This window comes from Variovorax sp. 160MFSha2.1, from assembly GCF_048305075.1.
Classification (GTDB): domain Bacteria; phylum Pseudomonadota; class Gammaproteobacteria; order Burkholderiales; family Burkholderiaceae_C; genus Variovorax; species Variovorax guangxiensis.
Window position 1 is genome coordinate 2,281,607 of record NZ_CP157624.1, and the last position, 107,485, is coordinate 2,389,091.

Here is a 107,485-nt window from a genome sequence, read left to right on the forward strand (position 1 = left end):
CGCATGCAGTGCCAGCTTGCCGGAAGCGACTTCGCGCGCGATGGCCTGCAGCGCCGTCTGCCGCTGCCGCACGATGCCGAGCCGGCCCAGTTCGTCGCCGCTCGCGGCAGCGATGGCGGCCGGGGTTGGAAAGAGCCGGTTCAGCCCTTCGACGGGCGTGGCCAGCGGCTCGCCGAAGGCCTCGACCAGCCGCGAACCCAGCGTGCGTGCCGCGGCCACAGTGATCTGCTGGCCCAGCACCGCGCGCACCGCGAGTTCGAAGCCGTCGACCGCGCCGGGCACGCGCAGTCCGTCGCCGTGCGGAAAGGCCGCGTGCAGTGCCGCGTTGATCGCCATCGGTTCCGCGTCGAGGTCGAACAGGGCACGGGCGCGGCTGATGACGATGGGCAGCACGGCGGCCAGCGAGTCGCTGACCGACAGCAGCATCTGCTCGCGTTCCAGGTCGAAGCGCAGCTGCAGCCAACCGGCGTGGGCCTGACCGCCCTGCTGGATGCGCAGGGTGCGGATCAGCTTTACGTACTCGGGCGTGCTGCCCTTGGCGGGCTCCTTGCCGCCGGCCGTGGAGACGACCTCCACGCCGCGCAGCGCGCGCCGCGCGAAGAAGCCCAGCATCGCGTTGGCGTCGTAGGGCGGGCGAAAGCCCAGCCGGACCTCGATGGCCTTGCCCTGGCTGCTACCGCTGCCATCTGCGTCGCCACCAACGCGCCGCAGCGCGCTCGGATTCAGGCCGTAGTGCTCCAGGAAGGCCGCGTTGAAGCGCCGCACGCTGGCGAAGCCGCTGGCCAGCGCGACCTGCGTCATCGGCAGGCGCGTGTCGGCGATGAGCTGCTTGGCGGCCAGCAGGCGGCGCGTCTGCAGGTATTGAAGGGGCGAGACGCCGAACTGCGACTCGAAGATGCGCCGCAGGTGGCGGTCGCTCACGCCCAGGCGTGCCGCGATCTGCGCGGCGCCGGGGCCGTCTTCCGACCAGGCGTCTGGCTCGTCGATCAGCCGTGCCGCCTGCAGCGCGAGGATGCGCGAGGCGTCTTCGGTCGACCAGCTGGCCGCGCGCGGTGCCAATTCGGGCCGGCAGCGCAGGCAGGGACGGAAGCCCGCGGCCTCGGCCTGTGCCGCATGGCGGAAGAACCGGCAGTTCTCGCGCCGCGGCAGTTTCACGCGGCAGACCGGGCGGCAATAGATGCCGGTGGATGTCACCGCGGTGAAGAACGACCCGTCGAAGCGCGCGTCATGCGTCTTCATCGCCAGGTAGCAGGCGTCGCTCTCGAGCGCTTCGGTGGAATGGTGGTTGGCAGGCATGGAGAAATGATACGGTTTCGACTCGTTTCAACTGGCCGTTTCCGGACATGTGGCCAGCCGGGCCCTTGCCTACAATGCCCGGTTTGCAAAACCATCAGGGAAACGCCTCTCCATGCAGCTCAGCGCGTCGATCTTCAAGGCCTATGACATCCGCGGCGTCGTGCCGGCCACTCTCGATGCGGAGGTAGCGGAAGCGCTCGGCAGGGCCTTTGGCAGCGCGGCCCGCGCGGCGGGAGAGAAGTCGGTGGCCGTGGGGCGCGATGGCCGCCTGTCGGGCCCGGCGCTGGCCGAGGCGCTGATCAAGGGCCTGGTGGCCACCGGCATCGAGGTCATCGACGTGGGCGCGGTCACCACGCCGATGCTGTACTTCGCGGCCCACACGCTGTGCACCAGCGGCATCCAGGTCACCGGCAGCCACAACCCCAAGGACTACAACGGCTTCAAGATGGTGCTTGCCGGCCGCGCGATCTACGGCGACGAGATCCAGGCCCTGCGCAGGACCATGGAAGCCGGCTCTGCCCAGCTCGCCCCGGGTGGCAGCGTGCGCAAGGTCGACGTGACCGATGCATACATCAAGCGCATTGCTGGCGACATCAAGCTGGCGCGCCCGATGAAGATCGTGGTCGATTCCGGCAACGGCATCGCCGGCGCCTCGGCCCCGGCAATCTTCCGCGCCCTGGGCTGCGAGGTGACCGAGCTCTTCAGCGAGGTCGACGGCAACTTCCCCAACCACCACCCCGACCCGAGCAAGCCCGAGAACCTGAAGGACCTGATCGCGGCGCTGGCCACCGGCGACGCAGAACTGGGCCTGGCCTTCGACGGCGACGGCGACCGCCTGGGCATCGTCACCAAGGACGGCCAGAACATCTTCCCCGACCGCCAGATGCAACTGTTTGCACAGGACGTGCTCTCGCGCGTGCCCGGCGGCACCATCGTCTACGACGTGAAGTGCTCGCAGCGCCTTGGCCCGGCCATCGAGGCCGCGGGCGGCAAGCCGATGATCTTCAAGACCGGCCACTCGCTCATCAAGGCGAAGATGAAGGAAATCGACTCGCCCCTGGGCGGCGAGATGAGCGGCCACATCTTCTTCAAGGAGCGCTGGTTCGGCTTCGACGACGGCACCTATGCGGGCTGCCGCCTGCTGGAGATCCTGAGCAAGAGCCCGGACGCGAACGCCGTGCTCAACGCGCTGCCCACGAGCTTCTCCACGCCCGAGCTGAACGTGGCCTGCGCCGAGGGCGAGCCGCACGCGGTGGTCGACAAGCTGGTGAAGAGCGCTGCCTTTGCCGCGCCCGCCCAGGTCTCGACCATCGACGGCCTGCGCGTCGACTGGCCCGATGGCTTCGGGCTGATCCGTGCGTCGAACACCACACCCGTGCTGGTGCTGCGCTTCGAAGGCCAGACCGATGCGGCGCTCAAGCGCATCGAGGCCGAAATGCTGGCCCTTCTGAAAACCGCCAAGCCCGACGCCAAGGTCGGCGAAGCGGCGCACTGAACACAACCGACGAGCCTGTGCGTTCCCTGCTGCTGCGCCTCTACGGCGTCTTCACCACCGTCGTGCAACCGCTCGTGCGCCGCAAGCTGCGGCGCCGCGCGCAGGCCGAGCCCGGCTACGGCGTGGCCGTGGAGGAGCGTTTCGGCTACTACGACGAAGCCACCACCGGCCAGGCCCAGTGCTGGGTGCACGCGGTCTCGCTCGGCGAGACGCGCGCGGCCGCCATCCTGATCGCCGAGCTGCGCCGGCAGTACCCGGGCGTGCCGATCCTGCTCACGCACGGCACCGCCACTGGCCGGGAGGAGGGCGCCAAGCTGCTCGAGCCGGGCGACACGCAGGTCTGGCAGCCCTGGGATACGCCGGGCGCGGTCGGGCGCTTCCTGGACCGCTTCCAGCCGCGCATCGGCGTGCTGATGGAAACCGAGGTCTGGCCCGAGATGACGGCCGCCTGCGCCGAGCGCCGCATTCCGCTGGTGCTGGCCAATGCGCGCCTCAACGAGAAATCGCTGGCCGCCGCCGAGCGCCTTGCCTGGCTGGCGCGGCCCGCGTACTCGGCCCTCACGGCCGTCTGGGCGCAGACCGAGGCCGATGCCCACCGGCTGGTGTCGCTCGGCGCCAAGGTCGCCGGCATCTACGGCAACGTGAAGTTCGATGCCACGCCCGATGCGCGCCAGCTCACAGCGGCCGCTTCGCTGCGCGAGCGCCTGCCCAAGCCGATGGTGGTGCTGGCGAGTTCGCGCGACGGCGAGGAGCGCATGCTGCTCGAAGTGCTCAAGCGCTTCGGCGCGACTTCGCCCGTGCCCCCCGAGCAGGGCGCGATCCGCTCGATTTCCAAGCGCGTGCACGACGTGCAATGGATGATCGTGCCGCGCCATCCGCAGCGCTTCGACGAAGTGGCGGCGCTGATCGAAGCCGAGGGCTTCGCGGTGGCGCGCCGCAGCGCGGCGGGCCAGCCGTCCGAGGCCGAGATCTGGCTCGGCGATTCACTGGGCGAGATGGCGCTTTATTACGGGCTTGCCGACGTGGCGCTGCTCGGCGGCAGCTTCGAGCCGCTGGGCGGGCAGAACCTGATCGAGCCGGCGGCCTGCGGCTGTCCGGTGGTCATGGGGCCGTCGACTTTCAATTTCGCCGAGGCGGCGCAGCTTTCGCTGGCTGCCGGCGCATCGCTGCGCGTCGAGGGCATGGAGCAGGCCGTAACGGCCGCCTTGAAGCTGGTCGAGAACCCCGAGCGCCGCGCCACCATGGCCCAGGCCGCGCTGGCGTTCTCCTCGTCGAACCGCGGGGCGGCCGAGCGCACGGCTGCCGCGGTGCTGGCCATCGCGCAGGCTGCGCAGCCGGTGACGGCGAAAGGCGAGCCGGTGGAAGAGGGCGGCGAGCCGGCGCGGGCCGAGCCCACGCTCGACTGATCGAAAAGAGCTGAAGCCGCGCCCGGCGGCTCAGCGCACAGGCGGATTCACGATCACCGGCGGCACGGGTGCCGTCGGCATCGTCGGCGCGGGTGGATTGAACTGCGGCGTCTGCACCGGCGGAACCACTGGAATGCTCGGCGGCGTCACGGGCACCGCGGGCGTCGTCGTGCCGCGGTCGGGACCGATGGCCGGCGGCACGGCCGGCACGCTGCCGCTGCTGGCCAGCGTCGCGTTGATCGCGTTCATGTCGTCCACCGTCAGCGTGCCGTTGGCCTGGCGCAGCTTCAGGTTGCCCAGCAGCACGTTGTAGCGGGCCTGTGCGAGGTCGCGCTTGGTCTGGTAGAGCTGGCTCTGCGAGTTCAGCACGTCGATGTTGATGCGCACGCCCACCTGGTAGCCGAGCCGGTTGGCGTCGAGCGCGCTCTGGCTCGATGCCTCGGCGGCTTCCAGCGCCTTCACCTGGCCGGCACCCGAGACGAGCCCGAGGTAGGCCGCCCGCGTGGCCTGCGCCACGCTGCGGCGCGTGCCTTCGAGCACGCTGCGCGACTGGTCTTCGAGCGCCAGGGTTTCCTTGATGCGGTTCTCGGTGGCGAAGCCGGCGAACAGCGGCAGGTTGAAGGTGACGCCCACCGTGGCCGCGTTGACGCGCGTGCCCACGGTGCTCGTGCTGGTGCCGGTCGGGTTGCGCGTGACGTTGTAGCCCAGGTTGGCGTCCAGCGTGGGCTTGTGGCCGGCCTTGGCCTTGTCCACTTCGAGCCCGGCCACGTCGAGGCCCAGGCGGGCCTGCCGGATGGCGGGATGCGCCTCGTCGGCCTGCGAGACCCAGGCGTTGATGTCGGCGGGCGTCGCCGTCGGCAGCACCACCGGCACGGCGAGCGGCACCGGCACGCTGCCGGGACGGCCGACCAGCTGGTCGAGCACCACCTTCTTCACCTGCAGGTCGTTCTCGGCGGCGATTTCCTGCGCGATCACCAGGTCGTAGCGGGCCTGGGCCTCGCGCGAGTCGGTGATGGTGGAGGTGCCGACCTCGAAGTTGCGCTTCGCCGAAGCCAGCTGCTCGGCCACGGCCACCTTCTGTGCGCGCACGAGCGCCAGGCTGTCCTGGCTCGCGAGCACGTCGAAATAGGCCTGGCTCACGCGCACGATCAGGTCCTGCTCGGCAATCGTGAGCACCGCCTGGGCGATCTCGGCCTGGCGCTTGCCCTGCTCGTAGGTGGCCCAGTTGGCGGGCCGGTACAGCGGCTGGGTGGCGTTGATGCCGACGTTCTGCGTGTTGAAGTCGCGCGAGGCGGAGGTGCCCCGGCCGGCGCCCGTGAGGGTGTCGATGTCGAGGTCGCTGCGCGTCACGCCGGCCGTGAGCCCCACGCTGGGCAGGATGCCGGCCTTGGCCTGCGCGGCGCGCGCGATGTTCGCGTCGTACTGTGCCCGCGCGCCCTGGTAGGTGGCGTCGAAGCCGCGGGCGGATTCGTAGAGTTCGTTCAGTGTCTGGGCCTGGGTCAGGGCCGGCGATGCGAGCAGGGCTGCGAAGGTGGTAGCGAGCGCTGCGGAAAGAGGCGAAAGCCGGGGCCTGGGGGGCATTGAACGTCCTTGGGGGAAAGAATCAGTAGCGCGGGACCTTGGGGTCGTGCGAGGACCAGGCGTCGATGCCGCCCGCCACGTTGGCGAGCTGGTCAAAGCCGTTCTGGTGCAGGAAGGCGGCCACGCGCTGGCTGCGCGCGCCGTGGTGGCACAGGCAGGCGATCCGGAGTCCGGGTTGGCCGTCATTCAGCTCGGCCAGCCGCCCGGGGATCTCGTTCATCGGAATCGCCACCAGGGTGAAGCCCTGGGGCGTGACGCTCGCCGTCTGCAACTCCCAGGGCTCGCGCACGTCGAGCAGCACGGGGGTGGCGTCGGCGTTCTGCGCGAACCAGGCGGCGAGGTCGGCGGGGCGGACTTGGTCGATCATGCTCTGGGTCAACCGTATGCTCAGAACGCGAAGCGCGAGGGCTCGGGGAAGTTCAGCAGGCGCGGCGCCATCGTGTCCCAGGGCTGGATGGTGTCCCACTTGCTCTCGCTGGTGCGGGTCACGAAGTGGGCGCGCATCATCGGCTCGTCACCCACGATGGCCGAGAGGCGGCCGCCGACCTTCAGCGAACCCAGGAGGTTCTGCGGAATGCGTGCGACGGAGCCGCTGAGCACGATCACGTCGAAGCTGGGGCCGCTGGGCAGGGGCACGGAGCCGTCGGCATGGCGCACCTCGACGTTGGTCACGCCGTTGCGGCGCAGCGTCTCGGCGGCGCGGGCGGCCAGCACGGGGTTGATTTCGAGCGAGAGCACCTGCGCGGCGCGGGCGCCCAGCAGGGCGGCCATGAAACCGGAGCCGGTGCCGATCTCGAGCACGGTCTCGTGCTTCTTGATGTGCAGGTCCTGCAGCGTGCGGGCCTCGACCTTGGGCGACAGCATGATTTCGCCGGGCACGGAGCCGTCGAGCAGCGGCAGTTCCATGTCGAAGAACGAGAGGGTGCGGTGCGCGTCGGGGACGTAGTCCTCGCGGTGGATCCGGGCCAGCAGCTCGAGGATGTCGTTGTCGAGCACGTCCCAGGGGCGGATCTGCTGCTCGATCATGTTGAAGCGCAAGCGCTCGAGGGTGGGGGTGGGGTTCATGGCGTGGCTTTCCTTGTGGGCTCAGGACAAACCTTCAATTTTAGGTGCCGCCGATGACACCCCCGGTTCGGTCGGCCTTCCGGGACGCACGCTGAGGCCGTTGATCACCACTTCGGCCTGGGTCGCCACGTATTTTTCGGGGTCGAGCGCCGCCGTTGCGTCGACGCAGACCATGGCCGAATGCTTCCAGAGCATGAGAAAGACCATGGGCGCGACCACCGAGTAGATCGCGTGGTCGATGTCCATGGGCGCGAATTCGCCGCTGTCGATGCCGCGCTGGAAGATGCGCCGAAGCAGCTCGTGGCCGGGCCGGACCACCTGCTCGCGGTAGAACTCCGCGAGCGCCGGAAAATTGGCGCCCTCGCTCATCATGAGCTTGGTCAGGCCCGAGGCCTGGGTCTTGCCGACGCGCTCCCACCACACGTTCATGCAGTAGCGCAGCATGTCGGCGGTGGTGCCCTCGAAGGCCTCGAACTCGGCATTCCACTCGGTGAAACGGCCTCCGAGGTTCTCCATGACCACGGCCTTGAAGAGCTCTTCCTTGCTCGGGAAGTAGAGAAAGAGGGTGCCCTTGGAAACGCCGGCGCGGGCCGCCACTTCCTCGGAGCGTGTCGCCGCAAAGCCTTTCTCGACGAACAGATCGAGCGCGGCCGCCAGCAGTTCGCCGGGGCGTGCCTCTTTCCGGCGCTCGCGCTTGGCGCGCACCGGGCAGATCTTGTCGACGAAGGAGCGGGGCGTGGACATACTCTTAATGACTCGTGGGTTAGTAATGTAGTGACGGGCATCCGTCACGTCAAGCCGCGACAATATCGGGTTCGCCTTTTCAACCTCCGCCGGAGCAGCACCATGTCCACTTCATCGTCGGCCACCGAAACCATCGTCCTGGGTGGAGGCTGCTTCTGGTGCACCGAGGCGGTCTTCGACCGCGTGCAGGGGGTGATCGACGTCGAGTCGGGCTACAGCAACGGTCAAGCCGTCAACCCGACCTACGAGCAGGTCTGCACCGGCCGCACCGGCCACGCCGAGGTGGTGAAGCTCGAATTCGACCCGGCGCAGATCAGCCTGCGCGAGATCCTCGAAATCTTCTTCGTCGTGCACGACCCGACCACGCTCAACCGCCAGGGCAACGACGTCGGCACCCAGTACCGCAGCGGCATCTACTACACGGACGATGCCCAGAAGCAGGTGGCCGAAGACGTCATCCGCGAGATCGGGGCCAGCAAGACCTACTCCTCGCCCGTGGTCACCGAGGTGGCCCCGCTGGCCAACTACTCGACGGCCGAGGCCTACCACCAGGACTACTTCCTGAACCACCCGAACCAGGGTTACTGCGCCTTCGTCGTCGGCCCGAAGGTCGAGAAGTTCCAGAAGACCTTCGCGTCCCGCCTCAAGGCCTGATGGCCTGAACACGCCCTTTTCGTGCACCTCGCGATCCGACAGTCCCGCCCCCGCTTGACCCGCGCGCTCGCGGTCGTGCTCGCGGCCGCGCTGTGGTTCGCGGGCACGCTGGGGCTGATGCACCGTTCGCTGCACGTGCCGGGCCTGCCGGACGCCGCGGCGCAGGCCGCGCAGGTCGTCCACAAGCACGCGGCTCATCACCTGGCCAGCCTGTTCGGCGATCACACCGACGCCGAATGCCGGCTGTACGACCAGCTCGCCCATGGCTCGGCCGCGCCCGGCGTGCCGCTGGTGGTGCTGCCGGTTTTGCTGCCGTCGGCCACCTTCGCTTTCCTGCAGGGCGAGGCTCTCGCCCGCTGGGTTGCGCTCTTCGACGCGCGCGGCCCGCCTTCCTCTCGCTGAATCCCTTGTGTTCCGGCTGCTGCTGCACCCGCCTAGCGCGCGGTGGCGGCTGGTCGTCCCTTGATTCATCGAGTGTCCATTTCATGACCCCCAATTTCCGTCGCAACGCCATCGGCGTTGCCGTTCTTTCGCTTGCCTCCTTCGCAAGCATGGCTCAGACGCAGGCGTCCAATGCCGTCCCGGCCCAGCCCACCGACGCCGCCAGCCTGCGCGAGATCACCGTCACCGGCAATCCGCTCGGCGCCTCCGACCTGATCGCGCCCACCACCGCGCTGTCGGGCGACAAGCTGCTGCTGCGCTCCCAATCGACTCTCGGCGAGACGCTGGACAACGTGCCGGGCGTGAGCAGCAGCTACTTCGGCCCCAACGCCAGCCGACCGATCATCCGCGGCCAGGACGGCGACCGCATCCGCATCCTGCAGAACGGAGGCGCCGCGCCGGATGCCTCGGCGCTCAGCTACGACCATGCCGTGCCCGTCGATGCGCTGGTCACCGAGCGCATCGAGGTGCTGCGCGGCCCCTCGGCGCTCCAGTACGGCGGCAGCGCCGTGGGCGGCGTGGTCAACGTGATCGACAACCGCATTCCCTCGGAGCCCATCAACGGCTTCGGCGGCCGCGCCGACCTGGGCTATTCCACCGGCAACAAGGAGAAGAACGGCGGCGTGGTGCTCGAAGGCGGCAACGACCGCTTCGCCCTGCACGTCGACGCCTTCAACCGCGACTCGAAGGACGTCTCGGTGCCGATCACCCTCGAGTGCAGCAAGCCCGGCTCGCCCTGGACGGCGCGCAAGATCTGCAACTCGGCCAACGAGGCGAACGGCGGCGCGCTCGGCGGCACGCTGTTCTTCGACCAGGGCTACATCGGCGCCTCGGTCAGCAGCTACCGTAGCAAGTACGGCACGGTGGCCGAGGACGACGTGACCATCAACATGAAGTCCGACCGCTACGCGCTCGAAGGCGAGTGGCGCCCGGGCGGCTTCATCAGCAGCATCCACGCCAAGCTCAGCCACACCGACTACCGCCATACCGAGTTCGAGGGCGGCACGCCCGGCACCACCTTCTCGAACATGAGCAACGACCTGCGCATCGAGGCGCGCCACCGGAAGATCGGCAACTTCGAGGGCCTGGTCGGCTTCAGCAGCGAGACCAACCGCTTCGCCGCCGACGGCGAGGAAGCCTTCGCGCCGCACAGCCGCACGCGCTCGAACGCGTTCTTCCTGCACGAGGAGTACGGCACTTCGTGGGGCCGCCTGAGCTTCGGCGCGCGCACCGAGCAGGTCCGCATCCGCTCGCTGGGCTATCCGGACGATCCGACAGTCACGCGCTTCCCCATCGGCGAGCGCACCTTCAACCCGCACAGCGCTGCATTCGGTGCGCTGGTGAACCTCGCGCCGCAGTGGCAGCTGACATCGAACCTCGCCTACACCGAGCGCGCGCCCAAGGACTACGAGCTGCTGGCCAACGGCCCGCACGTGGCCACGGGCGCCTGGGAGGTGGGCGATCCGAACCTGAAGAAGGAAAAGTCGACTGGCTTCGACCTGGGCGCGCAATGGAAGTCGGGCCCCAACACGGCCCGCGTGAACGCCTACGTCACGCGCTTTCGCAACTACATAGGCCTGACCGCGACGGGGCGCAGCCTCGACGAGGAGGGCAACGTGGCCGAACCCGGCGCCGCCGACACGCTGGCCGAGTACGTCTACGGCGGCGTGCGCGCGCGCTTCACCGGCATCGAGGCCAACGGCAACCTGCGCCTGCTGGGCTCCGACGGCTTCGCGCGCATGGACGACGCGGGCACGCTCGACCTGGAATGGCGCGGCGACATCGTGCGCGCGAAGAACCTCGACACCGGCGAGCCGCTGCCGCGCATCGCGCCACTGCGCCTGGGCGCCACGCTGGCCTACAACAACGGCCCGTGGGGCGCGCGCTTCGGCTTCGACTACAACGCCGCCCAGCGCCGCGTGCCCTCGGTGGGCGCGCGCGAGACCGATGCCTATACGCTGTGGAACGCGGCCATCACCTACCGCATGAAGGTGCAGCGCGCCAACCTCACCTGGTATGCGCGCATGGACAACATCACGAACAAGCTGGCCTACAGCGCGACCTCGATCCTGACGAGCACGGTGTATCCGAACGCGCCGCTGCCGGGCCGCACGCTGAAGGTCGGCCTGCGCGTGACGTTCTGAGCCTGAGGGCAGGAGAAGGCGGCGCAAGTCGCTCGGCTATCCTCGCCGGGTGAATTCCTTCGTCGTCTCCTCGCTCGTGCCCGTGGTCGTGCTCATCGCCGCGGGCTACCTGGCCGGCAAGCGGCGCTGGATCGGCGGCGGTGCGGTGAAGGATCTTTCTCACCTCATCTTCCTGCTGCTCGCGCCCGCGCTGCTGTTCCGCGCGATGAGCACGGTGCACGTCGAGCAGCTCAGCCTGAAGCCGGTGGCTGCCTACTTCATCGCCTCGGGCCTGCTGTTCGCGGGCACGCTGGCCTTGCGCGGCTTCAACCGCACGGCGGCGGTGATCGCGCTGGCCAACACCTACAGCAACACCGTGATGATCGGCATCGCGCTGATCGGCCTGGCCTACGGCGAGGAAGGCATGGTGGTGCTGCTTACGCTGATCTCGCTGCATTCGCTGGTGCTGCTGACCAGCGCCACGGTGGTGCTGGAGCTGGCCGTGGCGCGCGAGCAGACCGGTGCCTCCGGCAACGAGAAGCGCCCCTCGATGGCGCGCACCGTGGTGCGTGCGCTGCGCAACGCGATCATCCACCCGGTGCCGCTGCCGATCATCGCGGGCCTGCTGTTCGCGCAGACCGGGCTGGCGATGCCCGAGGCGATCGACAAGCCGATCCAGCTGCTGGGCCAGGCCTTCGGCCCGATCGCGCTGGTGATGGTGGGCATCACGCTCGCGCTCACGCCCATCGGCCGGCACTGGCGCGGCGCGCTGACGCAGGCGCTGGTGAAGAACCTGCTGCATCCGCTGCTGGTGGCCCTCATCGGATGGCTGCTGGGTGTGCGCGGCATTCCGCTCACGGTGATGGTGGTGGCCGCCGCGCTGCCCATCGGCGCCAACGTGTTCCTCTTCTCGCAGCGTTACCGCACCGCCGAGGACCTGGTGACCGCCAGCGTCGTGGTGTCGACGGTGCTCGCGCTGGCCACGCTCACGCTCGTTATGATGTGCGCGCAGTGGCTGCCCTGAGTCCTTCGGACTTCTTCAGGTAATTTCTCGCGCACTTTCGCCTTAGCGCTGCCGCCGGGCGCGCCTATGCCGTTCGGCAGGGTGGCCGTTTGGCGAGATGGCGCGCGGCCTTCGCGCACCTACATTTGCCGGCTGATGATTTACCCGGCGCGCTCTTCGCCCCTTCTTGCTATGGCGGTGGTCGCGACGGTGATCGCGCTGCACGGCCGACCCGCGCAGGCAGCCGAGACTGCCGCCGAGGCCCCCAAGCCGTGCCGCACGCCGTGCCTTTCGGCGGGCGTTGCGCGCGAGCCGGCGAAGGCGGAGAAAGCGGAGAAAGCGGAGAAAGCGGACAGGGCCGAGGAGGGGCCGTCGAAACCGAAGCCGGTGGCCAGGGCTCGCCCGCAGCCGGTCGCGCCGCCGCCGTCGCAACCACCCGTGCAACGCGAAGCAGCCGCCGCGCCGCGCCCCGCGCCGTCGAAGCGCTGCACCGAGATCAACATGCGCGCCGCCGTCGGCGAGCCGCTGTCGGACCAGGACATGAAGACATTGAGGAGCCAATGCTGATGACGACCATCACCCAACGTGCCCGCCTGGCGCTGCGCGCGTTCGCGCTGTGCGCTGCCGCTGTGCTCGCCGCCGCCTGCGCGCACCGCCCCGTGCCCGGCAACGCCATGCCCTTCGACCAGGCCGTGAACCAGGCGGTGGACGACCTGATGGTGCAGACGCAGAAGCTGCCGGCCTTCCTGGCCAAGGTGGAGTCGACGCTCACGCAGCGCCGCATCGTGATCGATCCGTTGCTCGAAGGCGCCAGCGGCCAGCAAACCGAGGTGACGCGCGTGGCCGAGCAGCGCATCGTCCAGCGCATGCAGGCGCAGTTCAAGCAGTTCACCGTCTCGCCCTTCAACGCCACCGAGATCGGCAATGCGCAGTACGTGCTCAATGGCACGCTGGTGCGCGACAAGGACGCCTCGGGCGGGCCCTACCGGCTGAACCTGGCGCTCACCGAAATCAAGAGCGGCGTGGTGATCGCGCAGTCGGTAACGCGCATCAGCGACACCTCGCTCGACACCCGCCCCACCGCCTTCTTCCGCGACAGCCCGGTGAACGGCAAGGACCGCGGCGTCGAGGGCTACATCCGCACCGCGGAGACGCAGCCCGGCCAGGCCGCCGATGCGCTCTACCTGGAGCGCCTGCCGACCGCCACCGTGCTGCAGGAAGCCACCGCCGCCTACGAGGCCGGCCGCATGAGCGAGGCGCTGAGCCGCTACGAGGCCGCATCTAAGCGGCCCGACGGCCAGCAGCTACGGATCTACAGCGGCCTGTACCTCACGCAATCGCAGCTCGGCCGCACAGCCGATGCCGAGAAGACCTTCGGCACCATCGCCAGGCTCGGGCTCGAAACCAACAACCTGAGCGTGAAGTTCCTGTTCAAGCCGGGCTCGACCGACTTCCTGTCCGACCCGAAGATCAGTGCCGCCTATCCGATGTGGCTGCGCCAGATCGCGCGGCAGGCGGCGCAGATCGATTCGTGCGTGGTGGTCACGGGCCACACCAGCCGCACGGGTTCGGAGGCGGTGAACGAGCGGCTGTCGCTGCAGCGCGCGACGAGCGTGAAGGCGAAGTTGGTGGGAGAGGCTCCGCCGCTGTCGAAGAAGCTGCGCGAATCGGGCATGGGATTCCGCGAGAACATCGTCGGTACGGGCGCCGACGATGCGAGCGACGCGCTGGACCGGCGCGTCGAGTTCAAGGTTGTCGGCTGCGAGGCCTGACCTCGATCGTTCTTACGGAGCCAGGCGCTCGCGCATCCAATCGCTGCCTTCGAGCCGGTAGCGCAGCCGGTCGTGCAGGCGGCTCTTGCGGCCCTGCCAGAACTCCCAGCGGTCCGGCACCAGCCGGTAGCCGCCCCAGTGCGGCGGTCGCGGCGGCGAGAGCAGGTGCTTGGCGGCGTAGAGGGCTGCGTTCTTCACCAGCACGTCGCGGCCGCTGATCACTTCGCTCTGCGGGCTGGCCCAGGCGCCGATGCGCGAGTCGAGCGGGCGGCTCGCGTAGTAGGCGTCGCTCTCATCGGCGCCGGCTTTCTCCACCCGGCCCTCGATGCGCACCACGCGTTCCAGCTCGACCCAGTGGAACTGCAGCGACGCATAGGGGTTGCCCGAGAGCTCGCGGCCCTTGCGACTCTCGTAGTTGGTGTACCAGACGATGCCGCGCGCGTCGTAGCCCTTGATGAGCACGATGCGGCTCGACGGCCGCAGGTCGCTGCCCACGGTGCACAGCGTCATCGCGTTGGGCTCGGGCACCTGTGCCTCGACGGCCTCGGTGAGCCAGCGCTCGAACTGCTTGAGCGGATCGTCGGCGCTGCGCGTCTCGTCGAGCTCGGCCCGCTCGTAGCTCTTGCGCAGCGCGGCCAGCGCGTCTTTGGAAAGAGAGGAAGTCATGCCGGGATTGTTGCGCACATACTCGGCCCATGACGACGCAGAAGGCGAATTCCCCGGTGGTGATCGTGCTGGCCTCGGGCCGTGGCGAGCGCTTCATCGCGGCCGGCGGCACCGGCTCCAAGCTCAGGGCGCTGCTGGCCGGCAGGCCGGTGCTGGAGCGAACGCTCGACGCGGTGCGCGCCAGCGGGCTGCCCTGGCATGTGGAAAACGCGGGGCATCCCGGCATGGGCGATTCGATTGCCGCGGCCGTGCGCGCCACTTCCGGGGCTGCCGGCTGGCTGATCCTGCCGGGCGATCTGCCGCTGGTGCAGCCGCGTACGCTACAGGCCGTGGCGGCCGCTCTGAACGGTGCGGTGAATGCCGTGCAGCCGCAGTACCTGGGGGAGCGCGGCCACCCGGTGGGCTTCGCCGCCGTATGCGGCGCGCAACTGGCGGCGTTGGAGGGGGCTGCCGGCGCGGCGTCCGTCCTGCGGGCGATGCGCGCCATCGATTCGGTCGTCGATCTCGCGGTGGACGACGTGGGCGTCGTCACCGACATCGACACGCCCGAGGCCCTGGCGAGGGCCGAGGCGCTGTGGCTGGCGCGCGAGGGCGCCTAGCTCTTTCTTTCGGCGATCAGGGCTTCGCGATCACCGCGCAGGCGATGCGCGGGCCGGAGTTGCCCGCGGGCTGCGTCGTGAAGTCGTCTGGGTCGCGGTGCACCACCAGTGCGCGGCCGACGACGCTGTTGGCTGCGCCCGGCGTGAGCGAGATCGAGTGGTCTTCCACGCTGAAGCGGGCCACGCCCTTGGCGTCGGCCACCAGGCTCGGCAGTTCGCCTGCATGGCTGCCCGGCGCGCCGAACTTGCCGTGCGTGCCGCCGGTCGGGTTGAAGTGGCCGCCCGAGGCATTGCCGTTGTCGCCGCAGTCGCCCTTTTCGTGGATGTGGAAGCCGTGCTCGCTGCCCGGCACCAGGCCGCGCACCTCGCCCGCCACGCGCACGCCATGGTCGAGGGCGGTGAAGGTCACCGTGCCGCGCGTCGGGTTGGGCGTGATCGCGGCGGTCGGCACCAGCTCGACGGCGGAGCTCGGCTTGCCGCCCATGCTGCCGCAGGCGGCCAGCAGGGCCGACGCGAGGAGGGTGGCGCCGATGGCGGTGAGACGACTTTGGTTCATGTGTTTTCCTTGTTGGGTCCGGATGGTTGGGAGGAAGACTTCTTGTCTGCTGACCCCGGAACATATACCGGAGCCTGCGGCACATCGCAATCAGCGGCGTTCTCCGACAGCAGCTGCTCCTTCACCTCGGCCAGCGCCACCAGCCGGGCCAGCGCGGCGTCGTGGATCGAATGGCGCCGCAGCTCCAGCAGCGTCTGCTGGGCGTAGTCGAGCGAGCTGCCGTAGCGGCCCACGGCATTGGCGAAGATGTGGCGGTAGCGCTCGTCGCTGAGTTCGCCCGTGAAGTTGGGGCTGCGCCGCGAGAGCGTGAAAGCCAGCGCGCGCACGTCGCCCTCGGCCGTGCCGCAGCGCAGCCACCTGGGGTCGTACACGCCGGTGGGCATCTCGCGCAGCCAGAGCCGCCGCAGGGTTTCGAGCCCCTCGGCCTTCGGCACGCGGAACACCATGCCGCGGCAGCTGCCGCCGGAGAGCAGCCCGAACACCAGGCCCGGCGTCTGCACGCTGCCCCGGTTCACGCGGCTCCACATCTTCAGCGCCCGGTGCCAGCCGCGCACCCAGGCCTGGCGCCGCTCGACGAAGTCGAACTCGGGCCGCCAGATCAGCGAGCCGTAGCCGAAGAGCCAGAGGTCCTCGTGCCCGCCCCAGTCGGCGATGGCGCGCTCGAGCATCGGCTGCGGGTCGCGCAGGGGCGCGGGCATGGGGTCGAGTCCCGGCGGACCGGGGTTCGGCGCCGGCTCCGACACGGAAGTGCCGGAACCGCCACCTACAATTTCCTGATCATGGTTCACCGCACCATTATTTACCGGCCCCTTCCTTACGGAGCAAGACCCCCGATGAGCGACGACGACAGCCAGCAGAACTTCATCCTCGGATTCGTCATGGCGTTGATCGCCCTGGTGATCTTCTTCGTGGTGGGCATCGCCATCTGGCACAAGGGCCACGGCAACGCGGCCGCTGCCAAGCCGCCGGCGGTGACCGCGATGGTGACGACCATGCCAGCTCCGCCCCCGGCCCAGCCGGCGCCCAAGGTGGCCGAAGTCACCGAGACGGTGACCGTGGTCATCCCCGACGGCGCGAGCATCCGCGTGGTCGACGGCGTGGTGAACTTCTATTTCGCGACCGGCAGCGCCGACCTCGCGCCGGGCGCCGCGGAGGCCCTGGCCGCGGTCATCAAGGGCGTGGAGAGCGGCCGCAAGGCGGTGGTCTCTGGCTTCCACGACACCACCGGCGACGCCGCCATCAACGAACAGCTCGCGAAGAAGCGGGCTGAGACGGTGCGCGACGTGCTCGTGGGCCTGGGCGTTCCGGCCGCCAAGGTCGACCTGCAGAAGCCCGCCGTGACGGCCGGCTCGGGCAACAACGCCGAGGCGCGCCGTGTCGAGGTCAAGCTGGTCGACTGACAGCCGCCTCGCCGCAAGAACAACAAGCCCGGCCATGCCGGGCTTTTTTGTGCGCGGCCTCTTTCAGCGCGCAACTGGGTAAATTCGTATTGCCCCGCGCTCGGATTTCATCGGGCTGCCGCACCCGGCTTGTTACCATGGGCCTCCAGGCCCAGAGTCGCCCGGGCGACAGCAGCAAGAGCCATAGACCCCCATGAGCAGCAGCACCAACCCCACCGTACGCGACGTCACCGATCGCATCCGCGAGCGCAGCCAGGGGCTGCGCAGTGCCTACCTCACCCGCCTTGCAGAACTCCGCAGCCGCGACCGCGGCTCCGACCGCATGGGCTGCGCCAACGTGGCGCATGCCGTGGCCGGCATTCCGGCCAACGACAAGTTCCGCGTGGTGGCCGAGCGCGCGCCCAACATCGGCATCGTCACCGCCTACAACGACATGCTCTCGGCCCACGCGCCGTACCAGGGCTACCCCGACATCATCAAGAACGAGGCCCGCGGCCTCGGCGCCACCGCCCAGGTGGCCGGCGGCGTGCCCGCCATGTGCGACGGCGTGACGCAGGGCACGCCCGGCATGGAGCTGAGCCTGTTCAGCCGCGACCTCATCGCCATGAGCACCGCCGTCGCGCTCACCCACGACATGTTCGACGCCGCGCTGATGCTCGGCGTGTGCGACAAGATCGTGCCCGGCCTGCTCATCGGCGCGCTGCACTTCGGCCACCTGCCCACCGTGTTCGTGCCGGCCGGGCCGATGCCCTCGGGCCTGTCGAACGGCGCCAAGTCGAAGGTGCGCGAGCAGGCCGCGCAAGGTCTGGTCGGCCGCCAGGGCCTGCTCGACGCCGAGATGGCGGCCTATCACACGCTCGGTACATGCACCTTCTACGGCACCGCCAACAGCAACCAGATGCTGCTGGAGGCCATGGGCCTGCACGTGCCCGGCACGGCCTTCATCCAGCCGGGCGACGCGATGCGCGAGACGCTCACGCGCGAGGCCGTGCGCACGGTGCTGGGCAAGGCGGGCAATACGCCCTTCGACTGCCCGCCGATCGGCGTGATGGTCGACGAGCGCTGCATCGTCAACGCCATGGTCGCGCTGCTTGCCACGGGCGGTTCCACCAACCACCTGATCCACTGGGTGGCCGTGGCGCGCGCCGCCGGCATCCTGATCGACTGGGACGACTTCTCGAAGCTCTCCGACGTGGTGCCGCTGCTGAGCCGCGTGTACCCCAACGGCAGCGCCGACGTGAACGAGTTCCAGGCCTCCGGCGGCCCCGGCTTCGTGATCGGCGAACTGGTCGATGCCGGCCTCATGCATGCCGACGTGCTGACGGTGCGCTCGCGCGGCATCCGCGAATTCGCGAACATTCCGTCGCTGGCGGAGGAAGCCGGCGAGCAGGGCCAGAAGCGCCTGCAATGGACTCCCGCCGCGCCGTTGAAGAACGAAGCGGTCACGCGCACCGTGGAAAGCCCCTTCAGCGCCACCGGCGGACTCAAACTGCTGAGCGGCAACCTGGGCCGCAGCGTCATCAAGGTGTCCTCGGTGCCCGATGACCGCCACGTCATCGAGGCGCCCGCACGCGTCTTCGATTCCCAGGCCGCGCTGCAGAAAGCGTTCACGGCGGGCGAACTGGAGCGCGACGTGGTCTGCGTGGTGCGCTGGCAGGGTCCGCAGGCCAACGGCATGCCCGAACTGCACAAGCTCACGCCACCGCTGTCGGTGCTGCAGGGCAAGGGGTTCCGCGTGGCGCTGGTCACCGACGGCCGCATGAGCGGCGCGTCGGGCAAGATCCCGGCCGCCATCCACGTCTCGCCCGAGGCCGCCGCCGGCGGGCCGCTCGCCAAGGTGCGCGACGGCGACCTGATCCGCCTCGACTCCGTCGCGGGTACGCTCGCCGTGCTGCTGCCCGAGGACGAATGGGCCGCGCGCGAGGTCGCGACGATGCCCGAGGCACAACGCATTGCCGACGGGCACGGCCTGGGCCGTGAGCTGTTCGCCGGCATGCGCCGCAATGCACTGACCGCCGAAGAGGGGGCCTGCTCCTGGCTGTGACCAGGGCGGCTTCTTCCCCAAGGCGAGGCATACGTAACCAGTTGGAGCCAGGAAATGACTGAAAAACTCACCCCCCTCGACGTGATGCGCGACGCCCCGGTCATTCCGGTGATCGTGCTGAACGATGTGAAAGACGCCATCCCGCTCGCGCGCGCCCTGGTGGCCGGCGGCATCCGCATGCTCGAAGTGACGCTGCGCACGCCGCAGGCGCTGCAGTGCATCGAAGCCATCGCCAAGGACGTGCCCGAGGCCGTGGCCGGCGCCGGCACCATCCGCAGCGCCGCCGACGCGCAGGCCGCGGCGCTGGCCGGTGCGAAATTCGGCGTGAGCCCGGGCTACACGCGCTCGGTCGGCAAGGCATGCCACGACATCGGCCTGCCGCTCTTGCCCGGCGTGGCGACCGGCAGCGAGATCATGACGGCGCAGGAAGACGGCTACACGCAGCTGAAGTTCTTCCCCGCGCTGCAGGCCGGCGGCCTGCCGATGCTCAAGGCATGGCAGGGCCCCTTCGGCGATGTCACCTTCTGCCCGACCGGCGGCATCCACGCCGGCAACGCGGCCGAGTTCCTCGCGCTGTCGAACGTGGCCTGCGTGGGCGGCTCGTGGATCGTGCCGACCGACGCGATCCGCGACGGCGACTGGACACGCATCGAGCAGCTGGCACGCGCCGCGAGCCAACTGCAGCGCTGAGCGCCGCCGCCATGAGCAGCGCTGAATTCGACGCGAGCGATCTCAAGGTCATCGCGTTCGACGTCTTCGGCACCGTGGTCGACTGGCACAGCGGCATCGCCGCCGAGGTCGAGCGCGTGTTCCCTGGCGTGGACGGCGCGGCCTTCGCGCTGGCGTGGCGCGCGGGCTACCAGCCGGCCATGAAGGCGGTGATGGAGCGCATCGCCGCGGGCGAGGGCGGCTTCACGCTGCTCGACGAGCTGCACCTGAGCATGCTCGACCAGGTGCTGCACGACTTCAGCCTGGCCGATCGCATCGACAACGCCGCCAGGCGCGACCTGAGCCGCGCCTGGCACCGCCTGCCGGCATGGCCCGACTCGGTGGCGGGGCTCGCGCGGCTCAAGAAGAAGTTCACCATCTGCACGCTGTCGAACGGCAACATCGGCCTGCTCACCGAGATGGCCAAGCGTGCCGGCCTGCCCTGGGACTGCGTGCTCTCGGCCGAGGTGTTCAAAGCCTACAAGCCCGATCCGCGCACGTATCTCGGCGTGGCGGGCGTGTTCGACGCGACGCCGGGCCAGGTGATGCTGGCCGCCGCGCATCACGACGATCTGGCCGCCGCGCGCGCATGCGGCCTGAAGACGGCCTACATCGAGCGGCCCCACGAGTTCGGCCTCGCGCGGCCGAAGGACGTCTCGCCGAAGCCGGACAACAACCTGCACGCGCGCGACATCAACCAGCTGGCCGAGCTGCTCGGCTGCTGATCAGTCGGCGAGGAGCTTTTCCACCGTGCGCAGGTTGCGCGTCGTGGTGCTCGACTTGTAGCGGGCCTTGCCGAGCAGCTTGGCCACCGGCGTGTCCAGGCTCTCGCCGCGAGGGCATTGCCAGTACAGCACGCCCTTGCCGCGTTCGAGCCGCTCGGTATCGGGTTTGGCATCGACCGTGCCGGCCTTTTCCATGATCTCGTCGAGCATCGCCTTGTCGGAGCCGAACACGATGTACGGGTGGCGCTCCTCGTCGATGCGTTCGAAGGGGTAGGCAGCGGCGATCGCGGCAACGGTCTTCTGCGTGAGCAGCACGATCCAGGCGTCGTAGCCGAAGCGCTTGCGCAGCGCCTGCTCGATGCGCGTGCGCAGCGCGGCGGCGTCGCTCTCATCGGTGTCGAAGAGCACGTTGCCGCTGGCGAGCACAGTGCGCACCGCGCCGAAGCCCAGTTCGACGAATAGCGCCTTCAGGTCCGCGCTCTTGATCGTGATGCCGTTGACGTTCACGCCGCGCAGCAGCGCGACATGGCGCGTTGCCGTGGCGGCTTGCCTCTTCGCGGTTGCCATGGCGTATCCGGCGCCGGGGCCTTCAGCGCAGGCCGCCGCCGGCAGCCTTCTCGTCGCGCTGGATCAGTTCCACCTTGTAGCCGTCGGGGTCCGTGACGAAGGCGATGACGGTGGTGCCGCCCTTGACCGGGCCGGCCTCGCGCGTCACGTTGCCGCCGGCGGCCTTGATCTTCTCGCAGGCCGCGTAGGCGTCGGGCACGCCGAGGGCGATGTGGCCGTAGGCGGTGCCCAGTTCGTAGCTCTCGGTGCCCCAGTTGTAGGTGAGTTCGATCTCGGCCTGGTCGGGGTTGCCGTTGCCATAGCCGATGAATGCGAGGCTGTACTTGTACTCGGGGTTCTCCGAGGTGCGTAGCAGGTTCATGCCGAGCACCTTGGTGTAGAAGTCGATGGAGCGCTGCAGGTTGCCGACGCGCAGCATGGTGTGGAGGAGTCGCATCTCGTTGTGCCTTGTTCGTGGTCGTGGAGAGGGAAGCCCGCTATTGTGGGCCTCCCGGCGCGGCGATCAAGCGGCCAGGGTCAGCAGGTGGGCCTGGTGGCGCTTCAGGAATTCCATCAGGTGCTGCGGGTACTCGGGCACCACCGCGTCCCGAACGCTGGGGCGCACGGCCAGCGCCTTGCGCCATGCATCGACCTTGGGCAGGGCGTCGAAGATGTGCGAGTCGCTGATCGCATCGAACACCTCGAAGTAGCGGAACACCGGCGCGAAGACCGCGTCGACGAGGCTGAAGCTGCCGCCCGCGAAGTAAGGGCCCTGGCCCAGCGCCGCTTCCACGCGCTGGAACTTGGCGAGCAGTGCCTGGCGCTTCTGTTCGAACACCGCCGCTTCCTGCGTGGTCTCGTAGCCCCAGAGGTCGCCGAGGATGGCCGAGCCGAACTCCATCCATGCGCGGTGTTCGGCGCGGGCGAGCGGGTCCTCGGGGTGCAGGCGAGCGCCGGGCTGGGTTTCTTCCAGGTACTCGCAGATCACGTTGCTCTCGAACAGCACGGACTCACCTCCGTCGGACCTGCGCACCTTCAGCAGCGGCACCTTGCCGAGCGGCGAGATGTCGAGAAACCACTGCGGCTTGTTGGCAAGGTCGATCACGACGCGCTCGAAGGGCACGTTCTTCTCGCGCAGCGCGATCGCGGCGCGCTGCACGTAGGGGCACAGCAGGTGGCTGACGAGGGTGAGGGACGGCTGGGTCATGGGGCTCTCCGTTGGGTGGATCGGTTGTGTCTGGATCGCGGCGATTCTTGCGATCCCGAACAACCTTTTCCCGGAAAGCCCATTCGGGAAACGGGCGCCTTGTGCTAGATGGGATCGACGGCCGTCGTATCTATCCAGTGCGTAATGCGCCCGCCGTGCATCACGCCGATGCGGTCCGCCATCGCGTGCGCCTCGGCCTCGTTGTGCGTGACGAGAATGGCCGTCTGCCCCGCCTGCTTCAGGATGTCGCGCACCTCCACGGTGAGCCGTTCGCGCGTGCCGCCGTCGAGGTTGGAGAAGGGCTCGTCGAGCAGCAGCAGGGCGGGCGAAGGTGCGAGCGCGCGGGCCAGCGCGATGCGCTGCTGCTGGCCCCCGGAAAGCTCGTGCGGATAGCGCTCGCCCGCATTGGCGAGACCGACCAGCGCGAGCATTTCGACGACCCGCGACTGTTGTTCGGCGCGGCCCAGCCGGCGCAGGCCGAAGGCCACGTTCTTCGCCGCCGAAAGGTGTGGGAACAGTGCGTACTCCTGGAACATCATGCCCACGCGCCGCTGCTCGGGCGACAGGTGCTTCTGCGCGGACGACAGCAGCACCTCGCCGAGGCGGATCGTGCCGGCGCGCACCGGCTCGAAGCCCGCGATGGCGCGCAGCACCGTCGTCTTGCCGCAGCCGGAAGGGCCGAACAGGCAGGCGATGTCGCCCGCGTCCAGCGCCAGCGAGAAGCCGTCGACGACGGTGTGCAGGCCGCGCGGCGTGTCGTAGGCGAGGCTGATCGCATCGAGGTGCAGTGGGGAGCTCATGTCATGTCTTCTCGGGAGCCAGTGTGGCCGAAGGTGCGCCCAGCTGGTTGCGCGCCAGCAGCACCACGGGCAGCAGGCCGGCCAGCACGATGGCGAGCGCGGCGATGGCGCCTTCCTCGTACGTGCCGCGCGCGGCCTCGGCGTACAGCCAGGTGGCCAGGGTGTCGAAGTTGGCGGGCCGCAGCAGCAGCGTGGCGGGCAGCTCCTTCATGGCGTCGACGAACACCAGCAGCGCGGCGGCCGCCATGGCGGGCCGCAGCAGCGGCAGGTGCACGCGGCGCAGCGTACCGGCGGTGGTTTCGCCGAGCAGGCGCGAGGCCTGCTCGATGGCGGGCGGAATGCGCGAGAGGCCGGCCTCGATGCCGCCGACCGGCATGGCGAGAAAGCGGATCGCGCAGGCCACGACCAGCACCACGCCGCAGCTCATGAGAGGCAGGCCCTGCAGGCCGAAGGCCGCGGCCAGCGCCGAGTCGAAGGCCAGAGCCGGCGTGAGCAGCCCGATGGCCAGCACCGTGCCCGGCACCGCGTAGCCCAGCGTCGCCGCGCGCGCCTGCCAGCGAGTACGGCTGGGGCCTGAACCCTGGCTGCGTGCGGCCCACGCGACGACCAGCCCGGCTGCCACCGCGACGGCGGTGACGCCCGTGGCCAGTGTCAGCGTATTGCCCAGGCTCGCGACCAGCCCCTGCGAGATGCCGCCGCCCTGGCGCAGCCGCTTGGCGCTCTCCCAGACCAGGTAGAGGGCAGGCGCCACGAAGCCGATCAGCACCGGCAGCGAGGCGGCCGCCATCGCGGCCCAGCCCGCGGCTCCGTGCAGCCTGCGTGGCTGCACCGCGCGCATTCGCTGCGCCGAGCCGAAGCGCTGGTGACGCCGGCCGTTGCGCTCCAGCCAGACCAGCGCGATCACCACGAACAGCATCGCGCAGGCGATCTGCGCGGCGCCCGCGAGGTCGGAGCGCGTGATCCAGGTGGTATAGACCGCGACCGTCAGCGTGTTCACGCCCAGGAATTCGGACGCGCCGATGTCGTTGAGCGTCTCGAGCAGCGCGAGGCTCAGCCCCACGGCCAGCGCCGGCCGCGCCAGCGGCAGCGCCACGCGGAAGAAGGCGCCGCGCCGGCTTTCGCCGAGCATGCGCGCGGCCTCCATGAGGTGCGCCGGCTGCGTCATGAACATCGCGCGCGCCGTCATGTAGACGTACGGATAGAGCACGAAGCCCAGCACGAAGATCGCGCCGGGCATCGAGCGCAGGTCGGGCAGGCGGAACTGGCGCGGGCTGTCGAAGCCCAGCATCCAGCGGATCGCGCCCTGCACCGGGCCGATGGGGTGCAGCAGGTCGAGGTAGGCGAAGGCGACGATGTAGGTCGGCATCGCCAGCGGCAGCAGCAGGGCCCAGTGCAGGGTGCCGCGTCCGGGGAAGTCGTGCGCCGTCACCAGCCAGGCACAGCCGGTGCCGATCACCAGCACCAACGCACCGACGCCCGCGAGCAGCACGGCCGTGTTGAGCGCCGCCTGCGGCAGCACGTGCGCGAAGAGCGGCCCCCAGTGGCCGAGGCCCGAGCCGAAGGCCAGCCACGCCAGCGTGAGCACCGGCGCGAGCACGCCGATGGCGATCAGGAACGACGCGCAGCGCCAGGCCGGGCCGGCTGCTTGCAGGCCCGGCGGCTGGCGCCGCAGGAGACTCATTCAGTCAGTCGCCGGCAGGCATGCCCGGCGCTCGTCGATGTCACTGGTCGAAGCCAACCTTGTCCACAAGCGCGCTCGCCTGCTTGCGGTATTTCGCGATCTCGGTCAGCGGCAGCGGGTCGACCTTCAGCTCGCCGATGGACTGGCCGATGATCGGGTCGAGCGCCACGCCCTTGCGCACCGGGTACTCGTAGTTGGCCTGAGCGTAGAGGGCCTGGGCCGGTTCCGACACCAGGAACTCGAGCAGCTTGACCGCGTTGGCGCGCTGCGGCGCGTTCTTCGCGACGGCCGCGCCGCTGATGTTGACGTGCGTGCCGCCGCTCTTGGCATTGGCGAAGGTCGGGCGCACCACCTTGATGGCGTCGCCCCACTTGCGCGCGTCGGTGCCTTCCTTGGCGCTCTTCATCTGGCCGACGTAGTACGAGTTGGCCAGGCCCACGTCGCAGATGCCGCCGAGGATGTCGCGCGCCACGTCGCGGTCGCCGCCGGTGGCCTTGCGCGCCAGGTTGGCCTTGACGCCGCGCAGCCACTGCTCGGCCTTGGCTTCGCCGTCGTGCGCGATCAGCGAGGCCACGAGTGCGGTGTTGTAGGGATGCTGGCCGGCGCGGATGCAGACCTTGCCCTTGTACTTGGGGTTGGCCAGGTCTTCATAGCGGAAGCTGGTGAGCGGCAGGCTCTTGTCGGCGTAGAGCACGCGTGCGCGCATCGAGAGCGAGAACCACTGGCCGTCGGCGCCGCGCAGGTTGGCTGGAATGGCCGACTCGAGCGCGGCCGACTTCACGGGCTGCGTCACGCCGCCGTCGACGAGGTCCATCAGGTTGCCGATGTCCACCGTCATCAGCACGTCGGCGGGGGATCGGGCGCCTTCGGCCTTGACGCGCTCCAGCAGGCCGTCCTTCACGAAGACGGTGTTGACCTTGATGTTGCTCTGGGCGCTGAAGGCGGCGATGAGAGGCTGGATCAGCGCGGGCTCGCGCGTCGTGTAGAGCGTGAGTTCTTCGGCGGCCTGCGCGGGCAGGGCGGTGGCGGTCAGCCACGCGGCGCCTGCGCCAAGCAGTGCGCGCGCGGCGCGGCCTTGGACGCGCGAGCGTTGTTCGGTCATGAGGATCCTCCAGGAGCGGGTGTTCTAGAAAGCTCCGGCGCCGGCGGCGGGTGGTGTCGCCGCCGGTGTCGCGTGTTGCGGCCGCCGGATGAGAATAATTATCACTGGCCGCCCTGGATCGCGACGCCTTTGGACTTACAGGTTGAAGGCCTACTGCAGTCCGCCTTCGCCCGCTGGCCTCGCGGCTCAACGCGCCGGCGGCACCTCGAAGACGAGGCAGGTGGTCGTCGCGTGCGCGTACAGCGTGCCGTCGGGGCCGTAGAGGCGGGCTTCGGCGGTGGCGAGCTGCTTGCCGCAGTGGATCACCTTGCCTTCGGCGCGCACGCGCTGCACTTTGGGCGTGAGGCCCTTCACGTAGTTGACGCCGAGTTCGGCGGTGGTGTAGGCGCGGCCGGGCGGCATCATCGTGTGGACCGAGCAGCCCAGGGCCGAGTCGAGCATCGTCGCGACCCAGCCGCCGTGGATGGTGCCCAGCGGGTTCAGGTGCTGCGGCAGCGGCGTGCCCTGGAAGATGGCCACGCCCAGGCGTGCCTCGATGATCGTGAAGTCCAGCGTCTTGGCGATGGCGGCGTAGGGAATGTCGCCGTTGAGCATCGCCTGCATGATCTCCAGGCCGGTCTTGCCCGCGATCTGGTCGGGGCGGGCGAGGCCGGGGCCCGGGCCGGCCTCGAGGCGGCCGGTGATCTTCTGTTCCTCGGCGATCCATGCGTCGAGCTGGCTGGTGGCCTGTGTCATGCCTGTGTTCCTTCTGGGGGCTTTGTGCCGGGGTGTTGATTGCATATGCAATAGTTGCACATACAATAATAGCCTATGGACACTCCCGCCAAGCCACGCGGCTGCACCAGCTTCAAGGTGCGACAGCTTTCGCGACGCCTCTCGCAGCACTACGACGCCGAGGTTTCGCAAAGCGGCCTCAAGACCACGCAGTACTCGCTGCTGTCGCACCTCGCGCGGCTCGGTCCCTCGCGTCCCGTCGACCTGGCGGCCGAGCTCAAGATGACTGCCTCCACCCTGAGCCGCAACCTGCAGCCGCTGATCGTCGCGGGCTGGATCGCGCAGGGTGCCGGCGCCGATGCGCGCAGCCGGCTGGTGCAGCTCACCGAGGAAGGCGAGGTCAAGCGGCGCGAAGCGCTGGCGCACTGGAAGACCGCGCAGCAGAAGCTGAATGCGTTGCTGGGCGTGGAGCGCGTGCTCGCGCTGCACCTGCTGATCGACGAGGCCATGGAGCTGCTGGGCGGCGAGGAAGAGCACGCCAGCGACGACTGACCCCCCAACCTTTCTTCACCCACACCCATTCGCTCAATCGTGCGCACAGGCGCGCGAGGGTCCCGTTTCGCCTTTTTTTCCTCCCATTCAATTCCAACAGCAGAGGCCCCATGTTCGCCAACTCCGTTTCCGCGTGGCTGCAGCGCCGCGGCATCCACTACGGCTGGATCGTCGCCGCCATCACCTTCCTCACCATGCTGACCATGTCGGCCGCGCTGGGCCTGCCCGGCGCCATGCTGCAGCCGCTGGGCAAGGAATTCGGCTGGAGCACCGAGCAGATCTCCTCGTCGCTGGCACTGCGCTTCGCGCTCTTCGGGCTGATGGGGCCGTTCGCCGCCGTGCTGATGGAGCGCTATGGCCTGCGCGCGGTGGTCTGCACCGGCCTCGCGCTCGTCGGGCTGGGCATGGCGCTGGTCACCATGGCCTCGCAGCTCTGGCAGCTCTTCGTGCTCTGGAGCCTGATGCTGGGCCTGGGTACCGGCATGACGGCGCTGGTGCTCGGCGCAGTGGTGGCCAACCGCTGGTTCGTCGCGCGGCGCGGGCTGGTGGTGGGCATGCTCACTGCGAGTTCGGCGACGGGGCAACTGGCCTTCCTGCCGCTGGCGGCCTGGATGATCGAGCACTGGGGCTGGCGCTCGGCCATCGTGCCGATCGTGATCGGCACCATCCTCATCGGCCTGCTGGCGCTGCTGCTGATGCGCAACCGGCCCTCCGACGTTGGCCTGCTGCCCTACGGCGAGGCACCCGGCACGCAGCCCGCGGCGCCCGCCGCAGCCGCGCCCGCGATGAACTTCGCCACGCCCTTTCGCGTGCTGAAGGAAGTCTCGACCAACCGCACCTTCTGGGTCCTGGCCGGCACCTTCTTCATCTGCGGCCTGAGCACCAACGGCCTGGTGCAGACGCACTTCATCTCGCTGTGCGGCGACTACGGCATGAGCGCCGTGCCGGCAGCATCGGTGCTCGCGATGATGGGGGCCTTCGACTTCGTCGGCACGATCCTGTCGGGCTGGCTCTCGGACCGCTACGACAACCGCAAGCTGCTCTTCTGGTACTACGGCCTGCGCGGGCTGTCGCTCTTCTGGCTGCCGCATTCGGAGTTCACCATCTACGGCCTGGGCATCTTCGCGATGTTCTACGGCCTCGACTGGATCGCCACCGTGCCGCCGACCGTCAAGCTCGCCGGTGCAGCCTTCGGCCCGGCAAAGGTCGGCCTGGTGTTCGGCTGGGTTTTCGCCGCGCACCAGTTGGGAGCCGCCACGGCTGCGTACGGCGCCGGCTTCGCACGCACGCTGCTACTGACCTACACCCCGGCGCTCTACACCGCCGGCGCGGCCTGCCTGGTGGCGGCGCTGATCGTGATGACCATCCGCCGCCCGGCTGCGAAGTCCGGCTCCCCGGCCACGCCGGCTGCGGCCCGTGCCTGAACCCGCCAAGGCTCCAGCCATGACCACACCCCACGGCACCACCGAACTCGATCCGCGCACGCGCCGCCTGCTCGAGGCTCCCATCGTCCCCACGCTGCTGCGCCTGGCCGCGCCCAATGTGCTGGTGATGGTGGCGCAGGCCTGCGTCGGCCTCATCGAGACCTACTTCGTCGGCAAGCTGGGCACCGATGCGCTCGCCGGCATGGCGCTGGTATTCCCCATCGTGATGCTGATGCAGATGACCTCCAGCGGCGCCATGGGCGGCGGCATCGCCTCGTCCATCGCCCGTGCGCTCGGCGCGCGCCGCCGCGACGATGCGAATGCGCTGGTGTGGCACGCCGTCGTCATCGCGCTGGGCTTCGGCCTTTGCTTCACTCTGGCGCTGCTTTTGGGCGGGCGCTGGCTCTACGGCGTGATGGGCGGCACCGGGGCCGCGCTGGAAGCCGCGCTCACGTATTCCAACTGGGTCTTCGCGGGCGCGACGCTGGTGTGGCTCTTCAACTCGCTCGGCGCCATCATCCGCGGCACAGGCAACATGTCTGTGCCGGCCAACGTGACGGTGGTGGGCGTGGTGTTCCTCATTCCGGCGTCGCCGCTCTTGATCTTCGGCTTCGGGCCGCTGCCGGGCATGGGCATCGCGGGCGGCGCGATCGCGCTGCTGCTGTACTACCTGCTGGGCTCTATCGCGCTCATCGCCTATCTGCGCTCGCCGCGCAGCCTGCTCAAGCCCACGCTCGACGCGCTGAAGCTGCGCTGGCCGCTGTTCCGCGACATCCTGCGCATCGGCCTGGTGGGCGCGGTGTCGACGGTGGCGACCAATCTTTCCATCGGCATCGCCACCGCGCTGACCGGCCATTTCGGCTCGGGCGCGCTGGCCGGCTACGGCACGGCATCGCGGCTCGAATACCTGCTGGTGCCGCTGGTGTTCGGCCTGGGCGCGCCGCTGGTGGCGATGGTCGGTACCTGCATGGGCGCGGGGCTGCGCGAGCGGGCATTGCGCGCCACCTGGGCCGGCGCGGCGCTGGCCTTCACGCTCACGGAGACCATCGGCCTCGCGGCGGCGCTGTTCCCGCGCCCTTGGCTGCTGCTGTTCGGCAACGACCCGGCGATGCTGGAGACCGGCTCGCACTACCTGCGCGTGGTCGGACCGATGTACGGCCTCTTCGGCGTCGGGCTGGTGCTGTACTTCGCCTCGCAGGGCGCGGGCCGGCTGCTGTGGCCGATGCTCGGCAACATCGCGCGCCTGGCCGTGGCTGGCACCGGCGGCCTGCTTGCGTTGCAATGGGGCGCCGGGCTCACCGGCGTGTTCGCGGCGCAGGGCGTGGCACTGGCGGTGTACGGCATCGTGACCGCATCCGCCATCGCGGGAGGCGCCTGGTTCGGCCGCGTGGGCTGGCCGCGAACCACCAGCGGGCTGCTGCGGCGCATGGCCCAAGCCTGAAATCCAGCCATCGATTCATCCACCAACCAACGAAAGACTCGTCATGAAAATCAAGGACTCCGTGGTCTTCATCACCGGCGCCAATCGCGGCCTCGGTCTCGCCTTCGCGAAGGCTGCGCTCGCCGCGGGTGCGCACAAGGTCTATGGGGCCGCGCGCGACCCCAAGAGCATCGACCTGCCCGGCGTGACGCCGGTGGCGCTCGACGTGACACAGCCCGCGCAGATCGAGGCGGCGGTGCGTGCCTGCGGCGACGTGACGATGCTGGTCAACAATGCGGGCATCTCGCGCGGCTCCAGCTTCCTGGGTTCGCCCGATGCGGTGGCCAACGCGCGCGCCGAATTCGAAACCAACTTCTTCGGCCTGTGGGCGGTGACGCAGGCCTTCGCTCCGGTGCTCGCGGCCAACGGCGGCGGCGGGGTGATCAACGTGCTGTCGGCGCTGGCCTGGACCACCTTCCCGAGCGTGGCGACCTACAGCGCGACCAAGTCGGCCGCGTGGTCGCTGAGCAACGGGCTGCGCAACGAACTGGCCGGGCAGGGCACGCAGGTCACGAGCCTGCACGTGGGCTACATGGACACCGACATGACGGCACACATCCAGGGCCTGCCCAAGGCATCTCCGGACGATGTGGCGCGCCAGGCGCTGGCCGGCCTCGAAGCAGGCCAGGCCGAGGTGCTTGCCGACGAGACTTCACGGCAGCTCAAGCAGGGCCTGTCGAGCGCGACACCCCCTTACGCCAGCGTGCCCCAGGCAGCCTGAACGGGAAACCCGGGCGCGGGGCCCGGGTCTCGTTCATCCTGGTCAGTAGCGGTAAGGGTTGTTGGGGCGGCGGTCGTAGCGGTTGGGCACACCGTCGCCATCGTTGTCGCGGCGGCCGTAGCGGCGGCGATCGTCCCAGCGGCGGTCGTAGTGGTGGTGAGGGCGGTAGCCCGGGCCGTAATAGTGGCGCGGCGGAGGCGGCGGCGCGTAGTAGCGGCGCGGCGGCGGCGGTGCCGGAACGACGTACACCTGCGCCTGGATGAACGAGCCGCCAGTCTGTGCCTGGGCGGGTGCGCTGATGGCGGCCAGCGAGAGCAGGGCCGCGGCGCCGAATGCGAAAGTGAGCTTTTTCATCTGATCCCCCGGTTGTGAGTTGGAAGCCTCATCCTCGCTGCCCTTTGTTAAGTTGGTGTAAGGCTCGAGCGAAATCGGATGAAGAGCTGTAACCCGTGCGCACGACGTGCGGCACGGGCAAGACACAATTGTGAATGGACTTTTCATCGCGGAAAACCTCCGCGGGTAGGCCATCGGCTCTATCGGCCGAAGGTTCAGCCGCGCGGCGCTGGCAGGAGGCGGCGCAGCGCCCCGAAGAACAGGTCGGACTGCTCGCGCTCGCCCTGGATCTGCGCCGCCACGTGGGCGGCCAGTTTCGGGTCCACGGGCGCCAGCGGGCGTCCGGTCGACTGCGCGATCACCTGGTGCAGGCAGGCGCGCTCCAGGTAGTAGAGATCGTCGTAGGCATGGGCGATGGTGCCCCCGGCCACGATCACGCCGTGGTTCGCGAGAAAGGCCACGTCCTTGCCGGCCATCGCGCGGGCAATGCGCTCGCCCTCGGCGTCGTCGAGCGCGAGGCCGTTGTATTCCGCGTCGATGGCGATGCGGTTCATGTAGCGCATCGCGTTCTGGCTCGCGGTCGGGTCGAGCGCGCGGTCGACCGTGATCGTGAGCGCCGTGGCGTAGGGCATGTGGCAGTGCAGCACGACCGCATGGCCGGTGAGCCGGTGCACCGCGCCGTGGATGAAGAGGGCGGTGGGTTCCACGCGATGGCGGCCCGCCAGCACCTCGCCGTGCACGTCGATGAGCACGATGTCGTCGGGGCCGATCTCGCTCCAGTGCAGGCCGCGCGGGTTGATGAGATAGCGGTCCTGCGTGCCCGGCAGCATCACGCTGAAGTGGTTGCAGACGCCTTCCGACAGGCCGTGATGGTCGGCGGCGCGCAGGGCGAGGGCGAGGTCTTCGCGCAGCTTGCGCACGGCGGGGCTGGCGTAGAGGGCATCGGCGGACATCGGTGGGGTCTCCTGTTTCTTCTTTGGGGGATCAGGCGAGCGTGAGGCCTTTCCAGGCCGCTACGAATTTCCGGGCGTCCTCGCGCACCGCCGCGGCCTGCTTGCCCGGCTTGTAGAGCGAGGAACCGATGCCGAAGCCGGCGGCCCCGGCCGCGCGCCACTCGGCCATGTTCGTGGGGGAGATGCCGCCCACGGGCATCACTGGCGTGCCGGCCGGCAGCACGGCCAGCAACGCCTTCACCACGGCGGGTGAGGCCAGTTCGGCCGGGAACAGCTTGAGCCCCGTGGCGCCGGCCGCGAGCGCGCCGAAGGCCTCGGTCGGCGTCATCACGCCGGGCAGGCACACCATGCCCAGCCGCACAGCCTCGACGACGACTTCGGCATTGAAGTTGGGCGAGACGATCAGCTCGCCGCCCGCCGCATGCACCTCGCGCACCTGCTGCGCGCCGAGCACCGTGCCGGCGCCGACCAGCGCCTGGGGAAAGCGCTTGCGCATGAGCGCGATGCTTTCGAGCGGCTGGGGCGAATTCAGCGGCACTTCGAGCAGCCGGAAGCCGGGCTCGACGATGGCGTCACCGACGTCGGCCGCTTCGGCCGGCGTGAGGCCGCGCAGGATGGCCACCAGCGGCAGCTCGCGCATCGCGGCGTCGAATTTTTCGAGGGGAGTGGGGGCGGTCATGCGGGAGTCCTGTCGGAATCGAGAAAGCCGGACAGCGCGTGCAGCCCGGCCCATGTGGCCTCGGCGCCGAGCGTGCGCGTGGCGACGCCGGTGGCGCGCAGGGCCAGCGTGTAGCGCTCGGTGAGGTTGGACGAGCCGATCAGGATCACTTCGCCCGACGCCTGCAGCGCCTGCGTGCGCAGCTCCTCGCCGATCAGCAGGCCCGAGAGGTAGCTCGACAGCTCCTCCTTCGGCATGCGCTCGAACAGCGCGAGGGTGCGCGTGCCGAAGGCGTTGTGCAGCAGGCCGTGTCCGTTCTCGGAGCGGGTCACGCCTTCGAGGAAGGCTGCCTCGTCGAGCGGCGCCGATGCATCGAGCGTGCGCGCGAGGATCGAGTGCTGGCTCAGCAGCGCATAGAACTCGCCCGTCATGTAGGTGCGGAAGCCCGCGACGCGGCCCTTCTTCACCGATGCCCACTTGTTGTGCGTGCCGGGCAGCACGAAGACGCCTTCGCTCAGGCCGGTGAGCTCCATCGCGCCGAAGATCTGCACTTCCTCGCCGCGCATCACGTCGGGCACGCCGGCGTGCTCGTCGCTCAGGCCCGGCACGATCGCGATGCGCGCGCCCGCAACGGCGTCGATGTCGATGATTTTGCGGCCCACTTCGACGCGGCCGGCGGGGCAGGCGCAGTAGGGCGCCTCCACCCAGCCCTGCTTGCTGCCGGCCATGCCGGAGATCAGGCAGCGCGCGCCTTCGAGGCGCATCCAGTCGCCGAAGAGCTTGTCGAAGACGGCCGGAAAGCCGCCTTCGGGCACCGTGAGAATGCCGCGCGCATCGCTGCGCTCTTCAAGCACCTTGCCGCTGGCATCAAGCAGCGCGCCGCGCAGTGAACTCGTGCCCCAGTCGATTGCAACCAGTCTTGTCATCTAGTGATTGTCGCGCGGCACGAAGGCACCGCGGCGACCGCGCAGGAAGGCCAGGTCTGCTCCCTGGTCGGCCTGCAGCACCGTATCGACGTACAGCTTCCAGTAACCGGATTCGAGCGGCGCCTTGGGCGCGACCCATTTCTCGCGGCGCTTCGCGAGCTCTTCGTCGCTCACGTGCAGGTGCAGCCTGCGATTGGGCACGTCGAGCTCGACGATGTCGCCGTCCTGCACCAGCGCCAGCGGGCCTCCGGCGGCCGCCTCGGGAGCGGTGTGCAGCACCACGGTGCCGTAGGCCGTGCCGCTCATGCGCGCGTCGCTGATGCGGACCATGTCTGTGATGCCCTTGCGCAGCACCTTCGGCGGCAGCGGCATGTTGCCTGCCTCGGCCATGCCGGGGTAGCCCTTGGGCCCGCAATTCTTCAGCACCATGATGCAGTTCTCGTCGATGTCGAGGTTTTCGTCGTCGATGCGCCTGTGCAGGTCGTCGGCGCTCTCGAACACCACCGCACGGCCCTTGTGCACCAGCAGCTCCGGCGTGGCCGCACTGGGCTTGATGATGGCGCCGTTGGGCGCGAGGTTGCCGCGCAGCACGCAGATGCCGGCCTTGTCCTTGAAGGGCTCGGCCAGGGGGCGGATGACCTGCGGGTTGAAGTTCTCGGCGTCCTTCACGTTCTCCCACAGGCTCTGGCCGGTGGCGGTGATCACGTCCTTGTGCAGGTGCTCGGCGATCTCCTTGATGACCACCGGCAGGCCGCCCGCATAGCAGAAGTCTTCCATCAGGAACTGGCCCGAGGGCTGCAGGTTCACCAGGCAGGGCAGCTCGGAGGCGAGGCGGTCGAAATCTTCCAGCGTGAGTTCGACGCCCATGCGTCCCGCGATGGCCAGCAGGTGGATCACGAAGTTGGTCGAGCCGCCGATGGCCGCGTTGACCTTGATCGCGTTCTCGATGGCCTGGCGCGTGAGGATCTTCGACATGTTCATGTCTTCATGCACCATGCCGACGATGCGCCGGCCCGCCTGCCGCGCCAGCACGTTGCGGCGGCCGTCCACGGCAGGGTAGGCCGCGTTGCCCGGCAGGCCGATGCCCAGCGACTCGACCATGCTCGCCATGGTGCTGGCGGTGCCCATCGTCATGCAGTGGCCGTGGCTGCGGTGCATGCAGCTCTCGGCCTCGAAGAATTCCTGCAGCTTGAGCGTGCCGGCGCGCACCTGCTCGCTCATCTGCCACACGCCGGTGCCCGAGCCGAGCTCCTGCCCGCGCCACTTGCCCGAGAGCATCGGGCCGCCCGACACGCCGATGGTCGGCAGGTCGACGCTGGCCGCGCCCATCATGAGCGCGGGCGTGGTCTTGTCGCAGCCCATGAGCAGCACCACGCCGTCGAGCGGGTTGCCGCGGATGCTTTCCTCCACGTCCATGCTCGCGAGGTTGCGATACAGCATCGCGGTGGGACGCAGCAGCGTCTCGCCGAGCGACATCACCGGGAACTCGAGCGGGAAGCCGCCGGCTTCGTACACGCCGATCTTCACCTGCTCCGCGAGCGTGCGGAAGTGCGAGTTGCAGGGCGTGAGTTCGCTGAAGGTGTTGCAGATGCCGATGACCGGGCGGCCGTCGAACTGGTCGTGCGGAACGCCCTTGCCCTTCATCCAGCTTCGGTAGATGAAGCCGTCGCGATCGTGCCGGCCGAACCATTGCTGGCTGCGGAGTTCTTCGGGTTTCTTCCTGGGGGCGGTGCTCATTGGATGTCTCTCTTTGTTGTCGAAACCTGCGCCCGATCCTCAGGGTTTGTCCTGCCGATAGAGCGTTTCAATCATCATATGATAAGCGCGAACAACGCGCCGGACCCTTAGTGTTTTCGAGCGACGGGATACCAGTTTTCACATCACGCATGATCAAGAACATCCACGGTCGCACGCTCGAACTCCTCGGTGAAGCCGTGGTGTCGGGCCGCTATGCGATCGGTGCATCCATCCCGTCCGAGCCCGTGCTCGGCGAGGAGCTGGGCGTGAGCCGTACCGTGGTGCGGGAGGCCATCAAGTCGCTGGTGGCCAAGGGCCTGATCGTGACCGGCCCGAAGGTCGGCACGCGCGTGCTGCCCAAGGACAAGTGGAACTGGTTCGACCCTGACGTCATCACCTGGCAGGCGCGCGCCGGCCTCACGCCCGAGTTCCTGCGCGACCTGCAGGACCTGCGCCGCGCGGTGGAGCCGGCGGCGGTGCGGCTGGCCGCGGAGAGGGCCACCGCGGAAGACATCGACGAGATCGAGCGTGCCTACGCCGGCATGAAGGAAGCCGTGGAGAACGGCGGCGACTACGTCACCTTCGACCTGCGCTTTCACAATGGCCTGCTGGGGGCCGCGCGCAACAGGATGATTGCGCAGATGAGCAAGGTGCTCAACGCATTGCTGCGCACCAGCTTCGAGATATCGACCACCAAGCCCGACGGCCCCACGCTCTCGCTGCCGCTGCACCGCGCTGTGCTCGACGCGGTGATCGCGCACGACCCCGACGTCGCGGAACGCGCGATCCTCCGGCTCATCGACGGCGCCCGCCAGGACATCGAGGACGTGCTGGGCTCGCGCCGCCGGCTGCCGCGGCTGAGCAGGCCGCCACCCAGGCTCAGGGCCAGTTAGCCAGCCAGGCGCACTGGCGGCGCTCACGGTCCACTTCCGGTTCTTTCACCCCCCACGCTCGCGCGCCGAGCAGATTCCACCCCAGAAGAGAAGGAGACAACGTCCATGAAATTCGTCAAGTCGCTGATCGCGCCGACGCTGGTCGCGATGGGCCTGCTGTCGGCAGGCCACGTCGCCGCGCAGGAGAAACTCACCGTCTGGTGGGTCAAGGGCTTCTACAAGGCGGAGGACGACGCACTGTTCGCCGCCATCAAGAAGTTCGAAGAGAAGAACAAGAACGTCAAGATCGAACTCTCGCAGTACCCGATCCAGGACATGATCCCCAAGACCGTGTCCGCGCTCGACTCGGGCAGCCCGCCCGACGTGGCGTACGCCGACGTCTACGACTTCCAGGTCACGGGCAAGTGGGCCTACGACGGCAAGCTCGAGGACATCAGCAGCGTGCTAACGCCCATGAAGGACCGCTTCGCGCCGAACACGCTGGAGACCACCTACCTCTACAACGACCAGACCAAGAGCAAGGCGTACTACGCCTTCCCGATCAAGCAGCAGACCATGCACATCGAGTACTGGCTCGACATGCTGGCCGAAGCCGGGTTCAAGGAGTCCGACATTCCCACCGGCTGGAAGGACTACTGGTCGTTCTGGTGCGAGAAAGTGCAGCCAGCCAGCCGCCAGAAGAGCGGCAAGCGCAACTTCGGCATCGGCATGCCGATGGGCGTGGACTCGAGCGACGCGTTCTATTCGTTCCTGACCTTCATGGACGCCTACAACGTCAAGCTGGTGGACGACAACGGCAAGCTGCTGGTCGACGACCCGAAGGTGCGCACCGGCCTCATCGGGGCCATGACCGACTACACCACGCCTTACGTCAAGGGCTGCACGCCGCCTTCTTCCACCAGCTGGAAGGACCCGGACAACAACGTCGCGTTCCACAACAAGACGACCGTGATGACGCACAACGCGACCATCTCCATCGCCGCCAAGTGGCTCGACGATTCGAACAACGCCTCGCTCACGCCCGAGCAGCGTGAAGAGGCGCGCAAGAACTACACCGAGCGCATCCGCACGGCCGGCTTCCCGAACAAGCCCGACGGCAGCAAGATGGTCTACCGCACGGCCGTGAAGACCGGCGTGGTGTTCAAGGACGCGAAGAACAAGGCCCGCGCCAAGGAGTTCGTCTCGTTCCTGATGCAGGAAGAGAACCTGACGCCGTACGTCGAAGGCTCGCTGGGCCGCTGGTTCCCGGTGACCAAGGCCGCGCAGCAGCGTGACTTCTGGAAGGCAGACCCGCACCGCCTCTCGGTCTACAACCAGTACGCCGCCGGCACCGTGACCTTCGAATTCACGAAGAACTACAAGTTCACCGTGCTGAACAACGAGAACGTCTGGGCCAAGGCCATGAGCCGCATCGTCACCGACAAGGTGCCGGTGGACAAGGCGGTGGACGAGATGATCGCCCGTATCAAGACGGTGGCGGGCCAGTAAGCCGCGCCCGCACGGTACCCGTCGGCACGTTCACCATCAGCAGCACGCCATGAGCAGCGCAACTGCCTCCGCCGCCGCGCCGAGTACTTCGGCGCCTGTCGTCAATCCCGGAGCGCGGCATGCGCGCTGGCAGTTCTGGGGCGCGGTCATGGTCGTGCCCTACCTGCTGGTGTTCGTGGTGTTCGTGCTGTACCCGGTGGGCTACGGCCTCTGGCTCGCCCGCCATCCGCAAAGCTACGTGAAGCTGGTCGAAGACCCGATCTTCTTCCGCTCCGTGATCAACACGGCCATCTTCCTGGTCGTGGCGATCAACCTCAAGATGCTCGTGGCACTCGTGCTCTCGGGCTTCTTCGTGACATCGCGCTGGTGGATCAAGATCGTCTCGGCGATCTTCATCCTGCCGTGGGCGATGCCCTCCATTCCCACGATCCTGTCGATCCGCTTCATGCTGAACCCGGAGTGGGGCGTGATCAACAGCACCATCTTCCGCCTGAGCGGTGCCGACGGCCCCAACTGGCTCAACGATCCCTCGCTGGCGCTGGCCTTCGCGATGATCGTGCACATCTGGAAGTCGCTGCCGTTCTGGACGCTCATCCTCGTGGCGGGCCGCCTGGCCATTCCCACCGAGCAGTACGAGGCTGCTTCCGTCGACGGCGCCTCGTCGTGGCAGAAGTTCCGCTTCGTGAGCTGGCCGGCGTTGAAGACGCTCTACATCACCTCGCTCATCCTCTCGATGATCTGGACGCTGGGCGACTTCAACAGCGTCTACCTGCTGACCGGCGGCGGCCCGGCCGACCTCACGCACGTGCTCGCCACGCTGGGCATCCGCTACCTGCGCCTCGACCAGGTCGACCTGTCGATGGCTTCCATCGTGGTGGCGATGCCGCTCGTTCTGCCGCTGGTTTACTTCATGATGAAGAGGCTCTCGAAATGAAGCGCTGGACACCAAGAGCCGTGCTCACCGAGGCCCGGCTGCTGCTCATCGGCATCCCCGTGCTGCTGTGGACGCTGATCCCGGTCTACCACATGGTGCTGTTCGCGATCTCGTCGAAGGACTCCGCGACCTCGGGCCACCTGTGGCCCAAGAGTCCGACGCTGGACAACTTCCGCATCGTGTTCCAGCAGAAGCACTTCTACCTCGACCACTTCTGGCTGCAGCTGTGGAACTCGCTGCTGATCGCGCTGTCGGTGGGCGCGCTCACGCTCTTCGTGGCGACCACGGCGGCGTTCGCCATCAGCCGGCTGCGCGTGCGCGGCGGGCGCACGGTGATGAACATGGCGCTGTTCACCTACTTCATCCCGGCGGCCTTCCTCGCGGTGCCCATGTACAAGACCATGGGCAACTACGGCTTGCTCAACAGCCAGTGGGCGCTGATCCTCGCGATGGTGACCATCGCTTCGCCGTACTGCATCTGGGTGCTGAAGCAGGCCTCCGACAAGCTGCCCTACGAGCTCGACGAGGCCGCGCGCATGGACGGCGCCTCGCCGCTGCAGCTGTTCCGCCTCGTGTACCTGCCGCTGATGGTGCCTTCGCTGGTGGCCGTGGGCACGTATTCGCTGCTGCTGGCCTGGAACGAGTACCTCTATGCCTTCCTGCTGCTGTCCAACGACAAGAGCGTGACGCTGGCCGTGGCGCTGGGCAACTTCCTCTCGGCCGACGATTCGCCGTGGGAGCTGCTGATGGCCACCGGCCTGATCTACGCGCTGCCCCCGGCGGCGATCTATTACGCATTCAAGCGCTACATGGTCGGCGGAATAACCGCCGGCGCAGTCAAGAGCTGAAAAAGCCCACGCAGGAAACGAAAAAATGGCATCCGTATCCTTTCGCAATATCCAGAAATCCTTCGGCAAGGTCCAGATCATCAAGGGCCTGGGCTTCGACATCACCGACGGCGAGTTCGTCGTGCTGGTCGGCCCCTCGGGCTGCGGCAAGTCGACGCTGCTTCGCATGCTCGCGGGCCTGGAGGACATCAGCGGCGGCGAGATCGTCATCGACGGCCGCGTGGTCAACGACCTCGAGTCCAAGGACCGCGACATCGCGATGGTGTTCCAGAGCTACGCGCTCTATCCGCACATGACGGTGGGCGAGAACATGGGCTTCAGCCTGCGCCTGCGCAACGCCGACAAGTCGGTGACCGACGAGCGCGTGGCCAAGGCCGCGAAGATCCTCAACCTCGACGCGCTGCTGGGCCGCTATCCGCGCGAACTCTCGGGCGGCCAGCGCCAGCGCGTGGCCATGGGCCGCGCCATCGTGCGCGACCCGAAGGTGTTTCTCTTCGACGAGCCGCTGTCGAACCTCGACGCCAAGCTGCGCGTGGCGATGCGCGCCGAGATCAAGGCGCTGCACCAGAGGCTGAAGACCACCACCGTCTACGTGACGCATGACCAGATCGAGGCCATGACCATGGCCGACCGCATCGTCGTGATGCACGACGGCATCATCGAGCAGATCGGCACGCCGCTGGAGCTGTACGACCGTCCCGACAACCTCTTCGTCGCGCAGTTCATCGGTTCGCCCTCGATGAACGTCATCGAGGGCACGGTGCGGCGCTCGGGCGGGGAATGCTGGGTCGAGTCGCAGGGTGCGCGCTGGCCGGTTCCGGCCGCGACCGCGGTGCCCGACGGCCAGCCGGTGCACTACGGCATCCGCCCCGGCGACATGACGCTGGGCGGCGGCTCGCACGGCGTGGAAGCCAGGGTCGTCGTCGTGGAGCCTACCGGCGCCGAGACCGAACTGCTGGTGCAGGTCGGCGAGGCCAGGCTGGTGCTCGCGGTGCACGGCCGGGTCGATGCCGGGCCCGACGACATCGTGCGGCTCGCCATCGAGTCGGAGAACGTGCACCTGTTCGACCGGCAGACCGGCCGCCGCATGGGCTGAGCCCGATCGTGGCTACGTGCGCAGCCGCAGCAGGGCGCGCACGAAGCCGTGGTCCGAGCGCGAGCGGTCGCGCCCTTCGTGCAGGTGGTCGTTGAAGTAGTCGACGCGCCGCACGTCGCCCAGGCTGTGCCGGCTGGTGGCGACGAATTCCTCGCTCACGAAGATCTGGTCGAGCACGTCCGGGTAGCCCTGGTGGATGTGCGAATAGGCCACGTCCTTCTTGAGTGCCGACTCGCCCTGCATCTCGTAGGCGTTGAAGAGGGCCACGTCGCGCGCCGCCTTGTCGTAGGCCACCTCGGAGGTGGCGGCCACGAGCTGGGTGGTCACGCTGTGCGGGTTGTCGTTGAAGTCGCCCATCACCACCAGCGGCACGTTGGTGCCCTGCAGCAGGTCGATCACGATGCAGCGCAGGGCGGCGGCCTCGGCGCCGCGCATCAGCAGCGAGCGCAGCGAAGCCATCACGCCCACCTTGCGGTCGTCGCGGTCTTCCAGCGGGTTGCCCTGCGCGTCCTGCAGGAACTTGGGGCGCTTGGACTTCAGGTGCACCGTGAGCACGTGCACCTGCTGGCCGTGCTTCATGCGAACCGTGGCGAGCAGGGGAGGCCGCTCGAAGCGCGTGTGCGGACCGAGCCCAGGCACATCGACGCCGAAGCCGGGCGGAAAGTCGACGAAGGAGCGGACCTCGTCCACCTTCAGCCGCGTCGCGATGCCCACGCGCGGCGTGCCCTCTGCGCCTGGCCTCCCGGGCGTGCCCGCGGGGCTGCCGGGCGGCGGCGTGTTCTCCGCGCCGGGCACCGAGATGAAGTCGTAGCGCAGGCCGCTGCGCGCGATGCAGGCCTTCAGCGCCGATTCGTCCCACACCTCCTGCACCGCCAGCACGTCGGCATTGAGCGCGTGGAAACGCTCACCGGTCCAATCGATCTTCCGCTCGTACTCGCGCTCGGTGTAGGCGTCCTGGTTCTCGTAGTACACGCGGTTCGGGGCCGCGAGATTGAGGAGGTTGCAGGTGGCTACGAAGAGGGTGGCGTAGTTGGGCGGGATGTATTGCATGGCGTGACGATTGTGTCTTGAGTCGTCGTCCAGCCGCCCTGTGCCGCGGCGCAGGAAAACCCCATGAAAAAAGGGCACCCGGCGGTGTGCCGGATGCCCTTTTCCGATTCCTGGCGGTAGCAGGCTGGCGCTACCGGCGGATCTCAGCGGCCGAACGAACGGCCACCGCCACCGCCGGAGCGGTTGCCACCGCCGTAGCCGCCACCGCCACCCGAGCGACGGCCACCACCGCCGCCACCGTAGCCACCGCCGCCCGAGCGGCCGCCGCGACCGCGGCCGCCCATGTGGTCGACGCTGGTGCGCAGCGGATCGGGCTGGCCGGCGCCGCCTCCGACCGATTCGGCGCGCAGGTGCGCGACCTGGTTGGCCTGCGTCGGGCTGTGGCTGTTGCCGTGATGGCGCGGCTGGCGCTCCTCGTGCGGAGCGTGATGGTGATGCTGCGGAGCGCGTGCCGGACCCTGCGGGTTGCGCGGCTGCTGTTGCGGACGCGCGCCCTGGCCGCGCGGGCCCTGGCCTTGTCCTTGACCCTGGCCGCCGCCATTGGCATTGCGGCCCTGGCCGTTGCCACCCTGGCCGCCGCCACGGCGCTGGCCGCCGCCATTGCCGTTGCCGCCGCCCTGGCCGGCCTTGTTCTCGCGGATGCGCTGCAGCATCTCGGTGCGCGCGGCCTTGGCGGCCGCTTGCATGACTTCGCGGCTCGGCGGACGGCCGGCGCCGCCCCAGATGGTCTGGCGGCCCATGGCGATGGGCTCGGCGCGCTCGCCTTCCTCGGGGCCGAAGCCCTCGATGACCTGCACGGGAATCGTCTGCTTGGTGAAGCGCTCGATCTCCTGCATGAAGCCTTCCTCGTCCAGGCACACGAAGCTCACGGCCTCGCCGCTGGAGCCGGCGCGGCCCGTGCGGCCGATGCGGTGCACGTAGTCTTCGCTGACGTTGGGAATCTCGTAGTTCACGACGTGCGGCAGCTCGTCGATGTCGATGCCTCGCGCGGCGATGTCGGTGGCCACCAGCGCGCGCAGCTCGCCGCTCTTGAAGCCGGCCAGCGCCTGCGTGCGTGCACTCTGGCTCTTGTTGCCGTGCAGCGCCATCGCCTCGATGCCGTTCTTGGTGAGGAATTCGGCCACGCTGTTGGCGCCGAACTTGGTGCGCGTGAACACCAGCACCTGGCTCCACTTGTTCTCGTTGATGATGTGCGCGAGCAGCGCCTTCTTCTTGCCGCGGCCCACGGGGTGGATCACCTGGGTGATGCGCTGCACCGTGGTGTTGCGCGGCGTGACCTGGATGCTCTGCGGGTTGCGCAGCAGGGTGGCGGCCAGGTCGCGGATCTCGTCGCTGAAGGTGGCCGAGAACAGCAGGCTCTGCTTTTCCTTGGGCACCAGCGCCAGGACCTTCTTCACGTCGTGGATGAAGCCCATGTCGAGCATGCGGTCGGCTTCGTCGAGGATCAGCATCTGGACCTGGCCCAGGTCGAGCATGCCCTGCTGCTGCAGGTCGAGCAGGCGGCCGGGGGTGGCCACGAGGATGTCGACGCCGCTCTTGAGCTTGCTGATCTGCGGGTTCATGCCCACGCCGCCGAAGATCACGGTGGAGCTCAGCTGCAGGTACTTGCCGTAGGTGCGCACAGATTCCTCGACCTGGGCGGCGAGTTCGCGGGTGGGGGTCAGCACCAGGGCGCGGATGCCGGTGCCGCCGAACTTGTTGGTGGCGCTGCGGCTCATGGTGAGCTTGTGCAGCATCGGCAGGGTGAAGGCGGCGGTCTTGCCGGTGCCGGTCTGGGCGCCGCCGAGCAGGTCGTGGCCCTCGAGGACGGCGGGGATGGCTTGCGCCTGGATGGGGGTGGGGGTGTCGTAACCGTGCTCGTGCACAGCCTTCAAGATGGCGGGAGCCAGCTTCAGTTCGTCAAAAGTCATTGAAAACAATAAGCGCCATACACGGCGCAGTGGCATCGGCCCGCTTGGCGTCTTGTTGACGCCGAGCCAGTCAAGGCAGATGAGGGTCAGGGGTGGGAGCCGGAAAGTCCGCCCTCGCAAAAGGGTTGAAATGGACCTTTCTTCGTCCCCGGCAGAGAGCCGGTGTCGCGGGCAACTGGACCCGGCAACGGAGCCTATTGTCGCATGAGTCGATAATCGGTGGTTTGCCGCGCCCGAATGGCTCCATTCCGGCGGCCGCGCATTCCCTCGAATCCCGCTACCCAAGGTAACAAAACCACACATGGCTCAATACGTCTATTCGATGAACCGTGTCAGCAAGACCGTGCCGCCCAAGCGGCAGATCTTGAAAGACATTTCGCTGTCCTTCTTCCCCGGCGCCAAGATCGGCGTGCTCGGCCTGAACGGCTCGGGCAAGTCCACGCTGCTCAAGATCATGGCGGGCGTCGACAAGGAAATCGAGGGCGAGGCGCTGCCCATGCCCGGCCTGACCATCGGGTACCTGGAGCAGGAGCCCAAGCTCAACCCCGAGCACACGGTGCGCGAATCGGTCGAGGAATCGATGGGCGCCGTCAACGCCGCCAAGAAGCGCCTGGAAGAGGTCTACGAGCTGTACGCAGCCGAAGACGCCGACTTCGACGCGCTTGCGGCCGAGCAGGCCGAGCTCGAAGCCATCATCGCCACCGCCGGCACCGACTCCGAGCACCAGCTCGAGATCGCCGCCGACGCGCTGCGCCTGCCGGCCTGGGACGCCAAGATCGGCGTGCTCTCGGGCGGTGAAAAGCGCCGCGTGGCGCTGTGCCGCCTGCTGCTGAGCAAGCCCGACATGCTGCTGCTCGACGAACCGACCAACCACCTTGACGCCGAATCGGTCGAATGGCTCGAAGTGTTCCTGCAGCGCTTCCCCGGCACGGTGGTGGCCATCACCCACGACCGCTACTTCCTCGACAACGCCGCCGAGTGGATCCTCGAACTGGACCGCGGCCGCGGCATTCCATGGAAGGGCAACTACAGCACCTGGCTCGAGCAGAAGGGCGAGCGCCTGGCGCAGGAGCAAAAGAGCGAGGAAGCCCATGCCAAGGCCCTGAAGAAGGAACTCGAGTGGTCGCGCCAGAACCCGAAGGCGCGCCAGGCCAAGAGCAAATCTCGCCTGGCCCGCTTCGAGGAGCTGAGCGACGTCGAATACCAGAAGCGCAACGAAACGCAGGAAATCTTCATTCCCGTGGCCGACCGCCTGGGCAGCCAGGTGTTCGAGTTCAAGAACGTCAGCAAGTCCTTCGGCGACCGCATGCTGATCGACAACCTGAGCTTCAACGTGCCGGCCGGTGCCATCGTCGGCATCATCGGCCCGAACGGCGCCGGCAAGTCGACGCTGTTCAAGCTGCTGGCGGGCAAGGAGAAGCCGGATTCGGGCGAGGTCACCATCGGCCAGACCGTGAAGATGGCCTTCGTCGACCAGGCGCGCGACGCTCTGGCCGACCAGAAGACCGTGTGGGAAGACATCTCGGGCGGCCTCGACATCATCAACGTCGGCAAGTTCCAGATGGCCAGCCGCGCCTACGCGGGCCGCTTCAACTTCAACGGCGCCGACCAGCAGAAGAAGGTCGGCACGCTGTCGGGCGGTGAACGCGGCCGCCTGCACCTGGCCAAGACGCTGATCGCGGGCGGCAACGTGCTGCTGCTGGACGAACCGTCGAACGACCTCGACGTGGAAACCCTGCGCGCCCTGGAAGACGCGCTGCTCGAGTTCGCCGGCACGGTCATGGTGATCAGCCACGACCGCTGGTTCCTCGACCGCATCGCCACGCACATCCTCGCGGCCGAAGGCGACAGCCAGTGGACCTTCTTCGATGGCAACTACCAGGAGTACGAAGCCGACAAGAAGAAGCGCCTGGGCGAAGAGGGCGCCAAGCCCAAGCGCATGCGCTACAAAGCCCTGAAATAAGGCTCGCCCCCAGGCTGCGCGCACCTCGTGTCGCTACGCCAACCCCCTTCCGGGGGCAACACCTGCGGCCCGGCAAAGCCGGTTCCGCGGTGTTCCTCGAATGGGCTCAGATCGCTTCGGCAAGAGCGCGCGGTTCCGCAAGGGGCCGTGCGCTTTTTTCATCCTCCGCCGCGAACACGTCGCGCGCCGCGAAGAGGCCGTTGAGTGCCGCCGGAAAGCCCGCGTACACCGCCATCTGCATGATGACCTCGACCACCTCGTCGCGCGTCACGCCGACGTTCAGCGCAGCCTGGACGTGCACCTTCAGCTGCGGTGTGGCATTGCCCATGGCTGTGAGCGCGGCCACCGTCGCGATCTCGCGGGAGCGCAGGTCGAGGCCGGGGCGTGAGTAGATGTCGCCGAACGGAAACTCGATCACCAGGCGGCCGAAGTCCGGCGCGATGCCGGCCAGGCTCTCGACGACCTTGACGCCGCCTTCACCATCGATCTCACGAAGCTTGGCCAGGCCACGCGCGTAGCGTTGGCTGTCGTCTTGATCCTTGTCTTGTCGTGTGTTCGTCATTGCTCGTCTTTCCTTCCCGGGCCTTGCCCGACAGAGGGGGACGCTTCTTCGTCTTCTCGACCTCGCGGTAATGGTCGATCTTGAGCGACAGCGCCTGCATGGATTGCTGCAGCGCCACCACCTTGGCCTGAACCTCGGTGAGATGCCGTTCGAGCATCTCGCGCCGTTCGCCGACGCTGGCGTCCCCCAGGCTTCGAAGCCTGACGAAGGCCTGCATGCCCTGGATGGACATGCCGGTCTCGCGCAGGCGCAACAGGAAATCCAGCAAGTCCATGTCGGCGCTCGCATAGCGCCGCTGACCGCCCGGTGCACGGGGCACCGCCGCGATGAGCCCGATGCGCTCGTAATACCGCAGCGTGTAGGCCGTGAGACCGGTTCGTTCAGCGACTTCCGCGATGGTCAGGCTGGTTTCCATGGCGTCGATTCTCGAAATTGGAGCGCGCTCTAAGTCAAGCGCTTTGTCGAACTATTTTTGAAAAGAGGCAAAGTCGGCATCGATCCAGCCGCGCAGGCTGTTGACGAAGGCGAGGGCCTGCACGCGGGGCAGATCGTCCACGCGCACGACCGCTTCGGCAAGCTGGCCGCTGCGCAGGCGATTGGCGCGGCCGATGCCGCCGAGCAGCCCGCAGCGCAGCGGCGGAGTGACCCAGCGGCCGTCCAGCAACAGGGCGATGTTGCCACGCGTGCATTCGGTGATCTCGCCGTCGCGGTTCCACAGCAGCGTGTCGAACGCGCCGGATTCCGTGGGCGCGAGGGCTTCGTAGTGGGCGCGGCGCGTGGTCTTGAAGCGGGTGAACTCGCTATGGGCCTCGCGGAAAGGGCGCGTGGCAAGCTGCAGGCGCACGCGCGCGGGCGGCGCTTCCATCGCGAAGGCTTCGGCGCGCGGCGTGCCTTGTGCGTCGAGCAGCAGGCGCACACGCCACATGCCCGTGGCGTGCCGGGCCTTCAGATCGTCGAGGCAGGAGGAAGCCGACGCCTGGTTCCACGGGCGCTCGAAATGCGCGGCTGCGATCGCCATGCGCGCCAGATGGGCCGGTGCGTCGCGGAGTTCGCCATCCACCAGCGCGAGGGTTTCGAGCAGGTCGAACGGCGGCCCTGATGCCCGGCCCGCCCGGTCCAGAAAGGCCCGCTTGTGCCGCCATTCCTCCCACTCCGCATCGGCCCGGGCATCGGCCGTGATGCCGCTGCCGATGCCGCAGCGCGCCTGCGCGCCGCGCAATGCCACGGTGCGGATCGGCACGTTGAAGATCGCATGGCCGCCGGGCTGCACGATGCCCACCGCGCCGCAGTAAACGCCGCGCGCCTCGGGCTCCAGCTCGCGGATCATGCGCATCGCGCTCACCTTGGGCGCGCCGGTGATGGAGCCGCACGGGAACAGCGCCGCGAACGCGTCGGCCAGCGTCGTGCCTTCGCGCGCGAGGGCTTCCACGTCCGACGTCATCTGCCACACGGTAGGCAGCGCCTCGGTGTGGAAGAGGCGTGGCACGCGCACCGAGAAGGGCTTGGCCACGCGCGAGAGGTCGTTGCGGATCAGGTCCACGATCATCACGTTCTCGGCCCGCTCCTTGGGCACGGTGCGAAGCCGTCGGGCCAGCGCCTCGTCCTCGGCGGGCGTGGCGCCGCGCGGGGCCGTGCCCTTCATCGGGCGCGTCAGGATGCGTTCGCCCTGCCAGTCGAAGAAAAGCTCGGGCGACACCGACAGAAGCTGCTCCTCGCCGGTGTCGATGAAGGCGGCATAGCCGTCGGGCTGCGCCTGCCGCAGCGCCATGAACAGGGGCAGCGGCTCGCCGTGGAAGTCGGCGTGCAGCGTGGCGGTGTAGTTGAGCTGGTAGAGCTCGCCGTTGGAGATCGCTCGGTGAATGGCCTGCATGCGGCTGTCGAAGTCCGCGCGAGAGAGACCGAGCTGCCAGTCGAGCGATGGAGGAGCGTCGTTGCCCGTGGCTTCGGGCCAGGGCAGGGCTTCGTCGTGCACGCCGAACCATGCCAGCGGTCCATCCGCCGCATGCACTGCGAACGCGCGGTCGAACGCTGCCGCCGCCTCGTAGCGCAGATAGCCCACGCACCAACGCCCCTCGCGCGCCAGCGCTTCGACGGCATCGAGCACAGGCCGCACCTCGTCGGCGGTGCGCGCCGCCAGCACGCGCGACGGCTCGCCGAAACCCAGCCGCAGCCGGCCGCCGGCGCCGAGCGGCTGTGCGAAGTCGATCAGCGTGCGCAATGTCCCGGGCCGGGCCTCGTCAGGTGGCATCGTTCGCGGCGGTTTTAGGGGCCGCTTCGGTCGCGGCGCCCTGCGGCGTCCTGGCCAGCACCCGCTTGCGCACCGCGTAGATGTTGTTGCGCAGCGCATAGAGCTCGTCGGCGTACGACAGGGGCACCGCCACCTTGTTGACCACGCGGTCGAGCTGGTCGAGGTCTTCGAGCAGTTCCTTCTGCTCGCCCTTCTGTGCGTCGACCTTCGCCTCGATGTCGCGCAGCCGCGCATACCAGCGGAACACGCGCCGGCGCACGCGGAACTGGTACAGCGGCGGCACCACGCGGCTCAGCGGCAGCATCAGCACCAGCAGACCGCCGAGCACCAGCCACATGCGCTCCACGAGGTTGCTGGCCCAGAAGGGCAGGTAGCGCTGCCACACCGGCGGCGTGCCGTTGATGGCGCGGTCGCCCTCGGGGCTCACCGGCAGTTCGCTGGTGCGGGTGTTGGGAAAGTCGCGCGCGCGGTTGAACCAGCCGGCGCCGCTGTGCACCGACTGCGCCGCCTGCGCGAAGAGCTGGCGCAGCGCGGGGTGGGTCTCGTCGCGAGACAGCAGCGAGGTGGTGGCCGCGAGCAGCGACACGTCGTGCGGCGGCATGTCCTTCGACAGGTCGATCATCCCGCGCGGCAGCGTCACGGCCGAGAGGAAGGGAAAGCGCCGCGAGTAGGCGTCGGCCTGCCCGAAGTCCATGAGCTTGATCGAGTCGGAGCGCAGCAGCCTCTGCACCTGCGGCGACTGCGGCGCGGAAGACAGCACGATGGCGTCGAGGATGCCAGCTTCCAGCGCCTCGGCGGCCGAGGCCTGTTCCAGGTTCGACAGCAGCAGGTCGTCGGGCCCGAGCCTGTTGGCCTTGAGCATGCGCTCCATGATGTCCGGCAGCCCGCTGCCGGGCAGGTCGACGTTCACGCGCAGGCCGCGCAGCTGGGCGAGCGAGGTCAGCGTGGCGGTCTTTCGGTCGATCTTCTGGGCCGAGTCGGTGCGGTAGAAGAGCCAGATCGGCTCGTAGAAGAGGCTGCCCAGCGAGGTGAGGCCGGCTTCCTCGTCGGCCTTCGGGTCGGCGCTGCCCCCGCGCACGAAGCCCACGTCGGCGCCGCCGGTGCGCAGCAGCTGCAGGTTCTCGGTCGAGCCCGAGGTGGCCTTGAGCTCCACCTCGATGCCGTTGTGCCTGAGCGCCTCGGCATAGCGCTTGCCGAACTGGGCGTAGGCGCTGCCCGTTGGGCCGGTGGCCAGCGTCACGTGCTTGGGCGGCTGCGGCTGCAGCCACCAGTAGGCCGCGACCAGCAGCCCGATGACGATGAACACGATCGGCCCCGCCGAAGCGATCAGGTCGCGGATCGACAGCAGTATCAGCTTCAGGGTTCTGGGGAACGCCATGGTGATGCCTCCCGTTGTCAGCCGCGCGCCTTGCCGAGATCCGCCGCGCAGGGAATGTGCAGCTCGCCCACCGTCACCGTGCGAGCCGCGTGCACCGCGCGCAGCGTGGCGATGGCGACGGCCTCGGCGGCCATGGTGCTCAGCACCGTCATGCCGGGGGCGTCGCCCTCCAGCGGCACGCGGCCGGTAGCCAGCGCGAACAGCGTGTCGCCGTCGCTCATGGTGTGCACCGGGTTGATGGCGCGTGCCAGGCCGTCGTGCGCCACCGTGGCGAGCCGGTTGGCCTGCACCTTGGTCAGCACCGCGTCGGTGGCGATCACGCCGATGGTGGTGTTGGTGCCCGCGAGCAGCGGCTTGGGGCTCAGGCCGCGCAGCAGCGCGCGGCGGGTGTCGAGCAGCGCATTGCCGTCCTCGGTGCGCGCGCCGGCCACGGGCTGGCCGGTGTCGTGGTCGATCACGTCGCCCAGCGAGTTCACGGCAATCAGCGCGCCCACCGTGACGCCGCCCACCTTGACCGATGCGGTGCCGACGCCGCCTTTCATCGCGCGGTGCACGCCGAAGAGCTTGCCCACCAGCGCGCCGGTGCCGGCGCCCACGTTGCCCTCGGCGGGCGCTGCGGTGCTGGCGGCTTCGCAGGCCGCATAGCCGGCGGCCGCGTCGGGACGGATGCGCGCGTCGCCCATGGGCAGGTCGAACAGCACGGCGGCCGGCACGATGGGCAGGGTGCCGAAGCGCACGTCCATGCCGATGCCGCGTTCCTCCATCCAGCGCATCGCGCCTTCGGCGGACGCCAGGCCCCAGGCGCTGCCGCCCGCGAGCATCACCGCGTGCACCTGCTGCACGAGGTTGCCGGGCGAGAGCAGGTCGGTCTCGCGCGTGCCGGGCGCGGCGCCGCGAACGTCCACGCCGGCCACCGCGCCTTCGCGCGCCATGATCACGGTGCAGCCGGTGGGACGGCGGGTTTCGGTGAAATGGCCGACCTCGATGCCGGCGACGTCGGTGATGGCACCGGCGGAATGGGAGAGGAGGGAGGAAGACGGTGCTGACATGGCGGCCGATTATGAGACCGCACCCTCTACGATCGCCCTCCATGACGGTTGCAAGAAGTTTCTCTTCCCCCGGCGGGGTTCGCCACGTGGTGGTGATCGGCGCGGGCGCGGTCGGCAGCGCCACCGCCATCGAGGCACTGCGCGCGGGCCTGCGCGTGACGGTGCTGGAGCCCGGTGAGCCGGGCGGCCAGCACGCCACCAGCTACGGCAATGCTGGCTGGCTTTCGTCGCACTCGGTGGTGCCGCCCGCGCTGCCGGGCGCATGGCGCAAGGTGCCGGGCTGGCTGGCCGATCCGCTCGGCCCGCTGGCCCTGCGCTGGCGCTACCTGCCGCGCGCCTTGCCGTGGCTGCTGCGGTACCTGGCTTCAGGCTTGACCGAGGGGCGCGTGCAGCACACGGCCGACGCGCTTCGCACGCTGCTGGCCGATGCGCCTGCGCTGCATGCGCGGCTGGCAGCCGAAGCCGGCGTGCCGCAGCTCATCGAGCAGCGCGGGCTGCTGCATGCCTACCGCTCGCGCGCCGAGTTCGACGGCGACGCGCTGGGCTGGCGCGTGCGTCGCCGAACCGGCGTGCAGTGGGAGGAATGGCCGCAGGACGAACTCCGCCGCCGCGAGCCCGACCTGGATGCGCGATACACGCTCGGCATCTTCGTGCCCGAGGCCGGCCATTGCCGCGACCCGGGCCGCTACGTGGCTGCGCTGGCACGGCATGCGCTCGACGCGGGCGCCGAGCGCATTGCGGCTCGCGCGACTGGTTTCCGCATCGAGGGCGGCCGCCTGCGAGCCGTGCTCACCGATACCGGCGAGATCGCCTGCGACGCCGCCGCCATCTGCGCCGGTGCCCGCTCCGGCCCGCTGGCGGCAGCGGCCGGCTCGGCGGTGCCTCTGGAATCGGAGCGCGGCTACCACGTGGTCGTCGAAGACGCCAAGGCCGGCCCGCGCACGCCGACCATGGTGGCCGACGGCAAGCTCATCGCGCACTGGATGGACGGCGGCCTGCGCGCGGCCGGGCAGGTGGAGATCGCGGGCCTCGAAGCCGCGCCGGACTGGCGCCGTGCCGAGATCCTGCACGCGCATCTGCAATCGATGTTTCCCTCGCTTGCACGGTCCGCACCGGGAGCGACTGGCGTGAAGCACTGGCTGGGGCATCGACCGAGCCTGCCCGATGGCTTGCCCTGCATCGGGCCGGCTGCCGCGACGCCCGACATCGTGCTGGCCTTCGGCCATGGCCATGTCGGCCTGTGTGGCTCGGCGCGCACGGGGCGGCTGGCGGCGCAACTGCTCGCGGGCACCGATCCGGAGATTCCGCTGGCGCCCTTCGACCCGGCGCGCTTCCGGACGCTGGTGCCCAACTCGGCCTGCTTCAACGCAAAGGCAGTCTGATGTCGAGCCGATCCGCTTGGCCCCTGCGACGTATCGCATGCGCAGGCCGAACCCTGACGCGCCGCGGTGGGTGACCTCGCAGGACTTGAGCGCAGTCCTCTTTCGGCATCGACAGGGAGGCACTTTTACTTGTTTTCAGGGATGGGCTCGAAACGAACCTCAGCCTAGGATTGCGCCCGATCCACTGCGGATGGTTATTCGCCGATTCGGTCCCGAATACTCCACTGATCAGTGTCAGCAATCGACAATTGTTCAACCAGCCGATCAGAGAGGATGCTGAGATGGTCGATTCAGTCGTCTACGTCCCCAACAAAGAAAAGAACAACACGGCTGCAGTATGGAGGCAGTCTGGTTCCGCCAGCCACATCAAGAACGGAGAGCACGCCGAGATACAGGCATACAAGAAAGCGCCGACCGACGCGACGGTGTACATGTTCATTCAGGACGCGGCGCCGTGCGACAAGACGTGCGACCCCCACTTTCGAACGGAATCGCGCGATGGGAACAAGTCCTTCATCTTTTGCGTAACCAGAGGGGGATACGCGGTCACCCTCGATCTGGCGAATGGCGACAAGATCGCTCCCCTGCACCTGGTTGGAACGAACCGTCAAAACGAAGCGACCATGACCAAGATCGCAAAGGATGGCGGGTTCATGCTGCCGGAAGGGCATCTTCCTGCAGTCATTTACTTCCACCGGGGCTTGGTGTTTCTGGACGTCAAGCCAATCGGCTTTCCAGCCCATCCACTGCTGTTTTCCGGGTACGGCGGATGACATTTCCGGCGTTGGCTAGAGCTCGGCGTTCTCCAGTTCGGCCAAGAGGGCGCGCGTCGCACGGCTGAGAAACGCCGAGCGGCGCACCACGCACGCCACGGGCACGCGCACGTCCAGATCGTCGATGCGGATCAGCGCGAGGCTGCCCCGCGCGACTTCTTCCGCGATGCCGCTTGCCTGCAGGAAGGCGAGGCCGAATCCCGCCTCCACCAGCCGCTTCTGCGCCGTGAGGCTGTCGACCGCACTCCAGTCGATGCGCTCCACGCCCCGCACGAGGAACTGCGAAAAGATCGCCTCCGCATGCGGCTCGGTGCGCCGGGGCGGCTGCGGAAATGCCAGCCACCGCTCCTTCGAGAGCCGCACCAGCGACTTCAGACGCCTGCCCGCCAGCGGATGCGACGGCGCGCAGGCCACCACCAGCTGCTCGTTGTGGATGACCTTGCACAGCAGGTCCGGCGATGGATCTTCGTAGTAGCGCAACCCCACTGCCACGTCGCTCGCGCGCACCTTCTCGCTGACCTCGGCGCTGGTGGCCGTCTGCAGGCGGATGTCGAGGCCGGGCAGCGAGGTCCGCAGCTTCGCGAGCACCGCCGCGAGGCCTGAGCTCGCCAGAGTGCCGACGGCGGCGATGTGCACCGTTCCCGCCGCGTCGGATTTCGCGGCCTGCACGGCGGCCATCGCGTCGCCCAGCGCTGCAGCGACCTTCTCCGCATGCGGCAGCAGCGCCTCGCCCGCCTGGCTCAGCCGCAGCCCCCGGCCCACGCGCTCGAAGAGCGGGGCGTCGAGCTCCTCTTCAAGCAGCGCCAGGCGGCGGCTGATGGCCGACTGCGTGCGCGAGAGGGCGGTCGCGGCGGCCGACACGCCGCCTTGGCGGTGGACCGTCAGGAATGTGGCGAGGGCTTCCGAGTCCATGTGGCGAATCCATGCAAAGAATCGATGGGTTGAAGAAATATTATGCGTTTGACGCGCGCCACAGCGGCCGCGACGATCGGGCCTTCATCGTTCAAGCCGGAGCTGGAATGGACCCGAAGACACGCCTGGCGCGCGGCCGCGCCTTTCTCGAGCTGCACCGCGCGAATCGCGGATTCGTCATGCCCAACGCCTGGGACCCGGGCAGCGCGGTGCTGCTCGCGGCGGAGGGCTTCGAGGCGATAGGCACCACCAGCGCGGGCATCGCGTTCTCGCTGGGCAGGCCCGACTACAACGTGAGGGACTCGCGGCTCGCGGTAGGGCGCGAGGAGATGCTGGAAGTGGTCGGGAAGATCGCCGCAGCGGTCTCCATCCCCGTCAATGCCGATCTGGAAGCGGGCTACGGCGACGCGCCCGAAGATGTGGCCGACACGGTTCGCATGGCGATGGATGCAGGTGCGGCGGGCGGCAATATCGAGGACACCGACGCCGCGCACGGACGCCTGTTCGACGAGCAACTGGCCGTGGCCCGCATCGCGGCCGCCCGCGCCGCCATCGATGCGGCCGGCTGCAGCTTCGTGCTGAATGCGCGCACCGACGCGTTCCAGTTTCCAGGCAACGGCGCGCTGCGCATCGCGATCCAGCGCGCCAACCGCTTCATCGAGGCTGGCGCGGACTGCGTGTTCGTGCCCGGCGTCACCGATCCGTCGCTGGTGTCGACGCTGGCGCGCGAGATCGCGGGCCCGCTCAACATCGTGATGGGGCTGAACGAGGCGGGCGCCAGCGCCTTCAGCCTGATCGAGGCCGGCGCCAGGCGCATCAGCGTGGGCGGCTCGATCGCGCGCTCGGCCATGGCGCTCGTGCGGCGCAGCGCGCAGGAACTGCGCACGCTGGGAACGGTTTCCTACGCGAGCAGCCAGATCCCGCAGCGCGAGCTGAACTCGGTTTTCGAAGCCGCGCTGCGGGCCGGGCTCAGTTCGCCGGAGCTATCGACAGCACGGTGAGCGCGCCGTCGACCTTGTCGGCGGTGAACTGCACCTTGTCGCCGGGCTTCACCTTGCCGAGCAGCGCGGGGTCGCTCACGCGGAACACCATCGTCATGCCCGTCATTTCGAGGTTGGGAATGTCGCCGTGCTTCAGCGTGATCTTCTTCGCGTCGAGGTCGATCTTGCGCACCTCGCCCTCCACGGAGGGCAGGGCAGCCTGGGCGAAAGCCGCGGCGGCGAGCAGTGTGGCGGCGAGGGCAGTGAACAGTTTCTTCATGATGAGTTTGCTTTCCTTGTCTGAGTGGTTCGAGGATCGATTCAGCGATAGCTCTGGAAGACGCGGGTGCTGCCATCGGCCAGCACCAACAGCACGTCGTAGGGATCGCGCTGGTCGCCGTAGGCCGGGCCGTCCATGCCCGGCGAGCCGACCGGCATGCCGGGCACGGCAAGGCCGACGGCCTTGGGCTTTTCCTTCAGCAGCCGCTGCATTTCGCGCGCGGGCACATGGCCTTCGATGGCGTAGCCGCCGACGAGGCCCGTGTGGCAGGAGCCCAGCTTGGCCGGAATGCCCAGCCGGGTGCGCGCCGCCGTGTTGCCTTCGTCGTGCACACGGGTGGCGAAGCCGTTCCTGTTGAGATGCTTCACCCAGTCCTGGCAGCAGCCGCAGTTCGGGTCTTTCCAGATCTCGACCATCGGCGCGGCGGCCAGCGCTTTGGTCGCGGCGAAAGGCATGGCGGTGGAAGCCAATGCCAGCAACACGCGTCTTCTCTTCATGGGGTCTCCTTCAGGATTTGTGGCCGCCCATGGCGGCAGGCAGCACGCGGACGCGGCCCGCCATGCCGAGCTCGTAGTGGTCTTTCACGAGGCAGGCGAAGTCGAAGTCGCCGGCGCGGTTGAAGGTCCAGACCATGCTGCCGGTCTTGCCGGCGGGCACGTGGACCATCCATGGATCGTCGTGCTCCATGTCCGGAAACTTCTTCATCATGGCCGCGTGGGCCTCGATCTCGGCGGTGGTGCCGAGCACCAGCTCGTGCAGCTCCTTGCCGCGGTTCTTCAAGCGCAGGCGGACGGTGTCGCCCTCGCGCACCTCGATGACCGAGGGCGTGAAGCTCATGTCGTCGGCCATCGCGATGTCGATGGTGCGCTTCACCGCGCTGCTCTTGCCGGCGATGCCCCAGGGCTTCTGCTCGGGCGCGAGTTCGGCGGCGCCCTTCGGCCTGGGTTTGTTGTGGGCCTCGTGCGCGAACGAGGCGCTGGCGAGTGCCGCGAGCGCAAGGCCCGCGACGATGGACTTGAGTTGTGTCTTTTTCATGAGGTGAGCTCCGTGAGAAAGGAGGACGAAAGAGCGAGAGGTCAGTGGTTGTGCGCGTCGTGCCCCGAGGGCTTGCGCACGGTCGCGTCGGGCTTGGCGCCCGTCGGCGAGGCCGGGGCTTCCTTGCGGGTCGCCGGCGGCACGTTCGCGCCCTTCACCTCGCGCGCGACGGTGCCCGGCGGGTGCCTGAACCAGCCCGGGTCGCGGTAGTCGCCCGGCTTCTGGTCGCGCCGCACCTTCAGCAGCGTGAACATGCCGCCCATCTCGGCCGAACCGAAGGGGCCGGTGCCGGTCATCATCGGCACGGTGTTGTCGGGAATGGGCATCTCCATCTCGCCCATGTCCGCCATGCCCTTGTCACCCATCACCATGTAGTCGGGCACGAGCTTTTTTATCTTCTCGGCCACGCCCTTGTGGTCGACGCCGATCATGGTGGGCACGTCGTGGCCCATCGGGCCCATGGTGTGGTGCGACTTGTGGCAGTGCATGGCCCAGTCGCCTTCCTCGTCGGCGATGAACTCCAGCTGCCGCATCTGGCCCACCGCCACGTCCACCGACACCTCGGGCCAGCGCGCGGTGCGCGGCACGGGGCCGCCGTCGGTGCCGGTCACCTCGAACTCGTGGCCGTGGATGTGAATCGGGTGATTGGTCATCGTCAGGTTGCCCACGCGGATGCGCACGCGGTCGCCCTTGCGGACGTTGAGCGTGTCGATGCCCGGGAACACGCGGCTGTTGAAGCTCCAGATGTTGAAGTCGGTCATGGTGTTGACCTTGGGCGTGGCGCTGCCGGGCTCCACGTCGAAGCTGCCGAGCAGGAAGCAGAAGTCGCGCTGCACCGGCTCGATCAGTGGATGGCTTTCCTTCGGGTGCGTCACCCAGAAGCCCATCATTCCCATCGCCATCTGCACCATCTCGTCGGCGTGCGGGTGGTACATGAAGGTGCCGGGCCGGCGCGCGGTGAACTCGTAGACGAAGGTCTTGCCCGGCGGAATGTGCGGCTGCGTGATGCCGCCCACGCCGTCCATGCCGTTGGGCAGGCGCTGGCCGTGCCAGTGCACGGTGGTGTGTTCGGGCAGCTTGTTGGTGACGAAGATGCGCACGCGGTCGCCCTCGACCACCTCGATGGTCGGCCCGGGCGACTGGCCGTTGTAGCCCCACATGTTGACCTTGAAGCCCGGCGCCATCTCGCGCACCACCGGCTCGGCGACGAGGTGGAATTCCTTGACCCCGGCGTTCATGCGCCAGGGCAGCGTCCAGCCGTTGAGCGTGACGACAGGGTTGTAGGGGCGGCCGTTGGGCGGCGAGAGCGGTGGCGCGGTGGCGGTGGAGCCCTGTGACACCGGCTCGGGCAGCGCGGCCATCGACACGCGGCTCACGCCGGTAGCGGCGACGGCCGTGGCCGCGCCCGCGAAGAAGTTGCGGCGGTTCATGTCAGTGGCCTCCCGTTGCCGGTGCCTCTGCTGCCGAAGCGCTCTGCAGCGCTGGCATGCCGGCGGGAGAACTGCCCGTGAGCACCAGCTGCAGGTCGGTATCCGCGATCCAGAAATCGCGCTGCGCCTCGATGCCCGCGTTCACCGCGAGCATGCTGGCGCGCGTTTCGCCCAGCAGCTCCCACACGCTGGCGAGCATGCCGTTGTAGCGCAGCACCATTTCCTCATTGACCTTCCTGCGCAGCGGCAGCACCTCGTCGCGGTAGCGGCGCGCCAGCGCATAGGCCGTGTTCCAGCCCTGCCACGCCTCTCGCGCCTCGCTCGCTGCGAGCACGCCCACGTCGCGCACGCGGGCTGCCGACTGCAGGTACAGCGCTTCGGCGCGGCCGTTGCGCGACTGGCCCCAGTCGAAGATGGGAATCGGCAGCTCCAGGTCGAAGCCGCGCTGGGTCTTCTTCGTGCGGTCGGCGTCGTTGTCGAAGGTGGTGTTGCGCACCACGCCGATCTCCAGCGCGTTGATGACGCTGGTGGCGTGCGTGAGGCCGAGCGAGCCGGCCACAGCGTTGTTCTGCGCCTGTGCAGAGCGCACGTCCAGGCGGTCGCGCAGCGCCCGCGCCTGCACGTCGCCGAGTTCCGGCGCGGCCTTCGGCAGCGGCGGCAGGCGGTCGGGCAGGGTGTAGCTCGCGGCGCGTTCGCCACCCAGGCCCATCAGGCGCGTGAGCTGCTCGCGCGAGGCGACGGCGGCCTGCTCGGCGCGCGCCAGCTGCGCTGCGGCATCGGCCAGCAGAAGCTGCTCGCGCGTGCGCTGCAGCGCGCTCCAGTTGCCGACCTGGGCCATGCGGTGAGCGAGCTCGGCGCCGGCTTCGGCGGCTTCCTTCGCGTCGCGCAGATAGGTCACGCCCTGTTGTGCGGCCACTGCGCGAACCCAGGCGCGGCGCGTGTCGGCCGCGAGCATCAGCACGCTCTGCGCGGCCTGCAGCTTGGCGGCCTCGTGCCGCTGGCCGGCCCACCGGGCCTGCCATGGCAGCGTGACGAGGCCCAGCACGTTGAAGCTGAGCATCCGCTCGAATTCGCGCTCGCTGCCCTGTGCAAGACGACTGAAGGAGAGCACCGGGTTCGGCAGGCTCGCGGCCTGCACGCGGTCGGCATCGCTGAGCTGCAGGGTGGCGAAGGCGTCCTGCACGCGCGGGCCGTTGATGAGCGCGATGCGCACCGCGGACTCGACGTCCAGCGGTTTGGCCAGCAGCGCATCGACGCTCTTCTGCGAAGCCTCGTCGGGCGTACGCTGGGCGGTGGCGCCCGCCATGAGCGGGTTGCCCGACACCAGCGCCTGCACGTCGGCGCTGCCGCCGTCGGGCGAGAGGCTGGCGCAGCCGGCGAGCACCAGCGCGGCGGCCAGTGCGGCGCCGGTCCTGATGATTCTGATGGATGGGAGCCGGGGCGGGCGCGCTTCGCTACGCCTGCGATGGCCACGGGTGCCGGCAGCCTGCCGGCGAATGAGGGAATTCACTTTCGATCTCCATGAGCAATACGACGGACGCCGCGAGCCGGAACAACGGGCTCACTGCGGACGGACTACGGGCTGGGAGATCAGGAAATGGGCGGCTTCAGGCCCTGGACGGGCTCCGCGCTGACGAAGCGGGCCGCGTGGACCGCGGGCGACGCCTGGGGCGCGCCGTGAACGATGGCGACCAGCGGCATGCCGCCGAGCGCCACCGTGTGGCAGACCTGGCAGGCGACGCAGGTGCCGCAGCCTTGGTGGTCGTTGTGGCTGGTGTTGCTGCTGCCGTCGTCATGGCTGCTGCCGTGGGCAGACATGGCCATCGCGATGTCGCCGCCTGCATCGGCATCCATCGCCTCGTGGCAATGGGCTTCGGCCGCTGCTGAGGCCACGGTAGCGGCCTCCATGGCCGCCGGCAGCGAATGCCGCACCATCTCGACCGCCATGGCATCGCCCAGCCAGCCGCGGATGGGCAGCAGGACGATCATGATGGCGAGCAACAGGGTGCGCATGGGGCGAGATGATAAACCGGCGGATCGGCACGCCGGTCAAGACACCAGTTGGCCGCGGGCCTTGTCGACCCACACCTGAAGGTTGTCGAGCAGGTCCTTCTGGCTGAACGAGCAGCTTTCCTCGCTGAAGAGCGCGCTCGACTCCAGCCGGTCGAGCAGGCCGAGCAGCACCTCGCCGTAGCGCGGGGGCAGGGTGCCCAGCAGTTCGGTACTGGCGCGGGCCTCGTCCGACAGCGTGGTGACGGAGCCGCCTTCGTTGTTGCGCAAGGCCGCGACGCGCGCGGCGATGGCGTCGAGCTGCTGCAGCGCGGCGCTCACGATGCGTTCTTTCCGGGAGGCGGCAGCGAGAGGCCGCGTTCGCGCATCAGGTCGCGCAGGATGTCGGGGTAGTCGGTGATGATGCCGTCGGCGCCCCAGTCCATCAGCCGCTGCATGTCGGCGCGCTGGTTCACCGTCCAGGGAAGCACCTTCAGGCCGAGCTTGTGGGCCTCGCGAATGACCTCGGGCGTGAGGTCGGCGAAGGCCGGCGACCAGATCACCGGCCCCGGCGCGTTGGCCGACGCGGCCCTGACCATCTGCGGCACCGAGGCGAAGCTGGCCGCGTCGAGGCCGTCGGTCCAGCGCTTGTCCTTCAGCGTGCGGGCCGTTGTGAGATAGGCGCGCGGCAGCTGCGGCGCGAGCTTGCCCACCAGCGTGAGCGTGCGCCAGTCGAAGCTCTGGATGGTCACGCGGCCGGCCATGTTCGCCTTGTCGATCTCGGCGAGCAGCGCGCGCACCATCGGCTCGGGCGCGGCGGTTTCGTCGGGCTTCGACGGGTCGATCTTGGTCTCGATGTTGAAGCGCACCGTGGCGGCATCCGCGCCGCGAGCCTGCACTTGCGCGAAGAGCGAGGCCAGCGTGGGAATGCGCTCGCCGTCGCGCGGAGCCTGCAGCGCGAACAGCTTGCCGTAGTTGCTTGCCGGGTTGATGCGCCCCACGTCGTAGGTCTGCAGCTGTGCCAGCGTGAGCGTGCGGATGGGCGCGCCGCTCTTCGGCGCGAGCCATGCGCCGCTCGCGTCGCGCGTGTGGTCGGGGTTGAGCGAGGTGTCGTGCGAGATCACGACCACGCCATCGGCCGTGAGCCCGATGTCCAGCTCCAGCGTGGTCACGCCCATGTCGACTGCGTTGGAGAACGCGGCCAGCGTGTTCTCGGGCGCCAGTCCGCGTCCGCCGCGATGGGCTTCGAGGTCGAAATGCTGCCTGGCCGTGGGCATGATGGCCGAGCAGCCGGCCAGGAGCAGCGCCGAGGCCAGGAGGGTGTATTTCATTTGAGCTGTACCTTGATGCCGTTGTCCTGCACGGTGATGTCGCCGATCTCGTAGGTCTTGCGCCCCACGGTGAGCTCGTCGGCCGTGAAGCTGCGCAGCACCTGCCCCTGCAGCAGCTCCTGCGCGACCACCGCGCCCACCTTCTGCAGCCGCTCCGCGTCGCGGCCCTCGATGCCCTGCAGCTCCAGGCGCTCGGCCTTGGGCTGGTCCAGCCGCAGCGCGCGCGCCGTGGCGTCGTACCGCAGGGCGCTGCTGACCGACACCACGCCCTGCACTGGCGAAGCCGCGAGCAGCGGGCTCGCGATGGTCAGCGTGGCGGTGATGGCGGCGCGATTGGCCTTCGAATCCAGGCCCAGCTGCGGATCGCGCAGGCCGACCATGAAGATCTCGGCATAGCGCTCTGCCATCGGAAAGCGCTTGGCGATCTGCGTCTGCAGCTCGTCGCGGCTGGCGGTGTATTCGCTCGTGAAGAAGTTGAAACCGGCCAGCGCCGCGAAGGGCGCCTGCAGCGCCGTGGCGCCCAGCAGCGCACGCAGCACCCGGCGGCGGGAGTTGGGGGGCGGGTTGCGGTGGTTCATAGGGCTCCGAGCTTGCCACAGGCGGGAAGTTTCCCGGTGTCGGGCGGCGCGCCGATGGCCTGTACCTGCATCTCGTAGCGGGCGAAGGCCCGCTCGCCCTTGTGGATTTCGCTGTGCAGCGAAAAACCGAAGCGCTCGTACAGCGAGCGCAGCGGCGTCCGGTCGGCCACGCAGTCGAGCCGCAGCCAAGGTCGGCCCAGTTGCGCCGCGCGTTCGCGCGCGAACTCCAGCAGCCGCACCGAAACGCCATGCCCCGCCCAGGCCCGGCTCACCGCGAGCTTGTGCACGTAGAGCGCGCTGCCGCTTTCCATCTCGGGCCAGAAGCCCGGGTCCTCGAGGTCGATCCGCACCACGCCGGCCACGTCAGTGCCTGCGCGGGCGATGAAGTAGCCGCCGGCATCGGTGTCGCGCTGCACGCGCTCCAGGCCGACGTCGGCAGCCGACCACAGCGGCCGGCCCTCGGCGGCGATCCATTTGGCGGCTTCGTTCAGCACGGCGGCGACTGTGGCGGCCTCGTCGGGCCTGGCTTGTTCGATCTGCATCGGGGGCAGAGCATAGCGGTGCGAGACCTCAGCCATGCCGGACGACGTCGAAGCCTTCCTCCGGCGACGGCGCGGCGAAGTGGCTGCCGATCAGGTCGAACTGCGCGTCCGTCGTCTCGAAGGGATGCATGCCGCTCGCGTTGCGCGCGCGCAGGCGGGCCTTGCAGACCTCGTCGGGCACGTCGAGAAAGTGCAGCACGTGCGCCGTGCCCGCAGCCTCGAAGATGCCGCGCATCCACTGGCGGCTGGCCACCGTGTTGGCGGGAAAGTCGAGCACCACCGAAACGCCCGCGCCGAGCAGCGCCACCACATGCTCCGCCATCGCCTTCTTCAGCCGGCCCGCGCGGCGCACGTAGTCGGGCAGTTCGTGGATCTCGCCGGGGTACAGCGCGGCCAGCCATGTGTCCTCGCTGATCAGCACCGTGGAGGGCGCTTCGGCGAGCTGCCGCGTGAGCGTGGACTTGCCGGCGCCGATCTTGCCGCAGACCATGTGGAGCACGGGGCGGGGGAGTGGTGTCATTTCGATCTCCTGGAGGGGTGGAAGAAAGATGCCCCAGGAAACGAAAAACCCGCCTCGTGGGACGGGTTGCATGGCGTGTACCTGTTGTCGTTCGAAGTGCCGCGCGCTAACCCACCGTCTTCCGGATGGGTCGAATAATGGACGTGATACGCAGGCAGGCCATGGGCCGAGGATAACCCGGCCGGTTTCGATTCAGTCGTGCAGCGAAGACAGGAACTGCTTCAGCTCCGCCGTCCGCGGATTGCCGAACAGCTCCGCCGGAGGCCCCATCTCGTGCACGCGGCCCTGGTGCATGAAGATCACGCGGTCGCTGACCTTGCGCGCGAAGCTCATCTCGTGCGTGACCATCAGCAGCGTCATGCCCTCGTCGGCCAGCGATTCCACCACGCGCAGCACCTCGCCCACCAGCTCGGGGTCGAGCGCGGACGTGATCTCGTCGCACAGCAGCACGGCCGGCTCCATCGCCAGCGCGCGGGCGATGGCCACGCGCTGCTGCTGGCCGCCGGAGAGCTGGTCGGGCATGGCATCGAATTTCTCGGCCAGGCCCACGCGAGCGAGCAGCTTGCGCGCCTGCGAGGCGGCTTCGAGGCTGGTGCGCTTCTTCACCAGCGTGGGCGCGAGCATCACGTTCTTGCCGACCGTGAGGTGCGGAAACAGGTTGAAGCCCTGGAAGATCATGCCCACGCGCTGGCGCAGCTCGCGCATGGCCATGGCGCTCTCGTGCAGCAACGGTTTGCCGTCCACCGTGAGCGAGCCTTCCTGGAACACCTCCAGCCCATTGATGCAACGAAGCAGCGTGCTCTTGCCCGAGCCGCTCTTGCCGATGATGGCGATCACCTCGCCGCGCTTTACTTCGAGGTCGATGCCCTTGAGCACCTCGTTGGTGCCGTACGACTTGCGCAGCGCCGTGATGCGCACGATGGGAGAGCCCGCCACGGTGGCGGGCTGTTGTTGGGGTTCAAGCACGGCGGCCATGGGATTTCCTCTCGAGGTTCTTGGCGTACAGGCTCACCGGGAAGCACAGCACGAAATAAAGCAGGGCCACGCAGCTGAACACCACGAAGGGCTTGAAGGTGGCGTTCGAAATCATGCTGCCGGCCTTGGTGAGTTCGACGAAGCCGATCACCGAGGCCAGCGCGGTGCCCTTGATCACCTGCACCAGGAAGCCCACCGTGGGCGCGATGGCGATCTTCACCGCCTGCGGCAGGATCACGTGGCGCAGCTGCTCGCCGAAGCTCAGCGCGAGGCTGCCCGAGGCCTCCCACTGGCCCTTCGGTATCGAGGCCACGCAGCCACGCCAGATCTCGGTGAGGAAGGCGCTGGTGTAGAGCGTGAGCGCAACGCTCGCGGCGGTCCACGCCGAGACGTCCACGCCGAAGAGCGCGATGCCGAAGTAGGCCAGGAAGAGCTGCATCAGCAGCGGCGTGCCCTGGAAGAGCTGCACGTAAAGGCCCACGGCCCGGCCGATCGCCTTGCCGCCGCGCAGCCGCAAAAAGAGCAGCAGCGCACCCACGATGCCGCCGCCTATGAAGGCGATGAGCGAGAGCACGACAGTCCAGCGCAGTGCCAGCAGCAGGTTGCGCAGGATGTCCCAAAGTGAAAAGTCAGCCATGGTCGTGAAAGTGCCCGTGTTCGCTCAGCGTCCGAAGAAGAACTTCGGCCCCGCCCAGTCGAGCAGCCGCCGCAGCGCCACCGACAGCGCCAGGTAGATCAGCGTGGCGACGATGAAGGCCTCGAAGGCCCGGAAGTTGCGGCTCTGGATGAGGTTGGCCGCGTAGCTCAGCTCCTCGGTGGAGATCTGCCCGCACACGGCAGAGCCCAGCATCACGATGACGATCTGGCTCACCATCGCGGGCCACACCTTCTTGAGCGCCGGCGGCAGCACCACGCGCAGGAACACCTGCGACTTGCTGAGCGCCAGGCTCACGGCCGCCTCGATCTGCCCCTTGGGCGTGGCCTCGATGCCGGCGCGGATGATCTCGGTGGAGTAGGCGCCCAGGTTCAGCACCATCGCGATCACCGAGGCCACCTCCGGCGTGAGCTTGACGCCCGCGGCCGGCAGCCCGAAGAAGATGAAGAACAGCTGCACGATGAAGGGCGTGTTGCGGATCAGCTCCACGTACGTGCCCACGATGGCGCGCAGCCACTTCGGGCCGTCGGCGCGCGCCCACGCGCAGAAGGTGCCCACGATCATGCCCAGCACGGTGCCGACGGCGGTCAGGCCGATGGTCCACGCCACGCCGCGCAGCAGCAGCGGCCACTCGGAGAGCACCGCAGCAAAGTCAAACTCGATGTTCATAAGTCAGTCTTCTCTTCGTGGAACGCCGCGGAACCGGCTTTGCCGGGCCGCAGGCGTTGCCCCCGGCGAGGGGGTGTGCGCAGCGACACGAAGTGCGCGAAGCATGGGGGAGTGCTTGTTCAGACAGGGAGGTCGCCAGCGGCCTTGCCGAGCCACTTCTTGGACATGGCGTCGAGCGTGCCGTCCTTCTTGGCGGCCGCGATGATCTCGTTGACCTTGGTCTTCAGCGCGGTCTCGCCCTTGGCCACGCCGACGAAGCAGGGGCTGTCCTTCAGCAGCAGCTTGAACTCGGCGCTGACCTTCGGGTTCTTGGCGAGCATGTCGCCGGCAACTGCGGCGCTGGTCGCGATGGTCTGCGTCTGGCCGGCCACGAAGGCGGCGATGGTCGCGTTGTTGTCCTCGAAGCGGCGGTAGTCGACGTTCGGCGGCGCCACCTTGTTCAGCTCCTGGTCTTCCATCGCGCCGCGCGTCACGGCCACGGTCTTGCCGGCCATGTCGGCGAAGCTGGTGAGCTTCATGCTCTTGGCGGCGTACACGGCCTGGAAGAAGGGCGCGTAGGCCGACGAGAAGTCGATCACCTTCTCGCGCTCGGGGTTCTTGCCCAGCGTGGAGATCACCAGGTCGGCCTTCCTGGTCTGCAGGTACGGGATGCGGTTGGCGCTGGTCACGGGCACCAGCTCGACCTTCACGCCGAGCTTGGCGGCGATCAGCTCTGCCATCTCCACGTCGAGGCCTTGCGGCTTCATGTTCTTGTCGACCGAGCCGTAGGGCGGGTAGTCGGTGGGCACGGCGATCTTGATCGTCTTGGCCTTGAGCACGTTGTCGAGCGCGTTCTGGGCATAGGCGCCGCCGGCCGAGGCGAGCATGGCGGCGGAAGCGAGCGCGAGGGCGATGCGGCGCTTGGAAGCAGAGAAAGTCATAGCAGGGCTCCTAGGTAAGTCGAAGAATCGGAATCGGGTGGTGCGCCGGGTTTGCGGCCCTTGCCTTTGGGCGTGGCCGTGTTCTGCAACGGCGCCAGCGCGTCGCGCAACTGCGCCAGCGGATCGGTGGGCGCCTGCACGCGCAGGGCCGACTGCACCGTGCCGATGTGCTCGGCCATCAGCGCCTCGGCGGCGGCGTGGTCGCCGCGCTCCAGCGCCGCGACGATCTGCACGTGGTCTTCGCAGGACTGCACCGCGTCGTGCGTGGACTGGTAGAGCATCGCGATCAGCGTGGTGCGCGCCGTGTAGTCGCGCAGCGTGTCGGCCAGCAGCGTGTTGCCCAGGCACTCGGCCAGGCAGACATGGAAATCGCCCAGCAGGAAGCTGCGGTTGCCGACGTCGCTCTCTTTCAGTGCGGCCTTTTCACGCTGCAGGTGCGCTTTCAGTTGGCGCAGGGCGGCCTTCTCGATCTTGCCGGCGGTGCCCGCGCTGCGGATGAGGCCGAGCTCGATCACCCGCCGCGCCTCGAAGGCCTCGCGCGCCTCGTCCTGCGAAGGCTCGATGACGAACCAGCCGCGACGCGCGCTCACCGTGACGATGCCGCGCGCCGCCAGCCGCGTGAGCGCCTCGCGCACGATGGTACGGCTGCAGTCGAACAGCATCGCCAGCTGCTGCTCGCCCAGGCGAGAACCCGGCGCGAGCTTCTGCGCCATCACCGCCTCGACGATGCGTGCACTGATTTCGGATGCGGAAATGGCCATAGGCCTGCATACCAGCAGCTTCTGTGCCAACTGGTATGCAAGATTTGCGCACCTGAATGGAGCATGCCCCCGCACGGAGGCCCGGCGCGGTGCGCCGATTCAGTGCCGGCCGCGCCCCAGCGCGCTGGCCGGCAGCGCCACAAGCATGAGCAGTGCCGACAGCACCAGCGCCCCGCTCAGCACGTAGAGGCTGGCGGTGAAGCCGCCGGTTAGCGTCTTGAGCCAGCCGACCATCATCGGCGCCACCAGCCCCGCGCTGCCGCCGATGGTGCTGATGAGCGCGATGCCAGCCGCCGCCGCGCTCTTCGACATGAAGTTGCCCGGCACCGCCCACAGCACGGTGAAAGCCGCCGAGATGCCCATGGCCGCCAGCGAGAGACACAGCACGGCGGCGATGGCATCGTGCATGAAGAGCGTGGTCAGCGCCAGCCCCGACGCGCCCACGACCGCGCTGAGCGCGAAGTGCCAGCGGCGCTCCTTGCTGCGGTCGGAATGCCGGCCCACGACGATGTTGGCCGCGATGCCCGCCACCGCTGGTATCACCGAGTAGAAGCCGATCTGCAGCACGCTCAGCCCCATCGACTTCAGGATCGTCGGCTGCCAGAACGACAGCGCGTAGATGCCCAGGATGATGAGGAAGGACATGAAGCCGATCAGCCAGACCCGGCCGTCGCGCATGGCCGCGCCGAAGGTGTGGCGCTCGCCGGCACCGTGCGCGGCCTGGTCCTCGGCCAGCAGGCGGGCCACGCGCTGCTTCTCGGCGGCGCTCAGCCAGGCCGCCTGCGCCGGACTGTTCGACAGCAAGCCGAAAGCCGCGATGCCCAGCAGAACGCTCGGCAGCCCCTCGAGCAGGAAGAGCCACTGCCAGCCGCGCAGCGACAGCACGCCGTCGAGATACGTCATCGTCAGCCCCGCGATCGGCCCGGCCACGATGGGCGCCGCGCCGAAGGCCATGAAGAAGAGCGCCGTGGCCTGCGCGCGGCGGTGCGAGGGGAACCACAGCGTCAGGTAGAACAGCACGCCCGGCGCGAAGCCGGCCTCGAACACGCCGATGAGGAAGCGCAGCACGTAGAACTGCGTGGGCGTGGTCGCGAACATCATCGCGGCCGAGGCCAGCCCCCACAGGCCCATGATGCGCAGCAGCGTCGCGCGCACGCCGATCTTCGCGAGCATCAGGTTGCTCGGAATCTCGAACACCGCGTAGCCGATGAAGAAGATGCCCGCGCCCAGGCCGAACACCGCGTCGCTGAAGCCGAGCTGCTCCTTCATCTGCAGCTGCGCATAGCCCACGTTGGTGCGGTCCAGGTAGTTCAGCACGTAGCAGGCGCACAGCAGCGGCATCAGGCGCCAGGTGATCTTGCGGAAGAGGGCGGCGTCCTCGCGCGCGGTGGCGCCCGGGGAGGTGCTTGCCTGCGCCCCGGCCAGGGTGGCTGCGTTCATCGTCTGTCTCCTCGTTGTCGTTGTTGGGTCAGGCCGTCATCGGCGTTCCGAAGCTGGTCTCGCCCCAGAGGAAGCTGGCTGGCGCGCCCGGAAAGAGCCAGTGCGGCGTGCATTCGGCCGACGGCACCACGTTGCTGAAGCCGTGCGAGGAAGATGTGCCCGCGAGCGTCTTCTCCAGCACCATCGACAGGTACTGGTCGTTGCTGCTCTCCTGCGTGTTGCCGTTGAGGATCACCTCCGCACCGGTGGCTTGCGCGTAGCGGCGGATGCCGTTGTGCCGCGACTGCAGCGGCGCCCAGCTGTCGGCCGACACACCGTTCTCGCTGCTCACCCGCAGGCCGTCGGCGGCGCGGTAGACCAGCGAATGGTTGCCCTCGGTGTGGCCCGGCGTGTGCACCAGCGCCAGCCCGCGCCCGAGCTGGATGCTGCCGTCGAAGGCCACGATTCGCTCGGCCGGGATGCCGTCGAGCCCGTGCGGGCAGTACCACTCGGCCTGCACCGGCATCAGGCCCTGCACGTTCGCGAATTCCTGTCGGTGCACCAGCAGCTTCGCGTTCGGCAGCAGGCCAGGCGTGCCGTCGTTGCCCAGCCAGCGGCGCACGTCCTGCGTGTGGAGGTGGTCGTAGGTGATGTAGTCGACCTGCTCTGGCGCCACGCCGCAGCTCGCCAGCGCCTGCGGCACGGTCTGGTAGACCGGCGCGATGGCCTTGTGCAGGAACTTCGGCGTCTGCGCGGCCAGGCGCTTGAAGTAGGGCGTCTCGTTGCCGGCCTCGAAGTCGGCCGGCGTGAACAGCAGGGTGCGCAGCCGGCCCTCGAAGTCGTCGTACTGGACGAGCACCGTGCGCGCCAGCAGATGCACCATGTGCGGCTTGAGCAACTGCTGCGAATACACGCCGGTGAAGGCGAACCAGGCCGGGTAGGGAATGCGCAGCAGGTCGAAGCTGCGTGCGTAGCGCACCGGCGGCGCGTCGAGCAGGCGCTCGCGCAGGCCCTCGGCGGCGCGGCGGACGGCGCGCAGGCGGTCCTGGGGCATGGCGGCGTCGCGCGCGCCGTCGAAATCCGCGAGCTGCGCGAGGCCGGAGGGTTCGGGGTCTCGGATCATGGGGGCTCCTTGTCTGCCTCGAAGGAAGCGAAATGGATGGGCGGGCGCTCAGTACATCGAGCGCCCGCCCGAGATGTCGAACACCGCGCCGGTGCTGAAGGAACAGTCGTCCGACGCGAGCCATGCGGCCATGGCCGCCACCTCGTCGACCTCGACGAAGCGCCCCATCGGCACGCGCGAGAGCAGGGCGGTGCGAAGCTGCTCGCGGTGCTCTGCGGGCACGGCCGCGAACACGTCGGTGTCGGCCGCCGAGGGCGTGATGCAGTTCACCAGCACGCCGGACGAGGCCATCTCCTTGCCCAACGACTTGGTGAGTGCGATGAGCCCGGCCTTCGAGGCGGAGTAGGCGGCGTTGAAGCCGTTGCCCTCCTTGCCCGCGACCGAGGCGATGTTGACGATGCGGCCGCGGCGCCGGGCGAGCATCGTTGGCGCCACCGCTCGGCAGCACAGCCATGCGCCCGTCAGGTTGACGTCCAGCACGTTGCGCCATTGCGCGGGCGTGTGCTCCCAGACCGGCACGGTCGGGCCGAGCACGCCCGCGTTGTTGACGAGGATGTCGATGCCGCCGAAGCGCTCGTTCGACTGCGAGGCCGCGTGTGCGATCTGCTCTTCGTCGCGCACGTCGACCACAGCCGATGTGGCGGTGCCGAGCGGTTCGAGCTTGCGCAAGGCATCCGCCAGCACCGATGCGTCGAGATCCCACAGCGCGACGCTCGTACCCGCCGCCATGAGCCGCCGCGCGATCGCCAGCCCGATGCCGCGCGCCCCGCCGGTCACGATGGCGTGCCGGCCCGCGAGCGCATCGCCGCGCAGCGCGCTCATGCCGAGGCCGTCTCGGGTGCGCGTGCGGCGGCGGGCTGGCCCAGCAGGCCGCCCACCAGCGCGCCGACGTGCTCGGCCGGCACGCCCGCCAGCAGCTGCCGCAGCATCGTCAGCGTGTCGAAGTACACGCGCTCGCACACCAGCCGGTCGCCCTCGAAGATGAAGAAGGCGTTCATGCGGCAGCGGAAGCTGTTGCCAGTGGGCGGCAGGCCCTTCAGCGGGCCCTTGTGGGTGCCCAGCAGCCAGAACTCGACGACCACCGAATCGTCGGCGTGGCGCAGCTGGATGATCTCGTGGCGCTGGTCGGGAAATGCGCGGCGCGTGTCGACGTAGTACTGGCGCACCTCGGCGATGCCGTCGTGCACCTCGCCGCTGGGAACCAGCTCGTAGTGGGGGTGCGGGAAGGTGCCGAGCACCGCGTCGAAGTCCTGCCGGGTCTCGTCGGCGAAGTGGTCGAGCACGAGGCGCTCGCGGCGGGCCTGGAGTGCCGTGCGTGGGGTGCTGTCGTCGTTCATCGGGGTGTGCTCCATGTGACAGGAAAGCTGCTGACATCGGGTTGGCGCGAATGCGCCTGCCCGGGCTCGCTGCGTACTATCGGCACGCCCCTGAAACAAGACTGTCCGGTGTTGGCAATCGCCGCTACGGACAAACCCGCGATGCCACGCACGCCCCCTTCATCGACCGGCACGGCGCCGGACTCTGCGCAGCCATCGCCGGTGCACAACGGCGACATGCGGCTGGCCGAGCACGTGCAGCGGCGCCTGCTCGAAGTGGCGCACCGGCGCACGCTGGCGCGCGGCGAATCGCTCTTCCACAAGGGCTCGTCGCCCGATGCGCTCTTCGGCGTGGTTTCAGGATCGCTGCGCGTGAGCGTGGTGGCGCCGGGCGGGCGCGAGGCCGTCATCGCGATGCTCGAACCCGGCCACTGGTTCGGCGAGGTGTCGCTGCTGGTGGGGCGCGAGCGCGTCTACGACACCTGCGCGGTCGACACCACCGAGATGGCGGTGGTCGCGGCGGCCGATTTCCACCGGCTCGTGGCCGAGCATCCTGACGTGCACATGGCCTTCACCCGGCTGGTGTGCCTGCGGCTGCGCCAGGCGCTGGCGTGGATCGACGACGTGATCCTGATGCCTCTGCCGGTGCGGCTCGCGCACCGGCTGCTCACGCTGGACGCGCGCGCCGAAGGTACGGGCGAGGGCGGCGGCACGCTGCTGGGCGTGTCGCAGGAAGACCTGTCGTTCATGCTCGGCGTGTCGCGCCAGAGCGTGAACCGGCAGCTCAAGCTCTGGGAGGAAGACGGCACGCTGCGCGTGCGCTACCGCGCCATCGAGCTGCTGGACCGCGCGCGGCTCGAGCGGCACGCGGCCACGCCGCCCTGAGCCGCACGGGTCGGGTCAGTCCATCCGTGCGCCGGAGGCCTTCACCGCCTTCTCCCAGCGCGGCGTTTCCGTCGCGAGGAAGCGCGCGAAGTCGTCGCTGCCCAGGAAGGCCGGGTCGGCGCCCTGGCTCACCATGCGCTCGCGCACCTCGGGGTTGTTGAGCACCTGTTTGAAGGCATCGCTGAGCTTCGCGACCACGTCCTTGGGCGTGTCCTTCGGCGCGAGGAAGCCGTAGAAGCCCACCACCTCGAAGCCCTTGACGCCCGATTCGATGACGGTCGGGATGTCGGGCAGGGCGGGGTTGCGCTCGCGGCTGGTCACGGCCAGGGCGCGCACCTTGCCCTGCTTGTGATAGTTGGCCGCCTGCGGGATCGACTCGGCCATGAACTGCACCTGCCCGCCCATCAGGTCGGTGAAGGCTGGCGCGCTGCCGCGATAGGGGATGTGCACCATGAAGATGCCCGTGGCGGTCTTGAACATCTCGGGCACCAGGTGGCTGATGCCGCCGTTGCCGGCCGAGCCGTAGTTGACCTGGCCGGGCCGCGCCTTGGCGTAGTCGATGAACTGTTTCAGGTTCTGCACCGGCAGCCTGGGCGTGACCAGCAGCGCCAGCGGCTGCATCGCGGTGCGCGCGATGGGCACGAAGTCGCGCTGCGTGTTGTAGGGCAGCTTGCTGTAGAGCGCGCCGTTGATCACCGCCACTCCGGTGTTGGCCAGCATCAGCGTGTAGCCGTCGGCCGGGCTCTTGGCGACCGCGTCGGCGCCCACCGAGCCGCCCGCGCCGGGCTTGTAGTCGACGATCAGCGGCTGGCCCAGCACGGCCTGCAGCTTGTCGGTCAGCAGGCGCGCATGCTGGTCGAGCGGCCCGCCGGCCGGGAAGCCGATGACGATCTTGATCGGCTTGTCGGGAAAGGCGGCCGTTGCCGCCGTGGCGCCGAGGCCGAGGGAAATGGCCGCGAGCGCGGCGCGAAAGGGCTTGTTCATGATCCGTCTCCTGTTCTTGTGAGGAGACGATCATAGGCAGCCCGCTCAGCCGGCCAGCGTCGCCTTCAGCGTGATCTCGGGCACGCTCGCCAGCGCCTTCGACAGCGGGCATCCGGCCTTGGCGGCGGCCGCGATCTCCTGGAACTTCGCCTCGTCGAGGTTCGGCACGCTGGCGTCGAGTTCGAGCTGGATGCGGTCGATCTTGAAGCCCGCGCCATCCTTGGCCAGGCGCACGGCGGCCCGGGTGTCGATCTTCGTGGCTGTCAGGCCTTCTCGTTCCAGCGCGAACGCGAAAGCCATCGTCAGGCAGGCAGCATGGGCCGCGCCGACGATCTCCTCGGGGTTGGTGCCGCGCTTGTCGTCCTCGAAGCGGCTGGCGAAGCCGTAGGGGTAGTCCTTCAGGGCGCCGGTCTCGGTGCTGATCAGGCCCTTGCCGGTCTTGCCGGCGCCTTCCCAGTGAACGCTCGCGTGCTTGTCTGCTGCCATGTCGACTCCTTCATTGCGGTGACGGGTTGCGGGTCAGCAGGTATCGCCGAAGCGGGGGCGCTTGTCTGTAGTCGCACATCGCGTCGCATGCCGCGTCAGAAAAATGGGCGTCGCCAAGGTGACGCCCCGGGGGCTTCCCCGATGGGAGCGGCGGGCGCGGCGGCTTAGGCTGGCGCAAAGCTGCTTTCCCTTCCTTCCCTCTTTCCTCCTTCCGCCCGTTTCAACCATGGAACAACGCCTGCACCACAAGTTCTGGCCCAAGCGCCTGCCGCATTCGATCACCGTCCCCGCCACCTCGCTCTGGCACAACCTGGCCACCTCGGCCGCGCGCTACCCCGACAAGCCCGCGCTGGTGTTCTTCGGCCGGGTGACCAGCTACCGCGACTTCGCCGCGCAGGCCGAGAAGCTGGCCGGCACGCTGCACGCGCTGGGCGTGAAGCGCGGCGACCGCGTGATCCTGGACATGCAGAACTGCCCGCAGCTGGTGATCGCGCATTTCGCGATCCTGCGCGCCAACGCGGTGGTGGTGCCGGTCAACCCGATGAACCGGGCCGAGGAGCTCAAGCACTACATCACCGACCCGGACGCCAGGGTGGCCATCATCACCGGCGACCTGGCGCCCGAGCTGGCCAAGGCCAGCAACGCGCTGCCACCCGGGCAGCGGCTGGACCACATGATCGTGACCCAGTTCACCGACGCCTTCGATGCCGATGCCTCGGGCGACGACGCCCCGGCGCCCGCCTGGAAGGAATGGCTCACCACCCGCCATCCGCTGCCCGCTCTGGAAGGCGGCAAGGTCATCGCCTGGACCGACGCGCTCGAAGCCGGCCACACGCCGCCCGAGCACGTCGTGGGCGCCAACGACATGGCGCTGCTGCCCTACACCAGCGGCACCACCGGCCTGCCCAAGGGCTGCGTCCACCACCACTCGAGCCTGATGCACAACGCCTTCGCGGGCCTGATGTGGGGCGGCTCGACCTCCGAGACGGTGGTGCTGGCCGTGGTGCCCATGTTCCACATCACCGGCGTGGTGAGCATGATGCACACGGCCATCCTCGCGGCGGCCACGCTGATCATCATGCCGCGCTGGGACCGCGACGTGGCCGGCCGGCTCATCTCGCGCTGGAAGGTGACGGCGTGGACCAACATCCCGACCATGGTCATCGACCTGATGGCCAGCCCCAACTTCGCGAACTACGACCTGTCGAGCATGACCTACATCGGCGGCGGCGGCGCCGCCATGCCGCAGGCAGTGGCGCAACGCCTGTTCGAGCAGTACGGCCTGAAGTACCAGGAGGGCTACGGCCTCACCGAGACCGCCGCGCCCTCGCACACCAACCCGTCGGACCACCCCAAGCAGCAGTGCCTGGGCATCCCTTTCATGAGCACCGACGCCCGCGTGGTCGACCCCGACACGCTGAAGGAAATGCCCATCGGCGAATCGGGCGAGATCATCATCCACGGGCCAGAGGTGTTCCAGGGCTACTGGAAGCGCCCCGATGCCACTGCGGCAGCTTTCGTCGAATTCGAGGGCAAGCGCTTCTTCCGCTCGGGCGACATGGGCCGCATGGACGAGGATGGCTACTTCTTCATCACCGACCGCCTGAAACGCATGATCAACGCGAGCGGCTTCAAGGTGTGGCCGGCCGAGGTCGAGCTGCTGATGTTCCGCCACCCGGCCATCCAGGAAGCCTGCGTGATCTCGACCAGGGACGACTACCGCGGCGAATCCGTCAAGGCCGTGGTGGTGCTGCGCCCCACCCACAAGGACACCACCGAGCAGCAGATCATCGACTGGTGCCGCGAGAACATGGCCGTCTACAAGATCCCGCGCAAGGTGCAGTTCGTCGATGCGCTGCCCAAGAGCGGGAGCGGGAAGGTGATGTGGCGGCTGCTGCAGGAGGATGAGAACGCGGGGAAGTGAGCTGGAGCCGGGGGCGCGCTACTCCTTGCGCCCCATCGACTTCAACAATCTCCCGGCTTCTTTCTTCCCATCGGGCGTAACCGAAGCCGCCAGCGTCGCCTTCGTCAGGTAGTCGACGACCTTGCGGTGGTTCTTGTGCGGGCCTTCCCAGAGGAAGAGGCGGCCCAGCTCCAGCGCTGCGTCGCCGTCGCCCTGTGCGTAGGCGCGCTCGAACCAGTAGCGGGCCCAGCGGAAATTGCCTTCGTCGCGGTAGCAGATGGCCAGGTTGGCGCAGCCCGCAATGTCGCCTGCCCTGGCCGCCTTGCGATACCAGAGTCGGGCGGCGGCGCTGTCCTGCTTCACGCCGATGCCGTGGTCGAGGAAGTAGCCGACGCTGTTGAGCGCGTGCGTCTCGCCGGCTGCAGCGGCCTTGAGGAACAGCGACAGCGCCTTCTTGTGCGCGCCGGCGTCCCATGCGTCGTTGGCCGCGAAAAACCAGTCGTCCCGGGTGGGTTCCTGCATGTGCGGGTCTCCTTCGAAGCGCCGTTCAGGGAAGAACGCAAGAAAGAAAAAAACTGTGTCCCGATCTTTTCCGGCGTGCGCATCACTTAGCCTCGATCGGACCGGCCATTCTGCCAATCTCCTGGTCCTTCCGGCTTTTTCATGCACTTTCGCGCGCTGCCTTCCAGTCTTCTTGCTCTCGCTCTTCTTGCCTTTCCCCTTCTCTCCCAGGCCGCGCCGCGCAACTGCCTCGTCGTCGGCATCAGCGACGGCGACACGCTCACCGCCCGCTGCGGGCGCATCGGCGCCTACGAGCGCGTGAAGGTGCGCATCGCAGCCATCGACGCGCCCGAGAAGGCCCAGCCCTACGGCCAGCGCAGCAGGCAGGCGCTCGGCGGCATCTGCTTCGGCGAGCAGGCGCTCATCACCGAGGTCGACACCGACCGCTACGGCCGCACCGTGGCCGACGTGAGCTGCAACGGCGAGGACGCCGGCAGCCGCATGGTCTCCGAGGGCTGGGCCTGGGTGTACGACTACAACCGCCTCGCCACCAAGCGCGGCGGCGGCTTGTTCAAGCTCCAGGAGCGCGCTCAGGCGCGCCGCGCCGGCCTCTGGGCCGACCCGAAGCCGACGCCGCCATGGGAATGGCGCAAGCACCAGCGCGACGAACAGGCACGGCCGCACTGGGGCGGCGGCCATTGGGGCAGCCTTTTCTGAGCCTGCCGGTGCCTGGAGCCCAGGTTGCCAATGTCACGGCAAATTCACGGGATCTCCGGAGCATGGCGGGTTCCCACAATCCCCCGCGACAAGAACATGGCCAAAGACTTCGCCCGCATGGAGGACTCCAATCCCTCCACCAACCCCACGATCCATGACGTTTCCGACCCGGCCCGGCGTGTGTTCGTGCGCGGCGGCATGGCGGCGGCGGTGGCCGGGCTCTTCGGCCCGCTGGCGGCCGGCACTCTGGCCGGATGCGCCACCACCGGCACCACCGGAGGAAGCGGCAACGTGAGCGGCCTGGGCCGCTCCATCGGCTTCAAGAGCGTGCCCATGGCAGCCGTCGACACCGTGGTCGTGCCCGAGGGCTACAGCACCCAGGTTCTCTATCGCTGGGGCGACCCGACCGGCATCGCGGGCGCCATGCCCGCCTTCAAGACCGACGGTTCCAACACCGCCGAAGAGCAGGCGCTGCAAGCCGGCATGCATCACGACGGCATGGCCTTCTTCCCGATCGAAGGCTCCAACCGTGGCCTGCTGGTGCTGAACCACGAATACGTCGACGATGGCCTGCTTCACCCCGACGGCATGAAGACCTGGACGCCCGAGAAGGTGCGCAAGTCGATGAACGCGCACGGCGTGTCGGTCATCGAGCTGCAGCGCGACGGCTTCGGCAAGTGGACCCAGCTCGCGCCCTCGCGCTTCGCGCGTCGCATCACCGCGCTCACCCCGATGACGCTCACCGGCCCCGCCGCCGGCCACGCGATGCTGCGCACCGCCGCCGACCCCTCGGGCACGCAGGTGCTGGGCACCTTCAACAATTGCTCCAACGGCCACACGCCGTGGGGTACCTACCTCACCTGCGAAGAGAACTTCGCCGACTACTTCGAGGGCACCGATACGCCCGACGCCCACCAGAAGCGCTGGGGCATCAAGAAAGGCAACGGCGCCAAGTACCGCTGGCACGAGCACGAGGCGCGCTTCGATGTGTCGAAGCACCCGAACGAATCGAACCGCTACGGCTGGGTGGTCGAGATCGACCCGCAGGACCCCGCCTCCACGCCGCGCAAGCGCACCGCGATGGGCCGCGCCGCGCACGAGGGCGCAGCCACCGCGCTCACCAACGACGGCCGTGCCGTCGTCTACATGGGCGAGGACTCGCGCTTCGAATACATCTACAAGTTCGTGAGCCGCGACGCGGTCAAGCCCGGCGGCGCGGCCGCCAACCGCGACCTGCTCGACCACGGCACGCTGTATGTGGCCCGCTTCGACGTGGATGGCACCGGCGAATGGCTGCCGCTCACGCAAGGCAAGGGTGGCCTCGTGGCCGACAAGGGCTTCACGACCCAGGGCGACGTGCTCATCAAGGCGCGCCAGGCCAGCGACCTGCTGGGCGCCACGAAGATGGACCGCCCCGAGTGGACCACGGTGGACCCGCTGACCAAGGAGGTCTACTGCACGCTCACCAACAACAGCAACCGCGGCGCCGCCGGCCAGCCCTTCATGGACGCGGCCAACCCGCGCTCCAACAACACGATGGGCCAGATCATCCGCTGGAAGGAAAGCGGCGACCTCGATGCCACCAAGTTCACGTGGAACCACCTCGTGCTCGCGGGCGATCCGAAGCAGACGCGCTACGAGGCGCAAGGCAACATCAGGGGCGACACCTTCGGCAGCCCCGACGGCCTGATGGTCGACGCGCGCGGCGTGCTGTGGATCGAGACCGACGTGTCGACCTCCACGCTGGGCAAGGGCGAGTACGCCAACCTGCCCAACAACCAGATGCTGGCCTGCGACCCGACCAAGGGCGAGATCCGCCGCTTCCTGCTCGGCCCGGCCGGCTGCGAGATCTCCGGCCTCACTGCCACGCCCGACCTGCGCACGCTGTTCATCAACATCCAGCATCCGGGCGAACCGGCCAACGAGCGCAGCGATCCCGACCGCCCGCTCGCCGTGTCGAAGTGGCCCGACGGCGCGGGCCGGCCGCGCTCGGCGACCATCGCCATCACCAAGAACGACGGCGGCGTGATCGGGACTTGAGGCTTGGGGGGCAGGGCGCTGCTAGCAGCTGCCCCAGCAGCGCAGCCCCGGCACGAACAGGCCCGCGACGAAGCTGACGGCGCAGAACAGCAGCAGGATCAGCGCCGCCATCTTCAGCCCCTCGGCGCTCCAGCGCGGCGCGAAGTTGCTGAAGAAAAAGCCCGAGGCGAAGGTGCCTTCGAGCCGCTCGGCGCCGCCCCAGCGCAGCACCCAGAGGCAGAACAGCGCTTCGGCCGCATGCGCCGCGATCCAGATGAAGAGCGAGAGCATGTAACTGGTTTTCAGGATTCGCTTTTGCCTTGAACGTCGGCCACCACGCGCGCGTTGCGCTGGAAGCTCCAGTAGGCGCTGGCCCAATCCATCATCACGACCACGCGGTTGCGAAAGCCGATCAGGAAGTAGGCGTGCGCGAACAGCCAGAACAGCCATGCGAGCCGGCCGCTGAAGCGCAGCGGGCCGAAAGGCGTGCCCAGGTCGACCACCGCCGAGTTGCGGCCGATGGTCGCAAGGTTGCCGTAGTCGGCATAGCGGAACGGCACCGTCGGCTGGCCCGCGATGCGGCGCAGGATGTTGGCGGCCGCCGCGCGCCCCGCCTGCTTGGCGCCGGGCGACACGCCGGGCACCGGCCTGGGCGGCTTGCCAGGCGCGTGGCTCATGGCGGCGGCGAGGTCGCCAACCACGCTGATCTCGGGGTGGCCCGCGAGGCTCAGGTCGGGCTCGACCTTGATGCGGCCCGCGCGGTCGCATTCGACGCCCGTGGCCGCGCCGAGCATGCGGCCCAGCGGCGAAGCCGCCACGCCGGCCGCCCACACCACGCAGCTGCTATCGATTCGGTAGCTGTCGACCGGAGCACCGTCCGCGCCGCCGCCAGTCTGCACTTCGAGCCCGGTGGTGTCGATGGAGGTCACCCGCGCGTTCAGCCGCACTTCGACGCCCAGCTTCTGCAACTGCTCCAGCGCCTTCTGGCTCAGCGACTCGGGCATGGCCTGCAGCACGCGCGGGCCGCCTTCGACCAGCAGCACCTGCGCGCTGGCCGGATCGATGTGGCGGAACTCGCCCGAGAGCGTGTGCTTGGCGATCTCGGCCAGCGTGCCCGCCATCTCGACGCCCGTGGGGCCGGCGCCGATCACCACGAAGGTGAGCAGGGCGCGACGGCGTTCCAGGTCGGCGGTGATCTCGGCGGTCTCGAAGGACAGCAGCACGCGGCGGCGGATCTCGAAGGCATCGGCCAGCGTCTTCAGCCCGGGCGCCACGGTGGACCACTCGTCGTGCCCGAAGTAGCTGTGCGTGGCGCCGGCGGCGACGATCAGGTGGTCGTACGGCACGCGGTCGCCGTTGGCCAGCTGCACCGACCGCGAGGCCGGATCGATGCCGCTCACCTCGCCCAGCAGCGTCGTGATGTTCTGCTGCTTGCGGAACAGCCCGCGCACCGGCGCCGCGATGGACGGTGCGGCCAGCCCGGCGGTCGCCACCTGGTACAGCAGCGGCTGGAACAGGTGGTGGTTGGTCTTGTCGATCACCGTCACGTCGACATTGGCGTTCTGCAGCTTGCGCGCCGCTTCGAGTCCGCCGAATCCGCAGCCGACGATGACGACTTTGGGCCTGCCCGATGGGTTGGTCGTTTGCATGCGTCGGATGATACGCAGCCCTCCTGCACGCCCCGGCGTCTTGTGCCACAGTGGCTCCCCCTTGTGCTCTTTGCCGAAGTCGCGGCGGCAGGCCTGCGGCGTTTTGTCCTACGTGCCGCCGCGACCCGGATGGGCTACAACTTGCGGCTGACCCGACTGGAGACTCCATGACGCTTTCCCGGCCGACCACTCAGGCGGCGGGCGCCCTGCGCGACAGGTTTCGCGAAGTGCGCGCAGCCAGCCTGACGCTTGCCGCCCCGCTGTCCGCCGAAGACCAGTGCATCCAGTCGATGCCCGATGCCAGCCCCACCAAGTGGCACCTGGCGCACACCACCTGGTTCTTCGAAAGCGTGCTGCTGCAGCCGCACGCCAGCGGCTACCAGCCCTTCGACGCGCGCTTTCTCTATCTCTTCAACTCGTACTACGAGGCGCTCGGCCCGCGCCATCCGCGCCCGCAGCGCGGCCTGCTCACGCGGCCGTCGCTGGACGAGGTGCACGAGTACCGCCGCCATGTCGACGAGGCCGTGGTGGCGCTGCTGGAAGAGGGCGGGCCCGACTGGAGCGTGATCGAGCCCATCGTCACGCTGGGCCTGCACCACGAGCAGCAGCACCAGGAGCTGCTTCTCACCGACATCCTGCATGCGTTCTCCTGCAACCCGATGCTGCCCGCCTACAGGCCCGCCGGCGGCCCCGCGCTGCGCCTTGCCGCGGTGCCGCCCGCGATGCGCTGGATCGAGCAGCACGGTGGCGTGGCCGAGGTGGGGCACGCCGGCACCGGCTTCTCCTTCGACAACGAAACGCCGCGCCACCGTGCGCTGCTGCAGCCTTATGCCATTGCCGACCGACTGGTGAGCTGCGGCGACTTCGCCCAGTTCATCGCCGACGGCGGCTACCAGCGGCCCGACCTGTGGCTGTCCGACGGCTGGGCCGCGGTGCAGGCCAATGGCTGGCGGCATCCGGCCTACTGGCTGGCGCAGGACGATCCGAGGCTGCGTTTCGCCGGTGCCGCCACGGCCCAGGCCGGAGGTGGCTGGCATGTGTTCGGCCTGCACGGCGTGCGGCCGATGGAGGCCGACGCGCCGGTGTCGCAGCTCAGCTTTTATGAAGCCGCCGCCTACGCCGAATGGGCCGGCGCGCGGCTGCCGACCGAGTTCGAATGGGAGGCGGCGCACGATGCGCCCGGCATCTCGCAGATGACCGGACATGTCTGGCAATGGACGCGGTCGTCGTACGACCCGTATCCCGGCTTCAGGCCACTGCCGGGCATCGCCGCCGAATACAACGGCAAGTTCATGGTGGGGCAACTGGTGCTGCGCGGCGGCAGCGTCGCCACGCCGGCCGGGCATGCGCGGCCCAGCTATCGCAACTTCTTCCCGCCGGCGGCGCGCTGGCAGTTCACGGGGCTGCGGCTCGCGAAAGACCTTTGATCATGCGCAATCCAACTTCCTCGTCCTCGCTGTCATCCTTCGTGCCCGCGAAGGCGCGGCAGAAGCCGGCAGCTTCGTCTTCGTCGCGGGCCGATGCAACTGCAGCGCCGCTGTCCGAGTTCGGCCGCGAGATGCAGGCGGGACTGGCGCGTTCGCCGCGCAGCATCTCGCCGAAGTTCTTCTACGACGCGGCAGGCTCGCAGCTGTTCGACCGCATCTGCGAACTGCCCGAGTACTACCCGACGCGTACGGAGCTGCGCATTCTTGGCGAATGCGCTGGGGAGATTGCGGGGCAGATCGGGCCGAATGCGGAGATCGTCGAGTTCGGAGCGGGGTCGCTGACCAAGGTTCGGCTGCTGCTCGATGCGCTGGAGACGCCCAAGCGGTATCTGCCTATCGACATCTCGGGGGAGTATCTGGAGGCTGCCGCGCAGCGGCTGAAGGCGGACTATCCGGAGCTGGTGGTGCAGCCTATCGCGGCCGACTACACGATGCCGCTGGTGCTGCCTGCGCCCATGGCTGGTTCAGGTCGACGGGTTGGATTCTTTCCCGGGTCGACGATCGGAAACTTCGAGCCCGACGAGGCGCTGGCTTTTCTGCAGCTGGCTGCGCGAATGTTGCGTGGAGGCGGGCTGCTGATCGGGGTGGATCTGGTGAAGGATCCGGGGCGGTTGCATGCGGCTTACAACGATGCGCAGGGGGTTACGGGGGAGTTCAACCTGAATCTGTTGCGTCGGGCCAATGCTGAGTTGGATGCCGACTTCGACCTCGATGGGTTCTCGCATGCGGCGTTCTACAACGCGCCTCGGCAGCGGATCGAGATGCATCTTGTGAGTCGGCGGGCTCAGAGTGTTTCTTTGAATGGGCAGGTGTTCGGGTTTGAGGAAGGCGAGACTATTCATACGGAGTACTCGCATAAGTTCACTGTTGAGGGGCTTCGGGCGTTGGCTGTTAGGGCTGGGTTTCGGCCTGGGGCGGTTTGGACTGATTCTGAGAGGCTGTTCAGCGTGCACTGGTTGGCTGCTTGAGTCCTTTGGTTGCTTGTTTCCCGGGGCCGGGTCTCGGCCCGGCGGCCGCCCTACTTTCTTTTGCTTCGCCAAAAGAAAGTAGGCAAAGAAAAGGCGACCCCACTGTCTGCGACCCCTTCGCTGCGCTACGGGGCAACCTGTGGTGCTCGCGTTTCGCGGGGTCTCGCAGAACTCGCTTCGCTCAGACAACTGCGAGCCCTTATCCGCGAAACGCTGCGCTCCTCGGCGCAGCCAGAGGGGAGGGGAGATGCTCGGGCCATCGCGTTGCTCGGCCCCCAAGGCACGGCAGGCGCTTCGCACCTGCCGTGCTTGGAATGAGACGACGGGCTTGTTGGGGTTGCGTGCGCTGTTGGCGCCGCCGGAATCGGTTCTGACCTTGGATCCCTGGCCGAGCGAAGCGAAGGCCAGTCCAAGGCTGTTCAGAAGCCGAGCGCAGCGATGGCGCGTGTCGATCCCTTCTGGCTGCGCCGAGGAGCGCAGACGTAGGAGGGATCAGGGCCGCAGCTGTTTGAGCGAAGCGAGTTCTGCGGACCCCCTCCTACGTCGAGCACCGCAGGTTGCCCGTAGCGAAGCGAAGGGACGCAGACAGTAGGGTCGCCTTTCTTTTGCCTACTTTTCTTTGGCGAAGCAAAGAAAAGTAGGTCGGCCGCCGGGCCGAGACCCGGCCCCGGAAAACAAACCCTCAAACAGGGTAGATACAGGTACCCCAAAAAAGCCCAACCCCCCAGCAGCGGCACAATAACCCCCGCAGCGGCAGCCAGCCGCCCTGGAGACCCCAAAAATCATGAAAGCAACCTGGAACGGCGTAACCATCGCCGAAAGCGACGACACAGTCCTCGTCGAAGGCAACCACTATTTCCCGATGAGCTCGCTCAACCGCGACTTCGTCACCTTCAGCAATCACAAGACCACCTGCCCCTGGAAGGGCACAGCGAACTACTACTCGCTGCTGGTCAACGGCGAACTCAACACCGACGCCGCCTGGTACTACGCCGATCCGAAGCCCGAAGCCGAAGAGATCCGCGACCGCGTCGCGTTCTGGAAGGACGTGAAGGTCAGCGCGCAGTGACCACCGCCGCCTTCACTCCTCCGTTCATTTCGCCGGCCGAGCTGCCCGCCGCGCTGCGCGATCAAGGCTATGCCGTGCTGAGCCCCCAAGGCGTAGCCGAATGGCTCGGTCTCCCGGTCGCGCAGCTCGAAGCGCTGCATGCCGACTGGAACGATCTTCCGCCCGACGACTACCTGAAGGACGGCGGCCGCTATCGCACGCGACGCCATGCCTGCTTCACCGTCGAAGCCGACGAGCAGGCCACGCTCGCCCAGGTGCCGCATCGCGCGCACTGGCAGCCGGTGGAATACAACGCGCTGCATGGCGGCATGCAGCGCTGGTTTGCGCCGATGCTCGACGCCACCATCGCGCAGCCGGTGTGGCAGCGGCTGCTGCAGCAGCTCGGGAAGGCCAGCAGCGAGATGCGCGGTGCGGCGCAGCGCTGGTACGTGGAGGCGCATCAGTTCCGCATCGACACCGCCGGCGGCATCGGTCGCCCCACGCCCGAGGGCGCGCACCGCGATGGTGTGGATCTGGTGGCTGTCGCGCTCGTGGGGCGGCACGGCATCAAGGGCGGAGAGACACGCGTGTTCGAGGCCAACGGAAGGCGTGGCGAGCGCTTCACGATGACCGAGCCGTGGACGCTTCTGCTGCTCGACGATGCGCGCGTGATCCACGAGTCGACGCCGATCCAGCCGCTCGAAGAGGGCGGCGAGGGCTGGCGCGACACGCTGGTGATCACCTGCCGGGCCGAGGGTTTCCAGGGGGACTGAAGCTGGGCGATCTCGGGGCTTGCCCTTGCTGGCACGAGTCCTACAGCCTGCTCCGCGCAACAACGGTTAAATTCGGGTCCCCGGTCCGGTATGGGCCGAGTCTGTCTGCGAACGAAAGCGAGGTCCCGCCATGTTCAATCACATCCTGGTTCCGATCGACGGCTCCGAAACTTCCATGCTCGCCGTCAGCAAGGCCAGCGGCCTCGCGCTGGCCTTCGGTAGCCGCATCACGCTGATCCACGTGATCGACAACTACCCCTTCATCGGCGTGGGCGCGGACTATGCGCTCGGCCAGAACGAATACCTCGCGGCGGCCACTGCCAGTGCCAATGCCGCCCTCGCACGCGGCGTGGCGGCGCTCGCGGCGGAAGGCCTTCACAGCGACCAGCGCGTGATCGACGGCCACGTGGTGCACGAAGGCATCGTCGACACGGCCATCGCCATCGCGGCAGACCTGATCGTGATGGGCTCGCACGGCCGCAGCGGCATCGAGAAACTGCTGCTGGGCAGCGTGACGCAGCGGGTGCTCCAGGACGCGAACATGCCCGTGCTGGTGGTGAAGGGCGGCTGAGGAAGGGCCCAGCCCGTCACGTCCAATCAGGCGGCCGGTTGAAGAAAAGGCTCTGCTGCGTCACCGGGTGCACGAACCCAAGTTCGCTCGCATGCAGCAGCAGGCGCGCCGCACGCGCCTGCAGTGCGGCGTCGCCGTACAGCGCATCTCCCAGGATCGGATGCCCGATCGACAGCAGATGCACGCGCAGCTGATGCGAACGGCCCGTCAGGGGCTCCAGCAGCACATGTGTGGCGGCGGGCTCGCCGGGCAGCACTGACAGCGCCTTCCATCGCGTGAGGCTGGGCTTGCCCTCCGGATCGATCTTCTGCAGCGGGCGGCGCGGCCAGTCGGCCATCAGCGGCGCGTCGATCAGCGACCACTCCTGGCGCAGCGGCATCGCGCCATCGACGATGGCTTCGTAGCGCTTGTGCACCTCGCGGTCGGCAAAGGCCGCGCTCAGCGCGCGCTGCATCTCGATGCCGCGCGCCATCAGCACCAGGCCGCTGGTGGCCATGTCGAGCCGGTGCACGATCAGCGCGTCGGGCCACTGCCGCATGGCGCGGGCGCTCAGGCAGTCCTGCTTGTCCTCGCCGCGGCCGGGCACACAGAGCAGGCCCGCAGGCTTGTCGAGCACCAGCAGGTACGGGTCTTCGTGAACGGGTTGCAGTGGCGGCGGGGCGGTCATGGAAGCCGCAGAGTGTAGACAGCGGGGCGCCGGGCCCCTTGCCCAGGCTCACGCCCCGCTCATCCGGCCTCGGCTATCCTCGGACGAATGTCCGGCCCCGCCCAAGCCTCCGCTTCCTCTTCCCCCGACGCCCAAGCCACATCGACGGCCGCAGCGGTTTCTCCCCCCAGCTTCTCCGACCTGACGCGCGAACGCCCCTTCATGCAGATGTGGACGGCGCGCCTCTTCGGCACGGCCGCCTCGCAGATGTTGCTGGTGGCCATCGGCTGGCACATGTACGAGCTCACCGGCAGCGCCTGGGACCTGGGCCTGGTCGGCCTCTACCAGTTCGTGCCCGCGCTGCTGCTGGCGCTGCTGGCCGGGCACATCGTCGACCGTCACCATCGCGGGCGCATCGTGGCGGCGTGCTTCGCGGTGCAGGGGCTGGTGGCACTGGTGCTGCTGCTGGCGGTGCTCGAGAAGCACGACACGCGCGGCCTGCTGCTGGGCCTTTCTCTGGTGCTGGGCGCGGTGCGGGCCTTCCAGATGCCGGCGCAGCAGGCGCTGACGCCGCTGCTGGTGCCGCCCACCATGCTGGCGCGCGCAATGGCCTTCAGCTCGGCGGGCATGCAGGGCGCGATCATCGGCGGGCCGGCCCTTGGCGGCCTGCTGTTCGTGGCGGGCATGGCGGTGGTGTATGGCGCCAGCGTGGCCTTCTTCGGTGTCGCCTGCGCGCTGGTGCTGCGTCTGCGCTATGCCTACACGCCGGCCGCGCGCGAGCCGGTGACGCTGTCTACCGTGTTCGCGGGCGTCGATTTCATCTGGAAGCGCAAGCCCGTGCTCGGCGCCGTCTCGCTCGACCTGTTCGCGGTGCTGCTGGGCGGCGCGGTGGCGCTGCTGCCGATCTATGCCAAGGACATCCTGCACACCGGTCCCTGGGGCCTGGGCCTGCTGCGCAGCGCACCGGCGGTGGGCGCGCTGGTGATGTCCATCGCGCTCACGCGCCGGCCGGTGGAGCGCCACATCGGGCGCACGCTGCTGCTGGCCATCGGGCTCTTCGGGCTGTGCATGGTGGTGTTCGGCATTTCGAAGAGCTTCGTCGTCTCGCTGATCGCGCTGGCGGTCTCGGGCGGCGCAGACATGGTCAACGTGGTGATCCGCCAGACACTGGTGCAGCTGGAAACGCCCGACGCCATGCGCGGGCGGGTGAGCGCGGTCAACTCGATCTTCATCGGCGCGAGCAACCAGCTCGGCGAGTTCGAGTCGGGCGCCACGGCGGCGCTGCTGGGGCCGGTCGGCTCGGTGGTGGTGGGCGGCGTGGGCACCATGCTGGTCGCGCTGACCTGGTTCAAGCTGTTTCCGTCGCTGGCGCAGCGCGACCGGCTGGTGGTGGCGGCGCCTTCGGTCAGGCCGCCAGCCGCCTAATCGGCAAACAGGGAGCGCGCGCCCGGCACTTCGAGCGTGACGTCGCCCAGCGCCTGTGCCACGCAGGGCAGGATCCAGCCCTCGGCCTTTTCCTCGGCGCTCAGGCCGGGCCATTCGATGATGTGGCGGGTTTCGCCCGCGAGCCGCAGGCAGATGCAGGTGCGGCAGGTGCCGTTGCGACACGAGCTCGGCAGCTCGATGCCGGCGGCCTCGGCGGCCTTCAGCAGGGTGGTTTCGGCGTCGGTCTCGAAGTCGAGGCCCGAAGGCTCGATCCGGACCTTCATGGTTGCTGTTGCTGTTGCTGCTCGCGGCGTTGCTCGCGCAGCATGAAGAGGTACAGGCTCTCGACCTTCTCGCGCGCCCACGGCGTCTTGCGCAGGAACTTGAGGCTGGAGCCCACGCTCGGGTCGAGCGTGAAGCAGCGGATGGGAACGAGCTCGCTCAGGCGCTTCCACCCGTAGTGGCCGGCCAGCGCCGTGACGATGGCCTCCAGCGTGACCCCGTGCAGCGGATTGCGCGGCTGGGGCCTGGGGGCGGGCGCTGGCGCTTCGCTCATCACTTGTTCTTGAGCTTGCCGCGGGGGATGACTTCGGTCGTGATGGTGCGGACCGGCTCGATGCCGCCAGTGCTCACAGGCTTGGGCGGCGAGGTGTCCTTCTTCGGCTTCTTCGCTTCCTTGTTGCTGCGTTGCTGACCCTTGGCCATGTCGGTTTCTCCTGTAGTTGCGACGTATGCGGCCAGCAGTTTAGCGGTGCGGCGACAATAGCCGGTTCCATCCGATTTCCCGCATCCATGTCAGATTACGAAGTTCGCCCCGCGACCCTGCGCGACGCCAAGGCCGTCGCAGAAATCCACGCACTCTCCGTCAAGGCCGCCTACGAAGGCATCCTTCCCGAGGAAGAACTGCGCGCGCTGGCCCCGGCCTCGCGCGAAGCCAAGTGGCGCGAGGCCATCGAATACAGCGAACCCCAGGTGCACGTGGTGGTGCAAGGCAGCGAGGTCGTCGGCTTCGTGGGCTTCGACCGCTCGCGCGACCCCAAGACGCCGCCGACCACCGGCGAGATCTGGGCCATCTACGTCAAGCCCGAGCACTGGGGCAAGGGCGCCGGCGTGGCCCTGTGGGACGCCGCCCGCGAAGGCCTGGAGGAAGAGGGCTGCACCACGGTCACCATCTGGGTGCCCATTCGCAACGACCGCGCCATGCGCTTCCACGAACTCGCGGGCTTCAAGCGCGAGATGAAGACCGCCAAGACCACCGCCATCGGCACCGTGCGCATCGAGGAAATCCGCCTCAAGCGCAACGTGGCCTGAGCCGGCGACCGCCACATGGACGCCGCCGGCAGCAGTTCTTCCTCCCTCGGCCATGCCGCGCGCGTGCGCTCGCACCAGCGCCGCACGGCCGCCGTGCAGTGGATCCGCCGCACCCACGGCTGGTTCGGCCTGTGGGGCGCGGTGCTGGGGCTGCTGTTCGGCTTCAGCGGCATCTGGCTCAACCACCGCAACGTGCTGAAGCTGCCGCAGGCCCAGGAGCGCAGCCGTGCCCAGCTGGCGCTGCCCGATCCGGTGCCGGAAACGCCCGAGGCCATGAGCCGCTGGCTGCAGGAGGCGCTGCGCATGAGCGGCCCGCCGAATTCCAGCCGCGTCGAGGCTGCCAAGCCCGTCGCATGGGCCGACAAGAGCGACAAGACGGCTCCCGCGCTCACGCAGCCGGCGCACTGGATCTTCAACTTCGGTGGCCCCAACGAGATCGTTCAGGCCGAATACTGGCAGGGCAACCGCTCGGTGGGCGTGACCACCACGCGCAACGGCTTCGTCGCCACGCTCACCAACATGCACAAGGGCGGCGCCATGCCGCTGCCCTGGATCCTGCTGGTCGATACGCTCGCCGGCAGCCTGATCTTCCTGTCGATCTCGGGCGTGGTGCTGTGGATGCTCACGCACCGGCGCCGCCGCGTCGGCCTGGCGCTCTTCGGCGCCTCGCTGGCGGCCATGCTGGCCATTGCGCTGAGCGCGCTCTGAGGGCCCGGGAGGCGCCGGCGTACGGGTATTGCCAAGGCGCAACCCGGCTGCGGATAAGCTCGCCGCTTCCTTTTCAGCCCGAATCCTGCCCATGGCCTCCAGCCTGCTCCTGCTGCTCGACGACATCGCGACCGTTCTCGACGACGTATCGGTCCTCACCAAAGTAGCCGCCAAGAAGACGGCCGGCGTCCTGGGCGACGACCTCGCGCTCAACGCGCAGCAGGTCACCGGAGTGAAGGCCGAGCGCGAGATCCCGGTGGTGTGGGCCGTGTGCAAGGGCTCCTTCGTCAACAAGGCCATCCTCGTGCCGGCCGCCCTGGCCATCGGCACCTGGCTGCCCTGGCTGGTGACGCCGCTGCTGATGATCGGCGGCGCTTTCCTCTGCTTCGAAGGCGCGGAAAAACTGGCGCACAAGTTCCTGCACAAGGACGAACACGACACCGACACGCAGCGCCACGAGAAGGCCATGGCCGATGCCTCGATCGACGTGGTCGCGATGGAAAAGGACAAGATCAAGGGCGCGGTGCGCACCGACTTCATCCTCTCGGCGGAAATCATCGCCATCACGCTGGGCACCGTGCAGGGCCAGCCCTTCACCACCCAGCTGAGCGTGCTGGTGGGCATCGCGCTCATCATGACCATCGGCGTCTACGGCCTGGTGGCCGGCATCGTGAAGCTGGACGACGCGGGCCTCTACCTGAGCCAGCGCGCGAGCGCGGGCGCCCAGGCCCTGGGCCGGGGTATCCTGGCGGCGGCGCCGTGGCTCATGAAGGCGCTGTCGGTGGCCGGCACGGCCGCGATGTTCCTCGTGGGCGGCGGCATCCTGGTGCACGGCGTACCGGCGCTGGGCCATGCAGTCGAGGACTGGGCCAAGGCCACCGGCGGCGTGTTCGGCACGCTGGGCTCCATGGGCGTGAATGCCGGCGTGGGCCTGGTGGCCGGCGCCATCGTGCTGGGCGCGGTGGAGCTGGTCGGCAAGATGCGGGGCAAGAAGGCCTGACGCGGTCCGGCTGCCGGTTGTTGGTGTGAGGGGCTGTTGAGCTTCGGCGGATGGCCGCTGCTGCACCGGGGCGTTCTGTGGCCTTCGCCAACTGCGTAACTGCGTATTGCAGTTGCGTTGTGCCTCATCTGACCTGTTCCGAGCCTTGCAGATACGGCTGCGGGCCCATTCGCAAAACTAGCGGGGCCTGACCCGGAGCCCGCGCTACCTACTTCGTGAGCGCGAAGAACTGCGGCCCGTTGGCTCCGGCTGGTCGCGCGGTTTGCAGAGCGAGCGCGCCAGTGGTCCGGTCGATCGTGAAGATCGAGATCGTGTTGTCGCCTTGGTTCGCCGTGTAGGCGAACCGGCCTGTGCGATCCACGGTCACGGAGTTGGGCGTGTTGCCTCCGACGGAGAACGGTTGGCCCGGTACCGATGTCAGCGCGCCGGTTCGTGGGTTGATGGCGTAGGCCGAGACGTCGTGGGAGTTCCGGTTCGCAACGTACACGAAGCGTCCGGTCGGATCGATGGCCATGCCGAAGGGCGTGTTGCCGGAGGGTACCGAGCCGATCGAAGTCAACGCGCCCGTGGTCTGGTCGATGGAATAAGCGAGCAGGGTGCCGGGGTTGTTGCCGGTGCTCACGTAGGCGAAACGGCCGCTGGGCTCGGCCGCGACGTCGACGAAGCCGCCGACCGGCAGCGCGACCGACACGGGTGGCGAGATCGGAACGCCGGTGCCCTGGTCCAGGCGGAACACCTCGACGGACGCACCGTTGGGCACGAACGCGAATCGCCCGTCGGGATCGAAACCCAGCTTGCGGCTGTTGCCGCCGGCCACGGCCACGGCCGTGCTGCCGTCGAGGTCGCCGGTGGTCGCGTCGATATTGAGCCGATGGATCTGCCCGTCGCCGATCACGTAGGCAAAACGTCCCTTGGGTTCGACGCCGACAAAAACCGGGCTCGTGCCGACGCCGGTGGTGATATTGAGGTCTTGCGACAGCGTGCCGGCGGGATCGATGGTGTATTGGGTGACGCCTTGGGTACCGACGTAGATGCTGGCGTAGAGCTTTTTCCCCGAGGGATGCGCTGTCACGTGCTGGGGGGTGCCTGCCAGGGAGTACGCAGCGGGAGTGGCTGCCGACAAACTGCCATCCGCAGAAACGGTGTATGCAGTCAGATTATTCGATCGCTCGTTGGCCGCAAAGCCGAAACGATCGGCTCCGGCCTCCGAGCAATTGACCCTCACCGAGTTCACTGCCGCCCCCGCCACCGTCCCGAAGGCCTGTTTCGCAACGCAGACCTGCAGCGCCGTGGGCTGCGTCTTCACGGTCACGCCGTAGTCGGCACCGTCGTCCAGCGAAGTGGCGAAGCTGAAGCTGCCATCGGCGCCTATGGCCAGGTCGTCGCCCGCGTTGTTCTGCAGCACGAGCCCGCTGCCTGCCAGGCCAGTGACGGTGCCGCCGACGGCGAACTTCGGCGCGCCCGGGGGCGGTGCAGGAGGAGGCGGTGCGTCGCCTCCGCCGCCATTGGCCGCAGGAAATGGCGTGAAGGAGAAGCCGCCGCCTCCGCCCCCGCCGCACGATGCAAGCATCAAGGGCACGGCGATGGCCAGGGCGAGGCTCAGGCGGGTGCGAGGGGGCAGCGGCGGCATTTTTTTCTTTGGGAAACAAATGTGGCCGCGATGTTATCGGGACACGCTTCCATTTGCACGCCCCGCGACTGGCCGCCGTCCACATGCCCGATGGCCGTGCCTATGAACAGCATCCGCTGCCGCGCCGGATGTCAGCAGGCCATACCGGCTGACGGCAACCAGTCCGGGGCTGCCGTCCGTCGCCTGGCGTGGAACGACCGCTTGAATCCGCCGCCGGATGCCGCTGTGGGCCAACTGGATCATGATGCAGGCCTTGGTCGTTTGCCGAGCCCATTTGCCGAGCTCATTTGCCATGAAAAAAATTCGCCACCTTCTCGTTCTTTTCACTGCGGCCGCGTGCACCCACACTGGCGCTCAAACCGAGGGAGCCACCCCGCGCGGTTCCAGCGACTTCCCGAGCCCCGCCGCGTCGCATGGCTCCGTTTCCGAATCGAATGCCGCCGTGTTCAAGGCTTGCGCCAACGCTCCGATAGCGAATGGGACGTGCCCGCTCGATGCGGTCTTCGGCCTCTTCAAGCTGGCGCCGAACAACGACGTGCTGGATTTCAAGGCTTCGAACACCGTCCCCCGGACGATCAACCAGAACTACGGCTGGATCCTGAAGCTCAACCGGAAGACCGGCAAAGTCCGCGTTCTCGAACGCATGACATTGCCGGAAACCCCGAAGACATGGGGCACCGGCGGCCAGCCTTACGGCATGTCGGCGGACCGCAAGACTCTTTCGCTGGACGTGACCTTGACCATCCACGACGGCACCATTTCGAAGTCCTGGGACGTGGTCGAGGGCGATCCTCCCGGCCACTACCTGATCACCGCCTACGTCGAAGACTCCGCCCCGGTGCAGTTCGAGTTCGATGTCATCGATCCAAGATGACCAACTGCCGTGGTCCTGTGGGTTGAATGCGGCTGAGCTGTCTTCCCACGGCAGTTCATGATCGTCCACCGGGGCGCGCCGCTTCGTGCCGTTGGCTGTTGCTGCGCCAGCCCGCCGCGCTGCGGATTTTTCCCTACTCGCGCTTCCTGCCCAGCTTCACCAGCTCGACCACGATCAGCGCGATGCCCAGCACCAATGCGAACCAGCCCACCAGATAGGCCCCCGCCACCATCTCGAACCAGCGCGTGCCCTGGAGGAAGCGCGGCCCCAGCAGGACGGCGACGCCGATCACCAGGCAGAGGATGCCGCGTTCGAGCGTGCGGAGTTGTCGTTTGGGTTGCGCCATGGCTTCGTCGTTGTCCGGGAGAGTGAGGGGGAGCGGGAAATCAGTGCGTCATTTTCCCGCGCATCGCGGCCGGATGGCCCTGCAGGTGGAACGACTTGCCCGTCGGCACCAGCGTGTCGCCGTCCAGCCTCAGGATCGTGATGTCCTGGTCGATGAAGTTGCCCACGTACAGATACCTGCCATCGGCGCTCCACACCGCACCCTCCGGCAGCCCGCGCACCACCACCTCGTTGGCGCGCGTGACTTTCTTGCCGTCGATCTTCAGCAGCACCACCGAGCCGTTGCGGTTGTAGAAGTAGGCGTTCTTCGCCGCGTTGCTGCCGCGCAGGATCACGGCCACCGCATGCTTGCCGGTCGGGCTCACGGCCAGGCCCTCGGGGCCGTCGCCGACCACCACCTTGTCGACCACGCGTGGTGGCGCGGCTTCCATGTCGATCACGCTGACCGTGTCGACCTGTCCGTCGGAGGCGCCCGAGTTGCCGTTGTCGGCGGTCAGCGCGAGCTTGCCGTCGGGCGTCACGTCGACGTTGTAGGGCCACAGGCCCGCGGCGAGGTCGACCTTGTTGTAGCTGACCTTCTCGCCGTTCACGTCGAGCAGCGCGATCTTGTGGCTCGGGAACTTGGCTGCCAGCGCGCGCTTGCCGTCGGGCGTGAAGCTCACGTGCGCCACCGAGTCGCCCATGGCCACGGTGTCGACCAGCGTCACCTTCTTGCCCGAGATGCGCAGCACGCTCACCGAGTTGTCGGCGCGGTTGGCCACCAGCGCCAGGTCGCCCGCGCGGTTGATCGACAGGCCCGAGGGCTGCCTGCCCACCTGCAGCGTGTCGAGCAGCTTGGGCGGCGTGGTGGTCAGGTCGATCACGAAGAGCCGGTTGTCGGGCACCTGCTTGCGCGCGCCGTTGTCCTCGACCACGTTGAGCGAGTTGGCGACCAGCGCCAGCGTCTCGCCGGGCGTGATCGCGAGGTTGGTCGGCGGGCCGGCGATGGTGTTGTCCAGCTGCAGCGTGCCGAGCACCTTGGGCGCCAGCGGATCGGTGCCGATGTCCAGCACCTGCACCGTGTCGCGCCCCATCGGCCCGAGGATCACCGCGCCGGCGTCGTTCCACGACTGCTTCTCGTCGTTCGCCACCAGCATCAGCTGGCGCTGGGGCAGCGTTGGGGTGAGGGTTGTGCAGCCCGCGACGAGCGCAAGGACAAGGGCCGCGAGCGCGGTGGAACGCAACTTCATGGGTGTCTCCGGTGTGTGTTGTTGTGAGCGCGCATGGTAGCGAAGGGGGCCGCCGGCACAATGGGCCGGTCGATCCAACTTCCGGAACAGCCCATGACCATCGAGATACCGAAGGAAGCCCGCCAGCAGGCCATCACCTCCATCGAGCGCTATTTCCGCGAGAACATGGAAGAACCCATCGGCAACGTCGCGGCGGGTGCGCTGCTCGGTTTCTTCCTGGAGGAGATCGGGCCGCTGGTCTACAACCGGGCGGTGGCCGAAGTGCAGGAGCGGCTGCAGGCGCGCGTTTCGGAGATCGACCTCGAGGTGCACGAGGACGAATTCCAGTACTGGCGCAAATTCGACAAGCAGAAGAAAGGCCGCTAGCGAAGCCTGCCAGCGTAGCGCCCGCGCATCGTGGCGAGTTCAGAAATGCTTCAAAACGTTGCAGAATTCGCAGCCATGCACCTCCACCGCACCTCCCAAAGCCGCGCGACTCCTTCCGTTTTGCGCGCCCTTGCGGCCTTGCCCTTCGTGCTCGCCGCTTCCTTCGCCACCGCACAGCAGGACCCGTCGGGCTTTCCGCTCGACTCGGTCGGCTACCTGAACGAGGAACTGCCCCGCATGGAGGCGGCCATCGCCGCGAAAGACCGAAGCTTCTTCCACGGCGCGATGGTCCGCACAGTGCAGTTCTCGGAGCGCTGGGGCTTCAAGAGCAAGGCCAATCCTGAACTCGCGGCGTACCCGATGTGCACGGCGGCGGTGATGGACTACGCTGTGGTCGGCATGTGCCGGCTCGCACCGTCCGACGAGTGCGAGCCCGGGCTGGCCTCGCGCTTCGACGCGAACGTGCAGCGCTGCCGGGAGCTGGCGGCAAGGAAATAGCCCAAAGAGACGAAAGAAAGAGACACCCGCCATGGACTACGCCGCCCGCTACAAGACCCTCGCCATCGAGCGCCGCGGCGCGAACGGCGGGGTGCTCGACATCCGGATGCTGGCGGCCAACGGCAAGCTGCCCACGGCGGGCCATGACGGCCATCGCGAGCTTGCCGAGATCTGGCGCGACGTGTCGGCCGACGACAGCGTGCGCTGCGCGGTGCTGCGGGGCGAGGGGTTGGGCTTCTCGGGCGGCGGCGACCTCGCCATGGTGCAGGACATGACCACCGACGACGCGGTGCGCCAGCGCGTGTGGCGCGAGGCGCGAGACCTCGTCTACAACATCGTCAACTGCGACAAGCCCATCGTGAGCGCCATGCACGGCCCGGCGGTGGGTGCGGGCCTGGTGGCGGGGCTGCTGGCCGACATCTCCATCGCCGCGAAGAACGCGAAGATCGTCGACGGCCACACCCGCCTGGGCGTGGCGGCGGGCGACCACGCCGCCATCGTCTGGCCGCTGCTGTGCGGCATGGCCAAGGCCAAGTACCACCTGCTGCTGTGCGAGCCGGTGAGCGGCGAGGAAGCCGAGCGCATCGGGCTCGTGTCGCTCGCGGTGGAAGAGGCCGACCTGCTGCCCCGCGCCTACGAGGTGGCCGACCGGCTCGCGGCCGGCAGCCAGAGCGCGATCCGCTTCACCAAGTACGCGCTGAACAACTGGCTGCGGCAGGCCGGCCCGACCTTCGATGCTTCGCTGGCGCTCGAATTCATGGGCTTCGCGGGGGCCGATGTGCGCGAGGGCGTCGCCTCGTTGCGCGAGAAGCGGGCGCCCAACTTCGGCTGAACAAAGACCGGCCGGCCTCAGGCCTTGCGCAACCCCTGCAGCGTCTGCAGCAGCACCACCCGCGTCTGGCCGAGGATCATCCCCTTCCACTCGTCGTTGTCGCAGTAGAAGCCGTCGCGCAATCGCGTGCGGATCTCGCGCTTCTGCGCTTCCGGCGCCTCGGGGTGGCGGCGCAGCCAGGTGTCGGCGCGCAGGCGGTCGAGCACTTCCAGGTCGGGCAGGGTGCCGAATTCGAGGCCCATGGGCGCGATCTTCGCGTTGGGGCATTCGTCGTACGCGGTGGAAATCACAGGGCCCGACACGTCGGCCGAGGCCGAGTCGCCGGCGAAGGGCGCGAACACGTCGGCGCCCCACCAGTCGTGAGCCCGCGCCAGGTCTTCGGGCGTGTTGCGGCCGGGGTAGATCTTCTCGCCGTGGCCGTAGGGGCCCAGGCCGGTGTGCACGTCGATCCAGCCGAGGTGCGTGGCCGAGGCGGCGTACTTGCGCAGGATCTTGCGGATGGTCCTGTTGCTCCACGAAGGTGCGGTGCCGCCGTAGAACAGGCCGTCGGGCGAGGTGTACTGGCCGCGCGTCACGGCGGCGCGGAAGGCGCGCATGCCGTGCTTCTCGACGTAGGCGGCCACGGCCGCTTCGTCGGCGGGCGTCGGCGGCCAGGTGGCGGGCAGCACCAGCGGCTCGACATCGGCGTACTCGGCATTGACCGGCAGCGGCGCGTTGAAGTCGATGTGGTTGCGGTTCAGGTCGATGTTGTCTTCGTTCGTGCGGTGCAGGTGCGAGAAGCCGTGGGGGTTGACCGCGTGCACCAGCAGCAGCGAGACGCCGGCCTGCTCCAGCCGCGAGAGCAGGTCCGCGTCGTTGAGCGTGGCGATCTGCGTGCCCGAGCCGCAGAAGCCTTCGGGGCCGTGCGTGCCCGAGCTCACGAGCAGCACCTTCTTCGCGTCGATGGCGCCGACCAGCGCGACGTCGGTGGCCAGCTCTTCGCCTAGCGCGCCCCTGTGCGCGTCCATCACGAAGGATTCGACCGTGGCGCCGCGCTGCGCGGCAGCCTCCAGGAACTTGGCGCGGGCCTCGACATACGTGCCCGAGAAGAAGCGCGTGGCGGCGGTGGGTTGTGCTTGCATGGGGTGGGGACTTCTGTGCTTTGAATGGTGATGAGGGCCGTGGGTCAGGCCGATGCCGAATGGGCGCCGGCGGCGTCGATGTCGCGGCCCGTATGGTCGCGCAGCCAGAGCAGGCCCAGCAGCGAGACCACCGTCATCGCCACCAGGTACCAGGCCGGCGCGAGCTTGCTGCCCGTGGCGTTGAGCAGCCAGGTGCTGATGAAGGGCGCAAAGCCGCCGAAGAGCGCCACGCCCACGCTGTACACCAGCGACATGCCGCTGGCGCGCACCGCCTTCGGGAACATCTCGGGCAGCATCGTGATGCCGGGCACCGTCTGGACGACCAGGCCGAAGCTGAACACGCCGAGCACCACGAACAGCACCGTGGGCGTGGGCGAGGCGTTCAGCCACAGGAAGCCGGGATAGATCAGCAGGGCGAGCGCGACGCGGCTCCAGACGATCAGCGTCTTGCGGCCCACCACGTCCGACAGCTTGCCGACGAAGGGCGCGAAGGCGAAGGAGATGAGGCCGGTGAGCGCGGCGCCGAAGAGCGCCACCGAGGGCGTGAAGCCCAGCTCGCGCACGGCGTACGTGGGCATGTAGAAGGTCACGACATACGCGGCCGTGGTGCCGCCGACCAGCGAGAGAATGGCTGCCAGCACCGTCCTGCCGTGCTGCGTGCAGACGATCTTCAGGCTGCTCTCGCGCGGCGCGGCGGCCTCCCGCGGCGAGATGTGCAGCGACTCTTCGAGATGGCGGCGGATGTACATGCCCACCGGCGCGATCAGCATGCCGATGATGAAGGGAATGCGCCAGCCCCAGCTCTGCATCGATTCGGCAGACAGCGTGAAGGTCAGCAGGCCCACCACGACGGCGCCGAGCATCACGCCCAGGCCCTGGCTCGCGAACTGCCAGCTCGCCATGTAGCCGCGGTTGGCCGGCGTGGCGTGTTCCACCAGCAGCGTGGTCGATGCGCCGACCTCGCCGCCGGCCGAGAAGCCCTGGATGAGCCGAGCCAGCACGATGACGATGGGCGCCGCGACGCCGATGGCTGCATAGGTGGGCGTGAAGGCGATCATGGCGCAGCCCAGCGCCATCAGGAAGATGGTGAGCGTCATGGCCTTCTTGCGGCCTGCGCGGTCGGCGTACGCGCCGATCACGATGCCGCCCAGCGGCCGCATGATGAAGCCCACGCCGAAACTGGCCACCGTCAGCAGCAGCTGGCCGTAGGAACTGAAGGTCGGGAAGAACAGCTTGCCGATCACGAGCGCCAGGAAACCGTAGACGGTGAAGTCGAAGAACTCCAGCCCGTTGCCGATGGTGGTGGCCACGATGGTCTGGCGGCGGCGCGCGGGGGACGAGGACGGCGCGGGCCGGGTGCTTGGGGTGCTCATGTGTCTCCAGTGTTGGCTTTGCTTTTCGGAATGTCGGTCGAAGGTCTACGCCCTGGCCGCGCCGGATGCTAGAGATTCGCCGCTGTCATGAAAAGACAATAATTGGGCTTCGAAGATAACTTTTGGTTTTCATGAAACCCAACCAGCTGCATGCCTTCGTGGCCGTGGTGGAGCAGTTGAGCATCCGTGCCGCCGCGCGCGTGCTGGGCATCTCGCAGCCGGCTGTCACCAAGATCGTGCGCGAGCTGGAGCGCGAGGTCGGCGCGCCGCTGGTGGAGCGCAGCGTCAAGGGCGTGCAGCTCACCGAATTCGGCAAGGCCTTCGCGCCGCGCGCCCGGCTGCTGCTGGCCGACATGCAGCGCGCCCGCGACGAGATCGCACAGATCCGCGACGGTCTCACCGGCAAGGTGGCGCTGGCCGTCAGCACCTCTTTCGCGCTCACCGTGCTGCCGGTGGCCTTCAAGGACTTCCACGCGCGGCTGCCCGCCGTCGATGTGCAATTCAGCGAAACCGTGCTGCCCTGGATGCTGGCGCGCCTGCGCGAGGGCTCGCTCGACTTCGCGGTGGCGCACGTGGTGCCGGGCCGGCTCGATCCGCAGTTCGAGGCGATGGAACTCTTTCCGGTGAAGCTGGTGGTTGGACTGCGCGAGCGCCACCCGCTGCGCGCGAGCCGCTCGATCCGCGATCTCTACAAGGCCGAGTGGATCCTTCCGGGCGACGACCACTTCAGCGGCCGCGAGGCCGTCTCGCCGCTGCTGCCGCTGGGGCTGCCGCCGCCGGCGCGGGTGATCCAGGGGCAGTCGGTCACGGTGGCGCTGGCGCTGGTGGGGCAGATGGATCTTGTGGGCCTGTTCGTCGAGCCGCTGGCCACGCTGACATTCAAGCGCCACGGCATTCGCCGCGTGGAGATCGAGGAAGAGCTGCCGATGCTCAGCGTGAGCGTCATCAAGCGGCGCGGGCAGCTGCTGACGCCGGCCGCGCAGCATTTCGTCGAATGCATCCAGCGGGCCTCGGCGGCGGCGGTGGCTGCCTAGGCCTGGGCAGGAGGAAAGACCACGCCGGCCTCGCCCGGCTTCCAGGGCTCGTACTTGTGCATGGCGCGCTCGAAGAGTTCAGATGCGGTCCAGCCCGAGAGCCAGGCCTGCAGGCGCGGCCAGGGCTGGGCGCCGAACCATGCCGCGTCGACCATCGCGAACTGGCGCACGAAGGGCATGAGGGCGGCGTCGGCCAGTGTCGTGCGGGTGCCGGCCAGGTTCGCCGAGGTCGAGAGCCGGGCTTCGAGATCGCGCAGGAAGGCCGCGCCACGCTCGCGTGCGGGCTCGCCGCCGTCCGCATGCCGGTCGGGGTACTTGTAGCGGTCGAGCTGAGGCTTGAAGCCCTCGTCGCAGGCGGCGACCAGCGCGAGCATGTCCTGCAGCGTGCCGGTCTCTGGCTGGAGCCAGCCGTGCGGATCGCTGCGGCGCAGCGCCCACAGCATCACGTCCAGGCTCTGCTCCAGCACCGCGCCGTCCTCGGCGACCAGCACCGGTACCGTCCCCTTGGGAGAGGCGGCGAGCATGTCGGCCGGCTTGTTCTTCAGCGCCACCTCACGCAGCTCGCACCGCTGGCCGCCGGCGACCAGCGCGAGGCGGGCGCGCATCGCATAGGGGCAGCGGCGGAATGAGTAGAGAACGGGCAGGGCGGGAGGCATTCGATCCGGACAGGCGAAGCAGCCGATTTTCGGACATGCCACGGCCGTTTTTTCCAGACAATCGGGCCCCATGGGTGAACGCCTCTTCCTCCGGCTCGACGACGACCCGCTGCACGGGCCGGAATCGGGTGCACCCGCCGGCACGCTGCGCGCGTTTCCGGTCGCGGCCGCGCTGCGCGGACATGTATCGCACCTCATGCTGTGCCGCGAGAACCTTGCCGACGGCCACGAGGTACGCGAGCGGGTGTTGCCTGACGGCGCTGTGCGGCTGATCTTCAACTTCGGCGATGCGCCCTTCGTCGGGGACGAGCAGGGGCAGGCGGTGGAAGCCATCGGCGCCTCGATCACGCCGGTCATGTTGCGCATGCGGCGGAAGGTGGAGGGCCTTTCCGTCACCCTCCGCCCCGGTGCCGCCGCCGCGCTGCTGGGACTGCCGGCCGGAGAGATTGGCGGCACGGCGGTGCATCTCGACGAGCTCTGGCGTGGCGAAGGCGCGGAACTGCTCGAACGCATGACCGAAGCGCGTGACGACGCGACGCGTGTGGCACAGCTGCAGGCCGCGCTGCTGCGCAGGCTCCGCGATGACGATGCCGGCGGCAACGCTGCCGCCATCCGCGCGGCGCAACTCATCGCAGACTCCGGTGGGCGGCGCCCTTTGCGCGAGGTGGCTGCGGCCGTGGGCGTCGGAGAGCGGCGCCTGCAGCAGCTCTTCCATGCCCACGTGGGGCTTTCGCCGCGCGCCTGGAGCCGGCTCGCGCGCATGCACGGCTGCCTGCGCGCGCTGCGGCAGCAGCCTTCGCCGGCCTGGGCCGAGGTGGCGCTGGAGGGCGGCTTCTACGACCAGTCGCATCTGGTCAACGAGTTCCGCGCGCTGTGCGGCGTCACGCCGACCGAGTTCCTCGACCAGGCGGTTTCGGGTTCTTCCAAGACGGCGGGTTGAGCGCTGGCTATCTTCATCCGCTCTCAGGCAAAAGGATCAAAGGAGCCATCAGGATGAACGACGAAGAAAAGACGCCAGGCCGGCCGCTGAAGGACTGCGTGGCGGTGGTGACCGGCGCGAGCCGCGGCGCAGGGCGCGGCATCGCGATCGAACTGGGCGCTGCCGGCGCCACCGTGTACGTCACCGGCCGCAGCACGCGCGCGCAGCCCGCCGCCACCTACGGCCAGTTGATGGCCCTGTCGGACATGGCCGCGCTGCCCGGCAGCATTGACGACACGGCAGACGAGGTCACGCGTCTGGGCGGTCGCGGCATTGCGGTGCGCTGCGACCACACCAGCGAGGAAGACGTGGCCGCGCTCTTCGCCCGCGTGGAGCGCGAGGCCGGCCGCATCGACCTGCTGGTGAACAACGCCTGGGGCGGCCACGAGACCTTCACCGGCGTGTTCGAGGCGCCGTTCTGGGAACACCCGCTGTCGAACTGGGACTCGATGTTCGACCGCGGCGTGCGCAACCACCTGCTGGCCAGCCGCTGCGCCGCGCCGCTGATGGTGCGGGCGAAGAAGGGCCTGATCGTCACCACCACTTTCTGGGACCGAGGCCACTACATGCGCGGCAGCCTCTTCTACGACCTGGCCAAGGCATCGATGACGCGGCTGGCCTTCGGCATGGCGCAGGACCTGAAGCCGCACGGCGTGGCCTCGGTGGCGGTGTCGCCCGGCTGGATGCGCACCGAGTTCGTGCTGGCCGGCCACAAGACCGACGAGGCCCACTGGCAGCAGCGCCCCGAACTGTCGCGCACCGAGTCGCCGCGCTACGTGGGGCGGGCCATCGCGGCGCTGGCCGGCGACCCGATGGTGATGGACAGGAGCGGCGAGGTGCTGCGCGTGGGCGACCTGGCGCGCGAATACAGTTTCACCGACATCGATGGCAGGCAGGTTCCGCCTTTCGAGATGTAGCAGGCCAGGGACGGCGGCCGAAGCAGGCAAATGCTGACAGGTGCAGGCGGCCGCGCGGTGAGGAAATCTCGTTCATCGTTTGTTCTTCCGGAGGCGATCCATGGCGACCCAGACATCCCCGGCCCGGCCACAGCTCAAGCCCGCCATCGAACTGGCTCGGGCCAACCCGGTGCGCTTTCCCAACGAGAGCGCCGAATACCGCGAGGCCCGCACGGCGCTCCTGGCCGAGGAGATCGAACTGCGCCGCCACCTGGAGCGCGTGGCGCAGCAGCGGCGCGAGCTGCCGCCGGGCGGCGTGGTGCCGCAGGACTACCTCTTCGAGGGCAGGGAAGGGCCGGTGCGGCTTTCCGGGCTCTTCGGCGGGCACGGCACGCTCATCACCTACAACTGGATGTTCGGCCCGAAGCGCGAGCGCCCGTGCCCGATGTGCACTTCGCTGTTGAGCGCCTACGACGGCGAGATGCCCGACATCCTGCAGCGCGTGGCTTTCGCGGTGATCGCGACTTCGCCTATCGCCCGGATGACGGCCTTTGCCGCCGAGCGCGGCTGGCGCTACCTGCCGCTGTATTCGTCGGCGGGCAACACCTTCAACCGCGACTATGCGGGCGAGACGCCCGACAGCGGCGACAACCCCGCGTTCAACGTGTTCCGGCGCGAGAGCGACGGAACCATCCGCCATTTCTGGGCCGGCGAAATGGGCGCCGGAGCGTCAGACCCGGGGCAGGACCCCCGCGGCGCGCCCGATCCGATGCCGATCTGGAACCTGCTCGACATGACGCCCGAGGGCCGAGGGTCGGACTGGTATCCGAAGCTCGCCTACTGAGCGGCCGGGGCGAGCCCGCGTACATCGATGCGGAAGCGCAGCTCCGGCGTGCCGCCGAGTGCGGGCAGCTTGACGAATTCTTCCACCAGCACGCCGCCGTTGGCGCGGATCACCTGCTGCGAGGCGATGTTGCCGGGGTCGGTCGTGATTTCCACCTGGTCGAGGCCCCTGGCGCGCGCTTCGGGCAGCAGGGCGCGCAGCGCGGCCTTGGCGTAGCCCTTGCCGCTTTTCCACGGCACCACGGCGTAGCCGATGTGGCCGAGGCAGTAGGCGGGCAGGGAGTTGGTGCCCGGCTGCCAGCGCAGCTGGATGCTGCCGCAGAACTCGCCGTCCCACATCCAGCGCCGGTAGCCCGGCAGGCGCGGCACGGTGCCGCCATCGGGCAGCGAGACGGGCGGGCCCTTGGCTTCCGGGTCGACGAGGCTGGCCAGAAAGCGCGCGGGGTCGATGCGGATCTGGGCAAGCTCTTCCAGGCCGGCCTCGGGCCGGAGGTTGTTGGGCGACCAGCCGCGCTCCAGCGCCGCAATGTAGCCGGGGAGATGTTCCCGCGAAGGCCAGACGAGCTGCAAGGGCGAGGCGGAGAAATCGGAAAGGGCGGTCATGCCGCCGATGGTAGGCGAAGGCCCCGGCGCGGCAGAAAACGCAACGCAGTTGCATTGGGTTCATATAATGCAATTCTGTTGCATATATGGAGCCGATCCCCATGGCCGACCGCCTTCCCGTTACCGTGCTCTCCGGCTTCCTTGGCGCCGGCAAGACCACGCTGCTGAACCACATCCTCCACAACCGCGAAGGCCGGCGCGTTGCGGTCATCGTCAACGACATGAGCGAGGTCAACATCGACGCGGCGCTGGTGCGCAATGGCGGTGCCGAGCTCTCGCGCACCGACGAGAAGCTGGTGGAGATGAGCAACGGCTGCATCTGCTGCACGTTGCGCGAGGACCTGCTCGTCGAGGTGCGGCGCCTGGCGAAGGAAAAGCGTTTCGACCAGCTGGTGATCGAGTCCACCGGCATTTCCGAACCCCTGCCGGTGGCCGAGACCTTCACCTTCGCCGGGGAGGACGGCAAGAGCCTGTCGGACGTGGCGCGGCTCGACACCATGGTGACGGTGGTCGACGCCTTCAACTTCCTGCGCGATTACGGCTCGCCCGACAGCCTGGGCCAGCGCGGGCAGTCGCTGGGCGACGAGGACACGCGCACGGTGGTCGACCTGCTGATCGAGCAGATCGAGTTCTGCGACGTGCTGGTGGTCAACAAGACCGACCTCGTCACGCCCGAGGAGCGCGAGCGGCTGATGGCGATATTGCGCAGCCTGAATCCGCGTGCGCGCATCGAGGTGTCGGAGTTCGGCCGCGTGGCGCTCGACCGCGTGCTCGACACCGGCCTCTTCGACTTCGAGCAGGCCGAGCGGGCGCCCGGCTGGCTGGCCGAGCTGCGCGGCGAGCATGTGCCCGAGAGCGAGGAATACGGCATTCGCAGTTTTGTCTACCGCTCGCGGCTGCCGTTTCACCCGATGCGCTTTTGGAAGCTGGTGCAGAGCGAGTGGGAGGGCGTGGTGCGCTCCAAGGGCTTCTTCTGGCTCGCCAGCCGCGCCACGCGCGCGGGTTCGTGGTCGCAGGCCGGCGGGGCCTGCCGCTACGGCGTGGCGGGCTTCTGGTGGGCGGCGGTGCCGCGCGAGCACTGGCCGACCGATCCGGATGCGCTGGAGCTCATCCGCAAGAACTGGGACCCTGCCACCGGCGATGCCCGCCAGGAGCTGGTGCTGATCGGCATCGGCATGGACGAAGAGGCGCTGCGCGCCCGGCTGGACGCCTGCCTGCTCACCGAAGACGAGATGCGCTTCGGCGCTTCGTGGTGGCAGAACTTCCCGGATCCGTTCCCGTCCTGGAACGTCTGAGGCGCGCTATCTGGCGCAGTCGCCGCAGGTGCCGTGGAGAGTCAATGCGGTGTGGCGCGTATCGATGCCCTGCTTGCGCAGCGCTCGCCCCAACCGGCCCATCACCTTCGGCAGCTCCGGGTCGGAGGGCAGCGCCAGCACCTTGTGGCACTGGTCGCATTCGAAGGTGTTGCCCGACTCGGCCTCCACGTGGCGCGAGAAGCGGTTGACGCGGTCGGCGCCCACGCGGCGGTCGCACAGGCCGGCCTCGACCAGCCGGTCGAGCACGCGGTAGACCGTCACCCGATCGGGCGCCTCGCCGGTGGCGGCGGTGTAGGCGGCTGCCACTTCCTCGTGCGTCAGGGGTTGCGAACTGTGCTCGATGAGCTCGAGCACGGTCTGGGCGGCGCGCGTCACGCGCAGGCCGTTCTCGCGCAGCAGCGTTTCGCTGTCGAACGGGGCGGCGCGCGGGGGCTTCGGGTGCGAGGTCGGGGTCTTCATGAGGTCTTCTTGCGAAACGCCATTGTGTTGCATCCCGGGGCGGCGTGGACAGCGGGCGGCCGAATCGCCCGCCTGGCATGCCAGATAATCGCCGCCATCGTCGAGACAGACAGACCACCGGGCGGCACGAACAGCATGGACATAGAGCGGGGCGGCGACGTACTCAGCCACGTGCTTGCGACATACAGGTCCGAAAGAGCCGTGACCGCGCGCTTCTCGCTGTCGGCCCCCTGGTCACTGCACTCCACCGGCGTGGCCGGCCCGCTGATCCGCATGTGCACCGGGGCGCCGTACTGGATCGCGGTGGACGGCGCAAAGCCGGTGCAGGTGGCGCCGCACGACATCGCGATGCTGCCGCAGGGCGGGGCGCATACCGTGTCGTCCGCGCCGGGGCTGGAGCCGGTGCCGTTCCGCTCGCTGATCGAGGCGCACTCGGTCGGCCGGCATGGCGACCACCCCATCGTCTTCTCGCACGGCGGAGGCGGCCCGGCCACCGAGCTCTTCTCGCTGCACCTGTGGATGCCCGCGCAGGGGCTGGGCTCCATCATCGGCAGCCTGCCGCCGCTGATCGTGCTGCGGCAGGCGCAGATTCCCACCACCGCCTCGCTCGCGCAGGCCATGGAAACGCTGGTGAACGAGACCATCACCCAGCGCCCGGGCTGGCAGCTGTCGGCGGCGCGCATGGCCGACCTGCTGCTGGTGCACATCCTCTGTGAGCACCTCTATGCCCAGCCGCAGGCGCAGGAGCACGGCGAAAAGTTCGGCAGCCTGCGCGGACTGGACGACGAGAGCATCGCCCGCGCGATCTCGCTGATGCACGAGCGGCCCGGGCATCCGTGGTCGGTGGCCTCGCTGGCGCAGGCCAGCTACCTGTCGCGCACCGTCTTCAGCGAGCGCTTCCGCGCGCTGGTGGGCGTGACGCCCATGCACTACCTGGGCTCCTACCGCATGACGCTGGCCGCCGAGAAACTCAAGAACCGGCAGCTGAGCCTGCACCAGGTGGCCGAGGCGGTCGGCTATGCGTCGGAAAAGGCCTTCTCGCGCGCGTTCCAGCGCTGGACGGGCATGACGCCGAGCGCCTACGCGCGCCGGGCCGAAACGGACTGAACCCACTGTCCCGTACGCCCGGTGCCCAAATCCGGCCTGCCGGAGGTTGAGGCCGCCACCCGCCAGCCGAACAATCGGCGCATGGCCACCACCCCACGCAAGAGAGTCGTTCCCGAAGTCCGCAACCCCGCGCTCGAGCTGTCGCTGGTGAAGCCCATCGCCACCGGCGACAACGCCCAGCGCGCCGCCACCGCGCGCGACACCGACGGCGAGCCGCTCACCGCCTTCGAGGGCGCGAGCAACCCCTACCTGGAGCACCAGCGCAACGACCTGCTGCTGAGCCTGCAGCACATGCGCAGCGAAGGCCACGACGAGATGGTCTTCATGTGCATCACCCACTGCAAGGAGCTGAGCTTCAAGGCCATTCACTACGAGCTGGTCAACATGCAGGCGCGCATCCGGGCCGACGACGTGGCCGGCGCGCTGCAGCTGGTGCCGCGCGTGCGGGCGCTGCTCGAATTCCTCGGCAAGACCTGGGATGTGCTCTCGACCATCACGCCGCACGAGTTCAACCAGTTCCGCAACACGCTGGGTGTCGCCTCGGGCCAGCAGTCGTACATGTACCGGCACGTGGAATTCATCCTCGGCAACAAGTCGGTGCCGCTGGCACGCGCGCATGCCAACAACCCCGACGTGTGGCCCTACATGGAGCGCGCGCTGAATTCGCCGAGCCTGTACGACGACGTGCTGGCGCTGCTGCACCGCCGCGACATCGCCGTGCCGCCCGAGGCACTGTCGCGCGACTGGTCGGCGCCCTATGTGCCCAACCCGGGCGTGGAGGCCGCGTGGCTCTGGGTGTACGGCGACCCGACGCCCGAGAACGAGCTTTACCGCCTCGGCGAGGCGCTGATGGACATCGCCGACGTGTTCTCGCAATACCGCTGGCGGCACTTCGTGTCGGTCGAGCGAATCCTGGGCTTCAAGCCCGGCACGGGCGGCTCGGCCGGCGTGGGCTGGCTGCGCAGCGTGGTCGACCACCGGTTCTTTCCCGAGCTCTGGTCGGTGCGGACCCAGCTCTGAGCTTTTCTCGCTTCCTTTCTTCCTTCCCAGGAGTTTTCGTGTTCGACCAATTGCCGGCCTATGCCGACGACCCCATCCTCGGCCTCTTCGAGGTCTACAAGGCCGACCCGAGGCCGTTCAAGGTGAACCTCGGCATCGGCATCTACTGCGATGAAGCGGGGCAGGTGCCGGTGCTCGAATCGGTGCGGGCTGCGCGCGAGGCGGGCGTTGGGGCTCGCGGGCCCAGCGTCTATCTGCCGACCGAGGGTGGCGAGGCCTACCGCGACGCCGTGCGCGAACTGGTTTTCGGCAAGAACGCCGACGACATCGTGGTGGTGCAGACCGTCGCCGGCACCGGTGCGCTGAAGGTGGGCGCCGATTTCCTGAAGGGTATGCTGCCCGATGCCGCGATCTGGATGCCCGACCCGACCTGGGCCAACCACGCCGCGATCTTTGCTGGCGCGGGTTTCCGTGTCGAAAACTACCCGTACTATGCGAAGGAGACCGGCGGCTTCGACCTCGACGGCGCCGTCTCCGCCTTGCAGAAGCTGCAGGCCGGCAGCGTGGTGCTGCTGCATCCCTGCTGCCACAACCCGACCGGCGTTGATCCGACCCAGGCCGAGTGGCACGCGCTTCTCGACGTGATCGAGCAACGCGGCCTGCTGCCCTTCTTCGACGTGGCCTACCAGGGCTTCGCGCACGGCGTGGACGAGGACGCCTGGGCCGTGCGCGAATGCGTGCGACACGGCATCGCCTGCCTGGTGGCGAGTTCGTTCTCGAAGATCTTCTCGCTGTACGGCGAGCGCGTCGGCGCGCTGGGCGTGCATGCGCCCAAGGCCGACAAGGCGCGGCTGCTGGGGCAGCTCAAGCTGGCGATTCGCCGCAGCTATTCGTGCCCGCCTGCGCTGGGTGCGGCGCTGGTTGAGGCGGTGCTGTCCAGTCCGGCATCGAATGCGCAGTGGCGCGCCGAGCTCGATGCGATGCGCGGCCGCATGCGCGAGGTGCGCACCAGCCTGCACCGCAAGCTGGGCGAGGCACTGCCGGGGCGCGACTTCGGCTTCCTCGTCGCGCAGAACGGCATGTTCAGCTACTCGGGGCTGTCGGCCGCGCAGATCGAGGCACT

At 68.6% G+C, this 107,485-nt stretch carries 116 protein-coding genes (2 of these 116 cut by a window edge); 51 read left to right on the plus strand and 65 right to left on the minus strand.

The features are described from left to right. Positions 1–1,296: the 5' portion of a DNA-3-methyladenine glycosylase 2 family protein gene (locus ABL838_RS10055; protein ID WP_418125215.1), read on the minus strand. Its footprint begins 306 nt before the window's first position; the window shows 1,296 of its 1,602 coding nt (coding positions 1–1,296); the start codon lies at positions 1,294–1,296; its stop codon lies beyond the left edge, outside the window. 112 nt (positions 1,297–1,408) lie between these two features. On the opposite strand from ABL838_RS10055, the gene ABL838_RS10060 reads away from it, so the two are divergent. Both ABL838_RS10060 and ABL838_RS10065 read left to right on the plus strand, forming a co-directional pair. Further along, entirely contained in the window at positions 1,409–2,791 is a 1,383-nt protein-coding gene (locus tag ABL838_RS10060) for a phosphomannomutase/phosphoglucomutase (protein ID WP_418125216.1), read from the plus strand. Positions 2,792–2,808: 17 nt separating this feature from the next. Further along, entirely contained in the window at positions 2,809–4,197 is a 1,389-nt protein-coding gene (locus tag ABL838_RS10065) for a 3-deoxy-D-manno-octulosonic acid transferase (protein ID WP_184636071.1), read from the plus strand. A gap of 30 nt (positions 4,198–4,227) precedes the next feature. On the opposite strand, the gene ABL838_RS10070 is transcribed toward ABL838_RS10065, so the two are convergent. Genes ABL838_RS10070 through ABL838_RS10085 form a run of 4 tightly spaced genes read right to left on the minus strand, consistent with a single transcriptional unit; the run spans position 4,228 to position 7,587 of the window. Continuing rightward, complete coding sequence (locus tag ABL838_RS10070; RefSeq protein WP_126024087.1) at positions 4,228–5,778, minus strand: TolC family outer membrane protein; 1,551 nt, start codon at positions 5,776–5,778, stop codon at positions 4,228–4,230. Positions 5,779–5,800: 22 nt separating this feature from the next. Further along, positions 5,801–6,145, minus strand: coding sequence for a rhodanese-like domain-containing protein (locus ABL838_RS10075; protein WP_184636076.1), 345 nt, complete (start codon positions 6,143–6,145; stop codon positions 5,801–5,803). 20 nt (positions 6,146–6,165) lie between these two features. After that, positions 6,166–6,843, minus strand: a complete 678-nt coding sequence (locus ABL838_RS10080) for a protein-L-isoaspartate O-methyltransferase family protein (protein ID WP_126024089.1) — start codon at positions 6,841–6,843, stop codon at positions 6,166–6,168. Between the two features lie 21 nt (positions 6,844–6,864). Continuing rightward, positions 6,865–7,587, minus strand: a complete 723-nt coding sequence (locus ABL838_RS10085; protein ID WP_126024090.1) for a TetR/AcrR family transcriptional regulator — start codon at positions 7,585–7,587, stop codon at positions 6,865–6,867. A gap of 102 nt (positions 7,588–7,689) precedes the next feature. On the opposite strand from ABL838_RS10085, the gene msrA reads away from it, so the two are divergent. The 6 genes from msrA to ABL838_RS10115 all read left to right on the plus strand — a co-directional run bounded on the left by msrA (position 7,690) and on the right by ABL838_RS10115 (position 13,580). Continuing rightward, complete coding sequence (msrA, locus tag ABL838_RS10090; RefSeq protein WP_369658854.1) at positions 7,690–8,241, plus strand: peptide-methionine (S)-S-oxide reductase MsrA; 552 nt, start codon at positions 7,690–7,692, stop codon at positions 8,239–8,241. A gap of 21 nt (positions 8,242–8,262) precedes the next feature. Next, complete coding sequence (locus tag ABL838_RS10095) at positions 8,263–8,643, plus strand: hypothetical protein (RefSeq protein WP_418125217.1); 381 nt, start codon at positions 8,263–8,265, stop codon at positions 8,641–8,643. Positions 8,644–8,726: 83 nt separating this feature from the next. After that, positions 8,727–10,826, plus strand: a complete 2,100-nt coding sequence (locus ABL838_RS10100; RefSeq protein ID WP_418125218.1) for a TonB-dependent receptor — start codon at positions 8,727–8,729, stop codon at positions 10,824–10,826. Positions 10,827–10,875: 49 nt separating this feature from the next. Continuing rightward, positions 10,876–11,829, plus strand: a complete 954-nt coding sequence (locus ABL838_RS10105) for an AEC family transporter (RefSeq protein WP_418125219.1) — start codon at positions 10,876–10,878, stop codon at positions 11,827–11,829. Positions 11,830–12,000: 171 nt separating this feature from the next. Further along, positions 12,001–12,375, plus strand: coding sequence for a hypothetical protein (locus ABL838_RS10110; RefSeq protein WP_418125220.1), 375 nt, complete (start codon positions 12,001–12,003; stop codon positions 12,373–12,375). Beyond that, positions 12,369–13,580 (plus strand): OmpA family protein, encoded by a 1,212-nt coding sequence (locus ABL838_RS10115; RefSeq protein ID WP_418125221.1) that lies wholly within the window; start codon positions 12,369–12,371, stop codon positions 13,578–13,580. The genes ABL838_RS10110 and ABL838_RS10115 overlap by 7 nt, the downstream gene beginning before the upstream one ends. Positions 13,581–13,592: 12 nt before the next feature. Here ABL838_RS10115 and pdxH read toward each other — a convergent pair whose 3' ends face one another. Then, complete coding sequence (gene pdxH, locus ABL838_RS10120) at positions 13,593–14,246, minus strand: pyridoxamine 5'-phosphate oxidase (RefSeq protein WP_418125222.1); 654 nt, start codon at positions 14,244–14,246, stop codon at positions 13,593–13,595. A 29-nt stretch (positions 14,247–14,275) separates the two neighbouring features. Between pdxH and ABL838_RS10125 the strand changes: the two genes are divergently transcribed. Next, entirely contained in the window at positions 14,276–14,845 is a 570-nt protein-coding gene (locus ABL838_RS10125) for a nucleotidyltransferase family protein (protein ID WP_418125223.1), read from the plus strand. Positions 14,846–14,861: 16 nt separating this feature from the next. On the opposite strand, the gene ABL838_RS10130 is transcribed toward ABL838_RS10125, so the two are convergent. Both ABL838_RS10130 and ABL838_RS10135 read right to left on the minus strand, forming a co-directional pair. Further along, entirely contained in the window at positions 14,862–15,401 is a 540-nt protein-coding gene (locus tag ABL838_RS10130; protein ID WP_126024099.1) for a superoxide dismutase family protein, read from the minus strand. Beyond that, on the minus strand, positions 15,398–16,099 hold the full coding sequence (locus ABL838_RS10135; RefSeq protein WP_126024100.1) for a gamma-glutamylcyclotransferase: 702 nt from the start codon (positions 16,097–16,099) through the stop codon (positions 15,398–15,400). The genes ABL838_RS10130 and ABL838_RS10135 overlap by 4 nt, the downstream gene beginning before the upstream one ends. Before the next feature lie 135 nt (positions 16,100–16,234). On the opposite strand from ABL838_RS10135, the gene ABL838_RS10140 reads away from it, so the two are divergent. The 4 genes from ABL838_RS10140 to ABL838_RS10155 all read left to right on the plus strand — a co-directional run bounded on the left by ABL838_RS10140 (position 16,235) and on the right by ABL838_RS10155 (position 20,278). Continuing rightward, the gene (locus ABL838_RS10140; RefSeq protein ID WP_184636094.1) at positions 16,235–16,801 is read left to right on the plus strand and encodes an OmpA family protein; all 567 of its coding nucleotides are present in this window, start codon (positions 16,235–16,237) and stop codon (positions 16,799–16,801) included. Positions 16,802–16,994: 193 nt separating this feature from the next. Next, positions 16,995–18,845 carry a phosphogluconate dehydratase gene (gene edd / locus ABL838_RS10145; protein WP_418125224.1) on the plus strand — a complete coding sequence of 617 codons (1,851 nt, stop codon included), beginning with the start codon at positions 16,995–16,997 and terminating at the stop codon, positions 18,843–18,845. A 54-nt stretch (positions 18,846–18,899) separates the two neighbouring features. Continuing rightward, positions 18,900–19,535 carry a bifunctional 4-hydroxy-2-oxoglutarate aldolase/2-dehydro-3-deoxy-phosphogluconate aldolase gene (eda, locus tag ABL838_RS10150; protein ID WP_369658845.1) on the plus strand — a complete coding sequence of 212 codons (636 nt, stop codon included), beginning with the start codon at positions 18,900–18,902 and terminating at the stop codon, positions 19,533–19,535. Positions 19,536–19,546: 11 nt separating this feature from the next. Continuing rightward, positions 19,547–20,278 carry a haloacid dehalogenase type II gene (locus ABL838_RS10155; protein WP_418119772.1) on the plus strand — a complete coding sequence of 244 codons (732 nt, stop codon included), beginning with the start codon at positions 19,547–19,549 and terminating at the stop codon, positions 20,276–20,278. Here ABL838_RS10155 and ABL838_RS10160 read toward each other — a convergent pair whose 3' ends face one another. From ABL838_RS10160 to ABL838_RS10190, 7 genes are all read right to left on the minus strand, one after another. Next, positions 20,279–20,845, minus strand: coding sequence for a DUF1697 domain-containing protein (locus ABL838_RS10160; protein WP_418125225.1), 567 nt, complete (start codon positions 20,843–20,845; stop codon positions 20,279–20,281). Between the two features lie 22 nt (positions 20,846–20,867). Beyond that, on the minus strand, positions 20,868–21,281 hold the full coding sequence (gloA, locus tag ABL838_RS10165) for a lactoylglutathione lyase (RefSeq protein ID WP_369658842.1): 414 nt from the start codon (positions 21,279–21,281) through the stop codon (positions 20,868–20,870). 66 nt (positions 21,282–21,347) lie between these two features. Then, the gene (locus tag ABL838_RS10170; RefSeq protein WP_418125226.1) at positions 21,348–22,031 is read right to left on the minus strand and encodes a glutathione S-transferase family protein; all 684 of its coding nucleotides are present in this window, start codon (positions 22,029–22,031) and stop codon (positions 21,348–21,350) included. A gap of 104 nt (positions 22,032–22,135) precedes the next feature. Further along, entirely contained in the window at positions 22,136–22,831 is a 696-nt protein-coding gene (locus tag ABL838_RS10175; RefSeq protein WP_418125227.1) for an ABC transporter ATP-binding protein, read from the minus strand. A 1-nt stretch (position 22,832) separates the two neighbouring features. Then, a complete protein-coding gene (locus ABL838_RS10180) occupies positions 22,833–24,512 on the minus strand; it encodes an ABC transporter permease (RefSeq protein WP_418125228.1) in 1,680 nt (559 codons plus the stop codon). A 40-nt stretch (positions 24,513–24,552) separates the two neighbouring features. Further along, positions 24,553–25,614: a Fe(3+) ABC transporter substrate-binding protein gene (locus ABL838_RS10185; protein WP_418125229.1), complete on the minus strand. Its 1,062-nt coding sequence runs from the start codon at positions 25,612–25,614 to the stop codon at positions 24,553–24,555. 186 nt (positions 25,615–25,800) lie between these two features. Continuing rightward, positions 25,801–26,349: a PaaI family thioesterase gene (locus ABL838_RS10190; RefSeq protein ID WP_369658837.1), complete on the minus strand. Its 549-nt coding sequence runs from the start codon at positions 26,347–26,349 to the stop codon at positions 25,801–25,803. Positions 26,350–26,424: 75 nt separating this feature from the next. Between ABL838_RS10190 and ABL838_RS10195 the strand changes: the two genes are divergently transcribed. The 4 genes from ABL838_RS10195 (at position 26,425) to ABL838_RS10210 (ending at position 30,505) form a co-directional block, all read left to right on the plus strand. Beyond that, entirely contained in the window at positions 26,425–26,880 is a 456-nt protein-coding gene (locus ABL838_RS10195) for a MarR family winged helix-turn-helix transcriptional regulator (RefSeq protein WP_126024114.1), read from the plus strand. Between the two features lie 110 nt (positions 26,881–26,990). Beyond that, positions 26,991–28,304, plus strand: coding sequence for an MFS transporter (locus tag ABL838_RS10200; protein WP_418119777.1), 1,314 nt, complete (start codon positions 26,991–26,993; stop codon positions 28,302–28,304). Positions 28,305–28,323: 19 nt separating this feature from the next. Further along, on the plus strand, positions 28,324–29,745 hold the full coding sequence (locus ABL838_RS10205; protein ID WP_418125230.1) for an MATE family efflux transporter: 1,422 nt from the start codon (positions 28,324–28,326) through the stop codon (positions 29,743–29,745). Between the two features lie 43 nt (positions 29,746–29,788). Next, positions 29,789–30,505: an SDR family oxidoreductase gene (locus tag ABL838_RS10210; protein WP_418125231.1), complete on the plus strand. Its 717-nt coding sequence runs from the start codon at positions 29,789–29,791 to the stop codon at positions 30,503–30,505. A gap of 42 nt (positions 30,506–30,547) precedes the next feature. Here ABL838_RS10210 and ABL838_RS10215 read toward each other — a convergent pair whose 3' ends face one another. The 5 genes from ABL838_RS10215 to ABL838_RS10235 all read right to left on the minus strand — a co-directional run bounded on the left by ABL838_RS10215 (position 30,548) and on the right by ABL838_RS10235 (position 35,112). After that, positions 30,548–30,859, minus strand: a complete 312-nt coding sequence (locus tag ABL838_RS10215) for a hypothetical protein (RefSeq protein ID WP_184636118.1) — start codon at positions 30,857–30,859, stop codon at positions 30,548–30,550. Positions 30,860–31,053: 194 nt separating this feature from the next. Then, a complete protein-coding gene (locus ABL838_RS10220; RefSeq protein ID WP_418125232.1) occupies positions 31,054–31,791 on the minus strand; it encodes an aldolase in 738 nt (245 codons plus the stop codon). Positions 31,792–31,822: 31 nt separating this feature from the next. Continuing rightward, positions 31,823–32,470 carry a 2-dehydro-3-deoxy-6-phosphogalactonate aldolase gene (locus ABL838_RS10225; protein ID WP_184636121.1) on the minus strand — a complete coding sequence of 216 codons (648 nt, stop codon included), beginning with the start codon at positions 32,468–32,470 and terminating at the stop codon, positions 31,823–31,825. Continuing rightward, the gene (locus ABL838_RS10230) at positions 32,467–33,375 is read right to left on the minus strand and encodes a 2-dehydro-3-deoxygalactonokinase (protein ID WP_126024121.1); all 909 of its coding nucleotides are present in this window, start codon (positions 33,373–33,375) and stop codon (positions 32,467–32,469) included. Before ABL838_RS10230 ends, ABL838_RS10225 begins: the two co-directional genes overlap by 4 nt. Then, the gene (locus tag ABL838_RS10235; protein WP_126024122.1) at positions 33,376–35,112 is read right to left on the minus strand and encodes an IlvD/Edd family dehydratase; all 1,737 of its coding nucleotides are present in this window, start codon (positions 35,110–35,112) and stop codon (positions 33,376–33,378) included. Between the two features lie 149 nt (positions 35,113–35,261). Here ABL838_RS10235 and ABL838_RS10240 point away from each other — a divergent pair, with 149 nt between their 5' ends. The 5 genes from ABL838_RS10240 to ABL838_RS10260 all read left to right on the plus strand — a co-directional run bounded on the left by ABL838_RS10240 (position 35,262) and on the right by ABL838_RS10260 (position 40,371). Then, positions 35,262–36,005, plus strand: a complete 744-nt coding sequence (locus ABL838_RS10240; protein ID WP_126024123.1) for a FadR/GntR family transcriptional regulator — start codon at positions 35,262–35,264, stop codon at positions 36,003–36,005. A gap of 105 nt (positions 36,006–36,110) precedes the next feature. Next, complete coding sequence (locus ABL838_RS10245) at positions 36,111–37,493, plus strand: ABC transporter substrate-binding protein (RefSeq protein ID WP_126024124.1); 1,383 nt, start codon at positions 36,111–36,113, stop codon at positions 37,491–37,493. 49 nt (positions 37,494–37,542) lie between these two features. Continuing rightward, positions 37,543–38,427 (plus strand): carbohydrate ABC transporter permease, encoded by an 885-nt coding sequence (locus ABL838_RS10250; RefSeq protein ID WP_418125233.1) that lies wholly within the window; start codon positions 37,543–37,545, stop codon positions 38,425–38,427. Continuing rightward, on the plus strand, positions 38,424–39,275 hold the full coding sequence (locus ABL838_RS10255; RefSeq protein WP_126024126.1) for a carbohydrate ABC transporter permease: 852 nt from the start codon (positions 38,424–38,426) through the stop codon (positions 39,273–39,275). The genes ABL838_RS10250 and ABL838_RS10255 overlap by 4 nt, the downstream gene beginning before the upstream one ends. Before the next feature lie 25 nt (positions 39,276–39,300). Next, entirely contained in the window at positions 39,301–40,371 is a 1,071-nt protein-coding gene (locus ABL838_RS10260) for an ABC transporter ATP-binding protein (RefSeq protein ID WP_126024127.1), read from the plus strand. 12 nt (positions 40,372–40,383) lie between these two features. Here the strand turns inward: ABL838_RS10260 and ABL838_RS10265 are convergent, their stop codons facing one another. Then, positions 40,384–41,421, minus strand: coding sequence for an endonuclease/exonuclease/phosphatase family protein (locus ABL838_RS10265; protein WP_418125234.1), 1,038 nt, complete (start codon positions 41,419–41,421; stop codon positions 40,384–40,386). 143 nt (positions 41,422–41,564) lie between these two features. Next, the gene (locus ABL838_RS10270; protein WP_418125235.1) at positions 41,565–43,331 is read right to left on the minus strand and encodes a DEAD/DEAH box helicase; all 1,767 of its coding nucleotides are present in this window, start codon (positions 43,329–43,331) and stop codon (positions 41,565–41,567) included. 301 nt (positions 43,332–43,632) lie between these two features. Between ABL838_RS10270 and ettA the strand changes: the two genes are divergently transcribed. Beyond that, a complete protein-coding gene (gene ettA, locus ABL838_RS10275) occupies positions 43,633–45,294 on the plus strand; it encodes an energy-dependent translational throttle protein EttA (RefSeq protein ID WP_126024130.1) in 1,662 nt (553 codons plus the stop codon). Positions 45,295–45,400: 106 nt separating this feature from the next. Here the strand turns inward: ettA and ABL838_RS10280 are convergent, their stop codons facing one another. The 5 genes from ABL838_RS10280 to ABL838_RS10300 are packed head-to-tail and all read right to left on the minus strand — an operon-like array spanning position 45,401 to position 50,531. Further along, positions 45,401–45,856, minus strand: coding sequence for a carboxymuconolactone decarboxylase family protein (locus ABL838_RS10280; RefSeq protein WP_184636132.1), 456 nt, complete (start codon positions 45,854–45,856; stop codon positions 45,401–45,403). Further along, positions 45,783–46,271: a MerR family transcriptional regulator gene (locus ABL838_RS10285; RefSeq protein WP_418125236.1), complete on the minus strand. Its 489-nt coding sequence runs from the start codon at positions 46,269–46,271 to the stop codon at positions 45,783–45,785. Before ABL838_RS10285 ends, ABL838_RS10280 begins: the two co-directional genes overlap by 74 nt. Before the next feature lie 51 nt (positions 46,272–46,322). Further along, a complete protein-coding gene (pabB, locus tag ABL838_RS10290) occupies positions 46,323–48,104 on the minus strand; it encodes an aminodeoxychorismate synthase component I (RefSeq protein WP_418125237.1) in 1,782 nt (593 codons plus the stop codon). Next, complete coding sequence (locus tag ABL838_RS10295; RefSeq protein WP_418125238.1) at positions 48,094–49,482, minus strand: TAXI family TRAP transporter solute-binding subunit; 1,389 nt, start codon at positions 49,480–49,482, stop codon at positions 48,094–48,096. The genes pabB and ABL838_RS10295 overlap by 11 nt, the downstream gene beginning before the upstream one ends. A 17-nt stretch (positions 49,483–49,499) precedes the next feature. Beyond that, a complete protein-coding gene (locus ABL838_RS10300; protein ID WP_184636140.1) occupies positions 49,500–50,531 on the minus strand; it encodes a P1 family peptidase in 1,032 nt (343 codons plus the stop codon). Between the two features lie 41 nt (positions 50,532–50,572). Between ABL838_RS10300 and ABL838_RS10305 the strand changes: the two genes are divergently transcribed. Then, the gene (locus tag ABL838_RS10305) at positions 50,573–51,913 is read left to right on the plus strand and encodes an NAD(P)/FAD-dependent oxidoreductase (protein ID WP_418125239.1); all 1,341 of its coding nucleotides are present in this window, start codon (positions 50,573–50,575) and stop codon (positions 51,911–51,913) included. A gap of 281 nt (positions 51,914–52,194) precedes the next feature. After that, the gene (locus tag ABL838_RS10310) at positions 52,195–52,686 is read left to right on the plus strand and encodes a hypothetical protein (protein WP_418125240.1); all 492 of its coding nucleotides are present in this window, start codon (positions 52,195–52,197) and stop codon (positions 52,684–52,686) included. Between the two features lie 15 nt (positions 52,687–52,701). Here the strand turns inward: ABL838_RS10310 and ABL838_RS10315 are convergent, their stop codons facing one another. After that, positions 52,702–53,598, minus strand: a complete 897-nt coding sequence (locus ABL838_RS10315; protein ID WP_418125241.1) for a LysR family transcriptional regulator — start codon at positions 53,596–53,598, stop codon at positions 52,702–52,704. Between the two features lie 107 nt (positions 53,599–53,705). Here ABL838_RS10315 and ABL838_RS10320 point away from each other — a divergent pair, with 107 nt between their 5' ends. After that, a complete protein-coding gene (locus ABL838_RS10320; protein ID WP_418125242.1) occupies positions 53,706–54,599 on the plus strand; it encodes an isocitrate lyase/PEP mutase family protein in 894 nt (297 codons plus the stop codon). On the opposite strand, the gene ABL838_RS10325 is transcribed toward ABL838_RS10320, so the two are convergent. The 20 genes from ABL838_RS10325 to ABL838_RS10420 form a co-directional block, all read right to left on the minus strand. After that, positions 54,568–54,858, minus strand: a complete 291-nt coding sequence (locus ABL838_RS10325) for a copper-binding protein (RefSeq protein ID WP_418125243.1) — start codon at positions 54,856–54,858, stop codon at positions 54,568–54,570. The two genes, ABL838_RS10320 and ABL838_RS10325, sit on opposite strands and share 32 nt — an antisense overlap. Before the next feature lie 41 nt (positions 54,859–54,899). Continuing rightward, entirely contained in the window at positions 54,900–55,355 is a 456-nt protein-coding gene (locus ABL838_RS10330; RefSeq protein WP_418125244.1) for a DUF411 domain-containing protein, read from the minus strand. Positions 55,356–55,365: 10 nt separating this feature from the next. Then, positions 55,366–55,893: a cupredoxin domain-containing protein gene (locus ABL838_RS10335; protein ID WP_418125245.1), complete on the minus strand. Its 528-nt coding sequence runs from the start codon at positions 55,891–55,893 to the stop codon at positions 55,366–55,368. Between the two features lie 41 nt (positions 55,894–55,934). Continuing rightward, positions 55,935–57,323, minus strand: a complete 1,389-nt coding sequence (locus tag ABL838_RS10340) for a multicopper oxidase family protein (protein WP_418125246.1) — start codon at positions 57,321–57,323, stop codon at positions 55,935–55,937. A gap of 1 nt (position 57,324) precedes the next feature. Continuing rightward, a complete protein-coding gene (locus ABL838_RS10345) occupies positions 57,325–58,833 on the minus strand; it encodes a TolC family protein (RefSeq protein ID WP_418125247.1) in 1,509 nt (502 codons plus the stop codon). Positions 58,834–58,913: 80 nt separating this feature from the next. Then, positions 58,914–59,336 (minus strand): DUF2946 family protein, encoded by a 423-nt coding sequence (locus tag ABL838_RS10350; RefSeq protein WP_418125248.1) that lies wholly within the window; start codon positions 59,334–59,336, stop codon positions 58,914–58,916. Positions 59,337–59,372: 36 nt separating this feature from the next. After that, the gene (locus ABL838_RS10355; protein WP_418125249.1) at positions 59,373–59,654 is read right to left on the minus strand and encodes a hypothetical protein; all 282 of its coding nucleotides are present in this window, start codon (positions 59,652–59,654) and stop codon (positions 59,373–59,375) included. Then, positions 59,651–60,643: a glycerophosphodiester phosphodiesterase gene (locus ABL838_RS10360; protein ID WP_418119799.1), complete on the minus strand. Its 993-nt coding sequence runs from the start codon at positions 60,641–60,643 to the stop codon at positions 59,651–59,653. The genes ABL838_RS10355 and ABL838_RS10360 overlap by 4 nt, the downstream gene beginning before the upstream one ends. Next, positions 60,640–61,221: a DUF1439 domain-containing protein gene (locus ABL838_RS10365; RefSeq protein WP_418125250.1), complete on the minus strand. Its 582-nt coding sequence runs from the start codon at positions 61,219–61,221 to the stop codon at positions 60,640–60,642. The genes ABL838_RS10360 and ABL838_RS10365 overlap by 4 nt, the downstream gene beginning before the upstream one ends. Continuing rightward, a complete protein-coding gene (locus tag ABL838_RS10370) occupies positions 61,218–61,763 on the minus strand; it encodes a GNAT family N-acetyltransferase (RefSeq protein ID WP_418125251.1) in 546 nt (181 codons plus the stop codon). The genes ABL838_RS10365 and ABL838_RS10370 overlap by 4 nt, the downstream gene beginning before the upstream one ends. A 28-nt stretch (positions 61,764–61,791) precedes the next feature. Further along, complete coding sequence (locus tag ABL838_RS10375; RefSeq protein WP_418125252.1) at positions 61,792–62,283, minus strand: AAA family ATPase; 492 nt, start codon at positions 62,281–62,283, stop codon at positions 61,792–61,794. A gap of 192 nt (positions 62,284–62,475) precedes the next feature. Continuing rightward, complete coding sequence (locus tag ABL838_RS10380; RefSeq protein ID WP_126024150.1) at positions 62,476–63,258, minus strand: amino acid ABC transporter ATP-binding protein; 783 nt, start codon at positions 63,256–63,258, stop codon at positions 62,476–62,478. Then, positions 63,242–63,895, minus strand: coding sequence for an amino acid ABC transporter permease (locus ABL838_RS10385; protein ID WP_019654918.1), 654 nt, complete (start codon positions 63,893–63,895; stop codon positions 63,242–63,244). Before ABL838_RS10385 ends, ABL838_RS10380 begins: the two co-directional genes overlap by 17 nt. 24 nt (positions 63,896–63,919) lie before the next feature. Beyond that, complete coding sequence (locus ABL838_RS10390) at positions 63,920–64,582, minus strand: amino acid ABC transporter permease (protein ID WP_126024151.1); 663 nt, start codon at positions 64,580–64,582, stop codon at positions 63,920–63,922. A gap of 119 nt (positions 64,583–64,701) precedes the next feature. After that, positions 64,702–65,502, minus strand: a complete 801-nt coding sequence (locus tag ABL838_RS10395) for a transporter substrate-binding domain-containing protein (RefSeq protein ID WP_126024152.1) — start codon at positions 65,500–65,502, stop codon at positions 64,702–64,704. Further along, complete coding sequence (locus ABL838_RS10400) at positions 65,499–66,263, minus strand: GntR family transcriptional regulator (protein WP_418125253.1); 765 nt, start codon at positions 66,261–66,263, stop codon at positions 65,499–65,501. The genes ABL838_RS10395 and ABL838_RS10400 overlap by 4 nt, the downstream gene beginning before the upstream one ends. A 99-nt stretch (positions 66,264–66,362) precedes the next feature. Then, entirely contained in the window at positions 66,363–67,703 is a 1,341-nt protein-coding gene (locus ABL838_RS10405) for an MFS transporter (RefSeq protein ID WP_418125254.1), read from the minus strand. Positions 67,704–67,731: 28 nt separating this feature from the next. Then, positions 67,732–68,805 (minus strand): hypothetical protein, encoded by a 1,074-nt coding sequence (locus ABL838_RS10410; protein WP_418125256.1) that lies wholly within the window; start codon positions 68,803–68,805, stop codon positions 67,732–67,734. A gap of 48 nt (positions 68,806–68,853) precedes the next feature. Beyond that, positions 68,854–69,627: an SDR family NAD(P)-dependent oxidoreductase gene (locus tag ABL838_RS10415; RefSeq protein WP_418125257.1), complete on the minus strand. Its 774-nt coding sequence runs from the start codon at positions 69,625–69,627 to the stop codon at positions 68,854–68,856. Further along, positions 69,624–70,142 carry an ester cyclase gene (locus ABL838_RS10420; protein ID WP_418119806.1) on the minus strand — a complete coding sequence of 173 codons (519 nt, stop codon included), beginning with the start codon at positions 70,140–70,142 and terminating at the stop codon, positions 69,624–69,626. Before ABL838_RS10420 ends, ABL838_RS10415 begins: the two co-directional genes overlap by 4 nt. 141 nt (positions 70,143–70,283) lie before the next feature. Here ABL838_RS10420 and ABL838_RS10425 point away from each other — a divergent pair, with 141 nt between their 5' ends. Next, positions 70,284–71,006 carry a Crp/Fnr family transcriptional regulator gene (locus ABL838_RS10425; RefSeq protein ID WP_418125258.1) on the plus strand — a complete coding sequence of 241 codons (723 nt, stop codon included), beginning with the start codon at positions 70,284–70,286 and terminating at the stop codon, positions 71,004–71,006. A 15-nt stretch (positions 71,007–71,021) separates the two neighbouring features. Here the strand turns inward: ABL838_RS10425 and ABL838_RS10430 are convergent, their stop codons facing one another. Together ABL838_RS10430 and ABL838_RS10435 are read right to left on the minus strand one after the other, a co-directional pair. Continuing rightward, on the minus strand, positions 71,022–71,990 hold the full coding sequence (locus tag ABL838_RS10430) for a Bug family tripartite tricarboxylate transporter substrate binding protein (protein ID WP_418125259.1): 969 nt from the start codon (positions 71,988–71,990) through the stop codon (positions 71,022–71,024). Between the two features lie 45 nt (positions 71,991–72,035). After that, on the minus strand, positions 72,036–72,476 hold the full coding sequence (locus tag ABL838_RS10435) for an OsmC family protein (protein WP_184636200.1): 441 nt from the start codon (positions 72,474–72,476) through the stop codon (positions 72,036–72,038). Positions 72,477–72,702: 226 nt separating this feature from the next. Here ABL838_RS10435 and ABL838_RS10440 point away from each other — a divergent pair, with 226 nt between their 5' ends. Next, the gene (locus ABL838_RS10440; protein WP_418125260.1) at positions 72,703–74,400 is read left to right on the plus strand and encodes a long-chain fatty acid--CoA ligase; all 1,698 of its coding nucleotides are present in this window, start codon (positions 72,703–72,705) and stop codon (positions 74,398–74,400) included. A gap of 18 nt (positions 74,401–74,418) precedes the next feature. Here the strand turns inward: ABL838_RS10440 and ABL838_RS10445 are convergent, their stop codons facing one another. After that, positions 74,419–74,901: a tetratricopeptide repeat protein gene (locus tag ABL838_RS10445; protein WP_418125261.1), complete on the minus strand. Its 483-nt coding sequence runs from the start codon at positions 74,899–74,901 to the stop codon at positions 74,419–74,421. A 141-nt stretch (positions 74,902–75,042) separates the two neighbouring features. On the opposite strand from ABL838_RS10445, the gene ABL838_RS10450 reads away from it, so the two are divergent. Both ABL838_RS10450 and ABL838_RS10455 read left to right on the plus strand, forming a co-directional pair. Next, the gene (locus ABL838_RS10450; RefSeq protein WP_369658805.1) at positions 75,043–75,597 is read left to right on the plus strand and encodes a thermonuclease family protein; all 555 of its coding nucleotides are present in this window, start codon (positions 75,043–75,045) and stop codon (positions 75,595–75,597) included. A 96-nt stretch (positions 75,598–75,693) separates the two neighbouring features. After that, a complete protein-coding gene (locus ABL838_RS10455) occupies positions 75,694–77,637 on the plus strand; it encodes a PhoX family protein (RefSeq protein ID WP_418125262.1) in 1,944 nt (647 codons plus the stop codon). A 21-nt stretch (positions 77,638–77,658) separates the two neighbouring features. Here ABL838_RS10455 and ABL838_RS10460 read toward each other — a convergent pair whose 3' ends face one another. Both ABL838_RS10460 and ABL838_RS10465 read right to left on the minus strand, forming a co-directional pair. Beyond that, positions 77,659–77,907, minus strand: a complete 249-nt coding sequence (locus tag ABL838_RS10460; RefSeq protein WP_418119812.1) for a hypothetical protein — start codon at positions 77,905–77,907, stop codon at positions 77,659–77,661. A gap of 11 nt (positions 77,908–77,918) precedes the next feature. After that, the gene (locus tag ABL838_RS10465; RefSeq protein ID WP_184636210.1) at positions 77,919–79,265 is read right to left on the minus strand and encodes an NAD(P)/FAD-dependent oxidoreductase; all 1,347 of its coding nucleotides are present in this window, start codon (positions 79,263–79,265) and stop codon (positions 77,919–77,921) included. A gap of 167 nt (positions 79,266–79,432) precedes the next feature. On the opposite strand from ABL838_RS10465, the gene egtB reads away from it, so the two are divergent. The 5 genes from egtB (at position 79,433) to ABL838_RS10490 (ending at position 84,112) form a co-directional block, all read left to right on the plus strand. Continuing rightward, positions 79,433–80,692: an ergothioneine biosynthesis protein EgtB gene (gene egtB / locus ABL838_RS10470; protein ID WP_184636212.1), complete on the plus strand. Its 1,260-nt coding sequence runs from the start codon at positions 79,433–79,435 to the stop codon at positions 80,690–80,692. Between the two features lie 131 nt (positions 80,693–80,823). Continuing rightward, positions 80,824–81,720 (plus strand): L-histidine N(alpha)-methyltransferase, encoded by an 897-nt coding sequence (gene egtD / locus ABL838_RS10475; RefSeq protein WP_418125855.1) that lies wholly within the window; start codon positions 80,824–80,826, stop codon positions 81,718–81,720. A 784-nt stretch (positions 81,721–82,504) separates the two neighbouring features. Then, positions 82,505–82,789 (plus strand): DUF427 domain-containing protein, encoded by a 285-nt coding sequence (locus ABL838_RS10480; RefSeq protein WP_126024165.1) that lies wholly within the window; start codon positions 82,505–82,507, stop codon positions 82,787–82,789. Beyond that, on the plus strand, positions 82,786–83,541 hold the full coding sequence (locus tag ABL838_RS10485) for a 2OG-Fe dioxygenase family protein (RefSeq protein WP_184636216.1): 756 nt from the start codon (positions 82,786–82,788) through the stop codon (positions 83,539–83,541). The genes ABL838_RS10480 and ABL838_RS10485 overlap by 4 nt, the downstream gene beginning before the upstream one ends. A 130-nt stretch (positions 83,542–83,671) precedes the next feature. Then, positions 83,672–84,112, plus strand: coding sequence for a universal stress protein (locus tag ABL838_RS10490; protein ID WP_007833935.1), 441 nt, complete (start codon positions 83,672–83,674; stop codon positions 84,110–84,112). A 16-nt stretch (positions 84,113–84,128) separates the two neighbouring features. On the opposite strand, the gene ABL838_RS10495 is transcribed toward ABL838_RS10490, so the two are convergent. Continuing rightward, positions 84,129–84,779, minus strand: a complete 651-nt coding sequence (locus tag ABL838_RS10495) for an RluA family pseudouridine synthase (protein WP_369658800.1) — start codon at positions 84,777–84,779, stop codon at positions 84,129–84,131. 87 nt (positions 84,780–84,866) lie between these two features. On the opposite strand from ABL838_RS10495, the gene ABL838_RS10500 reads away from it, so the two are divergent. Next, a complete protein-coding gene (locus ABL838_RS10500) occupies positions 84,867–86,183 on the plus strand; it encodes an MFS transporter (RefSeq protein ID WP_418125263.1) in 1,317 nt (438 codons plus the stop codon). On the opposite strand, the gene ABL838_RS10505 is transcribed toward ABL838_RS10500, so the two are convergent. The 3 genes from ABL838_RS10505 to ABL838_RS10515 are packed head-to-tail and all read right to left on the minus strand — an operon-like array spanning position 86,180 to position 86,888. Next, positions 86,180–86,467, minus strand: a complete 288-nt coding sequence (locus ABL838_RS10505) for a 2Fe-2S iron-sulfur cluster-binding protein (protein ID WP_126024168.1) — start codon at positions 86,465–86,467, stop codon at positions 86,180–86,182. The genes ABL838_RS10500 and ABL838_RS10505 overlap by 4 nt on opposite strands. After that, positions 86,464–86,739 (minus strand): VF530 family DNA-binding protein, encoded by a 276-nt coding sequence (locus tag ABL838_RS10510; protein WP_418125264.1) that lies wholly within the window; start codon positions 86,737–86,739, stop codon positions 86,464–86,466. The genes ABL838_RS10505 and ABL838_RS10510 overlap by 4 nt, the downstream gene beginning before the upstream one ends. Next, positions 86,739–86,888, minus strand: a complete 150-nt coding sequence (locus ABL838_RS10515) for a hypothetical protein (protein ID WP_165909684.1) — start codon at positions 86,886–86,888, stop codon at positions 86,739–86,741. Before ABL838_RS10515 ends, ABL838_RS10510 begins: the two co-directional genes overlap by 1 nt. 87 nt (positions 86,889–86,975) lie before the next feature. Here ABL838_RS10515 and ABL838_RS10520 point away from each other — a divergent pair, with 87 nt between their 5' ends. The 3 genes from ABL838_RS10520 (at position 86,976) to ABL838_RS10530 (ending at position 89,202) form a co-directional block, all read left to right on the plus strand. Continuing rightward, complete coding sequence (locus ABL838_RS10520; protein WP_126024170.1) at positions 86,976–87,494, plus strand: GNAT family N-acetyltransferase; 519 nt, start codon at positions 86,976–86,978, stop codon at positions 87,492–87,494. 15 nt (positions 87,495–87,509) lie between these two features. Continuing rightward, positions 87,510–88,202 carry a PepSY-associated TM helix domain-containing protein gene (locus tag ABL838_RS10525; protein ID WP_418125265.1) on the plus strand — a complete coding sequence of 231 codons (693 nt, stop codon included), beginning with the start codon at positions 87,510–87,512 and terminating at the stop codon, positions 88,200–88,202. Between the two features lie 91 nt (positions 88,203–88,293). Continuing rightward, positions 88,294–89,202 carry a DUF808 domain-containing protein gene (locus ABL838_RS10530; RefSeq protein WP_418125266.1) on the plus strand — a complete coding sequence of 303 codons (909 nt, stop codon included), beginning with the start codon at positions 88,294–88,296 and terminating at the stop codon, positions 89,200–89,202. Positions 89,203–89,410: 208 nt separating this feature from the next. On the opposite strand, the gene ABL838_RS10535 is transcribed toward ABL838_RS10530, so the two are convergent. After that, positions 89,411–90,832 (minus strand): lactonase family protein, encoded by a 1,422-nt coding sequence (locus ABL838_RS10535; protein ID WP_418125267.1) that lies wholly within the window; start codon positions 90,830–90,832, stop codon positions 89,411–89,413. Between the two features lie 217 nt (positions 90,833–91,049). Between ABL838_RS10535 and ABL838_RS10540 the strand changes: the two genes are divergently transcribed. After that, positions 91,050–91,706 carry a hypothetical protein gene (locus ABL838_RS10540; RefSeq protein WP_418125268.1) on the plus strand — a complete coding sequence of 219 codons (657 nt, stop codon included), beginning with the start codon at positions 91,050–91,052 and terminating at the stop codon, positions 91,704–91,706. 133 nt (positions 91,707–91,839) lie between these two features. On the opposite strand, the gene ABL838_RS10545 is transcribed toward ABL838_RS10540, so the two are convergent. Together ABL838_RS10545 and ABL838_RS10550 are read right to left on the minus strand one after the other, a co-directional pair. Next, complete coding sequence (locus ABL838_RS10545; protein ID WP_184636229.1) at positions 91,840–92,052, minus strand: hypothetical protein; 213 nt, start codon at positions 92,050–92,052, stop codon at positions 91,840–91,842. A gap of 40 nt (positions 92,053–92,092) precedes the next feature. Next, the gene (locus ABL838_RS10550) at positions 92,093–93,280 is read right to left on the minus strand and encodes a YncE family protein (RefSeq protein ID WP_418125269.1); all 1,188 of its coding nucleotides are present in this window, start codon (positions 93,278–93,280) and stop codon (positions 92,093–92,095) included. 93 nt (positions 93,281–93,373) lie between these two features. Between ABL838_RS10550 and ABL838_RS10555 the strand changes: the two genes are divergently transcribed. The 3 genes from ABL838_RS10555 to ABL838_RS10565 all read left to right on the plus strand — a co-directional run bounded on the left by ABL838_RS10555 (position 93,374) and on the right by ABL838_RS10565 (position 94,976). Continuing rightward, entirely contained in the window at positions 93,374–93,646 is a 273-nt protein-coding gene (locus tag ABL838_RS10555; RefSeq protein ID WP_126024178.1) for a DUF2164 domain-containing protein, read from the plus strand. 75 nt (positions 93,647–93,721) lie between these two features. Then, entirely contained in the window at positions 93,722–94,144 is a 423-nt protein-coding gene (locus ABL838_RS10560) for a hypothetical protein (RefSeq protein ID WP_126024179.1), read from the plus strand. Positions 94,145–94,175: 31 nt separating this feature from the next. Continuing rightward, positions 94,176–94,976 (plus strand): enoyl-CoA hydratase/isomerase family protein, encoded by an 801-nt coding sequence (locus ABL838_RS10565; protein ID WP_418119821.1) that lies wholly within the window; start codon positions 94,176–94,178, stop codon positions 94,974–94,976. A 17-nt stretch (positions 94,977–94,993) separates the two neighbouring features. On the opposite strand, the gene ABL838_RS10570 is transcribed toward ABL838_RS10565, so the two are convergent. Continuing rightward, complete coding sequence (locus tag ABL838_RS10570) at positions 94,994–96,097, minus strand: M14 family metallopeptidase (protein ID WP_418119822.1); 1,104 nt, start codon at positions 96,095–96,097, stop codon at positions 94,994–94,996. A 44-nt stretch (positions 96,098–96,141) separates the two neighbouring features. Beyond that, the gene (locus ABL838_RS10575) at positions 96,142–97,470 is read right to left on the minus strand and encodes an MFS transporter (RefSeq protein WP_126024182.1); all 1,329 of its coding nucleotides are present in this window, start codon (positions 97,468–97,470) and stop codon (positions 96,142–96,144) included. A 131-nt stretch (positions 97,471–97,601) separates the two neighbouring features. Here ABL838_RS10575 and ABL838_RS10580 point away from each other — a divergent pair, with 131 nt between their 5' ends. Beyond that, positions 97,602–98,504: a LysR family transcriptional regulator gene (locus ABL838_RS10580; RefSeq protein ID WP_184636240.1), complete on the plus strand. Its 903-nt coding sequence runs from the start codon at positions 97,602–97,604 to the stop codon at positions 98,502–98,504. Here ABL838_RS10580 and ABL838_RS10585 read toward each other — a convergent pair. Beyond that, a complete protein-coding gene (locus tag ABL838_RS10585) occupies positions 98,501–99,160 on the minus strand; it encodes a glutathione S-transferase (protein WP_126024184.1) in 660 nt (219 codons plus the stop codon). The genes ABL838_RS10580 and ABL838_RS10585 overlap by 4 nt on opposite strands. Before the next feature lie 70 nt (positions 99,161–99,230). On the opposite strand from ABL838_RS10585, the gene ABL838_RS10590 reads away from it, so the two are divergent. The 3 genes from ABL838_RS10590 to ABL838_RS10600 all read left to right on the plus strand — a co-directional run bounded on the left by ABL838_RS10590 (position 99,231) and on the right by ABL838_RS10600 (position 101,879). Then, positions 99,231–100,100 (plus strand): helix-turn-helix domain-containing protein, encoded by an 870-nt coding sequence (locus ABL838_RS10590; protein WP_184636244.1) that lies wholly within the window; start codon positions 99,231–99,233, stop codon positions 100,098–100,100. A gap of 53 nt (positions 100,101–100,153) precedes the next feature. Further along, positions 100,154–101,056 (plus strand): SDR family oxidoreductase, encoded by a 903-nt coding sequence (locus ABL838_RS10595; RefSeq protein ID WP_418125270.1) that lies wholly within the window; start codon positions 100,154–100,156, stop codon positions 101,054–101,056. Positions 101,057–101,156: 100 nt separating this feature from the next. Next, positions 101,157–101,879: a DUF899 family protein gene (locus ABL838_RS10600; protein WP_418125272.1), complete on the plus strand. Its 723-nt coding sequence runs from the start codon at positions 101,157–101,159 to the stop codon at positions 101,877–101,879. On the opposite strand, the gene ABL838_RS10605 is transcribed toward ABL838_RS10600, so the two are convergent. After that, positions 101,873–102,481, minus strand: coding sequence for a GNAT family N-acetyltransferase (locus tag ABL838_RS10605; protein ID WP_369658785.1), 609 nt, complete (start codon positions 102,479–102,481; stop codon positions 101,873–101,875). The two genes, ABL838_RS10600 and ABL838_RS10605, sit on opposite strands and share 7 nt — an antisense overlap. Positions 102,482–102,582: 101 nt before the next feature. Here ABL838_RS10605 and zigA point away from each other — a divergent pair, with 101 nt between their 5' ends. Next, the gene (gene zigA, locus ABL838_RS10610) at positions 102,583–103,776 is read left to right on the plus strand and encodes a zinc metallochaperone GTPase ZigA (protein WP_418119828.1); all 1,194 of its coding nucleotides are present in this window, start codon (positions 102,583–102,585) and stop codon (positions 103,774–103,776) included. A 6-nt stretch (positions 103,777–103,782) separates the two neighbouring features. Here the strand turns inward: zigA and ABL838_RS10615 are convergent, their stop codons facing one another. Further along, positions 103,783–104,256 carry a Fur family transcriptional regulator gene (locus ABL838_RS10615; protein WP_369658783.1) on the minus strand — a complete coding sequence of 158 codons (474 nt, stop codon included), beginning with the start codon at positions 104,254–104,256 and terminating at the stop codon, positions 103,783–103,785. A gap of 201 nt (positions 104,257–104,457) precedes the next feature. Here ABL838_RS10615 and ABL838_RS10620 point away from each other — a divergent pair, with 201 nt between their 5' ends. The 3 genes from ABL838_RS10620 to ABL838_RS10630 form a co-directional block, all read left to right on the plus strand. Then, a complete protein-coding gene (locus ABL838_RS10620; RefSeq protein WP_418125273.1) occupies positions 104,458–105,363 on the plus strand; it encodes an AraC family transcriptional regulator in 906 nt (301 codons plus the stop codon). A gap of 81 nt (positions 105,364–105,444) precedes the next feature. Then, the gene (locus ABL838_RS10625) at positions 105,445–106,383 is read left to right on the plus strand and encodes a tryptophan 2,3-dioxygenase (RefSeq protein WP_184636257.1); all 939 of its coding nucleotides are present in this window, start codon (positions 105,445–105,447) and stop codon (positions 106,381–106,383) included. A 38-nt stretch (positions 106,384–106,421) separates the two neighbouring features. Continuing rightward, a protein-coding gene (locus ABL838_RS10630) for an aromatic amino acid transaminase (protein ID WP_418125274.1) crosses the window boundary here: on the plus strand, positions 106,422–107,485 show its 5' portion. 127 nt of this gene lie beyond the right edge of the window; only the first 1,064 of its 1,191 coding nucleotides appear in the window; its start codon is at positions 106,422–106,424; its stop codon lies beyond the right edge, outside the window.

Bases quoted from the DNA above. Each gene is read 5' to 3' on its own strand.
- ABL838_RS10060 (WP_418125216.1), top strand. From the start codon at position 1,409: ATGCAGCTCAGCGCGTCGATCTTCAAGGCCTATGACATCCGCGGCGTC.
- ABL838_RS10070 (WP_126024087.1), bottom strand. From the start codon at position 5,778: ATGCCCCCCAGGCCCCGGCTTTCGCCTCTTTCCGCAGCGCTCGCTACC.
- ABL838_RS10075 (WP_184636076.1), bottom strand. From the start codon at position 6,145: ATGATCGACCAAGTCCGCCCCGCCGACCTCGCCGCCTGGTTCGCGCAG.
- ABL838_RS10080 (WP_126024089.1), bottom strand. From the start codon at position 6,843: ATGAACCCCACCCCCACCCTCGAGCGCTTGCGCTTCAACATGATCGAG.
- ABL838_RS10085 (WP_126024090.1), bottom strand. From the start codon at position 7,587: ATGTCCACGCCCCGCTCCTTCGTCGACAAGATCTGCCCGGTGCGCGCC.
- msrA (WP_369658854.1), top strand. From the start codon at position 7,690: ATGTCCACTTCATCGTCGGCCACCGAAACCATCGTCCTGGGTGGAGGC.
- ABL838_RS10100 (WP_418125218.1), top strand. From the start codon at position 8,727: ATGACCCCCAATTTCCGTCGCAACGCCATCGGCGTTGCCGTTCTTTCG.
- ABL838_RS10110 (WP_418125220.1), top strand. From the start codon at position 12,001: ATGGCGGTGGTCGCGACGGTGATCGCGCTGCACGGCCGACCCGCGCAG.
- ABL838_RS10115 (WP_418125221.1), top strand. From the start codon at position 12,369: ATGCTGATGACGACCATCACCCAACGTGCCCGCCTGGCGCTGCGCGCG.
- pdxH (WP_418125222.1), bottom strand. From the start codon at position 14,246: ATGACTTCCTCTCTTTCCAAAGACGCGCTGGCCGCGCTGCGCAAGAGC.
- ABL838_RS10125 (WP_418125223.1), top strand. From the start codon at position 14,276: ATGACGACGCAGAAGGCGAATTCCCCGGTGGTGATCGTGCTGGCCTCG.
- ABL838_RS10130 (WP_126024099.1), bottom strand. From the start codon at position 15,401: ATGAACCAAAGTCGTCTCACCGCCATCGGCGCCACCCTCCTCGCGTCG.
- ABL838_RS10135 (WP_126024100.1), bottom strand. From the start codon at position 16,099: ATGCCCGCGCCCCTGCGCGACCCGCAGCCGATGCTCGAGCGCGCCATC.
- ABL838_RS10140 (WP_184636094.1), top strand. From the start codon at position 16,235: ATGAGCGACGACGACAGCCAGCAGAACTTCATCCTCGGATTCGTCATG.
- edd (WP_418125224.1), top strand. From the start codon at position 16,995: ATGAGCAGCAGCACCAACCCCACCGTACGCGACGTCACCGATCGCATC.
- eda (WP_369658845.1), top strand. From the start codon at position 18,900: ATGACTGAAAAACTCACCCCCCTCGACGTGATGCGCGACGCCCCGGTC.
- ABL838_RS10155 (WP_418119772.1), top strand. From the start codon at position 19,547: ATGAGCAGCGCTGAATTCGACGCGAGCGATCTCAAGGTCATCGCGTTC.
- ABL838_RS10160 (WP_418125225.1), bottom strand. From the start codon at position 20,845: ATGGCAACCGCGAAGAGGCAAGCCGCCACGGCAACGCGCCATGTCGCG.
- gloA (WP_369658842.1), bottom strand. From the start codon at position 21,281: ATGCGACTCCTCCACACCATGCTGCGCGTCGGCAACCTGCAGCGCTCC.
- ABL838_RS10170 (WP_418125226.1), bottom strand. From the start codon at position 22,031: ATGACCCAGCCGTCCCTCACCCTCGTCAGCCACCTGCTGTGCCCCTAC.
- ABL838_RS10175 (WP_418125227.1), bottom strand. From the start codon at position 22,831: ATGAGCTCCCCACTGCACCTCGATGCGATCAGCCTCGCCTACGACACG.
- ABL838_RS10180 (WP_418125228.1), bottom strand. From the start codon at position 24,512: ATGAGTCTCCTGCGGCGCCAGCCGCCGGGCCTGCAAGCAGCCGGCCCG.
- ABL838_RS10185 (WP_418125229.1), bottom strand. From the start codon at position 25,614: ATGACCGAACAACGCTCGCGCGTCCAAGGCCGCGCCGCGCGCGCACTG.
- ABL838_RS10190 (WP_369658837.1), bottom strand. From the start codon at position 26,349: ATGACACAGGCCACCAGCCAGCTCGACGCATGGATCGCCGAGGAACAG.
- ABL838_RS10195 (WP_126024114.1), top strand. From the start codon at position 26,425: ATGGACACTCCCGCCAAGCCACGCGGCTGCACCAGCTTCAAGGTGCGA.
- ABL838_RS10200 (WP_418119777.1), top strand. From the start codon at position 26,991: ATGTTCGCCAACTCCGTTTCCGCGTGGCTGCAGCGCCGCGGCATCCAC.
- ABL838_RS10205 (WP_418125230.1), top strand. From the start codon at position 28,324: ATGACCACACCCCACGGCACCACCGAACTCGATCCGCGCACGCGCCGC.
- ABL838_RS10210 (WP_418125231.1), top strand. From the start codon at position 29,789: ATGAAAATCAAGGACTCCGTGGTCTTCATCACCGGCGCCAATCGCGGC.
- ABL838_RS10215 (WP_184636118.1), bottom strand. From the start codon at position 30,859: ATGAAAAAGCTCACTTTCGCATTCGGCGCCGCGGCCCTGCTCTCGCTG.
- ABL838_RS10220 (WP_418125232.1), bottom strand. From the start codon at position 31,791: ATGTCCGCCGATGCCCTCTACGCCAGCCCCGCCGTGCGCAAGCTGCGC.
- ABL838_RS10225 (WP_184636121.1), bottom strand. From the start codon at position 32,470: ATGACCGCCCCCACTCCCCTCGAAAAATTCGACGCCGCGATGCGCGAG.
- ABL838_RS10230 (WP_126024121.1), bottom strand. From the start codon at position 33,375: ATGACAAGACTGGTTGCAATCGACTGGGGCACGAGTTCACTGCGCGGC.
- ABL838_RS10235 (WP_126024122.1), bottom strand. From the start codon at position 35,112: ATGAGCACCGCCCCCAGGAAGAAACCCGAAGAACTCCGCAGCCAGCAA.
- ABL838_RS10240 (WP_126024123.1), top strand. From the start codon at position 35,262: ATGATCAAGAACATCCACGGTCGCACGCTCGAACTCCTCGGTGAAGCC.
- ABL838_RS10245 (WP_126024124.1), top strand. From the start codon at position 36,111: ATGAAATTCGTCAAGTCGCTGATCGCGCCGACGCTGGTCGCGATGGGC.
- ABL838_RS10250 (WP_418125233.1), top strand. From the start codon at position 37,543: ATGAGCAGCGCAACTGCCTCCGCCGCCGCGCCGAGTACTTCGGCGCCT.
- ABL838_RS10255 (WP_126024126.1), top strand. From the start codon at position 38,424: ATGAAGCGCTGGACACCAAGAGCCGTGCTCACCGAGGCCCGGCTGCTG.
- ABL838_RS10260 (WP_126024127.1), top strand. From the start codon at position 39,301: ATGGCATCCGTATCCTTTCGCAATATCCAGAAATCCTTCGGCAAGGTC.
- ABL838_RS10265 (WP_418125234.1), bottom strand. From the start codon at position 41,421: ATGCAATACATCCCGCCCAACTACGCCACCCTCTTCGTAGCCACCTGC.
- ABL838_RS10270 (WP_418125235.1), bottom strand. From the start codon at position 43,331: ATGACTTTTGACGAACTGAAGCTGGCTCCCGCCATCTTGAAGGCTGTG.
- ettA (WP_126024130.1), top strand. From the start codon at position 43,633: ATGGCTCAATACGTCTATTCGATGAACCGTGTCAGCAAGACCGTGCCG.
- ABL838_RS10280 (WP_184636132.1), bottom strand. From the start codon at position 45,856: ATGACGAACACACGACAAGACAAGGATCAAGACGACAGCCAACGCTAC.
- ABL838_RS10285 (WP_418125236.1), bottom strand. From the start codon at position 46,271: ATGGAAACCAGCCTGACCATCGCGGAAGTCGCTGAACGAACCGGTCTC.
- pabB (WP_418125237.1), bottom strand. From the start codon at position 48,104: ATGCCACCTGACGAGGCCCGGCCCGGGACATTGCGCACGCTGATCGAC.
- ABL838_RS10295 (WP_418125238.1), bottom strand. From the start codon at position 49,482: ATGGCGTTCCCCAGAACCCTGAAGCTGATACTGCTGTCGATCCGCGAC.
- ABL838_RS10300 (WP_184636140.1), bottom strand. From the start codon at position 50,531: ATGTCAGCACCGTCTTCCTCCCTCCTCTCCCATTCCGCCGGTGCCATC.
- ABL838_RS10305 (WP_418125239.1), top strand. From the start codon at position 50,573: ATGACGGTTGCAAGAAGTTTCTCTTCCCCCGGCGGGGTTCGCCACGTG.
- ABL838_RS10310 (WP_418125240.1), top strand. From the start codon at position 52,195: ATGGTCGATTCAGTCGTCTACGTCCCCAACAAAGAAAAGAACAACACG.
- ABL838_RS10315 (WP_418125241.1), bottom strand. From the start codon at position 53,598: ATGGACTCGGAAGCCCTCGCCACATTCCTGACGGTCCACCGCCAAGGC.
- ABL838_RS10320 (WP_418125242.1), top strand. From the start codon at position 53,706: ATGGACCCGAAGACACGCCTGGCGCGCGGCCGCGCCTTTCTCGAGCTG.
- ABL838_RS10325 (WP_418125243.1), bottom strand. From the start codon at position 54,858: ATGAAGAAACTGTTCACTGCCCTCGCCGCCACACTGCTCGCCGCCGCG.
- ABL838_RS10330 (WP_418125244.1), bottom strand. From the start codon at position 55,355: ATGAAGAGAAGACGCGTGTTGCTGGCATTGGCTTCCACCGCCATGCCT.
- ABL838_RS10335 (WP_418125245.1), bottom strand. From the start codon at position 55,893: ATGAAAAAGACACAACTCAAGTCCATCGTCGCGGGCCTTGCGCTCGCG.
- ABL838_RS10340 (WP_418125246.1), bottom strand. From the start codon at position 57,323: ATGAACCGCCGCAACTTCTTCGCGGGCGCGGCCACGGCCGTCGCCGCT.
- ABL838_RS10350 (WP_418125248.1), bottom strand. From the start codon at position 59,336: ATGCGCACCCTGTTGCTCGCCATCATGATCGTCCTGCTGCCCATCCGC.
- ABL838_RS10360 (WP_418119799.1), bottom strand. From the start codon at position 60,643: ATGAAATACACCCTCCTGGCCTCGGCGCTGCTCCTGGCCGGCTGCTCG.
- ABL838_RS10365 (WP_418125250.1), bottom strand. From the start codon at position 61,221: ATGAACCACCGCAACCCGCCCCCCAACTCCCGCCGCCGGGTGCTGCGT.
- ABL838_RS10370 (WP_418125251.1), bottom strand. From the start codon at position 61,763: ATGCAGATCGAACAAGCCAGGCCCGACGAGGCCGCCACAGTCGCCGCC.
- ABL838_RS10375 (WP_418125252.1), bottom strand. From the start codon at position 62,283: ATGACACCACTCCCCCGCCCCGTGCTCCACATGGTCTGCGGCAAGATC.
- ABL838_RS10380 (WP_126024150.1), bottom strand. From the start codon at position 63,258: ATGGCCGCCGTGCTTGAACCCCAACAACAGCCCGCCACCGTGGCGGGC.
- ABL838_RS10385 (WP_019654918.1), bottom strand. From the start codon at position 63,895: ATGGCTGACTTTTCACTTTGGGACATCCTGCGCAACCTGCTGCTGGCA.
- ABL838_RS10390 (WP_126024151.1), bottom strand. From the start codon at position 64,582: ATGAACATCGAGTTTGACTTTGCTGCGGTGCTCTCCGAGTGGCCGCTG.
- ABL838_RS10395 (WP_126024152.1), bottom strand. From the start codon at position 65,502: ATGACTTTCTCTGCTTCCAAGCGCCGCATCGCCCTCGCGCTCGCTTCC.
- ABL838_RS10400 (WP_418125253.1), bottom strand. From the start codon at position 66,263: ATGGCCATTTCCGCATCCGAAATCAGTGCACGCATCGTCGAGGCGGTG.
- ABL838_RS10405 (WP_418125254.1), bottom strand. From the start codon at position 67,703: ATGAACGCAGCCACCCTGGCCGGGGCGCAGGCAAGCACCTCCCCGGGC.
- ABL838_RS10410 (WP_418125256.1), bottom strand. From the start codon at position 68,805: ATGATCCGAGACCCCGAACCCTCCGGCCTCGCGCAGCTCGCGGATTTC.
- ABL838_RS10415 (WP_418125257.1), bottom strand. From the start codon at position 69,627: ATGAGCGCGCTGCGCGGCGATGCGCTCGCGGGCCGGCACGCCATCGTG.
- ABL838_RS10420 (WP_418119806.1), bottom strand. From the start codon at position 70,142: ATGAACGACGACAGCACCCCACGCACGGCACTCCAGGCCCGCCGCGAG.
- ABL838_RS10425 (WP_418125258.1), top strand. From the start codon at position 70,284: ATGCCACGCACGCCCCCTTCATCGACCGGCACGGCGCCGGACTCTGCG.
- ABL838_RS10430 (WP_418125259.1), bottom strand. From the start codon at position 71,990: ATGAACAAGCCCTTTCGCGCCGCGCTCGCGGCCATTTCCCTCGGCCTC.
- ABL838_RS10435 (WP_184636200.1), bottom strand. From the start codon at position 72,476: ATGGCAGCAGACAAGCACGCGAGCGTTCACTGGGAAGGCGCCGGCAAG.
- ABL838_RS10440 (WP_418125260.1), top strand. From the start codon at position 72,703: ATGGAACAACGCCTGCACCACAAGTTCTGGCCCAAGCGCCTGCCGCAT.
- ABL838_RS10445 (WP_418125261.1), bottom strand. From the start codon at position 74,901: ATGCAGGAACCCACCCGGGACGACTGGTTTTTCGCGGCCAACGACGCA.
- ABL838_RS10450 (WP_369658805.1), top strand. From the start codon at position 75,043: ATGCACTTTCGCGCGCTGCCTTCCAGTCTTCTTGCTCTCGCTCTTCTT.
- ABL838_RS10455 (WP_418125262.1), top strand. From the start codon at position 75,694: ATGGCCAAAGACTTCGCCCGCATGGAGGACTCCAATCCCTCCACCAAC.
- ABL838_RS10460 (WP_418119812.1), bottom strand. From the start codon at position 77,907: ATGCTCTCGCTCTTCATCTGGATCGCGGCGCATGCGGCCGAAGCGCTG.
- ABL838_RS10465 (WP_184636210.1), bottom strand. From the start codon at position 79,265: ATGCAAACGACCAACCCATCGGGCAGGCCCAAAGTCGTCATCGTCGGC.
- egtB (WP_184636212.1), top strand. From the start codon at position 79,433: ATGACGCTTTCCCGGCCGACCACTCAGGCGGCGGGCGCCCTGCGCGAC.
- egtD (WP_418125855.1), top strand. From the start codon at position 80,824: ATGCAGGCGGGACTGGCGCGTTCGCCGCGCAGCATCTCGCCGAAGTTC.
- ABL838_RS10480 (WP_126024165.1), top strand. From the start codon at position 82,505: ATGAAAGCAACCTGGAACGGCGTAACCATCGCCGAAAGCGACGACACA.
- ABL838_RS10490 (WP_007833935.1), top strand. From the start codon at position 83,672: ATGTTCAATCACATCCTGGTTCCGATCGACGGCTCCGAAACTTCCATG.
- ABL838_RS10495 (WP_369658800.1), bottom strand. From the start codon at position 84,779: ATGACCGCCCCGCCGCCACTGCAACCCGTTCACGAAGACCCGTACCTG.
- ABL838_RS10500 (WP_418125263.1), top strand. From the start codon at position 84,867: ATGTCCGGCCCCGCCCAAGCCTCCGCTTCCTCTTCCCCCGACGCCCAA.
- ABL838_RS10505 (WP_126024168.1), bottom strand. From the start codon at position 86,467: ATGAAGGTCCGGATCGAGCCTTCGGGCCTCGACTTCGAGACCGACGCC.
- ABL838_RS10510 (WP_418125264.1), bottom strand. From the start codon at position 86,739: ATGAGCGAAGCGCCAGCGCCCGCCCCCAGGCCCCAGCCGCGCAATCCG.
- ABL838_RS10515 (WP_165909684.1), bottom strand. From the start codon at position 86,888: ATGGCCAAGGGTCAGCAACGCAGCAACAAGGAAGCGAAGAAGCCGAAG.
- ABL838_RS10520 (WP_126024170.1), top strand. From the start codon at position 86,976: ATGTCAGATTACGAAGTTCGCCCCGCGACCCTGCGCGACGCCAAGGCC.
- ABL838_RS10525 (WP_418125265.1), top strand. From the start codon at position 87,510: ATGGACGCCGCCGGCAGCAGTTCTTCCTCCCTCGGCCATGCCGCGCGC.
- ABL838_RS10530 (WP_418125266.1), top strand. From the start codon at position 88,294: ATGGCCTCCAGCCTGCTCCTGCTGCTCGACGACATCGCGACCGTTCTC.
- ABL838_RS10535 (WP_418125267.1), bottom strand. From the start codon at position 90,832: ATGCCGCCGCTGCCCCCTCGCACCCGCCTGAGCCTCGCCCTGGCCATC.
- ABL838_RS10540 (WP_418125268.1), top strand. From the start codon at position 91,050: ATGCCGCTGTGGGCCAACTGGATCATGATGCAGGCCTTGGTCGTTTGC.
- ABL838_RS10545 (WP_184636229.1), bottom strand. From the start codon at position 92,052: ATGGCGCAACCCAAACGACAACTCCGCACGCTCGAACGCGGCATCCTC.
- ABL838_RS10550 (WP_418125269.1), bottom strand. From the start codon at position 93,280: ATGAAGTTGCGTTCCACCGCGCTCGCGGCCCTTGTCCTTGCGCTCGTC.
- ABL838_RS10555 (WP_126024178.1), top strand. From the start codon at position 93,374: ATGACCATCGAGATACCGAAGGAAGCCCGCCAGCAGGCCATCACCTCC.
- ABL838_RS10560 (WP_126024179.1), top strand. From the start codon at position 93,722: ATGCACCTCCACCGCACCTCCCAAAGCCGCGCGACTCCTTCCGTTTTG.
- ABL838_RS10565 (WP_418119821.1), top strand. From the start codon at position 94,176: ATGGACTACGCCGCCCGCTACAAGACCCTCGCCATCGAGCGCCGCGGC.
- ABL838_RS10570 (WP_418119822.1), bottom strand. From the start codon at position 96,097: ATGCAAGCACAACCCACCGCCGCCACGCGCTTCTTCTCGGGCACGTAT.
- ABL838_RS10575 (WP_126024182.1), bottom strand. From the start codon at position 97,470: ATGAGCACCCCAAGCACCCGGCCCGCGCCGTCCTCGTCCCCCGCGCGC.
- ABL838_RS10580 (WP_184636240.1), top strand. From the start codon at position 97,602: ATGAAACCCAACCAGCTGCATGCCTTCGTGGCCGTGGTGGAGCAGTTG.
- ABL838_RS10585 (WP_126024184.1), bottom strand. From the start codon at position 99,160: ATGCCTCCCGCCCTGCCCGTTCTCTACTCATTCCGCCGCTGCCCCTAT.
- ABL838_RS10590 (WP_184636244.1), top strand. From the start codon at position 99,231: ATGGGTGAACGCCTCTTCCTCCGGCTCGACGACGACCCGCTGCACGGG.
- ABL838_RS10595 (WP_418125270.1), top strand. From the start codon at position 100,154: ATGAACGACGAAGAAAAGACGCCAGGCCGGCCGCTGAAGGACTGCGTG.
- ABL838_RS10600 (WP_418125272.1), top strand. From the start codon at position 101,157: ATGGCGACCCAGACATCCCCGGCCCGGCCACAGCTCAAGCCCGCCATC.
- ABL838_RS10605 (WP_369658785.1), bottom strand. From the start codon at position 102,481: ATGACCGCCCTTTCCGATTTCTCCGCCTCGCCCTTGCAGCTCGTCTGG.
- zigA (WP_418119828.1), top strand. From the start codon at position 102,583: ATGGCCGACCGCCTTCCCGTTACCGTGCTCTCCGGCTTCCTTGGCGCC.
- ABL838_RS10615 (WP_369658783.1), bottom strand. From the start codon at position 104,256: ATGAAGACCCCGACCTCGCACCCGAAGCCCCCGCGCGCCGCCCCGTTC.
- ABL838_RS10625 (WP_184636257.1), top strand. From the start codon at position 105,445: ATGGCCACCACCCCACGCAAGAGAGTCGTTCCCGAAGTCCGCAACCCC.